This window comes from Cohnella ginsengisoli (assembly GCF_029525555.1).
GTDB classification, from domain to species: Bacteria; Bacillota; Bacilli; order Paenibacillales; family Paenibacillaceae; genus Cohnella; species Cohnella ginsengisoli.
Window position 1 is genome coordinate 1 of record NZ_JAPDHZ010000007.1, and the last position, 84,149, is coordinate 84,149.

78 protein-coding genes, 2 rRNA genes, 16 pseudogenes and 1 other annotated feature are annotated in these 84,149 nt (G+C 58.6%); of the genes and pseudogenes, 90 read left to right on the plus strand and 6 right to left on the minus strand.

The features are described 5' to 3' along the window. Positions 1–203 precede the first annotated feature (203 nt). Both OMP38_RS30290 and OMP38_RS30295 read right to left on the minus strand, forming a co-directional pair. Positions 204–632, minus strand: coding sequence for a VOC family protein (locus OMP38_RS30290; protein ID WP_277568424.1), 429 nt, complete (start codon positions 630–632; stop codon positions 204–206). Positions 633–739: 107 nt separating this feature from the next. Next, positions 740–1,057, minus strand: coding sequence for an ArsR/SmtB family transcription factor (locus OMP38_RS30295; protein ID WP_277568425.1), 318 nt, complete (start codon positions 1,055–1,057; stop codon positions 740–742). A gap of 122 nt (positions 1,058–1,179) precedes the next feature. On the opposite strand from OMP38_RS30295, the gene OMP38_RS30300 reads away from it, so the two are divergent. Further along, positions 1,180–2,586, plus strand: coding sequence for an MFS transporter (locus OMP38_RS30300; protein WP_277568426.1), 1,407 nt, complete (start codon positions 1,180–1,182; stop codon positions 2,584–2,586). 36 nt (positions 2,587–2,622) lie between these two features. After that, the gene (locus OMP38_RS30305) at positions 2,623–3,789 is read left to right on the plus strand and encodes a GNAT family N-acetyltransferase (protein WP_277568427.1); all 1,167 of its coding nucleotides are present in this window, start codon (positions 2,623–2,625) and stop codon (positions 3,787–3,789) included. 68 nt (positions 3,790–3,857) lie between these two features. Here the strand turns inward: OMP38_RS30305 and OMP38_RS30310 are convergent, their stop codons facing one another. Continuing rightward, complete coding sequence (locus tag OMP38_RS30310; RefSeq protein WP_277568428.1) at positions 3,858–3,992, minus strand: hypothetical protein; 135 nt, start codon at positions 3,990–3,992, stop codon at positions 3,858–3,860. Between the two features lie 258 nt (positions 3,993–4,250). On the opposite strand from OMP38_RS30310, the pseudogene OMP38_RS30315 reads away from it, so the two are divergent. The 12 genes and pseudogenes from OMP38_RS30315 to pssA all read left to right on the plus strand — a co-directional run bounded on the left by OMP38_RS30315 (position 4,251) and on the right by pssA (position 17,712). Beyond that, positions 4,251–4,710: pseudogene (locus tag OMP38_RS30315) on the plus strand (CtsR family transcriptional regulator). Positions 4,711–4,762: 52 nt separating this feature from the next. After that, entirely contained in the window at positions 4,763–5,281 is a 519-nt protein-coding gene (locus OMP38_RS30320) for a protein-arginine kinase activator protein McsA (protein ID WP_277568429.1), read from the plus strand. 13 nt (positions 5,282–5,294) lie between these two features. Next, positions 5,295–6,359, plus strand: coding sequence for a protein arginine kinase (locus OMP38_RS30325; RefSeq protein WP_277568430.1), 1,065 nt, complete (start codon positions 5,295–5,297; stop codon positions 6,357–6,359). Between the two features lie 39 nt (positions 6,360–6,398). Next, complete coding sequence (clpC, locus tag OMP38_RS30330) at positions 6,399–8,867, plus strand: ATP-dependent protease ATP-binding subunit ClpC (protein ID WP_277568431.1); 2,469 nt, start codon at positions 6,399–6,401, stop codon at positions 8,865–8,867. 167 nt (positions 8,868–9,034) lie between these two features. Beyond that, on the plus strand, positions 9,035–9,733 hold the full coding sequence (locus tag OMP38_RS30335) for a response regulator transcription factor (protein WP_277568432.1): 699 nt from the start codon (positions 9,035–9,037) through the stop codon (positions 9,731–9,733). 8 nt (positions 9,734–9,741) lie between these two features. Beyond that, complete coding sequence (locus OMP38_RS30340; protein WP_277568433.1) at positions 9,742–10,863, plus strand: sensor histidine kinase; 1,122 nt, start codon at positions 9,742–9,744, stop codon at positions 10,861–10,863. A 121-nt stretch (positions 10,864–10,984) separates the two neighbouring features. Then, positions 10,985–11,920, plus strand: a complete 936-nt coding sequence (locus OMP38_RS30345; protein WP_277568434.1) for an ABC transporter ATP-binding protein — start codon at positions 10,985–10,987, stop codon at positions 11,918–11,920. A gap of 14 nt (positions 11,921–11,934) precedes the next feature. Continuing rightward, positions 11,935–13,053 carry an ABC transporter permease gene (locus tag OMP38_RS30350; protein WP_277568435.1) on the plus strand — a complete coding sequence of 373 codons (1,119 nt, stop codon included), beginning with the start codon at positions 11,935–11,937 and terminating at the stop codon, positions 13,051–13,053. 2 nt (positions 13,054–13,055) lie between these two features. Beyond that, positions 13,056–14,201: an ABC transporter permease gene (locus OMP38_RS30355; protein ID WP_277568436.1), complete on the plus strand. Its 1,146-nt coding sequence runs from the start codon at positions 13,056–13,058 to the stop codon at positions 14,199–14,201. 141 nt (positions 14,202–14,342) lie between these two features. Beyond that, positions 14,343–15,714 (plus strand): annotated as a pseudogene (gene radA, locus OMP38_RS30360) (DNA repair protein RadA). Between the two features lie 61 nt (positions 15,715–15,775). Next, positions 15,776–16,826 (plus strand): annotated as a pseudogene (disA, locus tag OMP38_RS30365) (DNA integrity scanning diadenylate cyclase DisA). A gap of 145 nt (positions 16,827–16,971) precedes the next feature. Continuing rightward, positions 16,972–17,712 (plus strand): CDP-diacylglycerol--serine O-phosphatidyltransferase, encoded by a 741-nt coding sequence (gene pssA, locus OMP38_RS30370; RefSeq protein WP_277568437.1) that lies wholly within the window; start codon positions 16,972–16,974, stop codon positions 17,710–17,712. A 127-nt stretch (positions 17,713–17,839) separates the two neighbouring features. Here pssA and OMP38_RS30375 read toward each other — a convergent pair whose 3' ends face one another. Continuing rightward, positions 17,840–18,235 (minus strand): DUF1573 domain-containing protein, encoded by a 396-nt coding sequence (locus OMP38_RS30375; RefSeq protein WP_277568438.1) that lies wholly within the window; start codon positions 18,233–18,235, stop codon positions 17,840–17,842. Between the two features lie 258 nt (positions 18,236–18,493). Here OMP38_RS30375 and OMP38_RS30380 point away from each other — a divergent pair, with 258 nt between their 5' ends. From OMP38_RS30380 to OMP38_RS30725, 71 genes and pseudogenes are all read left to right on the plus strand, one after another. After that, on the plus strand, positions 18,494–19,600 hold the full coding sequence (locus OMP38_RS30380; RefSeq protein ID WP_277568439.1) for a PIN/TRAM domain-containing protein: 1,107 nt from the start codon (positions 18,494–18,496) through the stop codon (positions 19,598–19,600). A 169-nt stretch (positions 19,601–19,769) separates the two neighbouring features. Next, positions 19,770–20,474 (plus strand): 2-C-methyl-D-erythritol 4-phosphate cytidylyltransferase, encoded by a 705-nt coding sequence (gene ispD / locus OMP38_RS30385; protein WP_277568440.1) that lies wholly within the window; start codon positions 19,770–19,772, stop codon positions 20,472–20,474. Then, a complete protein-coding gene (gene ispF, locus OMP38_RS30390; RefSeq protein WP_277568441.1) occupies positions 20,471–20,950 on the plus strand; it encodes a 2-C-methyl-D-erythritol 2,4-cyclodiphosphate synthase in 480 nt (159 codons plus the stop codon). Before ispD ends, ispF begins: the two co-directional genes overlap by 4 nt. A 25-nt stretch (positions 20,951–20,975) precedes the next feature. Then, positions 20,976–22,470: pseudogene (gltX, locus tag OMP38_RS30395) on the plus strand (glutamate--tRNA ligase). A 763-nt stretch (positions 22,471–23,233) separates the two neighbouring features. Further along, a complete protein-coding gene (gene cysE, locus OMP38_RS30400) occupies positions 23,234–24,049 on the plus strand; it encodes a serine O-acetyltransferase (RefSeq protein WP_277568442.1) in 816 nt (271 codons plus the stop codon). A 6-nt stretch (positions 24,050–24,055) separates the two neighbouring features. Further along, positions 24,056–25,459 carry a cysteine--tRNA ligase gene (cysS, locus tag OMP38_RS30405; RefSeq protein WP_277568443.1) on the plus strand — a complete coding sequence of 468 codons (1,404 nt, stop codon included), beginning with the start codon at positions 24,056–24,058 and terminating at the stop codon, positions 25,457–25,459. Beyond that, a complete protein-coding gene (locus OMP38_RS30410) occupies positions 25,456–25,941 on the plus strand; it encodes a Mini-ribonuclease 3 (RefSeq protein WP_277568444.1) in 486 nt (161 codons plus the stop codon). The genes cysS and OMP38_RS30410 overlap by 4 nt, the downstream gene beginning before the upstream one ends. Before the next feature lie 356 nt (positions 25,942–26,297). Next, positions 26,298–27,101 carry a 23S rRNA (guanosine(2251)-2'-O)-methyltransferase RlmB gene (gene rlmB / locus OMP38_RS30415; RefSeq protein WP_277568464.1) on the plus strand — a complete coding sequence of 268 codons (804 nt, stop codon included), beginning with the start codon at positions 26,298–26,300 and terminating at the stop codon, positions 27,099–27,101. Then, positions 27,088–27,639 (plus strand): NYN domain-containing protein, encoded by a 552-nt coding sequence (locus OMP38_RS30420; protein WP_277568445.1) that lies wholly within the window; start codon positions 27,088–27,090, stop codon positions 27,637–27,639. Before rlmB ends, OMP38_RS30420 begins: the two co-directional genes overlap by 14 nt. Positions 27,640–27,859: 220 nt before the next feature. Beyond that, positions 27,860–28,517 (plus strand): annotated as a pseudogene (gene sigH / locus OMP38_RS30425) (RNA polymerase sporulation sigma factor SigH). 383 nt (positions 28,518–28,900) lie between these two features. Continuing rightward, entirely contained in the window at positions 28,901–29,050 is a 150-nt protein-coding gene (gene rpmG, locus OMP38_RS30430; protein ID WP_090117937.1) for a 50S ribosomal protein L33, read from the plus strand. A 20-nt stretch (positions 29,051–29,070) separates the two neighbouring features. Continuing rightward, a complete protein-coding gene (gene secE, locus OMP38_RS30435; RefSeq protein ID WP_277568446.1) occupies positions 29,071–29,280 on the plus strand; it encodes a preprotein translocase subunit SecE in 210 nt (69 codons plus the stop codon). A 26-nt stretch (positions 29,281–29,306) separates the two neighbouring features. Further along, a complete protein-coding gene (gene nusG, locus OMP38_RS30440; protein ID WP_090117935.1) occupies positions 29,307–29,840 on the plus strand; it encodes a transcription termination/antitermination protein NusG in 534 nt (177 codons plus the stop codon). Positions 29,841–29,938: 98 nt separating this feature from the next. Next, positions 29,939–30,376, plus strand: a complete 438-nt coding sequence (gene rplK, locus OMP38_RS30445) for a 50S ribosomal protein L11 (RefSeq protein ID WP_277568447.1) — start codon at positions 29,939–29,941, stop codon at positions 30,374–30,376. Positions 30,377–30,483: 107 nt separating this feature from the next. Then, the gene (gene rplA, locus OMP38_RS30450) at positions 30,484–31,179 is read left to right on the plus strand and encodes a 50S ribosomal protein L1 (RefSeq protein WP_277533364.1); all 696 of its coding nucleotides are present in this window, start codon (positions 30,484–30,486) and stop codon (positions 31,177–31,179) included. A 49-nt stretch (positions 31,180–31,228) separates the two neighbouring features. Next, positions 31,229–31,390 (plus strand) — a sequence feature (ribosomal protein L10 leader region). A gap of 63 nt (positions 31,391–31,453) precedes the next feature. Next, positions 31,454–31,957 (plus strand): 50S ribosomal protein L10, encoded by a 504-nt coding sequence (gene rplJ / locus OMP38_RS30455; protein WP_277568448.1) that lies wholly within the window; start codon positions 31,454–31,456, stop codon positions 31,955–31,957. A 76-nt stretch (positions 31,958–32,033) separates the two neighbouring features. Then, complete coding sequence (rplL, locus tag OMP38_RS30460; RefSeq protein ID WP_277568449.1) at positions 32,034–32,396, plus strand: 50S ribosomal protein L7/L12; 363 nt, start codon at positions 32,034–32,036, stop codon at positions 32,394–32,396. Between the two features lie 75 nt (positions 32,397–32,471). After that, positions 32,472–33,078: pseudogene (locus tag OMP38_RS30465) on the plus strand (class I SAM-dependent methyltransferase). 471 nt (positions 33,079–33,549) lie between these two features. Continuing rightward, positions 33,550–37,093, plus strand: a pseudogene (gene rpoB / locus OMP38_RS30470) (DNA-directed RNA polymerase subunit beta). 165 nt (positions 37,094–37,258) lie between these two features. After that, positions 37,259–38,881, plus strand: a complete 1,623-nt coding sequence (gene rpoC, locus OMP38_RS36440; protein ID WP_420869782.1) for a DNA-directed RNA polymerase subunit beta' — start codon at positions 37,259–37,261, stop codon at positions 38,879–38,881. A gap of 58 nt (positions 38,882–38,939) precedes the next feature. Beyond that, positions 38,940–40,850 carry a DNA-directed RNA polymerase subunit beta' gene (locus OMP38_RS36445; RefSeq protein ID WP_420869783.1) on the plus strand — a complete coding sequence of 637 codons (1,911 nt, stop codon included), beginning with the start codon at positions 38,940–38,942 and terminating at the stop codon, positions 40,848–40,850. A 242-nt stretch (positions 40,851–41,092) separates the two neighbouring features. Then, positions 41,093–41,404, plus strand: coding sequence for a hypothetical protein (locus tag OMP38_RS30480; RefSeq protein ID WP_277568450.1), 312 nt, complete (start codon positions 41,093–41,095; stop codon positions 41,402–41,404). Positions 41,405–41,745: 341 nt separating this feature from the next. After that, positions 41,746–42,624 (plus strand): ATP-binding cassette domain-containing protein, encoded by an 879-nt coding sequence (locus OMP38_RS30485; RefSeq protein WP_277568451.1) that lies wholly within the window; start codon positions 41,746–41,748, stop codon positions 42,622–42,624. A gap of 3 nt (positions 42,625–42,627) precedes the next feature. Then, complete coding sequence (locus OMP38_RS30490; RefSeq protein ID WP_277568452.1) at positions 42,628–43,332, plus strand: hypothetical protein; 705 nt, start codon at positions 42,628–42,630, stop codon at positions 43,330–43,332. 186 nt (positions 43,333–43,518) lie between these two features. Continuing rightward, positions 43,519–44,485, plus strand: a pseudogene (locus tag OMP38_RS30495) (iron-hydroxamate ABC transporter substrate-binding protein). 80 nt (positions 44,486–44,565) lie between these two features. Next, positions 44,566–45,571, plus strand: a pseudogene (locus OMP38_RS30500) (FecCD family ABC transporter permease). After that, a pseudogene (locus OMP38_RS30505) lies at positions 45,568–46,579 on the plus strand (FecCD family ABC transporter permease). Before OMP38_RS30500 ends, OMP38_RS30505 begins: the two co-directional pseudogenes overlap by 4 nt. A 186-nt stretch (positions 46,580–46,765) precedes the next feature. Beyond that, positions 46,766–47,020: a L7Ae/L30e/S12e/Gadd45 family ribosomal protein gene (locus tag OMP38_RS30510; RefSeq protein ID WP_090117922.1), complete on the plus strand. Its 255-nt coding sequence runs from the start codon at positions 46,766–46,768 to the stop codon at positions 47,018–47,020. Between the two features lie 153 nt (positions 47,021–47,173). Beyond that, the gene (gene rpsL / locus OMP38_RS30515) at positions 47,174–47,593 is read left to right on the plus strand and encodes a 30S ribosomal protein S12 (protein WP_090117921.1); all 420 of its coding nucleotides are present in this window, start codon (positions 47,174–47,176) and stop codon (positions 47,591–47,593) included. Between the two features lie 58 nt (positions 47,594–47,651). Then, entirely contained in the window at positions 47,652–48,122 is a 471-nt protein-coding gene (gene rpsG, locus OMP38_RS30520) for a 30S ribosomal protein S7 (RefSeq protein WP_090117920.1), read from the plus strand. A 36-nt stretch (positions 48,123–48,158) separates the two neighbouring features. Beyond that, complete coding sequence (gene fusA / locus OMP38_RS30525; protein WP_090117919.1) at positions 48,159–50,234, plus strand: elongation factor G; 2,076 nt, start codon at positions 48,159–48,161, stop codon at positions 50,232–50,234. A 93-nt stretch (positions 50,235–50,327) separates the two neighbouring features. Continuing rightward, positions 50,328–51,518 carry an elongation factor Tu gene (tuf, locus tag OMP38_RS30530; RefSeq protein ID WP_090117918.1) on the plus strand — a complete coding sequence of 397 codons (1,191 nt, stop codon included), beginning with the start codon at positions 50,328–50,330 and terminating at the stop codon, positions 51,516–51,518. Positions 51,519–51,838: 320 nt separating this feature from the next. Next, positions 51,839–53,452, plus strand: coding sequence for a methyl-accepting chemotaxis protein (locus OMP38_RS30535; protein ID WP_277568453.1), 1,614 nt, complete (start codon positions 51,839–51,841; stop codon positions 53,450–53,452). A 371-nt stretch (positions 53,453–53,823) separates the two neighbouring features. After that, positions 53,824–54,117 carry a 30S ribosomal protein S10 gene (gene rpsJ / locus OMP38_RS30540; RefSeq protein WP_277533412.1) on the plus strand — a complete coding sequence of 98 codons (294 nt, stop codon included), beginning with the start codon at positions 53,824–53,826 and terminating at the stop codon, positions 54,115–54,117. Between the two features lie 58 nt (positions 54,118–54,175). Then, positions 54,176–54,796 carry a 50S ribosomal protein L3 gene (gene rplC, locus OMP38_RS30545; protein WP_277568454.1) on the plus strand — a complete coding sequence of 207 codons (621 nt, stop codon included), beginning with the start codon at positions 54,176–54,178 and terminating at the stop codon, positions 54,794–54,796. A gap of 30 nt (positions 54,797–54,826) precedes the next feature. Next, the gene (rplD, locus tag OMP38_RS30550) at positions 54,827–55,450 is read left to right on the plus strand and encodes a 50S ribosomal protein L4 (RefSeq protein ID WP_277568455.1); all 624 of its coding nucleotides are present in this window, start codon (positions 54,827–54,829) and stop codon (positions 55,448–55,450) included. Beyond that, positions 55,450–55,743: a 50S ribosomal protein L23 gene (gene rplW / locus OMP38_RS30555; protein ID WP_090117914.1), complete on the plus strand. Its 294-nt coding sequence runs from the start codon at positions 55,450–55,452 to the stop codon at positions 55,741–55,743. The genes rplD and rplW overlap by 1 nt, the downstream gene beginning before the upstream one ends. Before the next feature lie 39 nt (positions 55,744–55,782). Beyond that, positions 55,783–56,601, plus strand: a pseudogene (rplB, locus tag OMP38_RS30560) (50S ribosomal protein L2); the annotation flags it as partial. A 37-nt stretch (positions 56,602–56,638) separates the two neighbouring features. After that, a complete protein-coding gene (gene rpsS / locus OMP38_RS30565) occupies positions 56,639–56,920 on the plus strand; it encodes a 30S ribosomal protein S19 (protein ID WP_271754045.1) in 282 nt (93 codons plus the stop codon). A gap of 52 nt (positions 56,921–56,972) precedes the next feature. Then, a complete protein-coding gene (gene rplV / locus OMP38_RS30570; RefSeq protein ID WP_090117911.1) occupies positions 56,973–57,311 on the plus strand; it encodes a 50S ribosomal protein L22 in 339 nt (112 codons plus the stop codon). Positions 57,312–57,324: 13 nt separating this feature from the next. Further along, on the plus strand, positions 57,325–57,993 hold the full coding sequence (gene rpsC, locus OMP38_RS30575) for a 30S ribosomal protein S3 (protein ID WP_090117910.1): 669 nt from the start codon (positions 57,325–57,327) through the stop codon (positions 57,991–57,993). A 2-nt stretch (positions 57,994–57,995) separates the two neighbouring features. Next, entirely contained in the window at positions 57,996–58,433 is a 438-nt protein-coding gene (gene rplP / locus OMP38_RS30580; protein WP_090117909.1) for a 50S ribosomal protein L16, read from the plus strand. Then, positions 58,420–58,620: a 50S ribosomal protein L29 gene (gene rpmC / locus OMP38_RS30585; protein WP_090117908.1), complete on the plus strand. Its 201-nt coding sequence runs from the start codon at positions 58,420–58,422 to the stop codon at positions 58,618–58,620. Before rplP ends, rpmC begins: the two co-directional genes overlap by 14 nt. 43 nt (positions 58,621–58,663) lie before the next feature. After that, on the plus strand, positions 58,664–58,927 hold the full coding sequence (gene rpsQ, locus OMP38_RS30590; protein ID WP_090117907.1) for a 30S ribosomal protein S17: 264 nt from the start codon (positions 58,664–58,666) through the stop codon (positions 58,925–58,927). A gap of 36 nt (positions 58,928–58,963) precedes the next feature. Next, positions 58,964–59,332 (plus strand): 50S ribosomal protein L14, encoded by a 369-nt coding sequence (rplN, locus tag OMP38_RS30595; RefSeq protein WP_090117906.1) that lies wholly within the window; start codon positions 58,964–58,966, stop codon positions 59,330–59,332. 42 nt (positions 59,333–59,374) lie between these two features. Next, a pseudogene (gene rplX, locus OMP38_RS30600) lies at positions 59,375–59,729 on the plus strand (50S ribosomal protein L24). Positions 59,730–59,764: 35 nt separating this feature from the next. Further along, positions 59,765–60,307, plus strand: coding sequence for a 50S ribosomal protein L5 (gene rplE / locus OMP38_RS30605; RefSeq protein ID WP_090117904.1), 543 nt, complete (start codon positions 59,765–59,767; stop codon positions 60,305–60,307). 55 nt (positions 60,308–60,362) lie between these two features. Further along, positions 60,363–60,539: pseudogene (locus OMP38_RS30610) on the plus strand (type Z 30S ribosomal protein S14); the annotation flags it as partial. Positions 60,540–60,579: 40 nt separating this feature from the next. After that, positions 60,580–60,978: a 30S ribosomal protein S8 gene (rpsH, locus tag OMP38_RS30615; protein ID WP_090117902.1), complete on the plus strand. Its 399-nt coding sequence runs from the start codon at positions 60,580–60,582 to the stop codon at positions 60,976–60,978. A gap of 29 nt (positions 60,979–61,007) precedes the next feature. Continuing rightward, positions 61,008–61,550, plus strand: a complete 543-nt coding sequence (gene rplF / locus OMP38_RS30620; RefSeq protein ID WP_090117901.1) for a 50S ribosomal protein L6 — start codon at positions 61,008–61,010, stop codon at positions 61,548–61,550. Positions 61,551–61,657: 107 nt separating this feature from the next. Beyond that, positions 61,658–62,023, plus strand: coding sequence for a 50S ribosomal protein L18 (gene rplR, locus OMP38_RS30625; protein ID WP_217597976.1), 366 nt, complete (start codon positions 61,658–61,660; stop codon positions 62,021–62,023). A 27-nt stretch (positions 62,024–62,050) separates the two neighbouring features. Further along, positions 62,051–62,548 (plus strand): 30S ribosomal protein S5, encoded by a 498-nt coding sequence (gene rpsE, locus OMP38_RS30630; RefSeq protein WP_090117899.1) that lies wholly within the window; start codon positions 62,051–62,053, stop codon positions 62,546–62,548. Positions 62,549–62,560: 12 nt separating this feature from the next. After that, the gene (gene rpmD, locus OMP38_RS30635; protein WP_090117898.1) at positions 62,561–62,740 is read left to right on the plus strand and encodes a 50S ribosomal protein L30; all 180 of its coding nucleotides are present in this window, start codon (positions 62,561–62,563) and stop codon (positions 62,738–62,740) included. 50 nt (positions 62,741–62,790) lie between these two features. Then, positions 62,791–63,235 (plus strand): annotated as a pseudogene (rplO, locus tag OMP38_RS30640) (50S ribosomal protein L15). Further along, positions 63,235–64,533, plus strand: a complete 1,299-nt coding sequence (gene secY, locus OMP38_RS30645) for a preprotein translocase subunit SecY (RefSeq protein ID WP_277568456.1) — start codon at positions 63,235–63,237, stop codon at positions 64,531–64,533. Before rplO ends, secY begins: the two are co-directional and overlap by 1 nt. A gap of 37 nt (positions 64,534–64,570) precedes the next feature. After that, positions 64,571–65,216, plus strand: a pseudogene (locus OMP38_RS30650) (adenylate kinase). 6 nt (positions 65,217–65,222) lie between these two features. Further along, positions 65,223–65,975, plus strand: a complete 753-nt coding sequence (gene map / locus OMP38_RS30655; protein WP_090117894.1) for a type I methionyl aminopeptidase — start codon at positions 65,223–65,225, stop codon at positions 65,973–65,975. A gap of 9 nt (positions 65,976–65,984) precedes the next feature. Continuing rightward, a complete protein-coding gene (locus OMP38_RS30660) occupies positions 65,985–66,293 on the plus strand; it encodes a KOW domain-containing RNA-binding protein (RefSeq protein WP_090117893.1) in 309 nt (102 codons plus the stop codon). Positions 66,294–66,295: 2 nt separating this feature from the next. Continuing rightward, positions 66,296–66,511 carry a translation initiation factor IF-1 gene (gene infA, locus OMP38_RS30665; protein WP_090117962.1) on the plus strand — a complete coding sequence of 72 codons (216 nt, stop codon included), beginning with the start codon at positions 66,296–66,298 and terminating at the stop codon, positions 66,509–66,511. Positions 66,512–66,598: 87 nt separating this feature from the next. Continuing rightward, the gene (rpmJ, locus tag OMP38_RS30670; RefSeq protein WP_003333770.1) at positions 66,599–66,712 is read left to right on the plus strand and encodes a 50S ribosomal protein L36; all 114 of its coding nucleotides are present in this window, start codon (positions 66,599–66,601) and stop codon (positions 66,710–66,712) included. 19 nt (positions 66,713–66,731) lie between these two features. After that, a complete protein-coding gene (gene rpsM, locus OMP38_RS30675) occupies positions 66,732–67,100 on the plus strand; it encodes a 30S ribosomal protein S13 (protein ID WP_090117892.1) in 369 nt (122 codons plus the stop codon). Positions 67,101–67,119: 19 nt separating this feature from the next. After that, on the plus strand, positions 67,120–67,518 hold the full coding sequence (gene rpsK / locus OMP38_RS30680) for a 30S ribosomal protein S11 (protein ID WP_217598039.1): 399 nt from the start codon (positions 67,120–67,122) through the stop codon (positions 67,516–67,518). Between the two features lie 187 nt (positions 67,519–67,705). Then, the gene (locus tag OMP38_RS30685) at positions 67,706–68,650 is read left to right on the plus strand and encodes a DNA-directed RNA polymerase subunit alpha (protein ID WP_271754068.1); all 945 of its coding nucleotides are present in this window, start codon (positions 67,706–67,708) and stop codon (positions 68,648–68,650) included. A gap of 44 nt (positions 68,651–68,694) precedes the next feature. Beyond that, positions 68,695–69,060, plus strand: a complete 366-nt coding sequence (gene rplQ / locus OMP38_RS30690; protein ID WP_090117889.1) for a 50S ribosomal protein L17 — start codon at positions 68,695–68,697, stop codon at positions 69,058–69,060. Positions 69,061–69,283: 223 nt separating this feature from the next. After that, positions 69,284–70,087, plus strand: a complete 804-nt coding sequence (truA, locus tag OMP38_RS30695) for a tRNA pseudouridine(38-40) synthase TruA (protein ID WP_277568457.1) — start codon at positions 69,284–69,286, stop codon at positions 70,085–70,087. 254 nt (positions 70,088–70,341) lie between these two features. Beyond that, positions 70,342–70,779: a 50S ribosomal protein L13 gene (gene rplM / locus OMP38_RS30700; RefSeq protein WP_277533305.1), complete on the plus strand. Its 438-nt coding sequence runs from the start codon at positions 70,342–70,344 to the stop codon at positions 70,777–70,779. Between the two features lie 20 nt (positions 70,780–70,799). Next, a complete protein-coding gene (rpsI, locus tag OMP38_RS30705) occupies positions 70,800–71,192 on the plus strand; it encodes a 30S ribosomal protein S9 (RefSeq protein WP_217597898.1) in 393 nt (130 codons plus the stop codon). Positions 71,193–71,344: 152 nt separating this feature from the next. After that, a complete protein-coding gene (locus OMP38_RS30710; RefSeq protein ID WP_277568458.1) occupies positions 71,345–72,037 on the plus strand; it encodes a phosphoadenylyl-sulfate reductase in 693 nt (230 codons plus the stop codon). Between the two features lie 30 nt (positions 72,038–72,067). Continuing rightward, entirely contained in the window at positions 72,068–73,246 is a 1,179-nt protein-coding gene (gene sat / locus OMP38_RS30715; RefSeq protein WP_277568459.1) for a sulfate adenylyltransferase, read from the plus strand. Between the two features lie 128 nt (positions 73,247–73,374). Continuing rightward, positions 73,375–74,124 carry an N-acetylmuramoyl-L-alanine amidase CwlD gene (gene cwlD / locus OMP38_RS30720; protein ID WP_277568460.1) on the plus strand — a complete coding sequence of 250 codons (750 nt, stop codon included), beginning with the start codon at positions 73,375–73,377 and terminating at the stop codon, positions 74,122–74,124. A 105-nt stretch (positions 74,125–74,229) separates the two neighbouring features. Then, a pseudogene (locus OMP38_RS30725) lies at positions 74,230–75,355 on the plus strand (P-loop NTPase). 65 nt (positions 75,356–75,420) lie between these two features. On the opposite strand, the gene gerD reads toward OMP38_RS30725, so the two are convergent. Beyond that, positions 75,421–76,101 (minus strand): spore germination lipoprotein GerD, encoded by a 681-nt coding sequence (gene gerD / locus OMP38_RS30730; RefSeq protein WP_277568461.1) that lies wholly within the window; start codon positions 76,099–76,101, stop codon positions 75,421–75,423. A 134-nt stretch (positions 76,102–76,235) separates the two neighbouring features. Between gerD and OMP38_RS30735 the strand changes: the two genes are divergently transcribed. Then, positions 76,236–76,859: a KinB-signaling pathway activation protein gene (locus OMP38_RS30735; protein WP_277568462.1), complete on the plus strand. Its 624-nt coding sequence runs from the start codon at positions 76,236–76,238 to the stop codon at positions 76,857–76,859. 11 nt (positions 76,860–76,870) lie between these two features. Here OMP38_RS30735 and pdaB read toward each other — a convergent pair whose 3' ends face one another. Then, complete coding sequence (gene pdaB / locus OMP38_RS30740; RefSeq protein ID WP_277568463.1) at positions 76,871–77,656, minus strand: polysaccharide deacetylase family sporulation protein PdaB; 786 nt, start codon at positions 77,654–77,656, stop codon at positions 76,871–76,873. A 188-nt stretch (positions 77,657–77,844) separates the two neighbouring features. Here pdaB and OMP38_RS30745 point away from each other — a divergent pair, with 188 nt between their 5' ends. The 4 genes from OMP38_RS30745 to OMP38_RS30760 form a co-directional block, all read left to right on the plus strand. Continuing rightward, positions 77,845–78,387: a stage II sporulation protein M gene (locus tag OMP38_RS30745; RefSeq protein WP_277568465.1), complete on the plus strand. Its 543-nt coding sequence runs from the start codon at positions 77,845–77,847 to the stop codon at positions 78,385–78,387. Between the two features lie 113 nt (positions 78,388–78,500). Then, positions 78,501–78,725, plus strand: a complete 225-nt coding sequence (locus OMP38_RS30750) for a hypothetical protein (RefSeq protein ID WP_217597906.1) — start codon at positions 78,501–78,503, stop codon at positions 78,723–78,725. A 340-nt stretch (positions 78,726–79,065) separates the two neighbouring features. Further along, positions 79,066–80,618: ribosomal RNA gene (locus OMP38_RS30755) — 16S ribosomal RNA — on the plus strand. Between the two features lie 581 nt (positions 80,619–81,199). Further along, positions 81,200–84,149: ribosomal RNA gene (locus OMP38_RS30760) — 23S ribosomal RNA — on the plus strand; the annotation flags it as partial.

The window sequence follows — 84,149 nt, forward strand, 5'->3', positions numbered from 1 at the left end:
TCTTTTTGTTGGTTTCGGTCGGCCTCTGCATGAGCGCGTGGGTGGCAGGGGTTTATGTGATCGGACACGAGATCCGCTAATCGGTCGGCATACGACCAGTGCGGAACCACGCTTCGGAACCACGGTCCGCAATGTGGCGAAAAGAGAAGACAATCCAAGAAAATACGGATTCTATGTCCACATGGAGCGATTGGCATGCCAGGCTAGCTGCGCCGCTTCGAGGTGAAGCATTGGAACGTGACGCCGAACTTGTCCTTCACGACGCCGTAAGCAGGGCTGAAGTGAAAGGCGCTAAGCGGCGTGATCATTTCGCCGCCTTCTCGAAGCGCATGATACATGCGCGTGGCCTGCTCGACATCGGGGGTCGTAATGCAGACCGTGAGCAGGTCTCCTTCGCGCGGGCTTTTTCCGGGCTCGGAATCGGCGACCATAAGTTGGGCCTCTCCGATTTTTAATTCGCTGTGCGCGATCCGATCCTTAACCGCTTCCGACATCGAGTTGTCCGATTCGCCGGGGCCAGCGCCGAAAGTCTGACTGAACGTCACTTCGGCACCAAGCGCTTCGACATAAAAATCGATGGCTTCTTTGGCACGACCGTCTAACTGGATAAAAGGAACAAAATGAATGCTCACTGAGATCAGCTCCTTGGCTTTTATGGGGTCACCGATCCGGCGTCCTCAAAGCCAGCTTACCCGCTAATAGTGACAACTCTTGTCATCGATGCAAAAAAACCGAGAGCTCAGAGCTCGTCGGTTTCTTCGTAAGAAGCGAGAATTGATTTCAGCAGTCCCGGGAAGCGCGATTCCAGATCCTCTTCGCGAAGGGACAACAGCCGTTGCGTGCCGTGCGTTCGCGTACGAATGACGCCTGCTTCGCGCAGCGTACGGCTATGGTGAGAGACGGTGGACTTGGCGATCGGCAGCTCGATATCGCCGCAGGCGCGTTCGCCGTTCTGTCTTAGCTTGTAGACCATCATTAAGCGAACCGGGTCGCTGAGCGCATATAATACGGAAGAGAGCTGAATATCCGCTGTATCTGGGTGGAAAAGCGGCTTCATGAGGCGGAGCCCTCCTTTGATTAGATTCGTAATTGCATTTTATCATAAGGAATGTTATATTTCTATCGTTCGATGATTATAGAACAATAAAACAATGAAATAAATGAATGGAGATGAACCGAATGAACGCAAAGAAAGCGGTGAGCGGCGCTGCTGCGATGGAGGAAGCACCGTCATTTAAATCGGAAAAGGTCGCGACGCTTATCCTTGGCCTAGCCATGGTACTCGTTATTATGAATACGATGATGTTCAATCTCGCGCTTCCCGATGTCACGCATGACTTTATGCTGTCGCCGTCGAGCGCATCCTGGATCGTGACCGGTTATTCCATCGTATTCGCGATCGCCTCGATTACTTACAGCCGCCTGTCGGACTACGTGCCGATCCGGCGCCTTGTGGTCATTAGTCTGCTGCTCTTCGGTCTTGCCGCGATTATCGGTCTGTTCGCGAATAGTTTCCTTATGCTGCTAATCGTACGGATCGTGCAGGCGACCGGCGCAGGCGCGATTCCCTCGCTGGGGCTAGTGCTTATCAGCCGGTACGTGCCGGTGGAGCGCAGAGGCGCCGCGATGGCGATCATTATGTCCGCCGCTTCGCTTGGCCTTGGCTTAGGCCCAGTTGTAGGCGGAGCCGTCGTGCAATATCTCGGCTGGCATTTCCTGTTCGCCGTCAGTGCGCTAACGCTGATCCTCGTGCCCGTGCTGGCGATCGTGCTGCCGAGAGAAAGCAAGGGTGCCGGTTCGCTCGACTTGCCGGGCGCCCTGCTGGCCGCCGTCAGCACGACAGGCCTGCTATTGTTTTTGACGAATCACCAGTGGTACATGTTAGCAGGCGGCGCGCTGGCGCTCGTGCTGTTCGCCGCTCGCATCCGCACGGCCCGTTATCCGTTCGTGCTGCCGGCGCTTTTCGCGAACCGCAAGTACCTGCTCCTTAGCGCGGTCGGCGTGGCGGCGTATCTGTCCAGCTTCGCGACATTGTTCCTGCTTCCGCAAATACTCGTTCATCTCCATGGTCTTAGCGCGATCGAGTCCGGCCTCGTGATTTTCCCGGGCTCGCTGCTCGCGCTCCTGATGTCTCGCAAGGTCGGCGGCATCATCGACCGCAGCGGCAACTCGGCTATTATCCGTTACATCCCGGTGCTTATTCTGGTCTCCGTCGCTTTGTTCGCGCTGCTGTCCGGTACGTCGTACGTGTCGATCCTGTTGATCTACATGCTGCTCAGCCTTGGCTTCACTTTTATGACCAGCAGCATCTCCAACGAAATGTCGCGGCTGCTGCCCGTCTCGCAGATCGGCTCGGGCATGGGGCTGTTCCAGCTCCTTCAGTTCGTAAGCGGCGCATTCGGCGTGGCGCTGTCCGCGAGCGCGATCGACTGGCAGAAGAGCCTGCCGCTGCATGAAGCGTACAGCAACATCTATTGGGGGCTGGCCGTTGTCGTGCTGCTGTCCATCGGCTGCGCCTCCCTCTACCTCCGCGGCAGAAGCGCGAAGCCCGTACTCGCCTCGGCCGTGCAAGCGGAACGCCCTTAAGCTATAGTGGTAGCATAAGGGAGGTTGGGCAATCGTATGGACATCCGTCATTTGACGCTCGCGGATTTCGACGAGCGGATCGCATTATCCGAATTCGCCTTTCAATTTAAGCTGCCGCCGGACCGGCGGGAGACGGAACTCCGTTACTTCCGGCCGGAGGAGCATCTAGGCGCCTTTGACGAACAAGGGAAGCTGCTGTCGGCGCTGATCCTGCTTCCGTTTCGCGTATGGGTGAACGGAAGCAGCATGGAAATGGGCGGCATCGCGGGCGTGGCGACCTGGCCGGAAGCGCGTCGGCATGGCTGCGTGTCCCGCCTTTTGCATGCATCGCTGGCGAAGATGCGCGAGCAGGGTCAGACGGTCAGCATGCTGCATCCGTTCGCTTTTCCCTTTTACCGCAAATTCGGTTGGGAGATGACCTGCGAGCGCAAAAAATACGAGCTTGAGCCGCGTCATTTTCCGGCGAAACGGAGTGCGCCCGGAAGCGTCGAGCGAATCGCGCCTAATACGGCGGCTGTCTCCGACCTGTATGCCAAAGCAGCATCGCGGTATACAGGCATGCTGGACAGGAGCGAGGAATGGTGGACGCGCAAACGCTGGACCATGCCCGGACTGCTCGCCTTGTACCGCAACGAAGCGGGCGAACCCGAAGGTTATATTCATTATCAAGTGGAAAATCGGGTCATGACGGTGCTCGAATGGGTGTCCGTTACGGAAGCGGCCCGCAGCGGGCTATGGGAGTTTGTCGGGAACCACGATTCCATGATCGACCGGCTTCTAATGACGGTGCCCATGGACGATCCATTGCCGTTTCTGGTCGCCGATCCCCGCTTTAAGCAGGAGACGCATCCGTACTTTATGTCGCGTATCGTAGATGCTGAAGCGTTCGTATCCCAATACCGGTTCGCGTCCGGGCCTGAAGAGACGCTGCTGATCCGCCTGCAGGATGCGCATGCGCCCTGGAACGACGGCATGTTCCGTATGGCGCTCGGGACGGACGGCAAGGCGACGCTGTCTCGCGCGGAAGAGGAATCCGCGGCATCGGTCACGCTGGACATTCAGACGCTGACCGCGCTGTTGTTGGGCGGGCGCCGTCCGGGGCTGTTAACCGAGGCGGGAAGGCTTTGCGGAGATTCGGAGCTCGTCGGTCTGCTCGAACGGCGCGTGCCGAGATACGAGACGTTCCTGATGGACTTTTTCTGAGGGATCGAGGAAGGCGCAATGCCAATCGCCACAGAGTCGGCGTGGTTTGCGCCTTCTGCGTTAGAGCCTTAAGGCTTCGGTCGTTTGGCGGCTTCGTATCGGTCGACCGCCTCCTGGACGAGATCCCTGCCCGGCAGCTTCGAATTGATGCGCAGCAGGAGAACGATCACGACAACGATCAGAACCGTATTGACGATGGCCATTAGATCACCGCTTTCCGTTGATATTTATAATGTAAATGATAACCAGGCCGCTGAATAGAGAAAAGCGGCAACCTGCGAACGTTAAAAGGGCCCGAATCGGTGCATACTGAGAAGGAGAGCGACCGATATCCCGGTTCCAAACCGGAACGGCTTGAAGGGTTGCATTTTATTATAAAGCGCGTATAATATGGTTATAGTCAAAGAAAGTCAAAGTCAGAAGTCGAAGCCGTTCTCCGGAAAGGGGGTTAGGCTCTTGCTATGCGCAACATATCCGACCTGATCGAGCATTATCTAAAGCAGATCTTGCAGAGCAGCGCAGGCTCGGTCGAGATCCAGCGGGGAGATCTGGCGGAGAAGTTCTCTTGCGTGCCTTCTCAGATCAACTACGTCATCAGCACGCGGTTTACGCTCGAAAAGGGGTATAGTGTAGAGAGTAAACGGGGGGGGCGGGGGCTACATCCGCATCCAGCGCGTGGACCTTCCTTCGCTGGAAGCCGTTCAGCGTCTGCTGCATCAGAGCGCAGGCAGCCGGATCGACGAGAACAAAGCCAACGGCTTGATCTATCAGCTTGAAGAAGCAGGGATCGTCACTGCCCGGGAGGCGCATCTGATGCGTACCGCGCTTTCGACGGAGGCATTGCCGCTCAAGCAGCCGCTGCAGGACGAGCTGAGGTCCAACCTGATGCGAGTCATGCTGTTGGCGCTTCTCGCGCGTTAGAATCGGCCATTGTCCAAGTTCGCGAACCTTTAGCCGTGGGGAGGAGATCAAGTTGTTATGCCAGGAGTGCGGCCAGCGGCCGGCTACGCTTCATTTTTCGAAGTACGTCAACGGAGAAAAGACGGAGCTGCACATATGCGAGGCATGCGCCAGGGAGAAGGGCGAGCTCATCCCCGGCACGCCGTCCGGCTTTTCCATCCACAATCTGCTCTCCGGCCTCATGGACTTCGACCCCGCCGGACTGTCCAGCGCCAAAGCGCAAGTCCAGCAGCAGCGCTGCGAGGGCTGCGGGATGACGTACGGTCAATTCAGCAAGCTCGGCCGGTTCGGCTGCGCCCGCTGCTACAAGCAGTTCGCGGAACGGCTTGATCCGCTGCTGAAGCGCGTGCACGGGAACACGGTCCATGTCGGCAAAGTACCGAAGCGGGCCGGCGGACTGGTCAGGCTGCGCCGCGAGATCGACGGCTTGAAGCGGGAGATGCAGACCCGGATCGAGGGCGAGGACTTCGAGTCCGCCGCCGATCTGCGCGACCGCATCCGCGAGCTCGAGCGCGAAGTCCAGAACGGTTAGGGGGGCACGGCACATGGGTAATCGGAAATATACCGCGGAGGCGCTGAGCCCCTGGATGAAGGAGGATGCGCCGGATCGCGACGTCGTACTCAGCAGCCGGGTCCGCATCGCCCGGAATTTGCGGCATCTGCCGTTTCCGATGATGGCCAGCGCAGCCCAGGCGGCGGAGGCGATGGACCGGCTGCTTCTCGTGAACGAGAGCGGAAGGCTGAACGGCCTAGGGGAAGTCAGCAGCGTGCGGCTGTCCGAACTGAGCGAGCTGGAGAAGCAGGTGCTGGTGGAAAAGCATCTGATTAGCCCGGCGCTGGCGAACCAAGCCCAGCATGCCGCGCTGATGCTCGGCCCCGGCGAAGACGTCAGCCTGATGGTGAACGAAGAGGACCATTTGCGCATTCAATGTCTCCATGCGGGATTTCAATTGAAGGAAACCTGGGATATCGCGAGCAAGATCGACGATATCTTCGAGGAGGCCGTCGACTATGCCTTCGACGAGAAGTACGGTTTCCTGACCAGCTGTCCGACCAACGTCGGCACGGGCATTCGCGCATCGGTCATGATGCATCTGCCCGCGCTCGTCATGACGGGACAGATCAACCGGATCCTGTCGGCGGTCACGCAAGTCGGCCTGGCGGTCAGAGGCATGTACGGCGAGGGCAGCGAAGCGACGGGCAACCTGTTCCAGGTGTCCAACCAAATCACGCTCGGCCAGTCCGAGACCGAGATTATCGATCATTTGCATGCGGTCGCCAGGCAGATCATCGAGCACGAGAAGGCGGCGCGAGCGAAGCTGATGGGCGAGTCGAGATTAAAGGTCGAGGACCGGATCAAGAGGTCGTTCGGCATTCTGAGTTATGCGGCCGTCATCGACGCGAAGGAAGCTTCGCAGCGACTGTCGGACTTGCGGCTCGGCGTTCATCTGGGCTTGCTGCCTGGCGTGGACGAGGGCACGCTTAACGAGCTGCTCGTCTCGATTCAGCCTGGATACTTGCAGCAGGCTTACGGCGAGGCGCTTAGTCCGGAGCAGCGGGACATGACCCGCGCCCAAATGATCTCGTCCAGACTGGCAACTCATGCCTAAATCATCTATTCTTATATTATACGGAGGAGGTGCTGTCTCATGATGTTCGGACGATTCACCGAACGCGCACAAAAGGTTCTTGCATTGGCACAGGAAGAAGCGGTGCGCCTGGGACACAACAATATCGGCACGGAGCATATCTTGCTCGGTCTTATTCGCGAAGGCGAGTCCATCGCCGCCAAGGCGCTGATCGCGCTGGGCCTCGGTCTCGAGAAGATCCAGGACGAAGTCGAATCCCTCATCGGACGCGGCCAGGAGCAGCCGACCAACATCGCTTACACCCCGCGCGCGAAAAAGGTCATCGAGTTGTCGATGGACGAAGCGCGCAAGCTCGGCCATACGTACGTCGGCACGGAGCATATCCTGCTCGGCCTCATCCGCGAAGGCGAGGGCGTGGCGGCACGCGTGCTGAACAACCTCGGCATCAGCCTGAACAAAGCGCGCCAGCAGGTATTGCAGCTCCTCGGCAGCAGCGAGAGCGTATCGCAGAATCACGGGCCTTCTAACAACGTAAGCACCCCTACGCTCGACGGCCTGGCACGCGACCTGACGGCGAGCGCGCGCGACAACAATATCGATCCGGTCATCGGACGCGCCAAGGAGATCGAACGCGTCATCCAGGTGCTCTCCCGCCGGACCAAGAACAACCCGGTCCTCATCGGCGAGCCCGGCGTCGGCAAGACGGCGATCGCCGAGGGCCTGGCGCAGCGCATCGTGAACAACGAGATTCCCGAGACGCTTCGCGACAAGCGCGTCATGACGCTCGACATGGGCTCCGTCGTCGCCGGCACGAAGTATCGCGGCGAATTCGAAGACCGCCTGAAGAAGATCATGGACGAGATTCGCCAAGCCGGCAACGTCATCCTGTTCATCGACGAGCTGCATACGCTGATCGGCGCGGGCGGGGCTGAAGGCGCGATCGACGCATCGAATATACTGAAGCCGGCTCTCGCGAGAGGCGAGCTGCAGTGCATCGGCGCGACGACGCTCGACGAGTACCGCAAGTATATCGAGAAGGACGCCGCGCTCGAGCGCCGCTTCCAGCCGATCACGGTCGACCAGCCGTCGCCTGAAGAAGCCATCCAGATCCTGAACGGCCTGCGCGACCGCTACGAGGCGCATCACCGGGTCAAGATCACGGACGACGCGATCGAAGCCGCGGTCAAGCTGTCCGACCGCTATATCACGGACCGCTTCCTGCCGGACAAGGCGATCGACCTGATCGACGAAGCGAGCTCCAAGGTCAGACTGCGCTCGTACACGGTACCGCCGAATCTCAAGCAGCTCGAAGCGCGCCTTGAAGATATCCGCAAGGAAAAGGACGCCGCCGTACAGAGCCAGGAGTTCGAGAAGGCTGCCGCGCTGCGCGACACCGAGCAGAAGATCCGCGAAGAGCTGGATTCTACCAAGAATACCTGGAAAGAAAAGCAGGGCCGCACGGATTCCGAGGTGACGCCGGACGATATCGCCCAGGTCGTCGCGAGCTGGACCGGCATCCCGGTCGTCAAGCTGGCGGAGGAAGAGACCGAGCGCCTGCTGAAGCTGGAGAGCATCTTGCACGACCGCGTCATCGGCCAGGAGGAGGCCGTCAAGGCCGTCGCCCGCGCCGTACGCCGCTCCCGTGCCGGTCTCAAGGATCCGAAGCGTCCGATCGGCTCGTTCATTTTCCTCGGGCCTACGGGCGTCGGCAAGACCGAGCTCGCGCGCGCCCTGGCCGAAGCGATGTTCGGCGACGAGAACGCGGTCATCCGCATCGACATGTCGGAGTACATGGAGAAGCACTCGACCTCCCGTCTCGTCGGGGCGCCTCCCGGATATGTCGGCTACGACGAAGGTGGCCAGCTCACCGAGAAGGTCCGCCGCAAGCCTTACTCGGTCGTCCTGCTTGACGAGATCGAGAAGGCGCATCCCGAAGTGTTCAACGTGCTGCTGCAGGTGCTGGAGGACGGCCGTCTGACCGATTCCAAGGGCCGCACGGTAGATTTCCGCAACACCCTGATCATCATGACGTCGAACGTCGGCGCCGACCAGATCAAGCGCAATTCCTCGCTCGGCTTCACCGCCGTGCAGGATGCGGGCAAGGACTACAACAACATGAAGGATAAGGTGCTGGGCGAGCTGAAAAAGTCGTTCCGCCCCGAGTTCCTGAACCGGATCGACGAGACGATCGTCTTCCACCCGCTCGCCGAAGAGCACATCGCGCAGATCGTCACGCTCATGGCCGACGATCTCAAGAAGCGCCTCGTCGAGCACGACGTCAAGTTCGAGCTGACCGAAGCGGCCAAGAGCTTCCTCGCCAAGGAAGGCTTCGATCCGGCTTACGGCGCGCGTCCGCTGCGCCGGGCGATCCAGAAGCATATCGAGGATCGTCTGTCCGAGGAGCTGCTGCTCGGCAAGATCTCGAAGGGCGACTCGCTCGAGATCGACGAGAAGGAAGGCGCGCTTGTCGTGAACAACACCAAGCCGTCGTCTCCCGAAGAGAGCGAAGCGGTCAAGAACAACGGCTAATTCAATTGCCTGCAACGTCCGCGCCTGCGGAACACTCGTCAGAGTCGTTCCGCAGGCGTTTTTGCGTTGATTGGCGTTTTGCAGGGAGGCCTATCAAGCATAATGTCGATTGCGCGGCGCCCTCGCAGCGCTTATGATCTACATAGACTAAAGCGAGGTGGAAGGAATTGCCGATCAAAGTGCTGATCGCCGACGACAACTCATTTATCCGCGAGGGAATGAAAATTATTCTGACCAGCTTCGAGGAGTTCGAGGTCGTGGGGGCGGTAGAGGACGGCGCCCAGGCCGCCGCCTTCTGCGAGGCGCACGCGCCGGACGTGGCGCTGCTCGACGTTCGCATGCCGAACATGAACGGCGTGGAGGCGGCGAGACTCATCGCGGCGAACACGAAGACCAAGCCGCTCATTTTGACGACCTTCGACGACGAGGAATACATTCTCGAAGCGATCAAGGCGGGGGCAAGAGGCTACCTGCTGAAAAATAACGATCCGGAGCGGATTCGCGACGCCATCAAGAGCGTGCACAACAACCATGACGTGCTTCAGGACGTCGTCCTGGACAAGATCAAGGCGCAGCTCGCGCAGGGTGCATCGCCGCAGGCCGCGGCGCCGGCGCGCGCGCCCGCGCCGTCCGCAAAGCCCGGCGAAGCGATCGACCGCAGCCTGTTCACCGAGCGCGAGCTCGACATCATGGCGCAGATCGCCCGCGGATTGTCGAACAAGGAGATTTCGCGCAAGCTGTTCATTTCCGAAGGCACGACGGCGAACTACATTACGTCGATCTTGAACAAGACGGGCCTCGAGCACCGCACGCAGATCGCGATTTACTATCTCACGGGCGAGGCCCGCGTGATGGAAGAGGAGTAAAAAAGCCGATGGAGCTGTGGCTGCTCGGGAGCAAATCCGCTCTGCTGCTGTTTATCGGATACATGTTATACGGGACGCCGCACGACGATTCGTTCCGGCCCGCCTATATGCTTGTCCTGCTGATCTATACGTGCCTTAGCTTCGGCATCCCGCCCCTCAGGCGCATCAAAATGGCGTCGCTCGCGGTGTCGGCGCTGTCCGCCGCCCTCGCGATCTACGGCGCGCTGGAGCTGCACCCGGTGTTCCTGCTGCTCGCCGTCCCGAACTTGTACGAAGCGGCTTGGGGCGTCGGCGCCGACAACTGGCAGACCGCTGCCGTACTGGCTGCGGCGGCCTGGCTGCTGCCCGCGCAGAACCGGCCGGTCTACGCGCTGGCGTCGGCGCTGTGCTTGATGCTGTACATGTCCACCTGCGCGCTGCACAAGCGCCTTGCCCTTCGAGAGGAGGAGCGGGACAAGCTCCAGGACGATGCGCGCAGGCTCACCCGGGCGCTCGCGGACAACGAGGAGTACGCAAGGCAGTCCGAATATACGATCAAGCTGGAGGAGCGGGGACGGCTGTCGCAGCAGATCCACGACGAGATCGGCCACTCGATGGCCGGCGCGCTCATTCAGATGGAGGCGGCCAGGCGGCTGCTCGATTCGAACCGGGCGAAGGCAGAGGAGCTGCTGGGCAATGCGATCGTCATCTCCAAGGAAGGGCTGGAGCGCATCCGGCTGACGCTGAAGCAGTCCAAGCCGCCCGCCGAGCAGCTCGGCATCGGGCGCCTGCAGCTGTTCGTGGACCAGCTGTCGGCGAAGCAGGACATCCGGGCGACATTGAACTACGCCGGAGACCTGGATACGATCACCCAGCTTCAGTGGCGCATCATTCAAGCGAACGTCACCGAGGCCGTCACCAATTCGCTCAAGTATAGCGGCGCGGAGTCGATCGCCGTCGAGGTGCTCGTCCTGAACAAATTCGTCAAGGCAGTCGTGCGCGACGACGGACGCGGGGCGAACAAGGTGGTCAAGGGACTCGGCATCGTCGGCATGGAGGAGCGCGCGGCGTCGGAGGGCGGCACGATCATCGTCGACGGCTCGCGCGGCTTCAGCGTGACGACGCTGCTGCCCGTGCGCGCGGGCTCATGAGATTCTCATGAGCGATTCATATGAGATTTCTCATGCCAAAGGATGAACTTATGCACTGACATAAGGGCGTCCTTTTTTTTTATGATGAGATTAACAAATGAACGACGGGAGCGAATGCGCGATGAACATTATCGAGATCGGCGGACTGACCAAGAAGTTCGGGGACTTCGCGGCGGTGGACAATATGTCTCTCAACTTAAAGGAAGGAGAGATCTTCGGCTTCCTGGGCGCGAACGGCGCGGGCAAGAGCACGACGATCAGCATGATCGCCTCGCTGCTCCGCCCGACGAAAGGCGAGATCAAGTTTCTCGGCAAAAACATCGCCAAGCACGCCTACTTCGCCAAGATGAATATCGGCATCGTGCCGCAGGACCTGGCCATTTACGAGGACATGACCGCTTTCGAAAACGTGAGATTTTTCGCCGGGCTGTACGGCTTCCGCGGAAACGAGCTGAAGGCGCGGGTGGAGGAGGCGCTTAGCTTCGTCGGACTCGGCGACAAGCACAAGGAGCTCCCCAAGAACTTCTCGGGCGGCATGAAGCGCCGGCTCAACATCGCTTGCGCAATCGCCCACAGACCGAAGCTGATCATCATGGACGAACCGACGGTCGGCATCGATCCTCACTCGCGCAATTACATTTTGCATTCGGTCAAAGAACTGAATCGCATGGGATGCACGATTCTGTATACCAGCCACTACATGGAAGAGGTCGAAGAGATCTGCACGCGAATCGCGATCGTCGATCACGGCAAGATCATCGCGGACGGCACCAAGGAGCAGCTCAAGGCGATCATCACGGACTCCAAGGAGATCTGGATCGACGTGAAGAGCGTCGAAGGCCTGAGTCAAGAGAGGCTCAAAGAGATCCGCGGCGTTCTGAGCGTCCGAATCGAAGAGCAGCGAATCAAGATCCAGTCCCGCGCCGAGATCGCCAACCTGAACGACATCGTCCAGCAGCTCATCCGCGACGGCATGGAGATTCGCGCGGTCGAGGAGCAGGCGCCGAACCTCGAGACGGTATTCCTGACGCTGACCGGCCGCAATCTGAGAGATTAAGGGGGGACGAGAACGTGAACACGCTGCATATCGCAAAAAAAGAAATCGTATCGGCGCTGCGCAACAAGTCCACCTTCCTCTTCATGCTTGCCTTTCCGATCGCGCTCATGCTCATTCTGGGCTTGGCATTGTCCAACGCCTTCTCCGGCAGCATCGAGATCGGCGACATCAAGATGGCGTACAAGATCGATCAAGCTAGCCCCGCGCTGGCAGCGGGCTGGGAGAGCTTCGCCAAGGCTGCCGAAGAAAGCGGGGTCTTGATCGAACCGCTGCCTGCCGGACAGGACGGCAAGCAGGCCGTCAAGGAAGCGCAGTACGCGGCTTACGCCGACGTCTCCGACAAGGGGATCGCTTATTACGACAACAGCCGGAGCACGGTCGAGAGCAACATCCTGCAGGGCATGCTGAGATCTTTTGCAGACCGCTACAATCTGGAGGCCGCCTTCGCGAGCGCAGGCGCATCCTCTCAAACGAACGGCAGCGGCCAATCGCCCGCTCAACTGGTGAAGGCTACGTCGCTCACGGCAGACAGTCAGCCGAATTCCATGGACTACTATGCGGTCGCGATGACGACGATGATCGCCTTGTACGCGGCGCTTAGCGCCTCTGCGCTCATCGAGACCGAACGGACCCGCCACACGATCGTCCGGCTGGCCGCAGCGCCGGTGTCCAAAGCGGAGATATTCGCCGGCAAGGTGCTTGGCAGCACCGTCATCAACGCCATCTTCATCGTCGCCGTCATGCTGATCAGCCATTTCGCCTTCGGCGCGAACTGGGGGGATCATCCGGTGCACGTCCTGCTCGTTCTGATCACGGAGGTGCTCATGGCCATCGGCTTCGGCCTCGCGGTCGGCATGATCTTCCGCAGCAAAGCGTCGCATTCGTTCTTGCTCATCTTTATCCAGATCGCCTCGTTCGTAGGCGGCGCATACTTTCCGGTGAATGACTTTACCGGCTTTATCGGCGCCGTATCCTACTACTCGCCGCTGCGCTGGAACAATGCCGGCGTCATCGAGACGGTGTTCGGCGGGGACACCGCCCCCGCTCTGATGGCCGCAGGCTATAATCTCGCGGGCGCCGTCGTCCTGCTCGCCGTATGCATGTTCTTTATCCGCAGAAGGGAGACGATCTAACCGTGAAAACGATCCTCTGGCTCATGGCCCATACTTTTCGGAACACCTTCCGCAAACGCTCGAATATGATTTTGTTTCTGCTGCCCGTCGCCGGCGTTCTGATATCCGCCGCGCTCTACGGCAACGCCGGCGGCGCGGGTCTCCGCATCGGCATCGTGCAGCAGGACGGCGCGGACGCCGTCGGCCGCGACGTCGCCGCCTTCATCGGGGCGTTGGACGGCGTCAAGATAACGGATACGTCGGATGCCGACCTGAAGGACCGGATCGCTGCGGGCAAGCTGGACGCGGGCATCGTTATCCCGGCAGGGTTCGGGGAGACGCTCAAGGCAGGTTCGCCGCAGCAGCTCGAGCTGCTGTCCGTCAAAGGCGCGCAGGTGACGGCTTATGTCCAGGCCATGCTGGACGGCTATCTGAACAACGTCGCTTCGATCGCCGCAGAATCGAAGGGAGACAAGGCGCGCTTCGAGCAAATCTACGGCGATTATTCGCAGGGCAGCTTCAAAGTGAGCCACGAGCTATTGAACGACGCGTCCAACGTCAAAGACACGACGTATCAATCGCTCGGTTTCCTGGTGGCCTTCATCATGTTCTCGTCCGTCAACATGTCGGAGATGATCCTGCGCGAAAAAGAAAATCGCACGTTCCTGCGCCTCCTCTCTTCGCCGGTCACCGCCCGGTCGTACGTCGCGGCGAACGTCGCGGTCAATATCGTCGCCATGGTATGCCAGATCGCCTTGACGCTGACCTTTATGCGGGCGGTGCTCCATATCGACTCGGGCGTACCGGTCATGCAGCTCGCGCTGGTCCTGGTGCTGTTCGGCCTCGGCGCGATCGCGCTGTCGCTGCTTATCGTCTCGCTCTCCAAGTCCAAAGGCCAGTCGAGCGCGCTGCAAAATCTCATCATTACGCCAACTTGCGTGCTTGCCGGCTGCTATTTCCCGATGGACATCATGCCTGACGCCATTCGCAAGATCGGCGCGTTCCTCCCGCAGCACTGGCTGCTCGACACGGTGAACCGTCTGCAGCATGGCGACAGCTTCGGCAGCCTCTACATGAACCTGCTCGTGCTGGCCGCCTTCGCCGCCGCCTTCGCCGCGATCGCCATCTTCCGCTTCAGCCGCAACAACGATACGAGGACCTTCGTTTAAAAACGATCCCCACTCCCAGTCCGCCGCCAGGGTCCCCCCCCTCGCGGCGGATCTTTGCGTAGGCGGGGGGAACCGGACTTTAACCGGGTAGAGTAAGTATGATACACTTCTTGTAACTAGCGAATTAATGAAGGGAATCCCATGGCCAAGCTGAAAATCAAGTTCGTCTGCACCGAATGCGGCACCGAATCGCCCAAGTGGATGGGCAAGTGCCCGGGGTGCGGCGCATGGAACACGATGGTGGAAGAAGCCGAGCCGGTCGTCAAGGCGAACGTCGGCCGCAGCAGCGAGCTGACCCGGACGAAAGAAAAGGCCCAGTCCATCATACACATAGAAAGCGGCAAGGAGCCGCGGATCCCGACGGGAAACGGGGGAGCTCAACCGCGTGCTGGGCGGCGGGCTCGTGCCGGGCTCGCTGCTGCTCGTCGGCGGCGACCCCGGCATCGGCAAGTCGACGCTGCTGCTGCAGACGTCGAACGCGCTCGCCGGCCAAGGCCTGACCGTGCTGTACGTGTCCGGGGAAGAATCCGTCCGGCAGACCAAGCTTCGCGCCGACCGGCTGGGTGCGCTTAGCGAGCGTCTGTTCGTGCTGTGCGAGACGAACCTGGACCTCGTCGAGCAGTCCATCGAGGAAGTGAAGCCGGACTTTCTCGTGATCGATTCGATTCAGACCGTTTACCGTCCCGACGTGCCGTCCGCGCCGGGCAGCGTCGCGCAGGTGCGCGAATGCACTGCCCAGTTCATGCGCATCTCCAAGCAGGGCGGCGTCGCGACCGTGCTCGTCGGCCACGTGACCAAGGAAGGCGCCATCGCCGGCCCGCGGCTGCTTGAGCACATGGTCGACTGCGTGCTCTACTTCGAAGGAGAACGCCATCATTCGTACCGTCTGCTTCGCGCGGTCAAGAATCGCTTCGGCTCCACCAACGAGATCGGCATCTTCGACATGTCGGAGGACGGACTGCGCGAGGTGTCGAATCCTTCCGAGCTGTTTCTCACCGAGCGCCCGCTCGGCGTGTCCGGCTCGACGGTCGTCGCGAGCATGGAAGGGACGCGGCCCGTCATGGTCGAGCTGCAGGCGCTCGTCGCGCCAACGCACTTTCCGTCGCCGAGGCGGATGTCCTCAGGACTCGACCACCATCGGATATCGCTCGTGATCGCGGTACTCGAGAAGCGAATGGGCATGTTTTTTCAAAATCAGGATGCCTACGTGAACGTCGCCGGCGGCATCAAGCTGGATGAGCCGGCGGCGGACCTGGCGGCCGCGGTCAGCCTGGCTTCGAGTTTTCGCGACCTGGCTACCAAGCCCGACGACGTCGTCTTCGGAGAGGTGGGGCTTACGGGAGAGGTGCGGGCGGTCTCCCGCGCCGAGACGCGCGTCAAGGAAGCGCTCAAGCTCGGCTTCAAGCGGGTCATCCTGCCCGAAGCGAGCATGAAGGGCTGGCAGCCGCCCGCGGGTATCCGGCTGGTACCCGTCAAATCTGTGGCCGAAGCGCTCAAGGCGGCATTGGAATAGGGGGGGAACGGATCGCGTGACGAAAGAGATCAAAGACAAAGAACGCGAGCAGCAGGACGTCATGAACCAGCTGCTGCGGATAGTCGCGCCGGGCACGCCGCTGCGCGACGGACTCGAGAACGTGCTGCGCGCCAAGACCGGCGCGCTCATCGTCGTGGGATACGGGCCGGAGGTGATGGAGGTCGTCGACGGCGGCTTTTCCATCAACTGCGACTTCAGTCCGAACTATCTGTACGAGCTCGCCAAGATGGACGGCGCGATCATCCTGAGCGAGGACGCCAAGCGGATCTTGTACGCCAACACGCAGCTGATTCCCGATCCCTCGATCTCCTCGATCGAGACGGGCATCCGGCACCGCACCGCGGAGCGGGTGGCGAAGCAGACCGGCCAGCTCGTCGTCTCCATTTCCCAGCGGCGCAATATCATCACGCTGTACCAAGGCCAGTTGCGCTACGCGCTCAAGGACATGGCGGTCATCCTGACCAAGGCGAACCAGGCGATCCAGACGCTGGAGCGGTACCGGGCGGTCTACACGCAGACGCTGACGGACCTGTCGGCACTGGAATTCGAGAATCAGGTGACGATGCACGAAGTCGTCTATGCCCTGCAGCGAGCCGAGATGGTGCTGCGCATCCGGATGGAGATCAAGCGATACGTGCTGGAGCTGGGCAACGAAGGCCGTCTGATTAACATGCAGCTGGAGGAGCTGGTCGGCCATGCCGAAGAAGAGGCTCGCCTGTTGCTCAAGGACTACGCCAAGGAAGCCTCCGAGGAGCGCATTCGCGAGATTCAGCACGCGCTCAAAAAAGCTGAGTTCCGACGAGCTGCTGGATTCGGTGCTGATCATCCGGCTGCTGGGTTACGTGTCGCTGAGCGCCGTGGCCGAGGAGGGACTGCCTTCCCGCGGCTATCGGATCCTGAGCAAAGTCTCGCGGCTGCCGGCCGTCATCATCCACAATCTCGTCGATCGCTTCGGCGCGCTGACGCATATCGCCCAAGCTTCGATCGAAGAGCTCGACGAGGTCGACGGCATCGGAGAAGTCCGCGCCCGCGCGATCCGCGACGGACTCAAGCGAATCCGGGATCAGGTGTTCATTGACAGACAGATATAGGCATCATACAATGGGGAATGTTGCCTGCGGAGACGATATCTGCATCCGCTTGCAGCCGGCTCTTAGACTCAGCCCGCCTGGGCCATGTCGTCTCAAGCGTTGGCGATCGGCTCGATCGGGTATAGTAAAGTAGAGGTGAAGTCCAATGTTTACAAAGTCATTGCCGAACCTGTTCACGATAGGCAATTTATTTTTAGGCGTATTATCGATTATATTAGCGTTCAACGACCGCGCGGACGGCGCTGCCTTGCTCGTGATCATCGCCATGCTGCTCGACGGCCTCGACGGCCGGGTGGCCCGGGCGCTGAACGTCCAGAGCGAGTTCGGCAAGGAGCTGGATTCGCTGTCGGACGTCATCTCGTTCGGCGTCGCGCCGGCCTTCATCATGTACCAGGCCGCTTTCACCGACGTCAATCCGGCGCTCGCGTGGATCATCACCGCGATCTTCCCGATCTGCGGCGCCTTGCGGCTCGCCCGCTTCAACGTGATCGAGGGCATTCCCGGCTACTTCATCGGACTGCCGATTCCGGCGGCCGGCGGCGTGCTCGCGACGCTCGCGCTGTTCCACAACGATCTGCACGTGTACCTGCTGCTCGTCGCGACGTTGGCGCTGTCCTTCCTCATGGTCAGCAGCCTGAAGTACCCGAACTTCAAGAAGCTCGGGCTGCCGAAGGCCGCGATCTGGGCCGTGCCGCTGGTCGTCATAGCCGCGGTGATCCTGGCGTTCATGTTCCCGCGCGCGATCCCGAACTTCATCCTCGTGATGCTGCTCCTGTACGCGCTCTGGGGCCTAAAAAAAAACGTTGAGCGCATGTTCTCCGGCGCCTATAAGCGCCTGCGCCGCAAACGGCGCAAGAACGAGGAGCGGCCGCGCCGCGGGGCATAAGCGTTTCGCAGCGTTTCGGCGGCGTTCGCTCCCTGCAGCTTTATCGCTTACCGACGACATAAAAGCCGTCCTTCGCCATATCGGCGTTGGACGGCTTTTTTTCGTTTGAAGCGACGTTCGTCCTGAACTAGGTCAGGTTAAACCAGCCGAGCGTGCTGCATTTTTCCGATTCCTTGGTGACGACTTCCTCCAGGTTGACGCCAAGCAGATTGCAATAAGCGGACAGATAGAACAGGTTCTTGCCCATCTCGGAACGAATGATGTCGGCGCATTGCTCGCAGAGCTCGCCCGTCATGTGGGACTTGGTCTGGCGCTTGGCCTCGTCCAATTCCAGATCGGGGGAGAAGCCTTGCTGCTTGGCGCTTAGTTCAATGCATCCGCATTCGGTGATGGACTTGGACACAGCCCGGTTGACCGAAGCGTTCGACTGACTGTACTTGGTCATGACATCCAGCAAGCTGCGGTGACGTAGCAAAAGCTCAGACACCTGCTCCTGAAATTCCTGCAGTGTTGGCGCGCTCATTCCATCCACCTCGGTTGCCCGTATTGGCGTTGCTTAGAACTCATTATAGTGCAAGGCGTCCCGTATTACAAAACGAAAACGATAGGACTTCTGCGCATCCGCGCGAAGAGCCTGCCGGGCTGGCTGCCTCTTTTTAGGACCGCTCTGATTAAGGGCGCTTGAGCAGGCCCATTCTCTTTCCGCTCCCGAGACAGGATTAAGCAGCCCGAATTTGGACCATACTGGTAGCAAATCAGGTTATTCTTGGGAGTGATACTTATGTTGATGAAACGATTGATACAAGCCTTCGGGCTGCTGGCGGGCCTTGCGATCGGACAAGGGTTCGCATCTTCCGCGGGCGCGTCCGGCGGCGGCCGCGCGTCCTGGATGGGCGACGCGCTCGGCACGGCGGCGTACGGCGGAGGAATCGGCGCATACGCGGCTTGGATCGGCGCGGCGCTGGGACTGCTCGTCGCGACGGCTTGCGCGGGACCGCTCTCGGAGCTGCTGCGCAGGAGCGTCGACCGGCTCGCGGGAATGCCGGCCACGCAGCTAATCGCTGGGCTCGCGGGCGGCGGTACGGGGCTTGTCCTTGCCATGCTGCTCATGCCGTATCTCGGCGCGGTGCCGCGGGTAGGCGCGCTGCTCTCCGCAGCGACGGCGCTGGCGTTCGCGTACGCCGGAACGCATATCGGCCTGCGCAAGCAAGAGGAGGTCGCGGGCTGGGGCGTCGATCGGCGCAAGCCGGAGCCGGCGGCGGACAATGCGCCCAGGTTCGAGGAGCACAAGATTCTGGATACAAGCGTCATTATCGACGGCCGCATCGCCGACATCTGCAAGACGGGATTCATCGAAGGCACCCTGGTCATCCCAGAGTTCGTGCTGGAGGAGCTGCAGCATATCGCGGATTCGTCCGATCTGCTCAAGCGCAACCGCGGCCGCCGGGGGCTCGACATCCTGAACAAGATCCAAAAGGAACTGGACGTGAAGGTACTCATCTACGAGGATCCGGGCGACGAGACCGGCGAGGTCGACAGCCGTCTCGTGAAGCTCGCGAAGGCGATGCGCGGCAAGGTCGTCACCAACGACTTCAACCTGAACAAGGTGTGCGAGCTGCAGGGCGTATCCGTGCTGAACATCAACGATCTGGCGAACGCCGTGAAGCCGGTCGTGCTGCCGGGCGAGGAGATCGTCGTGCAGGTTATCAAGGACGGCAAGGAGCACGGGCAAGGCGTCGCATACCTCGACGACGGCACGATGATCGTGGTGGAGGGCGGGCGCGACTTCATCGGCACGACGATGGAGGTGCTCGTCACGAGCGTCCTGCAGACGTCGGCGGGACGGATGATCTTCGCGAAGCCGAAGCTGCTGGAGCGGGCTTTGTGAAAAGGGAGGGCTTGTCCCGCCCACTTGGAAAATGAACGCCGACCGGGTATGATGGAAGGGTATACGGGCGGGACCCGCTGGGGTCCCGTCCTTCTTCACGATTGCGGACGGCGCGGGGATTTTCGAGACGTCCGTCCGCGATCATGCCAAGGCGAAAGAGGGCGTGGACATGGATTGGGGAGCGGTCATCGTCGCGGCGGGCAGCGGCAAGCGCATGGGCGCCGGCATGAATAAGGCGTACTTGCCGCTGAACGGGCGCCCGGTGCTGGCGCATACGCTGGAGGCTTTCGAAGCTTGCGGCGCGGTGACCGAGATCGTGATCGTGGCGGCGGCGGGCGAAGAAGCGCAGGCCGAGGCGCTCGCGCGCGAGCACGGCATCCGCAAGCTGACGGCCGTCATCCCCGGCGGCGCGGAGCGGCAGGACAGCGTGTACGCCGGGCTGGCCGCGCTGCGCGCCGAAGGCGCGCTCGTCCACGACGCGGCGCGGCCGCTCGTGACGCCGGAGCGGATCGCCGCCTGCTGTGCCGCGGCGGAGGAGAGCGGCGCTGCCGCGCTGGCGGTGCCGGTCAAGGACACGATCAAGCTGTCGGACGGCGGCGGGATGATCGTGTCGACGCCGGAGCGGAGCCTGCTGTGGGCGGTTCAGACGCCGCAGGCGTTCGGCCGCGTGGAGCTGATGGACGCCCACGAGCGCGCGCGCCGCGAGGGCGCGCAGGCGACGGACGACGCGATGCTGCTCGAGCGGCTCGGCCGCAAGGTGGCCATCGTGGAGAGCGATTATGCCAACTTGAAAATAACGACGCCGGAGGACCTGCCCATCGCCGAATTGCTGCTGGAACGGCGCCGGCGCGACGGATTGGAGCGAAACGAATGATTAGAGTAGGACAAGGCTTTGACGTACATCAGCTTACGGAAGGCCGCGCATGCATTATCGGCGGCGTTCGCATCCCGTACGAGAAGGGACTGCTCGGCCATTCCGACGCCGACGTGCTGCTGCACGCGATCAGCGACGCCGTGCTCGGCGCGCTGGCGTTGGGCGATATCGGCAAGCATTTTCCCGATACGGACGAGGCCTTCAAGGATGCGGACAGCGTCGTGCTGCTCGAGCGGGTATGGGCGCTCGCGACGGAGCGCGGCTACCGGCTCGGCAACGTCGACGCGACGATCATCGCGCAGGCGCCCAAGATGGCTCCGCATATTCCGGCAATGGTCGACGTGATCGCGCGCGCGCTCGGAGGCGAGGCCGATCAAGTGAACGTGAAGGCGACGACCTCGGAGCGGCTCGGCTTCACGGGACGGGGCGAGGGCATCGCCGCGCAGGCGGTCGTCTTGCTCGCGAAGGAAGCATAAGGAACGGGAACGGAGGAGCATGAACATGAGCAACGGACAAACCGGCAAGGTGAGGGTTCGCTACGCGCCGAGCCCGACGGGGCATCTGCATATCGGCAACGCGCGCACCGCTATTTTTAATTATTTATTCGCGCGCCATCACGGCGGGGACTTCATCATCCGCATCGAGGACACCGACGTCAAGCGCAACGTCGCGGGCGGCGAGGAGAGCCAGCTGACCTATCTCAAGTGGCTGGGGGGTCGATTGGGACGAGAGCGTGGACCGGCGTGGGGATAATGGGGATTACGGCCCGTACCGGCAGACCGAACGACTGCATATTTACGACGCGTACACCAAGCAACTGCTGGAGCGCGGGCTCGCTTACCGCTGCTACGCGACCGAGGAAGAGCTCGAGGCGGAGCGCGAGGAGCAGCTCGCGCGCGGCGAGACGCCGGCGTACTCTGGCAAGTACCGCGACATTACGAAGGAGCACGAGGAGCGGCTGATCGCGGAGGGGCGCATTCCGGCGATTCGTTTTCGCGTGCCGGAGGGCCGCACGTATACCTTCGACGATCTGGTCAAAGGCGAGATCACGTTCCGTTCCGAGGATTTCGGCGACTTCGTCATCGTCAAGCGCGACGGCATCCCGACTTACAACTACGCGGTAGCCGTGGACGACCATCTGATGGCGATCAGCCACGTGCTGCGGGGCGAGGACCACATCACCAACACGCCGCGCCAGCTCATGATCTATGAGGCATTCGACTGGGAACCGCCGGCGTTCGGCCACATGACCCTCATCGTCAACGAGAGCCGCAAGAAGCTGTCCAAGCGCGACGAGTCGATCGTCCAGTTCATCGAGCAGTACGACGGTCTCGGCTATTTGCCGGAGGCGCTGTTCAACTTCATCACGCTGCTGGGCTGGTCGCCGGAGGGCGAAGAGGAGATTTTCACCCGCGAACAGTTCATCGAGATCTTCAAGGCGGAGCGGCTGTCCAAGAGCCCGGCCGTGTTCGATACGGTGAAGCTCAACTGGATCAACCAGCATTATCTGAAAAGCGTATCGCCGGAGCGTCTGCTCGAGCTGTGCCTGCCCCACCTGAAAAAGGCGGGCCGCATCGCCGAGCAGCCTGACGAGCGGGAGATGACTTGGGCCGCGGCGCTCGTGACGCTGCTGCGCGAGCATTTGCGCTACGGCGCGGAGATCGTGCCGCTGTCCGAGCTGTTCGTCCGCGAGCGGATCGAAGTCGACGACGAGGCGCGCGAAGTGCTGGCCGATCCGCAGGTGCCGACCGTGCTGAACGCGTTCGCGGGACAGATCGAAGCCGCCGGCGAAGAAGGCTTCACGGTCGAAGGCATGAAGGCGCTCGTCAAGGCGGTGCAGACGGAGACCGGCGCCAAAGGCAAAGGCCTTTTCATGCCGATCCGGGTGGCGCTGACCGGCCAGATGCACGGGCCGGACCTGAACGGCACGATCTGGCTGCTCGGACGCGACCGCGTGCTCTCGCGGCTGCGGGAGACGGCGGCTTCGCTCGGCTGAGCGCAGGTTCGGCTTCGGCCGGGCCGGGATTGAGCGGGGGAGAATGTACGATGGTGTATTGGGATAGCGGACATTCTTACCGATAATTTGCCTTGGAGGCAGTGAGCGAGGACAGGATAGCGGAAGTTTTTACCGCTATTGCCTTCTTGGCGGCGAGCGGAGGCGTGATGGCGGATTTGCGGGCGTTATTATCCTCGATTCGCCGTACCATAGAGCGTTAGCGAGCATGCGGGTTGCAGTCGGGCCCGGCTCCGTACGTTTGGGGCGCTCGCGGGCTTCAATCCCAGCTGAGCGTTCCGCTCTTGCCCGCCCGAGCCCCTTGCCACCGTCGGGACGTTGCACTATACTTGCTGTAATAGCGACGAACAGGAGAGTACGCCACGACGAGGAGCGGCCAGAGAGGACTGTCTAGGGTGAGAGCAGTCTCGTATCCGACGTGGGGGGAAATGCGCCTGGGAGCCGCAGCGCCGAGCGGAGCGCCGGACGCCGCCGATTCGATCCCTTCGAATCGGCCGGCCGGCCAGCTTGCGTTAGGCGTTGCCGGGGGGCCCCGTTAACGGCCGAATGAGACGGGCGATTCGCCGCGCCTTGCTGGAAGAGCAAGAGCGCCGGTCGCCCAAGCAGAGTGGGACCGCGTCAGAAGACGCCTCTGCAGCGAGAGCTGCCGAGGCGTCTTTTTGCGCACGCGCGTCGCGGCGCAGCTCCCGCGATCGTTTCGCATCCTTCGATATTTATGGCAGCACACATCAAGGGGGGGAAGAACATGGGCTTCTGGGAGACGGTGCGTTCCGACGTAGAAGCGGTGTTCGAAAACGATCCGGCGGCCCGGAGCCGGTTCGAGGTCATCTTCACGTATTCGGGGCTGCACGCCATCTGGGCGCACAAAATCGCGCACGGCTTTTTCAAGCGAAGATGGTTCACCGCGGCGCGCGTCATCTCGCAGGTGAGCCGATTCATGACCGGCATCGAGATTCACCCCGGCGCGAAGATCGGCCGCAAGCTGTTCATCGACCACGGGATGGGCGTCGTCATCGGGGAGACCTGCGAGATCGGGGACGAGGTCGTCATTTACCAAGGCGTGACGCTCGGCGGGACCGGCAAGGAGAAAGGCAAGCGCCACCCGACGATCGGCAACCGCGTCGTCATCGCTTCGGGCGCCAAAGTATTGGGTTCGTTCAAAGTGGGCGACAATTCCAATATAGGCGCGAACTCCGTCGTGCTCCGGGAGGTGCCGCCGGACAGCACGGTCGTAGGCATTCCGGGACGCGTCGTGAAGCGGGGCGGCCAGCGGATCGGCGATCGCCTCGACCATACGAACCTGCCGGACCCGGTCATCGAGACGTTCCGCTTCATGCAGAAGGAGATCGACGATCTCAAAGGCGAGCTGGAGCACCTGAAGCGGGAGCGCAGCGGTTACTTCGATCCGCCGCCGCTCGAGCTCAAGGCCAAATGCGACTCGTCCGCCGACAGCGGCCACGGCGAGCCGCCCGAAGGCGATGCCGCCCCGGCGGAAGACCGCGAGCGCCAAGCAGAACCCGTTTATTCTTCCGCCCGTTCAAGAACCTCAAAGGAGCCATAATCGACCATGACCCTTCGCATTTACAATACGCTGACCCGCGAGGCCGAACCGTTCGTGCCCCAGCAGCCGGGCCAAGTCACGATGTACGTATGCGGACCGACCGTATACGGGTATATTCATATCGGGAACGCGCGTCCCGTCATCTTCTTCGACGTCGTGCGCCGGTATATGGAGCATATCGGCTACAAGGTCAATTACCTGACCAACTTCACCGACGTCGACGACAAGATGATCCGGCGCGCGGAGGAGATGGGCATCACGGTGCCCGAGCTCGGCGAGCGCTTTATCCAGGCGTTCATCGAGGATACGACCGCCCTCGGCGTCGTTCCGGCCACGCAGAATCCGCGGGTGACGGATACGATTCCGGAGATTATTTCTTTTATACGGACGCTTGAGGAAAAAGGCTACGCCTACGAGAGCGGCGGAGACGTCTATTACCGGACCGCGCGATTCCCCGACTACGGCAAGCTGTCGCACAAAAACCTCGCGGATCTGCAGTACGGCATCCGGATCGAGGTGGACGAGCGCAAGGAATCGCCGCAGGACTTCGTCCTCTGGAAGGCGGCCAAGCCCGGCGAGATCAGCTGGAGCAGCCCTTGGGGCGAGGGGCGTCCGGGCTGGCACATCGAATGCTCGGCCATGGTGCTTAAGTACGCGGGCGAGACGCTCGACATCCACGGCGGCGGCAACGATTTGCAGTTCCCGCACCACGAGTGCGAGATCGCGCAGTCGGAGGCGCTCACGGGCAAGCCGCTGGCGCGCTATTGGATGCACAACGGCTTCGTCAATATCGACAACGAAAAGATGTCCAAATCCATCGGCAACGTGGTCAACCCGCGCGAGCTGCTGCAGAAGACGAGCGCGCAGGCGATCCGGTACATTATGCTGACCGGCCATTACCGGAGCCCGATCAACTTCAGCGAGGAATCGGTCGCCCAAGGCGAAAACAGCGTGCAGCGCCTCGCCAACGCACGGGACAACCTGAAGCACCGCCTGTCCTCCGTCTCCGAGCTGGTGCCGGCCGATCCTTCGGTGGCGCCGCGGCTCGCGCAGTTCCGGGCGGCGTTCGACGCCAAGATGGACGATGACTTCAATACGGCCGACGCGATCACGGTGTGGTTCCAGACGGTGTCCGACGCCAATACGTATCTCAAGCGCGACGCGGCCTGCGCGGCGGACATTCACGCGTATTTGGAACTTATCGCGGAGTTCGACCGGGTGCTCGGGCTGCTGCCGCCGGAGGCGGGGGCCGAGCTGCTGGACGCTGAGATCGACAGCCTGATCGCCGAGCGCGCCGACGCGCGCAAGCGCCGCGACTTCGCGAGGGCGGACGAGATTCGCGACCTGCTGGCGGACAAGGGGATCATCCTCGAGGATACGGCCCAAGGGATGCGGTGGCGCCGGAAATGACGGAGCTTCGCACGAACGTACCGCCGCTTCCGGTCATCGCGCCGGAGCTGCCGCCGGACCAGCCGGTCAACCTGCTCAATCCGATCGTGCTCGCTTACGTCGGAGACGCGGTGTTCGAGGTGTATATCCGTCAGCGGCTGATCGCTTCCGCGTCGCGCAAGCCGCACGAGCTGCACAAGGCGGCTACCCGGTACGTGTCCGCCGCCGCGCAGGCGCGGCTGCTGGCTCGGTGGGCGCCGCTGTTGACGGAGGAAGAGGCGGACATGGCGAGGCGCGGCCGCAACGCGAAGTCGGGATCGCCGCCGCGCAATGCGGATCCGGGCGATTACCGCCACGCGACCGGCCTGGAGGCGCTGGTCGGCTATTCATATTACCGCGGGGAGCGGGAGCGGCTCGAGACGTTGGTCGGGCTGGCTTTCGAACCTGAAGATACGAAGCCGGAGGGGTCCGCGGGACCCGGGCGAAAGGAAGAGACGACATGAGCAGCAATCGCAGCAATCGCCCGGGAGGACCGGGGAAAACGGAACGTCCGGCGCGCGGCGCCGGCGGTCCGGCCGCCTTTGGCGGGACGGGCGCAGGGAGCCGGGACGGGCGCCGACAAGCGGAAGGCCGCTCGAGCGGCCGCGACGAAGGGCGGCCGGCCGATCGGCGCGCGGCGGACAGGCCGTCTGCGGTCGCTGGGCGCAAGCCCGCCGGAGGCGGCGGCTACAAGCCCGGCTTCGCGGCGGACCGCAGGGGCGGAGCCGGACAGCCGGCGCAAGGCCGCCGGCATGAAGACGCTGTCGAGCGCGAGACGCGCGCGCGCGTCTCGGCATTTGAGGACGAAGCGGCCGAAGCTGTGTCGGCGGACGAGGCGGACGGCGAAGGCGAGCAGTACCTGGCCGGCAAGCATCCGGTACTCGAGGCGCTTAAGGCGGGGCGCGCGCTGAACAAGATCTGGCTCTCGAATCAGGCGCAGAAAAGCCTCGTTCAGCCGATTCTGGAGGAGGCCAAGGGCCGCGGTGTCGTCGTGCAGTATGCCGACAAGCGCAAGCTGGACAGCCTCGCGCCCGGCATCCAGCACCAAGGGGTCGTGGCGCAGGCGGCGGCGGTATCGTACGCCGAGCCCGAAGAGCTGCTCGCCCGGGCGGCCGAGCGCGGAGAGGCGCCCCTGATCGTGCTGCTCGACGAGGTCGAGGATCCGCACAACCTCGGCTCCATCCTGCGGTCGGTCGACTGCACGGGCGCCCATGGCGTCATCGTGCCGAAGCGCCGCAGCGCGAGCCTCACGGCCGTCGTCGCCAAGACGAGCGCGGGCGCGGTCGAATACGTGCCCGTCGCGCGGGTGTCCAACCTGGCGCAGACGATCGACCGGCTGAAGGAAGCCGGCGTCTGGATCGCGGGCGCGGCCGGCGAGGCGAAGGCCGACGTCTACGCGACGGACCTGACCGGACCGATCGCGATCGTCATCGGCAGCGAAGGCAAGGGCTTGTCCCGCCTCATCCGCGAGAAATGCGATTTCCTGATCTCCCTGCCGATGTTCGGCAAGCTCAACTCGCTCAACGCTTCGGTCGCCGCGGGCATCATCCTCTACGAAGCCGTGCGTCAGCGGCTCGCGAAGCGCGGCGGCGGTCCGGGCAAGGGCGGCCATGCTTCGCCGTGAGGACGTGCTCATCGTCGACGGCTATAACATGATCGGCGCGTGGCCCGAGTTGGACCGCCTGAAGGCGACCCGGCTCGAGGACGCGCGCGACAGGCTGCTCGACATGCTGGCGGATTACCAAGGTTATCTGGGGCTGAAGGTCATCGTCGTATTCGACGCGTTCCGCGTGCCCGGCGTCGGCGCGAAGTTCAAGCAGCATCGGCTCGGCGTCGTTTACACCCGCGAGAAAGAAACGGCCGACGAATGCATCGAGCGGCTCGTCGGCGAGGTGACGTCGGTACGGCGGGACGTCTACGTCGCCACTTCCGACCAGACCGAACAGCACGTGGCGTTCGGGCGCGGCGCGCTGCGGCTGTCCGCGCGCGAGCTGCTGCTCGCGGTGGAAGAGAGCCGGCGCGAGATCGGCAAGACGATCCGCAAGGCGCCGCCGCCCAAGCGCAACCCGCTGGGCAACGTGCTAAGCGACGACGTGGCGCGGGTCTTGGAGCAATGGCGCCGGGGCGAACGTGCGTCCGACGATTCGGGCGGTAAGTCCTAGGACCGGTGCGGACCGGGACCTGCTTCCCGCCGTCGCCGGGGCGACGGTCGAGTCCGATATAGGCTGCAAGTCTGTTCGCTAAAACGCAAACAAATGTCCGCATTGCCCGGAAGCCTTGAATTATAAGGGTTTTCTTCATTGACGCTATGGGCTGCATCAAGTATATTGGTAATAGTTTGGTAGATCCAGAGTGTATCCTGAATGTCTTGAAGCCGGAGGGATGACCGTGAGCGTCGACGTTAACGACCTTGTCACATATGAATACGACTTCAAGACCGACGAGGATATCGTCGAGTCGGTACGCGCGGGCGATTCCGAGGCACTGGAGTATTTGATCAATAAATATCGCAATTTCGTCCGGGCGAAGGCCCGTTCTTATTTTTTGATCGGCGCGGAGCGCGAGGACATCGTGCAGGAAGGCATGATCGGCCTGTACAAGTCGATTCGCGACTTCAAGGGGGGACAAGCTGGCCTCCTTCAAGGCTTTCGCGGAGCTGTGCATCACGCGCCAGATCATCACCGCGATCAAGACCGCGACCCGGCAGAAGCATATTCCGCTCAATTCATACGTTTCCCTGGACAAGCCGATCTACGACGAGGATTCGGACCGTACGCTGCTGGACGTCATCTGCGGCTCGCGCGTCTGCGATCCCGAGGAGATGATCATCAACCAGGAGGAGTTCTACGGTCTCGAGGACAAGATGTCCGAGATTCTGAGCGATCTGGAGCGCAAGGTGCTGATGCTCTATTTAGACGGGCGCTCCTACCAGGAGATCGCCGTCGACCTCGACCGCCATGTCAAGTCCATCGACAACGCGCTTCAGCGCGTGAAGCGCAAGCTGGAGCGATACTTGGAGGTCAGGGATATCGGTCTGTAGACCGACCGAAGCCGTCAGCTACATAGAGGAGCGTACAGAGGCAGCGCCGGACGGCAGGCTGCTTTTTTCGTTTTTAAGGACGCTGCGCCTTGCCGGGTTTAAAGTTCGCATTCGTTTGGCTAGAATAGTAGAGAGCTCTGTGGCCGCAGAGTCTTAATAACGTCCCGCGCCTGCAGCCCGTACACGATTGTCAAGCTTTCTCGTTGACAATGCCTATGGGCTATGATAAATTACTTTAGTAACCTTAAGGTGGAGTTTTATGCGCAGCCCTGAATATGGTGTGATACGCCAGGTGTCGTTGTCGTACGTAACGGCTTAGGCGTATTAACCCGGATTCAATGTCTTTTTTTTTGTGATCTGGCACAGCCCGGGAGGTGGAACAGATGCGGGTAATCATCACTCTCGCTTGCACGAACTGCAAGCAGCGGAATTATGCGACGACCAAGAACAAGCGCACGCACTCCGATCGCATCGAACTGAAGAAGTTCTGCAAGTTCTGCAATGAGCACACGGCTCATCGCGAAACGCGCTAAGCTCTAGGAGGTTTTGGGACGTGACTTTCCTGGCCAAAATGAAACAGAGCTTTGGGTCCTTTACTTCGTTCTTTGCCGATAGTTGGAGTGAACTGAAGAAGGTCCGCTGGCCCAAACGTAAAGAGTTGATCAGCTACACGCTCGTCGTTATCGTGACGGTGCTGATTGTTACGATTTACTTCTGGGTGCTGGACGTCATCATTTCGCGCTTGATCGACCTCGTCATTTAACGCGGAACCCAAAGGTGGCTTTTCCGATGGAAAAAAGATGGTATGTAGTACACACGTACTCCGGTTACGAGAACAAGGTTAAGACGAACTTGGAGAAACGCGTGGAATCGATGGGCATGCAGGACAAGATTTTCCGCGTGCTCGTGCCCATGGAGGAAGAGCTCGTCAACAAGGACGGCAAGAAAAAGACCGTGATGCGCAAGGTGTATCCGGGCTACGTCCTCGTCGAGATGGTTCAGACGGACGATTCCTGGTACGTGGTCCGCAACACGCCCGGCGTCACCGGGTTTGTCGGATCGACCGGATCGGGATCGAAGCCTACGGCTCTGCTGCCCGAAGAAGTGGATCAGATTCTGAAACACATGGGCATGGAGGAGCCGAAGCCGGTCATCGACTTCGAATTGAAGGAGAATGTCCGCGTCAAGGTAGGCCCCTTCGCGAACTTCGTCGGGTCGGTCGAAGAGATCCTTCACGACAAGAGCAAGCTGAAGGTGCACGTCAACATGTTCGGCAGAGAAACCCCGCTTGAGCTGGATTACACTCAGGTGGAGAAGATATAATAGTCTGGCGGATGGGGGCGTTCGCGCCGCCGCTCGCAGGTTTCTGGATTTGAGCGGGAGGGACCAAGCATCCCGTTATACCGCATTTTGAGCTGGAGGTGCAACAAACATGGCAAAAAAAGGTCATTAAAATGGTCAAGCTGCAGGTGCCGGCCGGCAAGGCTAACCCTGCGCCGCCTATCGGTCCCGCACTGGGTCAAGCAGGCGTTAATATCATGGCCTTCTGTAAGGAATTCAACGCGCGTACGGCTGACCAAGCCGGCCTGATCATTCCGGTCGTCATCACCGTATTCGAAGACCGTTCCTTCACGTTCGAGACGAAGACGCCGCCTGCGGCCGTATTGCTTCGCGTCGCTGCTGGCATCCCGAAGGGATCCGGCGAGCCGAACAAGAAGAAGGTCGCTACCGTTAAGCGCGCGAAGGTTCGCGAGATCGCCGAGCAGAAGATGCAGGATCTCAACGCGGCTTCCGTCGAAGCGGCTATGCGTATGGTCGAAGGCACGGCGCGCAGCATGGGCGTCGTCATCGAAGACTAATCACAGCGACCTGATATAGGGATCGCGATCGCGCTTCGGACCGTTCTTGGGCCGCAGGGCGAAGTGGGAGGAGACTTCCGTTACTACCACACAAGGAGGAGAACTACATGGCTAAGCACGGCAAGAAGTACCAAGAAGCCGCCAAGCTGATCGACCGCGACGCAACTTATGAAGCTGCCGAAGCGATCGAGCTTGTGAAGCAAGCGGCCAAGGCGAAGTTCGACGAGTCCGTCGAAGTCGCCGTCCGTCTCGGCGTCGATCCGAGAAAGCAAGACCAGAACGTACGCGGCGTCGTCGTCCTGCCTCACGGCACGGGCAAGACCCAGCGCGTGCTTGTATTCGCCAAGGGCGACAAGCTCAAAGAAGCCGAAGCCGCTGGCGCTGACTATGTCGGCGACACGGACCTCATCAACAAGATCCAGCAGGGCTGGTTCGAATTCGACGTCTGCGTAGCGACGCCGGATATGATGAGCGAAGTCGGCAAGCTCGGCCGTATCCTCGGCGGTAAGGGCCTCATGCCTAACCCGAAGGCCGGCACGGTTACGAACGACGTGACCAAGGCCGTCCAAGAGATCAAGGCCGGTAAGATCGAGTACCGTCTGGACAAGGCAGGTCAGATTCACGCTCCGATCGGCAAGGTATCCTTCGATTCGGCGAAGCTCGCCGACAACCTGAAGGCCCTGGTCGACGCGCTGAACCGCGCCAAGCCATCCGCCGCGAAGGGCGTATACCTGAAGAACATCTCGATCTCCTCGACGATGGGCCCAGGCGCGCGTCTGAACGTTTCGGCATACCGTCTCTAATCGCCAGCTTCTGGCGGTTGACAGACCGTGTATGGACGTGTTACTTTAATCAAGTTGAATATTGATACCGTAGACCGTAGGTGCCGCAAGGCTTAATTTCCTACCGAGGTGTGTGCATACATTCGTTACCCGTCCTTGCCTTGCATGGATGCGTAAGATTAATGTAACGTCATGCCTCCGCGATGTCTGCGGGGGCATTTTTAATGCCTTCGTGAAGGCTGTAGCCTTATAGACGATCGATACGGTGAAGTCCTACGACCAGGAGGTGTACCAAATGGCAAATGCAAAGATTATCGAAGCCAAGCAGCAGGAAGTCGAAGCGATCGCCGCCAAGCTGAAGTCCAGCGCGAGCACGGTTGTTGCCGATTACCGCGGCCTGAACGTCGCTCAAGTCACCGAACTTCGCAAGCGTCTGCGCGAAGCCGGCATCGAATTCCAAGTGTTGAAGAACTCGCTCGTCAGCCGCGCTGCGGCTAGCGTCGAGCTGAGCGACCTGGATGCCGTCCTGACGGGTCCTACCGCTGTAGCGTTCAGCGCTACGGACGTCGTTGCCGCAGCGAAGATCCTCAACGACTTCGCCAAGAAGAACGATGCGCTTAAGCTGAAAGGCGGCGTTATCGAAGGTCGCTTTATCGACGCCGTTCAAGTCAAGGCACTGGCTGACCTGCCTTCCCGCGAAGGTTTGCTCTCCATGCTCCTCAGCGTCCTGCAAGCGCCGATCCGCAACTTCGCGCTCGCCGTCAAGGCAGTCGCGGAAAAGAACGAAGCAAGCGCATAAATCGAACGCTTCGGCTTCCGAGGCGCGCGAATTGACTTTCCACCAACAAATTATCTAATTTAACGGAGGTACTACCATGAGCAAAGAGTCCATCTTGGAAGCCATCAAAGGCATGAGCGTCCTGGAACTGAACGACCTGGTCAAGGCAATCGAAGAAGAATTCGGCGTAACCGCTGCAGCTCCTGTTGCAGCAGTTGGCGGCGGCGCTGCTGCTGAAGTCGAAGAGCAAACGGAATTCGACGTTATCCTGCTCGAAGCTGGCGCTTCCAAGATCAACGTTATCAAGGTCGTTCGCGAAATCACGGGTCTCGGCCTGAAAGAAGCGAAGGACGTTGTCGACAACGCTCCGAAGCCGATCAAAGAAAAAGTGGCTAAGGACGAAGCTGACGCTGTTAAGGCTAAGCTCGAAGAAGCCGGCGCTAAGGTCGAAGTTAAGTAATTTGGCCTAACAATCGAATTGCAAACCCCTTGAAGCTAGTCTTCGAGGGGTTTGTGCATGAGAGGGGACGAGGAGATGGCTGATCATTACTATTCGCAGCAGCCCAGCGCGCGCAGCGACCGCAAAAAAAATCGAGGCCGTGCTGCGGGGGCAAAAGCTTCAGTTCGTCTCCGACTCCGGCGTGTTCTCGCGGGACGGGGTGGACTACGGCAGCCGAGTGCTCATCGAGCAAATCGAACTGGGGCAGCAAGACCGCGTGCTTGACGTCGGCTGCGGCTACGGCCCGATCGGACTGACGGCGGCCCGCCTGGTGCCGCGAGGACATGTAACGATGTTGGACGTGAATGAACGGGCCGTTGCATTGAGCCGGGAAAACGCTGCGCTCAACGGCATCGGCAACGTGGACATTCAAGTCAGCGATCTATACGAAGCGATAGGCGGCCGGACGTTCGATGTCATCTTGTCCAATCCGCCGATTCGGGCGGGGAAGTCGGTCGTACACCGCATTCTCGAAGAAGCGGTCGCTCACTTGAACCCCGGCGGATCGCTATGGATCGTCATTCAGAACAAGCAAGGCGCGCCAAGCGCAAGAGCCAAGCTCGAAGCGTGCTTCGGCGAAGAGCGAGTGACCGAAGCAGGCAAGGATAAAGGGTACCGCGTGTACCGTGCGATCAAGGCCTAGGAAGGTAAGACGGCCTTCGCGCCGAAACTTGCACCGCTGCCGTAGTAAGCGCCGAAGCGTTTCGCAATGAACTTTCATCGTCTAAAAATGGCGTTTGACCTGCATAGGCGCTTGTGTTACTATAAGAAGATGTCAGATTTAAGATGGGCTAGTTGTCTGTGTGTGGAGAAGTTATTCGATTAGCGCCATTCAGAGGAATAAAAATACGCCGATTGGCGTATATTGGGTGAATGGGCTGGATACGAGTGCCATTGTGCCTCCGTTTGGGGCATAGGGGCTTTTATTTGTTTGCCGCTGTGATTTTGCATGCACATTGCGCTTATTGCGTCCTCCCGGTGTTATTTTACCCACTTTCCGCGTTTTATCATAACCGCAGGGTTCCCCGCGGGACGGCTGCCTCTGCTAGTGCTGGAGAGAGGATCTCGCTCCGCTACCATATGCTTCACAGTAGACTGAAGGGGTGAGGATAAGTTGGCAGGACATCTTGTTCAGTATGGTCGCCGCACCAGGCGCAGTTATGCCCGAATTCATGAGGTGCTGGACATTCCGAACCTGATCGAGATCCAGCAGCAATCGTACCAGAAGTTCCTGGACGACGGACTGCGCGAGATCTTCCAGGACATCTCTCCGATCTCGGACTTCACGGGCAACCTCGTGCTCGAGTTCGTCGATTACAGCCTTGGCGAGCCGAAGTATTCGGTCGACGAGTCCAAGGAGCGCGACGTGACTTACGCGGCTCCGCTGCGCGTCAAGGTTCGCCTGCTCAACAAGGAGACGGGCGAAGTCAAGGAACAGGAAGTGTTCATGGGCGACTTCCCGCTCATGACGGAGACCGGTACCTTCATCATCAACGGCGCCGAACGCGTCATCGTCAGCCAATTGGTACGTTCGCCTAGCGTTTACTACAGCACCAAGATCGACAAGAACGGCAAGAAGACGTATACGGCGACGGTCATTCCGAACCGCGGCGCTTGGCTCGAGCTCGAGACGGACGCCAAGGACATCATCTACGTGCGTATCGACCGCACGCGCAAGATTCCGGTAACCGTGCTGCTTCGCGCGCTCGGATTCGGCATGGACGCCGAGATTCTGGACTTGCTCGGCCAGGACGAGTTCATCCGCAATACGCTCGAGAAGGACAACACCGACTCCACCGAGAAGGCGTTGATCGAGATCTACGAGCGCCTGCGTCCGGGCGAACCCCCGACGCTGGAAAATGCGCGCAGCCTGCTGATCGCCCGCTTCTTCGATCCGAAGCGTTATGATCTGGCTAACGTCGGCCGCTACAAGATCAACAAAAAGCTTCATATTAAAAACCGTCTGTTCAACCAGCGTCTCGCGGAGACGCTCGTCGATCCGTCGACCGGCGAGATCATCGCCGAATCGGGACAGGTCATCGACCGCCGTCTGCTCGACCAGATCCTCCCGATGCTGGAGAAGAACGTCGGCTTCAAGAACTACCGCGTCACCGGCGTCAACGAAGCCGAAGACATCCCGCTGCAGAGCATTCTCGTGCACTCGCCGGTCGAGGAAGGCAAGGTCGTCAAGATCATCTCCAACGGCATCATCGACAAGTCGGTGAAGCACATCACGCCCGCGGATATTATTTCGTCCATTAACTACTTCATCGATCTGTTGCACGGCATCGGCAGCACCGACGATATCGACCACCTGGGCAACCGTCGTCTGCGTTCGGTCGGCGAGCTGCTGCAGAACCAGTTCCGCATCGGCCTGTCCCGGATGGAGCGCGTCGTGCGCGAGCGGATGTCGATCCAGGACCAGAACGCGATCACGCCGCAGGCGCTGATCAACATTCGTCCGGTCATCGCGGCGATCAAGGAATTTTTCGGTTCGTCCCAGCTGTCGCAGTTCATGGACCAGACGAACCCCCCTTGCCGAGCTGACGCACAAGCGCCGTCTGTCCGCGCTCGGTCCGGGCGGTCTGACGCGGGAACGCGCGGGCTTCGAAGTGCGCGACGTTCATCCGTCCCACTACGGCCGCATGTGTCCGATCGAAACGCCTGAAGGTCCGAACATCGGTCTGATCAACTCGCTGTCCACGTTCGCGCGGATCAACGAGTACGGCTTCATCGAGGCGCCGTACCGCAAGGTCGATCATAGCACGGGCATCGTCACCGAAGAGATCGTCTATATGACGGCCGACGAAGAGGACAACTACATCATCGCCCAAGCGAACGCCCAGCTCACCGAAGAGGGCAAGTTCGCCGACGATATGGTCATCGTTCGTTACAACAAGCAAGCGGACAACATTCTGACGATGCCGAGCGACCGCGTCGACTACATGGACGTATCGCCGAAGCAAGTCGTGTCCGTCGCGACCGCGATGATCCCGTTCCTCGAGAACGACGACTCCAACCGCGCGCTGATGGGTTCGAACATGCAGCGTCAAGCGGTGCCGCTGCTCGTGCCGGATTCGCCGTACGTCGGCACAGGCATGGAGCACAAGGCTGCCAAGGACTCGGGCGTCTGCATCGTCTCCAAGCACGACGGCGTCATCGAGCGCGTCACGGCCAACGAGATCTGGCTGCGCCGCATCGAGCTGCTCGACGGCAAGGAAGTCAAGGGCGACGTCATCAAGTTCAAGCTGCAGAAGTTCATGCGTTCGAACCAAGGCACTTGCATCAATCAACGCCCGATCTGCCGCAAGGGCGACATCGTCAAGAAGGGCGATATCCTTGCCGACGGTCCGTCCACGGATACCGGCGAATTGGCGCTCGGACGCAACGTCGTCGTCGCGTTCATGACGTGGGAAGGCTACAACTACGAGGATGCGATCCTGCTCTCCGAGAAGCTCGTGAGAGAAGACGTCTACACCTCGATTCATATTGAGGAATACGAGTCCGAAGCGCGCGACACGAAGCTCGGGCCGGAAGAAATCACGCGCGACATCCCGAACGTCGGCGAAGACGCGCTCCGAAACCTCGACGAGCGCGGCATCATCCGCGTCGGCGCCGAGATCAGCGCGGGCGACATCCTCGTCGGCAAGGTCACGCCGAAGGGCGTCACCGAGCTGACCGCGGAAGAGCGCCTCCTGCACGCGATCTTCGGCGAGAAGGCGCGCGAAGTGCGCGACACCTCGCTTCGCGTACCGCACGGCACCGACGGCATCGTCGTCGACGTCAAAGTGTTCACGCGGGAAAACGGCGACGAGCTGCCGCCGGGCGTCAACCAGCTGGTGCGCGCTTATATCGCGCAAAAGCGGAAGATCTCCGAAGGCGACAAGATGGCCGGACGCCACGGCAACAAGGGCGTCATCGCGCGCATCCTGCCTGAGGAAGACATGCCGTTCCTGCCGGACGGCACGCCGGTTCAGGTCGTCCTGAACCCGCTGGGCGTACCGTCGCGGATGAACATCGGTCAAGTGCTCGAGGTTCACCTCGGCATGGCTTGCCGCTACCTCGGCATTCGCGCCGCGACGCCGGTATTCGACGGCGCGCGCGAGCACGACGTGTTCGACACGATGGAAGAAGCCGGCATGCAGCGCAACGGCAAGACGAAGCTGTACGACGGCCGCACGGGCGAACCGTTCGAACGCGAAGTCACCGTCGGCGTTCTGTATATGATCAAGCTCGCGCACATGGTCGATGACAAGATCCATGCGCGCTCTACGGGCCCGTACTCGCTCGTTACGCAGCAGCCTTTGGGCGGTAAAGCTCAATTCGGCGGCCAGCGCTTCGGGGAAATGGAAGTGTGGGCGCTCGAGGCCTACGGCGCCGCCTATACGCTTCAAGAAATTCTGACCGTGAAGTCCGACGACGTCGTCGGCCGCGTGAAGACGTACGAATCGATCGTCAAGGGCGAGAACGTCCCTGAGCCGGGCGTGCCGGAATCGTTCAAGGTCTTGATCAAGGAGCTTCAGAGCCTTGGCATGGACGTGAAGATTCTGTCGGGCGACGAGCAGGAGATCGAGATGAAAGAGATCGACGACGAGGACGATACGACCGGCGACAAGCTGAACTTGAACCTGGAAGGCTCCGAAGTCGGCGCCGAGTAAGATCGTCATGCGACGGACCGGACCGCGCGCGATGCGCGCGGCTGCCGGCCGATGCATCGCTGAGGCGATACCTGAACATCGCCACGACCGTTCGTCAATCGCACGTAATCCGAGCCACGATGAAGGAGGGCTTGCTCCTTGTTAGACGTTAACAATTTTGAGTTTATGAAGATCGGGCTGGCTTCCCCCGACAAGATCCGTTCTTGGTCCAGAGGCGAAGTCAAGAAGCCCGAGACGATTAACTACCGTACCCTGAAGCCGGAAAAGGAAGGCCTGTTCTGCGAAAAGATTTTCGGGCCGACCAAGGACTGGGAATGCCACTGCGGCAAGTACAAGCGCGTCCGATACAAAGGCGTCGTGTGCGACCGCTGCGGCGTCGAAGTCACCCGCGCCAAGGTTCGCCGCGAGCGTATGGGCCATATCGAGCTCGCCGCTCCGGTTTCGCATATCTGGTATTTCAAAGGCATTCCGAGCCGCATGGGTCTCGCGCTCGACATGTCGCCGCGTTCGCTCGAAGAGATCATCTACTTCGCGTCGTACGTCGTGACGGATCCGGGCGATACGCCGCTTGAAAAGAAGCAGCTCCTGTCGGAGAAAGAATACCGGAGCTACCGCGAGAAGTACGGCTACGCGTTCAGCGCCGGCATGGGCGCCGAAGCGGTGAAGAAGCTGCTGCAGGACATCGATCTCGACCGCGAGCTCGACATGCTGAAGGAAGAGCTTCGCACGGCGCAAGGCCAACGCCGCAACCGCGCGATCAAGCGCCTCGAAGTCATCGAGTCGTTCCGCAATTCCGGCAACCTGCCGGATTGGATGATCCTCGACGTGCTGCCGGTCATCCCGCCGGAGCTTCGTCCGATGGTACAGCTCGACGGCGGCCGCTTCGCGACCTCCGACCTCAACGACCTGTACCGCCGCGTCATCAACCGGAACAACCGTCTGAAGCGTCTGCTCGACCTGGGCGCGCCGGACATCATCGTACAGAACGAAAAGCGGATGCTTCAGGAAGCCGTCGACGCCCTGATCGACAACGGCCGCCGCGGCCGTCCGGTCACGGGACCCGGCAACCGTCCGCTCAAGTCCCTCAGCCACATGCTGAAAGGCAAGCAAGGCCGCTTCCGTCAGAACCTGCTCGGCAAGCGCGTCGACTACTCGGGCCGTTCGGTTATCGTCGTAGGTCCGAGTCTTAAGATGTTCCAATGCGGCCTGCCTAAGGAAATGGCGCTCGAGCTGTTCAAGCCGTTCGTCATGAAAGAGCTCGTGCTCAAGGGCCAGGCGCACAACATCAAGAGCGCTAAGCGCAAAGTCGAACGCGTCAGCCCGGAAGTATGGGACGTGCTCGAAGAAGTCATCAAGGAGCACCCGGTTCTGCTGAACCGTGCGCCTACGCTTCACCGTCTCGGCATCCAGGCGTTCGAACCGATCCTGGTCGAGGGCCGCGCGATCAAGCTGCACCCGCTCGTCTGTACGGCTTACAATGCCGACTTCGACGGCGACCAGATGGCCGTGCACGTACCGCTGTCTGCCGAAGCGCAAGCCGAAGCTCGCCTGCTGATGCTGGCGTCCGGCAACATCCTGAACCCGAAGGACGGCAAGCCTGTCGTCACGCCTTCCCAGGATATGGTTCTCGGTTGCTACTACTTGACCATGGACAACAAAGACGCGCCGGGCGCCGGCATGCGCATCTCCGAAGTGAACGAAGCCGTATCCGCGTACCAACGCGGCGCAGCCGACCTTCACGCGCGCGTCATTATCCCGGTCAAGGCATTGGGCAAAAAAGACGTTTAACGAAAAACAGCAGGAAGCGCTGCTCGTCACGACGATCGGCAAGATCATCTTCAACGAGATTTTCCCGGATACGTTCCCGTACATCAACGAGGCGACCAAGGACAATCTGTTGAAGGGCACGCCCGAGAAGTACTTCATCTACGACAAGGGCGCGAACATCGACGAGATCATCCAGTCCATCCCGACGCCTGGCGCCGTGGGCAAGGAATATCTCGGCCATATCATCGGCGAGTGCTTCCGCATTTACCATACGATGAAGACGTCGATCATTCTCGACGACATCAAGCAGCTCGGCTTTACGTACTCGACGCGCGCAGGCATCACGGTTGCCGTGTCCGACGTTACGGTTCCGCAGGAGAAGGTCGAGATCCTGAAGAAGTCCGACGAAGCCGTCAAGACGATCACGACGCAATACCGCCGCGGTCTGATCACGGACGCCGAGCGCTACGACCGCGTCATCGACATCTGGTCGAAGACGAAGGACGAGATCACGGAAGTGCTCATGAAGTCGATGGACCGCTACAACTCCATCATGCTCATGGTCGACTCCAAGGCGCGGGGCAACAAATCGCAGATCACCCAGCTGGGCGGCATGCGGGGTCTGATGGCAACGCCGTCGGGCCGAATCTTCGAACTCCCGATCAAGTCGAACTTCCGCGAAGGCCTGACGGTCCTCGAGTACTTCATCTCGACGCACGGCGCGCGTAAAGGTCTGGCCGATACGGCGCTTCGTACCGCCGACTCGGGCTATCTGACCCGTCGCCTCGTCGACGTCGCGCAGGACGTCATCGTCCGCGAAGAAGATTGCGGCACGGACAAGGGCATCATCGTCAGCCGCATCGAGGACGGCAAGGAAGTCATCGAGGAACTGTTCGACCGGATCGAAGGACGCTATGCGTTCGAGACGATCCGTCATCCGGAGACCGGCGAGATCATCGTCGGCCGCAACGACCTGATCGACACGCCGAAGGCGGAAGAGCTGATCCGCGCAGGCGTGCAAAAGCTGCAGATTCGTTCCGTGCTCAGCTGCCGCGCCCGTCATGGCGTGTGCAAGATGTGCTACGGCCGCAACCTGGCAACGGGCAAGAAGGTCGAGATCGGCGAAGCGGTCGGCATCATCGCCGCCCAATCGATCGGCGAACCGGGCACCCAGCTGACGATGCGTACGTTCCATACCGGCGGCGTTGCCGGAGACGATATCACGCAAGGTCTTCCGCGTATCCAGGAGCTTTTCGAAGCCCGGAATCCGAAGGGTCAAGCGGTCATCTCCGAGATCGACGGCGTCGTCAAGGAAATTCGCGAGACGAAGGATCGCCGCGAGATCGAAGTGCAGGGGGATGCCGAGACCAAGGTATATCCCGTCACTTACGGTTCCCGTATCCGCGTCTACGAAGGTCTGCACATCGAAGCCGGCGACGAGCTCACCGACGGATCGATCGATCCGAAGGAAATGCTGCGGATCAAGGGCGTACGCGGCGTGCAGAACTACATTTTGCAGGAAGTACAACGCGTATACCGGAACCAGGGCGTTGAAATCAACGACAAGCACGTCGAAGTCATGATCAAGCAAATGCTTCGCAAGATCCGGATCGTCGATCCGGGCGACACGACGCTGCTGCCGGGTTCCTTCGTCGACGTGCACGAATACGAGGCCGCGAACCGCGAAGCGATCTTCGCAGGCAACGAGCCTGCGGTCGCGCGTCCGGTCCTGCTCGGCATCACGAAGGCGTCGCTCGAGACCGACTCGTTCCTCTCAGCCGCGTCCTTCCAAGAGACGACCCGCGTCCTCACCGACGCAGCCATCAAGGGCAAGGTCGACCGCCTGCTTGGCCTGAAGGAGAATGTCATTATCGGCAAGCTCATTCCGGCGGGTACGGGGATGTCGCGCTACCGCAACATCCGCGTCGTCGATCCGACCGAAGAAGGCTACGAGGACGAAGCCGAGCTCGAGCCGGTATCGGCGGAGTAATGCACCTTCGATCGGCTGAACGCTTCCATTAAGCCATGCATCGCCGACTGCCGGGCACGCTGCCCGGCAGTTTTTCTTTTGACCGGGCATTTGGCATATTCCCTAGAAAGAGACCGGTAACGTCGGGGTGTTTACGAAAACCTGTTAAAACGGGTAAACTCTAAAAAAAGCCCTTTGTTGGAAAAAGTGAAGCCAGCTAAGCCGGCGTTTCCAGGCGGGGACTAAGGGAGCCGATAGGTGCCATGAAAAATCCGAAGACAGCCGCGGTGCTGCTCGTGAGCCAGCTCATTTTTGTTCTTCTCGTCGTTCCCTGGCTGATCGTCGCTTTAACGTCTTTTATGATTTTCGATTCCCCGGACTCCGTTACCGCAGCTTGGCCGATCGCGATCATCGTCTTCGTCTGGGCCTATCCGATCGCGTTGATCGTCAGCATCGCCGTAAGTTGGGTGCTCTATCACAAACGCAAGTTCAAAGGAGCGCTTTGGTGGGGCTTCGTTCCGGTGATTTGGGTGCTTGTCGCCGTCTACGTCACCTTTTTTCTCGACGCTTTCTAAACGCCGCAAGGGATTGTGCGCCGTTCGTTTCGCTATATCGTCCTTAAAGACCTGTCCGCTCCTTGTTCATGCAGCAAGGGGACGGGCTTTTTGGCGTGGAGTCCGCTTGTCCACATGTGGATAGCGGCGGCTCTCGTCAATTGTCCACGGGGGGATAGCGAGATGCCGCGCTATCCGCCTGTGAATAAGTGAGAAAAGCATGAAATATCGCCATAATTTCTTTAAACTGCCCACAAACTCGGGATAAACTCGTCTGGATTGTGAATAAACGCATTGTGAAACGGACTTTAATTTTAATAGTATTAATATAAATGTCCGTTAAAGAACGGGAGTGAAGGGCCATGAATCCGGACGTCATCCTCCGTCTCGAGCAGGCGAGCAAGCAGTATAAAGGCAAAACGGTGCTGAACGGCGTTTCCATGGAAATGAGCAGGGGAGAGACGGTGGCGGTTACCGGGCCGAACGGCTCGGGCAAAAGCACGTTGCTTAAAATGATGGCGGGACTCTCTGCGCTCTCATCCGGCAAGCGAGAAACGATCGGATCGGGCGAAGGAGGCACCCTCGTCATCGGTTATGCGCCAGACCACCTTCCGAAGCTCAAATTCACGGCTCGCGAATATTTGAACCATATGGGCGCCATCCGAGGTCTGGAGGCTGCGGCGCGGACAAGGAGAATCGAGGAGCTGCTCCAACTGGTCGACCTGCGGGACAGGCCTGGGCAGCAGATGAAGTTTTTCTCGAAGGGCATGCTGCAAAAAGTGAATCTCCTGCAAGCGCTGCTGGGCGATCCCGAGCTGCTCTTGTTGGACGAGCCGATCGGCGGTCTGGACGAAGAAGCGCAAGATGCGCTTACTTCCATGCTGCTGAGCTTGAGGCAGAAAGGGACGGCCATCGTCGTGGCAACCCACGAGCAAGCGCTGATCGGTCCATGGGCGGAGCGCGTCGTGGCGATCTCGGACGGACGGATCCAATCGATCGCGGCGACGACTGACGCGATGGAAGGGAAGCGCTGGCGCCGTATCGTCTGCCGATGGCCAGAGGGGCGAGAAGAGGACGCGAAGGCGTTCGCAAGTTGGCCGGGGATGATGCAGTACCGCAAGGAACGGCGGCAAGCCGTGTACTGGACCGAGCCTGCGAGCAGCGATGCGCTGCTGCGGGAGCTGTTGGAGGCTGGCGCCTCCGTCGATTCGGTCACGATAGGTTCGGGGAGGATGGTGTAAAGCGTGCTGACGATGACGCGATATCATTTAGCGTACTATACGAGATCTTACCGGTACGTAGCCCCGTTGATCGCATACGTCGGCTTTCTGTTGTTCATCTATACGATATCGCCGAATCCGGTCATGGAGAGCTATGCATTCTCATCCGTCTGGCTGTTCGTCGTATCGGCATGGATCGTCTGGGGCTTTGCCGATCTGGAACCGGAAGTCCAGCAATCCGTGACGGCCCTTCATGCCGGCAGCGCCGTCGCCTACCATTTATCCAAGATGCTGCTGATGAGTGCTGTGGGCATGCTGCTGGCCTCGTTTGCCGTCTTGTATCCGGCGCTAGCCGGGAAGCTGGAGCGATGGCCTGCCCCGGAAGAATGGCTAGCGGCTGCCTGCGTCCATACCGCTATGTTTCTGCTGGGCATGGGAATCGCCCTCTGGTTCACGGACCGAGGATTCGGCAGGACCGCGGCTTCGCTCCCGGCTTTAATCGGCGTCCTCGTGGTGTCGCTTGCTTCCGCCAAAGCGGTTGCACCGCTCCCCGAAAGTATGGCGATCGTACGTTGGCTGCTGCCGCCAGCCGGCATTTTGTCGGAGGTGCTGAATAAACTGGAGCAAGACAAGGTTTGGACAACGGTCGGCGCGATTTTGTATGCGTTTGCTTATGCGGCGCTGCTGTGCGGAAGCTATGTCGTAGGTGCTGCGCGTAAAAGATTTTAGCCAGAGGGATGGGAGTTGCGCCTTTTTTTTATTGACAAAATAAGCATAAACCCCTAAAGTAATGATAAACGTTATCATTGATAATGATTATCATTAATAGTTAGGGGTACGAAAATGAGAAAACTGGCACACTCGCGTTTGAACGGTACTAAGCTTGGCAAAGGACTGCTGACGTTCGCTTTGTTCATGATCGCCGCGTTCGCGCTGGCCGCATGCGGCAACAACGATAACGGAGGCAACGCTACGCCTGCCGCGAGCAGCTCGGCGGCCGCGACGGCTAGCGCTGCAGAGGGCGCATCCGCCAGCGCTGCCGCCAGCCCGTCGGCGGAAGCCCAGACGGGCACGGTCACGTACCAATCCGAGGCAGGCCCGATCGAAGTGCCCGCGAATCCGGAGCGTGTCGTCGTACTGTCCGGTTATACGGGGGGACGTACTAAAGCTGGGCGTACCGCTTGTCGGCGTCGATTCGTGGTCGCTGAACAATCCGCGTTTCGCAGACAAGCTTCAAGGCGTGACCGAAGTGTCCGAAGAAGACCTGGAGAAAATCATCGAGCTGAAGCCCGATCTGATCATCGGTTCCTCTACCACCAAAAACCAGGATAAGCTGAAGCAAATCGCGCCGCTTGTCACTTATACGTACAACAAGGTCGACTACCTGACGCAGCATCTGGAGATCGGCAAGGCGCTGAACAAGGAGAAGGAAGCGCAAGCTTGGATCGACGACTTCAAGAAGCGCGCAACCGACGCAGGAGAGCAAATCAAGTCCAAGATCGGCGCCGACGCCACCGTATCGGTCTTCGAGGCGTACGACAAGGAAGTGTATACGTTCGGCGATGCATGGGGACGGGGGACGGAGATATTGTTCCAGCTGATGGGTCTCAACATGCAGCCTAAGGTCAAGGAAGCGACCGCCAAGGACGGTTACTTCACGCTCTCGACGGAGGTACTGCCGGATTACGCCGGCGACTACATGATTTTGAGCAAGGAGCCGGGCGCCGACGTCTCTTTCCAGAAGACGGCTACTTATAAAAATATTCCGGCAGTCAAAAACAACCGCGTATATGAAGTGGACGCGCGAACGTTCTACTTTAACGACGCCATGACGCTGGAATGGCAGCTCGAGTTCTTTAAGGAAAAGTTCCTCGGCATCTGACGAGCCTTCGTATGCACCGGGAATTTCGCCAGCGTGCGAAGTTCCCCTTTCCTATTTTTAAATAGAAAGCGGAGCGGCTGATGAATTCGAATAAGAAAATGAATTTTGCGTGGGCCATCGTCGCGGGATTGATCACGCTCGCATGCATGTTCACGATCTCGATGGTATACGGTGCAAAAGATACGACGCTTCGCGACGTATGGACCGCGTTGACGACCCATGCCGCAGGCGAACAGCTCACCGCGCTTCGAGAGTTTCGCCTTCCCCGCGAGACGGCCGGCATGATCGTCGGCGCCGCGCTCGGCGTCGCCGGCGCCGTCATGCAAGGTCTCACGCGCAACCCGCTTGCCGATCCCGGATTGATCGGCTTGTCCTCGGGCGCTAATGCGGCGCTGGCGTTCACGATGGCAATGATGCCTGCCGTCGGTTACTTCGGGACGATGGTCGCATGCTTCATCGGAGCGGCGGTCGGCGCTTGCCTGGTACTCGGCATCGGCGCATCCCGCAGGGGGAGGGTTGTCGCCGATTCGGATGGTGCTAGCGGGTTCGGCCGTGTCCTTGTTTTTGTATGCCGTGGCGGAAGGCATCGGCCTTGCTTTTAAGATTTCCAAAAGCGTATCGATGTGGACGGCAGGCGGACTCATCGGCACGACCTGGCAGCAGATCGGCACGATCGCGCCGTTCATCGCGCTGGGAACCGTCGCGGCGATCGTACTGGGCAAAGCGCTCACCCTGCTCAGCGCCAACGAAGAGGCCGCGATCGGCCTCGGCCTTCGTACCGGGCAGATCAAATTCGTCCTGTACGCCGCAGTCATCGTACTGACGGGTGCCTCCGTCGCGCTCATCGGCAACATGGCGTTCGTCGGTCTAATGATTCCGCATATCGTACGATTCATTATCGGCACGGATTATCGCAAGGTGGTACCGATGTCGGCGATCATCGGTTCAATTTTCATGCTAGCCGCAGATACGATCGCGCGTACGGCTATCGGGGATCATGAACTGCCTATGGCATCGGTCATCGCGATCATGGGGTTGCCGTTCTTCCTGTTTATCGTGCGCAAAGGAGTGAAGACAACCCCATGACCGCCGCCCGTTCGATTCGCAAGCAGCGACTCCTGCTCGTGGCGCTGTCCGCGCTCATCCTGTTGACCGTTATCATAAGCTTGGGTTTGGGCTCGTCTTCCGTTTCTTACGGACGAATCCTGCCCACCTTGCTCGGACACGGAGAGTTTAAAGAAAAGTTCGTTCTGTTCGATCTCCGTCTGCCCCGCATATGCATCGTTCTCGCAGCCGGCATGTCGCTTGCCCTGTCGGGCTCCATCCTGCAGGGGGTCACGAATAACGATCTGGCCGACCCCGGCATCCTGGGCATCAACTCGGGGGCGGGGCTCGGCGTAGCGATTAGCTTTTTGCTCATTCCGGCCGAGCCGGGCGCCTTCGTTTACGTCATCCCGGCATCCGCTTTTATCGGGGCGCTTTTAACGGCCGTTCTGCTTTACGCTTTTTCTTACAGCCGCGAATCCGGCCTTCATCCCATGCGGCTCGTCCTAACGGGCATCGGCTTTTCGCTTGCTTTTGCGGGGCTGATGGTGTTCATTACGTCGGCAGTCGATATTTACAAGGTCGACTTTATCTCGCGTTGGCTGGCCGGTAATGTATGGGGGGACGGATTGGTCCTTCCTGTGGGCGCAGCTGCCATGGCTAATCGTGCTTCTGCCATACGCGTTGTATAAATCAAACGCGCTGAACCTGCTCTCGTTGAATGACGCGACCGCGGTCGGCAGCGGCATCCGGATTTCTCGCGATCGCGGCCTGCTGCTTATCGCGGCGGTGGCGCTGGCGGCGTCCGCCGTCGCCGTCACGGGCGGCATCGCGTTCGTCGGCTTGATGGCGCCGCATATCGCGAAGTCGCTGGTCGGCCCCAGGTTCCAACGCTTCGTGCCGGTATCGGTGCTCATCGGCGGCTTCCTGCTGTTGTTGGCGGACACGATCGGACGGAACGTAGCGGATCCCGAAGGGATCGCTGCGGGCATCGTCGTTTCATTTATCGGCGCGCCCTATTTCATTTATCTTCTTTTAAAGAAAGCTTGAAAAAGCGCATCCCGTCGAGACCGACGGGATGATTCTATGAGAAGCGGAATGAGACCGAGCGACGGGGAGCGGTCCGAGAGGAAGCGGAAGACAATGGTTTCTTGACACTGCCTATTCGAGGTGTTAAGATAGCCTATGTGTGTGCCCGACGTGGTGGATTTTGACCGTTTCGTAGGAGTTGTTACGATGGACTTGATGGCTCATCATCTTGCGAACAACGTCAAAGTCGGCACCAAGCAGACGACCAAGATGGTAGAACAAGGCAAGGCCATCGGCGTCTATGTCGCGCAAGATGCAGATTCGCGCCTGATCGGCCGCATCGCGCAGTTATGCCAGCAGCGTGGCGTTCCCTTAACCGAGGTGAGCACCATGCGCGAACTCGGCAGACAGTGCGGGATCGATGTCGGCACGGCGATGGCCGTGGTAGTAGAGAGAGCATGAACCGGGACCTTACCGCACTTCTCGTTAGGGGAGTTCAGCGGGCGGACCCTTTCGTTTTTCTCAAAATGAACCGCCTGGATCTGTGGGCTTCGCGCCGCGGGAACCGGTAGCCGTTAGTTTTATGCAAGGCAATCATGGGAAGGGGGTGGCAACATGCCAACAATTAACCAGCTCGTCCGCAAGGGTCGCGAGCCTAAGGTGGTCAAGTCCAAGTCTCCAGCTCTGCAAAAGGGATTCAACGCCCTGAAGCGCATCGAGACCGACCTGAGCGCTCCTCAAAAGCGCGGCGTATGCACGCGCGTAGGCACGATGACGCCGAAAAAACCGAACTCCGCACTTCGTAAGTACGCGCGTGTACGTCTGACGAACCGCGTAGAAGTCACGGCTTACATTCCGGGTATCGGTCACAACCTGCAAGAGCACAGCGTCGTATTGATTCGCGGCGGCCGGGTCAAGGACCTTCCGGGCGTACGTTATCACATCGTTCGCGGCGCGCTCGATACCGCAGGCGTCAACAACCGCAAGCAAGCTCGTTCCAAGTACGGCACGAAGCGCGCTAAGGTGAAGAAGTAAGATAATTCTGCCGGAACATTTCGGCTTTATCATTGATATGGGAAAGGAGGAACTCTAGATGCCACGTAAAGGACCAGTACCGAAGCGGGACGTGCTCCCGGATCCGGTCTATAACAGCAAGCTCGTCACTCGCCTCGTCAACCGCATCATGATCGACGGCAAGAAGGGCGTAGCCCAGCAGCTGCTTTACAATGCGTTCACGCTGATTCAAGAGCGCTCCGGCAAGGATCCGATGGAAGTTTTCGAAGCTGCCATCAAGAACATCATGCCTGTGCTCGAAGTTAAGGCTCGCCGCGTAGGCGGTGCCAACTACCAAGTTCCGATCGAAGTCAAGCCGGAGCGTCGCACGTCCCTTGGACTGCGCTGGCTTGTCAACTACTCCCGCAACCGCGGCGAGAAGACGATGGAAGAGCGTCTGGCTGCCGAGATTCTCGACGCTTCGAACAACACCGGCGCTGCCGTCAAGAAGCGCGAAGACACGCACAAGATGGCTGAAGCCAACAAAGCGTACGCCCACTACCGCTGGTAATCCCGCGGACACTAGGGAACGAAAGGAGACCATTGCATGGCTAGAGAGTTCTCCTTGCAAAATACGCGCAACATCGGCATTATGGCGCATATTGATGCAGGCAAGACGACTACGACCGAGCGGATCCTGTTCTATACCGGCCGTGTCCACAAGATCGGCGAAGTGCATGAAGGCGCCGCCACCATGGACTGGATGGAGCAAGAGCAAGAACGCGGCATCACGATCACGTCTGCTGCGACGACCGCTCAATGGAAGGGTCACCGCATCAATATTATCGACACACCGGGACACGTTGACTTTACGGTTGAGGTCGAGCGCTCGCTGCGCGTATTGGACGGGGCTGTCGGCGTATTTAGCGCCAAAGAAGGCGTAGAACCTCAATCCGAAACGGTATGGCGTCAAGCCGACCGTTACGGCGTTCCGCGCATCGCTTACGTTAACAAGATGGACATCATCGGCGCGGACTTCCTGAACGTTGTCCGCGACATGCGCTTGCGCCTGCAAGCCAACGCTGTTGCCATCCAGCTTCCGATCGGCGCCGAGAACGGATTCGTCGGCATGATCGACCTGATCGAACGGGTCGCTTATGTCTACGAGGACGACCTCGGCAAAGATCCGAAGACGGTTGAGATTCCGGCCGACTTGGCCGACCAAGCCGAAGAGCTCCGTCTTGAGCTCGTCGAGAAGGTTGCCGAGCTTGACGACGATCTCATGGCGAAGTATCTTGAAGGGGAAGAACTGTCGGTCGCAGAGATCAAGGCAGCTCTTCGCAAGGGCGTCGTGGAAGTTCGTATCTTCCCGGTCGTCTGCGGCTCTTCTTACCGCAACAAGGGCGTTCAGCCAATGCTGGATGCTGTCGTCGACTTCCTCCCGGCTCCGATCGATGTCCCTGCTATCAAGGGCACGACCGAAGACGGCGAAGAGACGGTTCGTCATTCTTCCGACTCGGAGCCGTTCTCGGCGCTGGCGTTCAAGATCATGACCGACCCGTTTGTCGGCAAGCTGACGTTCTTCCGCGTTTACTCCGGCGTTCTGAACTCCGGTTCGTACGTCATCAATGCGACGAAGAACAAGCGCGAACGTATCGGCCGTATTCTGCAGATGCACGCGAACAGCCGTCAAGAAATCAGCATCGTCTACTCTGGCGACATCGCCGCAGCAGTCGGTCTGAAGGACACGACGACTGGCGATACGCTGTGCGATGAGAAGAACCCGGTTATCCTCGAATCGATGAACTTCCCGGAGCCGGTTATCCAGCTTGCGGTTGAGCCTAAGACCAAGGCTGACCAAGACAAGATGGGTATCGCGCTTCAGAAGCTCTCCGAAGAGGATCCGACCTTCCGCGCGCATACGGACGAAGAGACTGGCCAGACGATTATCGCCGGCATGGGCGAGCTTCACCTGGAAATTCTCGTTGACCGCATGCTTCGCGAGTTCAAGGTCGAGACGAACGTGGGCAAGCCGCAAGTTGCTTACCGCGAGACGTTCAAGACTGCAGCGAAGGTCGAAGGCAAGTTCGTTCGCCAATCCGGCGGACGCGGCCAATACGGCCATTGCTGGGTCGAGTTCGAACCGCTTGAAGCAGGCTCCGGCTTCGTGTTCGAGAACAAGGTTGTCGGCGGCGTAGTACCTCGCGAATACATCGCGCCGGTACAAGCCGGTATCGAAGAGTCGATGAAGAACGGCGTACTCGCCGGCTTCCCGCTTGTCGATATCAAAGCGACGATCTTCGACGGATCGTACCACGACGTCGACTCGAACGAAATGGCGTTCAAGATCGCCGGCTCGATGGCGCTTAAAGCTGCCAAGGATAAGTGTAACCCGATCCTGCTCGAGCCGATCATGAAGGTCGAAGTAACCGTTCCGGAAGAGTATATGGGCGATGTCATGGGCATGCTCAGCTCCCGCCGCGGACGCATCGAAGGCAGCGACACCCGTCACGGTGCGCTCATCGTGCGCGCCAAGGTACCGCTGGCTGAGATGTTCGGCTACTCGACCGTTCTTCGTTCCGGTACGCAGGGCCGTGGCGTATTCTCCATGGAACTGTCGCACTACGAAGAAGTGCCGAAGTCGATCTCCGAAGAGATCGTCTCCAAGAGCAAAGGCGCTTAAGCAAGCGGGCATTCGGACGAGCTGTGGGACCTGAGGTCTCCGGCTTCGTCCTCCCTATAAAATGGCTTTACTAACAAGGAGGAGAAAAGATCCATGGCAAAGGCTAAATTTGAACGTAACAAACCGCACGTTAACATCGGTACGATCGGCCACGTCGACCACGGCAAAACGACGCTGACGGCTGCCATCACGACGGTTCTGTCCAAGAAGTACGGCGGCGCAGCCGTTGCGTTCGACCAAATCGACAAAGCTCCCGAAGAGCGCGAGCGCGGTATTACGATCTCCACGGCTCACGTTGAATACGAAACGCCTAACCGTCACTATGCACACGTTGACTGCCCTGGACACGCCGACTATGTCAAGAACATGATCACCGGCGCTGCTCAAATGGACGGTGCGATCCTGGTTGTATCCGCTGCTGACGGCCCTATGCCGCAAACGCGCGAGCACATCCTGCTCTCCAAGCAAGTCGGCGTTCCTTACATCGTCGTATTCCTGAACAAGTGCGACATGGTTGAAGACGAAGAGCTCCTCGAGCTGGTTGAAATGGAAGTTCGCGACCTGCTGAACGAGTACGAGTTCCCGGGCGACGACACGCCGATCATCCGCGGCGCTGCTCGCGAAGCTCTGCAAAATCCTGACGGCCCTTGGGCTGACAAGATCGTCGAGCTGTTCGAACAAGTCGACACCTACATCCCGCAACCTGAGCGCGACACGGCTAAGCCTTTCCTTATGCCAGTCGAGGACGTGTTCACGATCACGGGCCGCGGTACGGTTGCTACGGGCCGCGTTGAGCGTGGTACGATCAAAATCGGCGATGAAGTTGAAATCATCGGCCTGGTTGAAGATTCCCGCAAATCCGTCGTTACCGGCGTAGAAATGTTCCGTAAGTTGCTCGACTCCGCTCAAGCGGGCGACAACGTCGGCGCACTGCTTCGCGGCGTTGACCGTAAGGACATCGAGCGCGGTCAAGTTATCGCGAAGCCGGGTTCGGTTAAGCCGCACACGGAATTCACGGCTCAAATCTACGTCCTGACCAAAGAAGAAGGCGGCCGTCACAAGCCTTTCTTCACGGGCTACCGTCCTCAGTTCTACTTCCGTACAACTGACGTTACGGGTATCATCAACCTGCCGGAAGGCACCGAGATGGTTATGCCTGGCGACAACATCACCGTTACCGTTCAACTGATCGCTCCGATCGCCGTTGAAGAAGGCACTCGCTTCTCCATCCGCGAAGGCGGCCGTACGGTTGGCGCCGGCGCTGTTGCTTCCATCCAAAAGTAATTTCGATTTACTTAAAAAAAGACCTTATCGAGCTTAATCGCTCGGTTAAGGTCTTTTTTTTAGTTAGAGTGAACGATTCCTGTCTATGAAACGACAAATAAAGTCTATATTCGACAAGAAATGACATGTATTTCTAGCGTTTCTCCCTTATAATAGAAACAAATCCAAGGGCGAGGTGCATCCATCTGTTTAGACTTCAAGTTCGCAAAAGCCTGGTTTTTACGATTAGTCTGGTTTTGTCCGTGTTATTTATTCTGCTTATCGGGATCATGTCCTGGCTACAATACAGCGCACAGCGGAATGCTGCATACAGGGAATTCATGTCTATTGGCGATCGGCTCGCCGCTCAGGCTTCGGCCAACACGAATTTGTTGAGGCCCGTGGCGGAGGCTTACAAAAAGGGAGAGGCGCCGGACCCCGAAAGCCAGGCGATTCTGCGCAAATTGTTGGATGCCATGACGGATGGGAATGAGATGGTCAATGCCTATTATTTCTTTTCGTTTTCGAAAGAGTCTGAACAAGGAACGAACGTCGTGTTGCTTCAAGTAAATCAGGCGCTTGACGAGGCAGGCAACCATACGGGCGATTACTATGGGCTTTCCGGAGATTTTAAGCGTGCCTATACAGATGCGTTGGTCGGAAAGTCGTCGCTCAGCAAACCTTATACAGATAACGTGGGAAGTTGGATATCCTATCAGGGACCGGTTACGGACGGCGAAGGCGAAGTCGTTGCGGTTCTAGGCATAGATTACGACTACGATAAAGTGCAGGCCCGAATCAATGGCATGCTTTTCCGGACGATTTGGATCGGCATTGCTGCAGCTATGCTCGCGATTTTGTTGCTTGTGTTTTTTGTCCGATATGCGCTTCGTCCGCTTAAAAGGCTGGCCGCGCTTGCACAAGAGGCGGCAAAGGGAGATCTGACCGTTCAAGTGCCGGTGAATACGGGGAATGAAATCGGTCAGGCGGCAGCGTCGTTTAACGTTATGGTTCGAAGCCTAAGAGAGTTGACGGGCAGTATCAAGCGAACGGCGGATGAAGTGTCCGCCGCATCGCGCACGCTGAAGGAGACTTCAGCGCAAGCGGCGGTGGCCACTGGGGAGATTACGGAGTCGATTCAAACCGTTGCCTCTGGCGCCGAAACGCAACTGACGAGCTCGCAGGAATGCCAACGGGCGATGTCCGAGATCGCGATCGGTATCGGCCGCATCGCAGAATCGTCGGCTACATTGTCCGAGTTCGCAGGGGAAACGGCCGAGTTGGCGACGGCAGGCGAACATACGCTAGAGGACACGGCGCGTCAGATGCGTCAAATCGAGCAAAACGTATTCGGTGCCAGCGATATGATGAGCGAGCTGCAATCTTCAAGCGCGAAGATCCAGGAGATCGTCGCCATGATTGCAGAAGTCGCGAACCAGACGAACCTACTCGCGCTGAATGCATCGATCGAAGCGGCGCGCGCTGGCGAGCAAGGCAAGGGTTTCGCCGTCGTCGCGCAGGAAATTCGCAAGCTGGCCGAACGTTCAAAGGAGTCGTCGGAAGCAATCGCGACGATTCTCCATGCGGTAGGCGACAAAACGTCCGCGGCGGCGGCGACGTTGTCACAATCGGCGGAAGAAGCGCGTGCTGGCACGGAACTCGCGGCGCGTACGGGAGAGTCCTTTCGCACGATTCTTCAATCGGTCAGACAAGTATTCGACCAAGTTCAGGATGTGTCCGCAGCTTCGCAACAGATGTCGGCAGGCAGTCAGCAGGTAGCTGCGTCGATTGAGGAATTGGAACGCGTAGCCAGGCTTTCTTCGGAAGAGTCGCAACAGGTAGCCGCGGCATCCGAAGAGCAGCTTGCCTCCGTTCAGGAGATCGCTGGCTCTGCCGAACAGCTCAGGGCGCTGGCCGCGGAATTGAACCAAGCGGTCAGCCGATTCCGCGTTTAACCAAACAAAAGCTAAATTCAGGAAAAGCCGACGCAGGGGCGATCGGCTTTTTCTTATTGGAATATGTCGTACTTATATATAGAAGAAACACGATGAATGATCGCGCGAACCGTCGCCATTTACAGAGTGGCGTGATGCGGCTAATGATTACTTTTCATTTTTGTCTAAAAATTTGTTGCATTGGCCTAGGCGAATCGCTATAATAGTGAATGTTGGTCTGCGACTGTGCGATGATGTGAGAGGTTGCCGACACACCCGGCCCCTTTGCCATAGGGTGGCTGAGCGGTTAACGTCGGGGTATTCTCGCGGAGTATGTCCGATTCCAAAATTGGGCGAATGAAGGAGGGAATTTTCTATGGCAAAGCAAAAAAATCCGTATCCGTTTGAAAGCTTACGACCACCGCATTCTTGATCAATCCGCGGAGAAGATCGTAGAAACGGCAAAGCGCACGGGTGCCGGCGTATCCGGTCCGATCCCGCTGCCGACCGAAAAGCAGATCATCACGATCCTGCGCGCGGTCCACAAGTACAAGGATTCGCGTGAGCAGTTCGAAATGCGTACGCACAAGCGCCTGATCGACATCGTCAATCCGACGCCGCAAACGGTCGACGCGCTGATGCGTCTGGACCTGCCGTCCGGCGTTGACATCGAGATCAAGCTGTAATAAGCAAAAAAAGAAGACTTATCCAGATGTGAATAAGAAGTAGAAGAGAGGTGTCAACATGCCAGGAATCTTGGGACGTAAGCTCGGTATGACGCAAGTGTTCGCGGCTGACGGAAGCGTCGTGCCGGTCACCGTCATCGAAGCAACGCCAAACGTCGTGCTGCAGAAGAAAACTTCCGACAACGACGGATACGAAGCTGTGCAACTCGGCTTTGCCGACAAGCGCGAAAAGCTCGCAAACAAGCCGGAAACGGGCCATGCAAAGAAGGCCGGTACGGCGCCCAAGCGCTTCATCCGCGAAGTTAACGGATCTTCGGAACTCGAAGTCGGCGCTGAAGTTAAAGTTGACGTATTTGCCGAAGGGCAATTTGTTGACGTGACGGGGATCTCTAAAGGTAAAGGTACGGCTGGCGCCATCAAGCGTTGGGGCTTCCAACGCGGCAAGATGACGCACGGTTCGAAGTACCACCGCGGTAATGGCTCGCTCGCAACGATTCGCGACGCGAACCGCGTTCCTAAGGGCAAGAAAATGCACGGCCGTCTCGGCTCCGAGACGATCACGGTTCAAAACCTCGAAGTCGTCAAGATCGACGTTGAACGCAACGTGATCCTGATCAAGGGTTCCGTGCCGGGCGCTCGCAACAGCTACCTCAAACTCCGCTCGTCGGTGAAGAAATAATCCGATTCAACAAGAAAGGAGGACTACCACATGCCTAAAGTATCTGTATACAACGTGAGCGGCAGCGCGGTCGGCGAGATCGAATTGTCGGACCTGATCTTCGGCGTCAACCCGAACGCGTCGGTCATGCATAGCGCGGTCGTGCTTCAACAAGCAGCCGTGCGCCAAGGCACTCACAAGACTAAAGGACGCTCCGAAGTACGCGGGGGCGGCCGCAAACCATGGAAGCAAAAGGGTACCGGCCGCGCTCGTCAGGGCTCGATCCGTTCCCCGCAATGGAAAGGCGGCGGTGTCGTTTTTGGACCGACTCCGCGCAGCTACGGCTTCAAGCTTCCTCGCAAGGTTCGCCGTCTGGCGATCAAGTCCGCGCTGTCCAGCAAAGTCATCGCCAGCGACATCATCGTCCTGGATCAACTGAGCTTGGCAACGCCTAAGACGAAGGAATTCCAAGGCATTCTGAACAACCTCAAGGTCGGCCGCAAGGCGCTCGTCGTCACTGCCGATTATGAGAACAATGTGGCCCTGTCCGCACGCAACATTCCTGGCGTCAAGTTCGTCTCCGCCAACGGAATCAACGTGCTCGATGTACTTGTTCATGACAAGCTCATCATCACGAAGGACGCGGTCGCTAAAGTCGAGGAGGTATTCGCGTAATGAAAGACCCTCGCGATATTATCAAGCGCCCCGTCATCACGGAACGCACGAGCGAATTCATCGATCAGCTGAAGTACGTCTTCGAAGTCGACCTTCGTACGAACAAGACGGAAATCAAGCAAGCGATCGAAGCGATCTTCAAGGTGAAGGTCGTCAGCGTCAACACGATGCGCGTACCGCCGAAGCCGCGCCGCTACGGCCGCCACTCCGGCTACACTTCCGAATGGAAGAAGGCCATCGTGCAGCTGTCCGCGGACAGCAAGCCGCTCGAATTTTTCGAAGCATCGGTCTAACATCTTCGTAAAGTAAGGAGGGAAACCAAGTGCCAGTCAAAAAAGTTTAATCCGACATCGCCTAGCCGTCGCGAAATGACGATGTCGACGTTCGAGGAAGTCACCACGAACGTACCGGAGAAATCCTTGCTTGCACCGCTGTCGAAGCGCGGCGGCCGTAACCATCAAGGTAAGATTACGGTTCGTCACCAAGGCGGCGGACACAAGCGTAAGTATCGTATCATCGACTTCAAGCGCAACAAAGACGGCGTACCGGGCAAGGTCGCTCAGATCGAGTATGACCCGAACCGTACCTCTTATATCGCCCTGATCCACTATCTGGACGGCGCAAAGAGCTACATCGTCGCTCCTAAAGGCCTGAAGGTCGGCGATCAAATCGTCTCCGGTCCTGATGCAGACATCAAGGTGGGCAACGCCCTTCCGCTGGAGAACATCCCGGTCGGTACGGTTATCCACAACATCGAGCTGAAGCCTGGCAAGGGCGGACAACTGGTTCGCGCTGCAGGTACCGAAGCTCAACTGCTGGGTAAGGAAGAGACTTACGTCACGATCCGCCTGGCTTCCGGCGAGATTCGCCGCATCCTCAAGCAATGCCGCGCTACGATCGGTTCCGTCGGCAACCAGGACCACGAGTTGATCAACATCGGTAAAGCTGGTCGCTCCCGCAACCTCGGCAAGCGCCCGGTTGTCCGCGGTGTCGTCATGAACCCGGTCGATCACCCGCACGGCGGTGGCGAAGGCCGCGCTCCAATCGGCCGCAAGTCTCCTTTGTCCCCATGGGGCAAGCCGACGCTCGGTTACAAGACGCGCAAGAAAAAGAAGGCCTCGAGCCAATATATCGTACGCCGCCGCAAGTAAAGGCGAGTCCATTCCGGGCTGAAGGGAGGATTTACCCATGGGTCGCAGCTTAAAGAAAGGCCCGTTCATCGACGGCTATCTGCTGAAGAAAGTCGAAGTGTTGAACGAGTCGAGCAAGAAAGTCGTCATCAAGACGTGGTCGCGTCGTTCGACGATTTTCCCGCAATTCGTAGGTCACACGTTCGCCGTCTACGATGGCCGCAAGCATGTGCCGGTATACGTATCGGAAGACATGGTCGGTCACAAGCTTGGTGAATTCGCGCCTACGCGCACGTACAAAGGCCATACCGCCGACGACAAGAAGACCGGCAAACGATAAATCCTAAGCGCCGGCTTCGTCCGGCGAACGCAACACGGGAGGAGGTACATCGATGGCACAAGAAGCCAAGGCCGTAGCGCGATACATTCGTATCCCGGCCCGCAAAGTCCGTCTGGTCGCAGATCTGATCCGCGGCAAGAAGGTAGGCGACGCAATCGCCATTCTGCGCCACACGCCGCGTTCGGCTTCCCCAATCCTGGAGAAGCTCCTGAACTCCGCAGTGGCTAACGCAGAGCACAACTATCAGCTCGACGTCAACAAGCTGGTTATCAGCGAAGCATTCGTCAACGAAGGTCCGACCCTCAAACGGTTCCAACCCCGTTCGCAGGGCCGCGCGTTCAGCATCTTCAAGCGCTCCAGCCACATCACGCTGGTCGTATCCGAGAAATAAGGAGGGATAACGTGTGGGTCAGAAAGTAAATCCGGTCGGTCTTCGCATCGGCGTCATCCGCGATTGGGAATCCAAGTGGTACGCCGACAAGGACTTCGGCACGCTTCTTATGGAAGATGTCAAAATCCGCGAATTCCTCAAGGCCAAGCTTAAGGACGCATCGGTATCGCGCTTCGAGATCGAACGCGCTGCGAACCGCGTCAACGTAACGATTCATACTGCCAAGCCGGGCATGGTCATCGGCAAGGGCGGTTCCGAAGTAGAAGTGATCCGCGGTCAACTGACGAAGCTGACGAACGGCAAGAAGGTGCACATCAACATCTCCGAGATCAAGACGCCGGAAATGGATGCCATCCTCGTCGCCGAGAGCATCGCGCAACAACTCGAACGCCGTATCTCGTTCCGCCGCGCCATGAAGCAATCGATGCAGCGCACGCTGCGCATGGGCGCGAAGGGTATCAAGACCCTCGTTAGCGGACGTCTGGGCGGCGCCGAAATCGCACGTACGGAAGGCTACAGCGAAGGAACGGTTCCGCTTCACACGCTGCGCGCCGACATCGACTACGGTACGGCTGAAGCGCACACGACCTACGGTCGCATCGGCGTCAAAGTCTGGATCTACCGCGGCGAAGTCCTTCCAGCCAAGAAGAAGAGAGTAGTAGCTGAGGAAGGAGGCAACTAAGCATGTTGGTCCCTAAACGCGTCAAACACCGCAAGCAGCACCGCGGGAAGATGAAGGGCCGTGCCAAGGGCGGCACGGAAGTGAGCTTCGGCGAATTCGGCTTGCAAGCATTGGAGCCTTCGTGGGTAACGAACCGCCAGATCGAATCTGCGCGTATCGCGATGACCCGTTATATCAAGCGTGGCGGTAAGGTGTGGATCAAGATCTTCCCGTCCAAGCCGATCACCCAAAAGCCTCTCGAGGTGCGGATGGGTAGCGGTAAAGGTAACGTCGAGAAGTGGGTTGCCGTCGTTAAGCCGGGCAAGATCTTGTTCGAGCTCGCCGGCGTCCCTGAGGAAATCGCACGCGAAGCGATGCGTCTGGCCGCGCACAAGCTGCCGATCAAGACGAAGTTCGTGAAACGCGAAGAACTGGGTGGTGAAGCAAATGAAGGCCAGTGAATTCCGTAACCTCACTTCGGTTGAAATCGAACAGAAGGTTTCCGGCTTCAAGGAAGAGCTGTTCAACCTTCGTTTCCAACTGGCTACCGGCCAACTGGACAACCCGCACCGCATCAGCGAGCTGCGGAAAGAAATTGCCCGGGCCAAAACCATTTTGCGCGAGCGTGAACTGGGCATCATCAGCTAATTGCTGATTCGATTCCTAGACGCCTCCGGGAAGGAGTATTACCATGAGCGAACGCAATAACCGTAAGGTTCAGATCGGCAAAGTCGTCAGCGACAAGATGGACAAAACGATCGTAGTGGCTGTAGAGACGCACAAGAAGCACAGCCTGTACCATAAGCGGATCAAGTACACGAAGAAGTTCAAGGCGCACGACGAGAACAACGAAGCTCAAATCGGCGACACCGTGAAGATCATGGAGACCCGCAAGCTGTCCAAGGACAAGAACTGGCGCCTGGTCGAGATCACCGAGAAAGCCGTTATTCTGTAAGAAACGCCACCTTAGCACCGAAAGGAGGACCTCACGATGATTCAACCGTTTACGAGATTGCGCGTTGCCGACAACTCGGGCGCGAAGGAACTGATGTGCATCCGCGTGCTTGGAGGCACGGGACGTCGCGTCGGTCACATCGGCGATCTGATCGTCGCATCCGTCAAACAAGCAACACCAGGCGGCGTTGTCAAGAAGGGCGATGTCGTTAAATGCGTAATCGTCCGCACGAAGCGTTCGGTACGCCGCAAGGACGGTTCCTACATCGCGTTCGACGAGAACGCAGCCGTCATCGTCAAGGAAGACAAGAGCCCGCGCGGTACCCGTATCTTCGGACCAGTCGCCCGCGAGCTTCGCGAACGTGATTTCATGAAAATCATTTCTCTGGCACCGGAAGTGCTCTAATCCGGCCGATGTCCATGGAGAAACACTCAAGGAGGTGTACCCATGCCCCGTTTGAAAAAAGTGCTGGAATCGCACAACAATAAGCTTCACGTCAAAAAAAGACGACAACGTCATCGTCATCACCGGCAAGGACAAGGGCAAGAAGGGGCGCGTAATCGCCGCTTACCCGCGTCAAAACCGCGTTCTGATCGAAGGCGTCAACCTGGTGAAGAAGCACACGCGTCCTTCCCAGACGAACCCGCAAGGCGGCATCATCGAGCAGGAAGCGCCGATTCACGTATCCAACGTCATGCACGTGGATCCGAAGAGCGGCAAGCCTACGCGTATCGGCTACAAGGTGCTGGACAACGGCACGAAAGTCCGCGTCGCGAAGAAGTCCGGCCAAGAAATCGACTAATACGATCCCCGAAAGAAAGGAGGTCACTGTGACACATGGCAGCAAGAATGAAAGAACGTTACAACGCTGAAATCGCGCCTGCACTCGTGCAGAAGTTCAGCTACAAATCGGTCATGCAAGTGCCGAAGATCGAGAAGGTCGTCATCAACATGGGCGTCGGCGAAGCGGTCTCGAACTCCAAGGTTCTGGACGCAGCGGTCGAAGATCTTCAAAAGATCGCCGGCCAAAAGCCGGTCATCACCCGTGCGAAGAAGTCCATCGCAGGCTTCCGCCTTCGTGAAAACGCGCCGATCGGCGTAAAGGTCACGCTGCGCGGCGACCGCATGTATTACTTCCTCGACAAGCTGTTCAACATCTCGCTTCCTCGCGTACGTGACTTCCGCGGCATCTCGAGCAAATCGTTCGACGGTCGCGGCAACTACACGCTCGGCTTGAAGGAGCAACTGATCTTCCCCGAGATCGAATACGACAAGATCGATAAGGTCCGCGGGATGGACATCGTCATCGTCACGACGGCGAATACGGACGAAGAAGCGCGCGAACTGCTGACCCAACTGGGCGCACCGTTCGTGAAGTAACTCCGCCGAGCCTGGCTATCAAGCCAAGGTACCCTACGGGAGGTGTGAAAGCAAAGTGGCAAAAACGTCGATGAAAATCAAGCAGCAACGTCCGCCGAAGTTCCAAGTTCGGGCTTACACGCGGTGCGAGCGCTGCGGACGTCCGCACTCCGTGCTGCAAAAGTTTAAAATTTGCCGGATTTGTTTCCGCGAGTTGGCATACAAAGGCCAGATTCCTGGCGTTAAAAAAAGCGAGCTGGTAATCAGCCTAGTTCGGGAAGGAGGTTTACCCCATGGTTATGTCTGATCCCATTGCAGATATGCTGACGCGCATTCGCAACGCGAATCTCGTCCGCCACGAATCGGTGGAGCTGCCTGCGTCTACGGTCAAGAAGCAAATTGCTGAGATCTTGAAGCGCGAAGGCTTTATCCGCGACGCCGAATACGTCGAAGACAACAAGCAAGGTTTGATCCGCATCTTCTTGAAGTACGGACCGAACAACGAGCGCGTCATCACGGGCCTGAAGCGCATCAGCAAGCCCGGCCTGCGCGTCTACACGAAGTCGAACGAAGTACCGCGCGTACTCGGCGGCCTCGGCATCGCGATCATCTCGACGTCCAAAGGCATCATCACCGACAAGGAAGCCCGTCAAGGGAAAGCCGGCGGCGAAGTCCTTTGCTACGTCTGGTAATTTAAAGCGACAAGTTAGGAGGTGTACCAATGTCCCGTATCGGACGCAAACCCATCCAGGTGCCAAACGGCGTGAACGTGAACCTGGACAACAACGTCATCACGGTAAAGGGCCCCAAGGGCACGCTGAGCCGCGAACTGCATAAAGACATGAAGCTGGTCGTCGAAGAAGGCGTCATCAACGTCGAACGTCCTTCCGACAACAAAGAACACCGCGCCCTGCACGGCACGACGCGCTCCGTCGTCGCCAACATGGTAAGCGGCGTTACCGAAGGCTTCGCCAAGAACCTTGAGCTTGTCGGCGTCGGTTACCGTGCCAGCAAGCAAGGCGAGAAGCTCGTCCTGAACGTCGGCTACTCGCACCCGGTCGAATTCCTGGCAGCAGGCGGCATCGAGTTCGACGTACCGGCTCAGAACCGTATCACGGTTCGCGGCATCGACAAGGAAGCGGTCGGCGCGATCGCAGCGAAGATCCGCGAAGTTCGTCCGCCGGAGCCATACAAGGGCAAAGGCATCAAGTACGAAGGCGAACGCATCATCCGCAAGGAAGGCAAAGCCGGCAAGAAGAAGTAATGAAAGGCGGCATCGGGCCGCTTCAGGATATGGCACTCGGCCGGCACACGGCGATCCGTTGCCTGAAACCGGTCGGATAGCGAAGCGAGAAGGGAGTGAACCCCGGAATGATTACCAAAGGCGACAAGAACAAAGCCCGTCTGAAGCGTCACCTGCGCGTGCGCAAGAAGATCAGCGGCACGAACGAACGTCCGCGCCTCTCCGTGTTCCGTTCTTCCAAGCATATCTATGCGCAGCTGATCGACGACGTCAAGGGCGTGACCCTGGCATCGGCATCCACGCTGGATAAGGAAATCGGCGAGATCGGCAACGGCGGCAGCGTCGAAGCGGCTGCTAAGGTCGGTCAACTGGTAGCAGAGCGCGCTAAGGCGAAGGGATACGAGAGCATCGTATTCGACCGCGGCGGTTACCTGTACCACGGACGCATTCAAGCACTGGCGGACGCGGCTCGCGAAGCCGGTCTTCAGTTCTAATATTACGCAAACAAGGAGGTTAACGACTTGCGTGTAGATCCTAATACCCTGGAACTTACCGAAAAAATGGTCCAGATCAACCGCGTTTCCAAAGTCGTCAAGGGCGGCCGTCGCTTTAGCTTCAGCGCACTTGTCGTCGTAGGCGACGGCAAAGGTTGGGTTGGCGCGGGCATCGGCAAAGCCAGCGAAGTACCGGACGCAATCCGCAAAGGCGTCGATGACGCTAAGAAGAACTTGATTTTCATTCCGCTTGTCGGCAAGACGATTCCGCACGCCGTTACCGGTCACTTCGGCGCCGGCAAAGTGCTGCTGAAGCCGGCATCCGAAGGTACGGGCGTCATCGCGGGCGGTCCTGTCCGCGCTGTACTCGAACTGGCCGGCGTCGGCGATATTTTGACGAAATCGCTGGGTTCCTCCAACTCGATGAACATGATCAACGCGACGTTGGAAGGTCTGTCCCGCCTGAAGCGCGCCGAAGACGTAGCCAAGCTCCGCGGCAAAACCGTGGAAGAGCTGTTGGGTTAAGGAGGGGTTAAAATGGCGAAATTGCAGATCACCCTCAAGCGCAGCTTGATCGGCCGTCCTGAGAACCAACGCCAAACCGTCAAATCGCTGGGCCTCGGCAAAGTGAACTCGACGGTCGTCAAAGAAGACAACGCGGCGATCCGCGGCATGGTTAACACCGTTAGCCATCTGATCACCGTCGAAGAAGTATAAGGCTATATAGCCAATCGCAACGAAAATCAATCAAGGAGGTGCGACGAACGATGAAATTGCATGAACTTTCTCCTGCAACTGGATCCAAGTTCAGCCGCAAACGCGTCGGTCGCGGCATCGGCAGCGGCATGGGCAAGACGTCCACGCGCGGCCACAAAGGCCAGAACGCTCGTTCCGGCGGCGGCGTACGCCCCGGCTTCGAAGGCGGTCAAAACCCGTTGTACCGCAGACTTCCGAAGCGCGGCTTCAACAACGACCGTTTTGCTACGGAATACGCGATTGTTAACCTGGATCAACTGAGCGGATTCGCAGCCGGCACGGAAGTAACGCCGGAACTGCTGCTCTCCGAAGGGATCGTAAAAAAACCCTAAGGACGGCATCAAGATTCTGGGCAACGGCGAGCTGACTGCAGCGATCTCCGTTAAAGCCCACAAGTTCTCCAAATCCGCTGCTGAAAAAATCCAGGCCGCCGGCGGTAACTCCGAGGTGATCTAATGTTCGCTACCGTGAGCAACATCTGGAAGGTCGAGGACCTTCGCAAGAGGATCCTATTCACGCTTTTCATACTGCTCGTCTATCGCGTCGGTTCCTTTATTCCGGTGCCGAACATCGACAAGAGCGTGCTCGAACAGGCCAATCAGCAAAGCAATGAGCTGTTCGGCCTGCTCAATACGTTCTCGGGCGGCGCGCTGTTCCATTTCTCGATCTTCGCGCTCGGGATCATGCCGTACATTACGGCATCGATCATCGTGCAGCTCCTCTCCATGGACGTTATTCCGAAGCTCGCGGAGTGGGCGAAGGAAGGCGAGATCGGCAAGCGCAAGTCGGCGCAGTTGACCCGTTACCTTACGATTGTCCTCGGTTTGATCCAAGCTTTCGCGACTTCGATCGGCTTCAACCGAATCTACAGCGCGAAGATGGTCATCGATCCGTCGCCGGCGACCTATATCCTGATCGCCATCGTGCTTACGGCCGGTACGGCTTTCCTGATGTGGCTCGGCGAGCAGATCAACGAGAAGGGCATCGGCAACGGCATCTCGATTCTGATGTTCGCGGCGATCGTCTCCCGAATTCCGACGTATATCCAAGAGATCTATCAGGACCAATTCGTGAACGGCGACCAGATCTTCTGGGCCGTCCTGAAGATGCTCATCATTCTGATCGTGATCCTGCTGATCATCGTCGGCGTAATCTTCGTCCAGCAGGGCGTACGCAAGATTCCGGTCCAATACGCCAAGCGCGTAGTCGGACAGAAGATGTACGGCGGCCAGTCGACGCATATCCCGCTCAAGGTTAACGGCGCGGGCGTCATTCCCGTCATCTTCGCTTCGTCGCTCCTGATGTTCCCGATCACGATCGCCCAATTCTGGGCCGGTCACACTTGGGCCAACTGGATCATCAGCCACCTGTACTACGACAAGCCGCTAGGTATGGTATTCTATATCTTGCTGATTGTCGGGTTCACCTTCTTCTACACGTTCGTGCAGTTCAACCCGCAACAGCTCGCGGACAACATGAAGAAGAACGGCGGTTATATCCCAGGCATTCGCCCGGGCAAACCGACGGCAGGCTACCTGATGAGAGTCATCACCCGCATCACCCTCGCCGGGGCGCTGTTCCTGGCTATCATCTCGATCCTTCCCGTCATCTTCGGCTCTGCCTTCGGTCTTCCGAAGTCGGTTCAGCTGGGCGGCACGTCGCTGCTGATCGTCATCGGCGTCGCGCTCGAGACGATGAAGCAGGTCGAGAGCAACCTGATCAAGCGTCACTACAAGGGGTTCATCAATAAGTAAGCTGCTTCAAAATGAGGGACATTCAGGAGGTACGGCAATGAACATCCTGTTTATGGGTCCTCCTGGGGCCGGCAAAGGCACGCAGGCGGAACGCATCGTCGATTCGTTCGGCGTGCCGCATATCTCGACCGGCGACGCATTCCGTCTGGCGATGAAGGAAGGCACCGCTCTTGGCGTCGAAGCCAAGAAGTACGTGGATCAAGGCCTCCTCGTCCCGGACGAAGTCACCAACGGCATCGTCAAGGACCGTCTGTCCCTGGCCGACTGCGACAAGGGATTCCTGCTCGACGGCTTCCCCCCGCACGCTGGCGCAGGCCGAAGCGCTTGACGAGATTCTCGCCGGACTCGGCAAGAAGATCGATCACGTCGTGAACCTGAAGGTGGATCGCGATCGTCTGCTCGCGCGCCTGACGGGCAGACGAATTTGCCGGACCTGCGGCGCTACGTATCACGTTCTTTTCAATCCGCCCAAAGTCGAGGGCGTGTGCGACAAGGATGGCGGAGAGCTGTACCAGCGCTCCGACGATACGGAGGAGAAGGTCGGCACCCGGCTGGATGAATACACGAGCAAGACGGCTCCGCTGCTTGCCTACTACGAAGGCAAAGGGCTGCTCCGAGAAGTGGACGGGGAGAAGGACATCGACGCGGTTACGGCCGATATTTCCTCCCTCCTCAGAGGGTAACCGGCCATGATCGTGTGCAAGTCCGAATCGGAACTGAACTTGATGAGACGGGCCGGAGAGATCGTCGCGAAGACGCATCAGCTGATGAAAGAAGCTGTGCGTCCGGGCGTGACGACCGCCGAGCTTGACCGGATCGCCGACGCGTATATCCGCAGCCAGGACGCGGTTCCGTCTTTCAAAGGCTATAACGGTTTTCCATCCAGCATTTGCGCATCGGTCAACGAAGAACTGGTGCACGGCTTCCCCGGTCCCCGGGTGCTTCAAGAGGGCGATATCATCAGCATCGACATCGGCGCGCAGTACAAGGGTTACCATGGCGATTCCGCCTGGACGTACGGCGTCGGCACCATCTCGGCGGACGCCCAGCGTTTGCTTGAGGTGACCGAAGCCTCGCTGTATGCGGGCCTTGCGCTTGTGAAGCCGGATGTCAGGCTGTTCACGGTGTCACACGGCATCCAGAAGGTGATCGAAGAGGCGGGCATGTCGGTCGTGCGGGAATACGTCGGACACGGCGTCGGACGCGAACTTCACGAAGAACCGCAGATTCCCAACTACGGCGTGCCCGACCGAGGGCCGCGACTGAAGCCGGGCATGGTGCTCGCCATCGAACCGATGGTGAACCTGGGCTCGCGCTACGTGCGGACCCTCTCGGACAACTGGACGGTCGTGACGGTGGACGGCTCGCTGTGCGCGCACTTTGAGCACACCATCGCCGTAACCGAGGACGGGTTCGAGATTCTGACCCGTGCGGAAGACTAGGCGGCGGCCATGACGGAGACGCCATCGCTGTCGCCCGGGGAAGTCGTGAGGAGCCGCCGCGGCAAAGACGAAGGTCAGTTGGCGGTGGTCATCGCCCTCGCCGACGAACGATTCGCGATCGTCGCGGACGGCGACAAGCGCCGGTTCGACCGGCCGAAGCGCAAAAACGTGCTGCATCTCGAATCGGTCGGCATCGTGAGCGACGAAGTCGCAAGCAGCATTCGGGACACCGGACGCGTGACCAACGGCAAGCTGAAGCATGCCGTCGTCACTGCTATGAGGCGGCTCGAAGCGCATGCTGAAGAGAAAGGAGAATGACGGTGGCCAAAGAGGACGTAATCGAAGTGGAAGGCGTGGTCGTCGAACCGCTGCCGAACGCGATGTTCAGGGTAAAGCTAGAGAACGGCCATGAGATTTTAGCTCATGTCTCCGGCAAGCTGCGGATGCACTTCATCCGAATCCTGACGGGCGACAAGGTCGTGATCCAGCTCTCGCCGTATGATCTAACGCGAGGCCGCATCACTTACCGCAAATAGTTCTTCCGGTCTACCGAACCACACGTGACGGCAGCAAGAAGCGCATACGCGCATCAGCGCCGCCGCACACTTTAGGAGGCTATTACCATGAAGGTGAGACCATCGGTCAAACCCATTTGCGAAAAATGCAAAGTTATTCGCCGCAAGGGTAACGTAATGGTTATCTGCGAAAATCCGAAGCACAAACAAAAACAAGGCTAAGAGGAGGTGCTCCTAACATATGGCACGTATTAGTGGTGTTGACCTCCCGCGCGACAAGCGCGTGGAAATCGCCCTGACGTACATCTTCGGGATCGGCAAGACAACGTCCCAGAAGCTTCTTGCTACGGCAGAAATCAACCCCGACACTCGCGTACGCGATCTGACCGAAGACGAGCTCGCTCGTCTGCGCGATGCGATCGACAAGACGCAAAAGGTCGAGGGCGACCTGCGCCGCGAGATCGCGCTGAACATCAAGCGCCTGATCGAAATCGGCTGCTACCGCGGTGTCCGTCACCGTCGCGGCCTGCCTGTCCGCGGCCAACGTACGAAAACGAACGCCCGCACGCGCAAAGGTCCGCGTCGTACGGTAGCGAACAAGAAGAAGTAAGAAGGGAGGATAAATCAGCATGGCACAAAAAGGCAAGAAGGTTGTCCGCACGAAACGCCGCGATCGGAAAAACGTCGAGTCCGGCGTCGCGCACGTCCGCTCGACGTTCAACAACACGATCGTTACGATCACGGATCCGCACGGCAACGCGATCTCCTGGGCCAGCTCCGGCAACATGGGCTTCAAAGGCTCGCGTAAGAGCACGCCGTTCGCAGCGCAAATGGCTGCCGAGACGGCTGCCCGCGCCGCGATGGAACACGGCATGCGCGCCGTCGAAGTCATGGTCAAGGGTCCTGGCGCCGGCCGCGAAGCCGCGATCCGTTCCCTGCAAGCTGCAGGTCTTGAAGTCAGCATGATTAAAGACGTAACGCCGATCCCTCACAACGGCTGCCGTCCTCCGAAGCGTCGCCGCGTATAATATGCGCCACTATGTGGTATCAAACAAAAACAACTTGTGAATAATGGTTGTAATGGTTAGGCATACTACATGGTTTGCCCAATTCGGTTATACTGGTTGAGGGACGGTACGTCATCCCGGATGACCGGACGGGGCGAACAAACGGCAACGTCAGCAACGCAGCGACGTTTTGAAGGAGGGTTTGGTTGTGATTGTGATCGAGAAGCCAAAGATCGAATCGGTGGAGATTCAAGAAGACAAGAGGTACGGACGCTTCGTGGTAGAACCGCTCGAACGCGGCTATGGCATGACGCTCGGCAACTCCCTTCGCCGGATTCTGCTGTCGTCTCTGCCAGGCGCCGCCGTCATTTCGGTTCAGATCGATGGCGTGCTTCATGAATTCTCCACCATTCCTGGCGTGATTGAGGACGTCACCGAGATCATCCTCAATCTCAAGCGCCTCTCCCTGAAGATTCATTCCGACGAGGAGAAGGTGCTGGAGATTGATGCTGAAGGCGAGGGCATCATCACGGCTGGAGATATTCGGGCAGACAGCGACGTGGAGATCCTTAATCCGGATCTGCATATCGCCACGCTGGCTTCCGGTGCGCGTCTTCACATGCGCATCTTCGCCAGACAGGGACGCGGCTACGTCCCGGCGGATCGCAACAAGAAGGAAGATCAACCGATCGGTGTCATTCCGATCGATTCGATCTACACGCCGATTACCCGCGTTAACTACAAGGTCGAGAATACCCGCGTCGGTCAGGTTACCAACTACGACAAGCTTACGCTTGAAGTATGGACCGACGGCAGCATCCGGCCCGAAGAAGCGGTCAGTCTGGGCGCCAAGATCCTGACGGATCACTTGTCGCTGTTCGTCGGCCTCACGGACGAAGCCAAGGATACCGAGACGATGAAGGAGAAGGAAGAGGACAAGAAGGAGAAAGTGCTCGAGATGACCATCGAAGAGCTCGATCTCTCCGTTCGCTCTTACAACTGCCTGAAGCGCGCCGGTATCAACACGGTTCAAGAGCTGATCACCAAGACCGAAGAAGACATGATGAAGGTTCGCAACCTGGGCCGCAAGTCTTTGGAGGAAGTGCAAGAGAAGCTCGAAGAACTCGGTCTCGGTCTTCGCTTCGAAGAATAGAAGACCTGACAAGACCGCATCAAGCGACAAGGAGGGAATAACAGATGGCATACCAGAAACTGAGTCGTGATTCGAGTTCGCGGAAGGCGCTCTTCCGTGACCTGGTCACCGACCTGTTCCTTTACGAACGTATCCAAACGACGGAAGCGAAGGCGAAAGAAGTTCGCTCCATCGCCGAGAAGCTGATCACGCTGGCTAAGCGTGGCGATCTGCACGCGCGTCGCCAAGTGGCGGCATTCGTGCGTCGCGAGACGCTGAACGGCGAACAGGACGCGATCCAAAAGCTGTTCTCCGATCTCGCGCCGCGTTACGCGGAGCGCGCAGGCGGCTACACGCGCATCCTGAAGCTCGGACCTCGCCGGGGCGACTCCGCTCCGATGGTGTATCTCGAGCTCGTCGACCGCGCTTAATTCCGCGGATCATGCGCATCGGTTTCGACCTCTTCCAAGACGAGAAGCCGTTGCGCGGACGTTAACGGCTTCGCCCTCCTTCGGGAGGCGCGCGTCCGTTCACGCGGAGGAATTCCAAGCTCGAGCCGCCTTTGGCGGTCGGGGCTTTGAATTCAAAAAAGGATGGACCGAATGCTACCCTTTCGGCACATCCTTTTTTTTGTGCCACAAGGAGGAATGGCGCATGCGCAACATCGCGCTTCTCGTCAGCTACGACGGCACTGGCTACTACGGCTTTCAGAGCCAACCCGGCGGCAATACGGTGCAGGACAAGATCGAAGAGGCCATCCATATGCTCTCGGGCGAGCGCGTCAAGTTGACGGGTTCTGGCCGCACCGATGCCGGCGTTCATGCGCTCGGGCAGGTAGCAAACTTTCAGACGACATCCAGCATTCCGGCAGAGAGATGGGCGATCGCGTTGAATTCGCGATTGCCGAACGACATCGTCGTGCATGCGGCCGTCGAGGTAGCGCTGGATTTTCACGCTAGGCGCTGCGCCGTGGGCAAAACCTACCGCTATTCGATCAATTCCTTCCGTTTCCCGGACGTATTCGCCAGGCATCGCGTTTTTCACCATCCGGCACCTTTGAACTTCGGTGCGATGCGGGAGGGACTGACTCACTTGCTGGGCGAGCACGACTTTACGTCCTTCACTTCGCCGCTCTCCACCAAGCCGCACCATGTCCGCACGCTTTACGAGGCTTCGCTGCGCGTAGATGCGGCTTCTGGCGGCAGCGAGGCTTCAGGAAGAGGCGTCGCGCATATTACCGTTACGGGAAACGGATTTCTGTATAATATGGTGCGCATTATTTCCGGCACGATCCTTCAGGTTGGAGAAGGCAAGCGAAGGCCGGAAGACATCGCCGACATTCTCGCCGCCAAGAACCGGGCAAGGAGCGGTCCGACGGCCGTGCCTTACGGTCTAACGATGTGCAGCGTCGAATACGGGCCCGAGTGGGGATTGAACTGGAAACCGCCTTATAATTAATGCGTTAAATTGCATGATTTAGTATTGCGGCGTTCAGGGATATCATGTACAATAGTCATTGTGTGTTCTTCATGGCTTCCCACGGCCCCGATGAAGAATACGCGAAGCGGCCGGTCGCGCGCCGCGCATTCTCCTTCCCGAAGATGGAGACGCAGAAGCGGACGATAGCAGCAATCGCATTTCCCGACCGATACGCAATCGATGAGGCCTATAGGCCGATCACGGATAAGAGCAGGATTGAAGGAGGAAGTAACATGCGCACAACGTACATGGCGAAGACGAACGAAGTTGAACGCAAGTGGCATGTCATCGACGCTGAAGGCAAGACGCTGGGTCGTCTGGCTACCGAAGCGGCATCGCTGATCCGCGGCAAGCACAAGCCGGAGTTCACGCCGCATGTCGATACGGGCGATTTCGTCATCGTTATCAACGCCGAGAAGATTGTCCTCACGGGCAAGAAGCTTCAACAAAAGAAGTACTACACGCACTCGCACTACCCGGGCGGTCTGAAGACGACGACGGCTGGCGATATGATCGCCAAGAAGCCTGCTCGCATCATCGAGCTTGCCGTTTACGGCATGTTGCCGAAGAACAAGCTCGGCCACCAGCTTCAAACGAAGCTGAAGGTATACGCTGGCGCTGAGCACCCGCACCAAGCACAACAACCTGAAGTTTACGAACTTCGCGGTTAATCGAGAGGGAGGACCTACCAATGGCTCAAGTGCAATACATCGGAACTGGCCGACGCAAGCATTCGGTAGCGCGCGTACGTCTCGTGCCCGGCGAAGGCCGCATCGTGATCAACAAGCGCGACATCAACGAGTACTTCGGTCTGGAGACGCTCAAGCTGATCGTTAAGCAACCGCTGAACCTGACCGAGACCGCTGGCAAGTACGACATCATCGTACTGGCTAACGGCGGCGGCATCGCCGGTCAAGCCGGCGCAATCCGTCACGGCATTTCCCGCGCTCTTCTGAAGGCCGATCCCGAGCTACGCGGCTCGCTGAAGAAGGCCGGTTTCCTGACGCGCGATCCGCGTATGAAGGAACGTAAGAAGTACGGACTCAAGGCTGCACGCCGTGCGCCTCAGTTCTCCAAGCGTTAATCGATGCTCTCAAGCCTCTGCGGCGTCTTCGGACGACGTCGGGGCTTTTTTTATGCCGATTTTATTCTTGTATATTCCGATCAGGAAGCGTATAATTTACTGGACTAAAGCATCGCATGGTACACCTACTTGTCAACAGGGGGGTAGTGAAAATGAATTTGCTTGAAAAAGAAGCGCTGATCCGCGAAAAAGCGGAAGAATTCGAGCATGCTTCTCCGGAGACGCTCATCCGCTGGGCGGTCGAGACGTTCCCGAACATCACGTTCGCCTGCAGCTTCGGCGCAGAGGACGTCGTACTGGTCGACATGCTGCAGAAAATCAGCCCGAAGACCGATATTTTCTACCTGGACACCGATTTCCACTTCAAAGAAACCTACGAGACCCGCGACAAGCTCGCGGCTTATTATAATCTGGAATTCGTCCGCGTCAGCCCGCTTATCACGCCTGAAGAACAAGCCGGACAACACGGACCCGAGCTGTGGAAGATCGATGCCAATGCTTGTTGCAACATCCGGAAGGTCGAGCCGTTGACTCGCATTCTGGGCCAATACGAAGCATGGATCACCGGTATTCGCCGCGATCAAGCGCCTACGCGCGCCAACGCCAAGAAGGTCGAATACGACACCAAGTTCGGCCTGGTCAAGTTCAACCCGATCGCCTCGTGGACGAGCGACGACGTATGGAACTACATCCGTTCCAACAATATTATTTACAATGCGCTTCACGACAACCATTACCCGAGCATCGGCTGCGAGTACTGCACGCGCCAAGTCATGCCGGGCGAAGATCCGCGCGCGGGACGCTGGGCCGGTCAAGAGAAGACCGAATGCGGTTTGCACAAATAAAAGGCTTTGCGAAAGGAGCAGCTTAATTCAATGAGTACGATTCAGCCGCACGGCGGCGTATTGGTCAATCGCGTGCTTGAAGGCGCAGCGAGAGAGCAACTGCTTGCGCAAGCCGGCAGCCTCAAGTCGATTCAGGTCAGCGCATGGACGATCTCGGATCTTGATCTTATCGGCGTCGGCGCCTTTAGCCCGTTGACAGGCTTCATGAACGAGCAGGACTACAAGAGCGTCGTCGACGGCATGCGCCTGGCCAACGGCATCGTCTGGAGCATTCCGATCACGCTGACGGTGAGCGAAGAGCAAGCGGGCGGACTCGCCGTCGGTGACCGCGTCGCGCTTATCGGAGAGCAAGACGGCGTCGTATACGGCGTCATCGACATCGAGAGCATCTTCACGCCGGACAAGAAGCATGAAGCGGTGCAGGTGTTCAAGACCGACGATCTGGCTCATCCTGGCGTCGTGAAGCTGATGGAGCGTCCGAACGTCTATGTCGGCGGACCGATTCAAGTGCTGAACCGTCCCCAACCGGAGAAGTTCGGCGAGTATTATTTTGATCCGGCCGAAACCCGTCGGATCTTCGCGGAGAAGGGTTGGCGCTCGGTGGTCGGCTTCCAGACCCGCAATCCGGTTCACCGTGCGCACGAGTACATTCAAAAATGCGCAATGGAGATCGTAGACGCGCTCTTCCTTAACCCGCTTGTGGGCGAGACCAAGTCCGACGACGTGCCGGCTAACGTACGCATGCGTTCCTATGTGGCCTTGCTGGAAAATTATTATCCGAAGGATCGCGTGTTCCTTGGCGTTTTCCCGGCGGCAATGCGTTATGCAGGTCCGCGCGAGGCGATTTTCCACGCTATGGTACGCAAAAATTACGGTTGTACCCACTTCATCGTGGGCCGCGACCATGCCGGCGTAGGCGACTATTACGGCACTTACGAAGCGCAGGACTTGCTCAAGACCTTTGCAGCGGACGAGCTCGGCATTACGCCGCTGTACTTCGAGCACAGCTTCTTTTGCAAGAAGTGCGGCAACATGGCTTCGAGCAAGACGTGCCCGCACGGCAAAGAAGAGCATCTGACGCTGTCCGGTACGAAGGTACGCGCCTTGCTGCGCGACGGCGTTTGCCCGCCGCCTGAGTTCTCGCGTCCCGAGGTCGCTCAGATCTTGATCGAAGGCATGTCGGCGTCCGCCGAGACGGCTTCACGCTAAGTCCGATCATAAATAACCACCCTGTCCCATAAGATGTAGCGTACATCAAATGGACAGGGTGGTTTTTATTATGCGGCCAAACGAGGGGCACCGTTATTCGCGCAGCAAACATCCAAAAAAGGATCGTCGTGTGGATCACCCGTAAAGGTGCCGTCCGTCTAGGGGCCGTAGCAGCGCTTGTCGCGCTTCTTAGCGTTTTGCTATGGGCGGAGATACCCGCGCTTGAGACCGGCGGACAGAGCGATCTGAAGACGCCGCTCACGGGCAAGACGATCGTGCTGGACGCCGGACACGGCGGCTTGGACGGAGGGGCGGTGAGCCGAGACGGCGTGATCGAGAAAGACATCAACATGGCGCTCGTGCTGCAGCTGCGCGATTACCTGCAACAGGCCGGGGCCGTCGTATATTTAACGCGCGAAGGCGATCATGATCTGGCGGACTCGGACGTTAAAGGGTATTCAAAACGCAAAACACAGGATTTGCTCAAGCGGACTTCCGTTATCATCGGGAAAAATCCGGACCTTGCACTTACGATCCACATGAACAGCGTACCCTCGGCCAAATGGTCCGGCGCGCAGACCTTCTATTATCCGTCCAATGCGGAGGGAGGCCGACTCGCGAAATTGGTCCAAGCCGAGATCCGGGAGTCGGTGGGCAATACGAACCGCGTCGCGCTCACCAAGGACAACGTTTACCTTTTGAAGGCATTGAAGATGCCCGCTGCTCTCGTGGAGGTCGGTTTTCTGTCCAATCCCGACGAATCAAGGCTGCTCGCTGGCGAAGCGTATCAGACGAAAGTTGCGGCAGCGCTCTATAGAGGCATTCTCCGATATGCCGAGGGAGAGGACAAATCTACGCTTCCGAAGGCTGCCCATTAGATTTCGACATGGAGACATTGCGTCTCGGACACACATTCGCAAAGCATGGTTGTGCTATAATAAACACTTAAGATAAAGCGCAACGGTTGGAGGTCGGAAACGCGAATGGCAACGAGAGAAGAAGTAATCGAGGCGCTAAAGGAGCTTGAAGAGCCTTCCTTGAAGCAGCCTCTTGCCCGGTTAGGCTTGCTTAGGGATATCGTCGTCCGCGATACGGGTATCTCGCTGACTGCCGTGCTCCACCCGGACAGCATGGATGGAGCGGCACGCCTCGAGTCCGAGATCGCGACGGCATTGGCCGCCATCCATACGGGCAAGCCTCATGTGCGGATTCGGGCGATGACGGAGCATGAGCAGAACGAGGCGCAATCGCGCAGCGAAGGCGGACAAGCCGAAGCGTCGGCAGCGGGCGGTGCGAAGAAAGAGGCTGCGCCGGTCAAGGGGCATAGCGCGGGGCTGGAACATAATCCGCTGCTGAGACCGGACAGCGAGGTCGTCTCGATCGCGATTGCGAGCGGCAAAGGCGGCGTAGGCAAGTCTACGGTGACCGTGAACCTGGCAGTCGCATTGGCCCGGCGCGGCAAGCGCGTCGGTCTGATCGACGGCGACATCTACGGCTTCAGCGTGCCGGATATGATGGGGATCGAAGAGCGACCGGAGCAGGTCGGCGACAAGATCAAGCCGATCGAGCGGTTCGGCGTCAAGGTCATATCGATGGGCTTCTTCGTCGAGGACAACAGCCCGATCGTCTGGCGCGGTCCGATGCTCGGCAGGATGCTACGTAACTTTTTTTAACGATATCGATTGGGGCGAGCTTGATTACTTGCTGCTCGACCTGCCGCCGGGCACGGGCGACATCGCGCTGGACGTACACCAGATGCTGCCGAAGAGCAAGGAGATCATCGTGACGACGCCGCACGCGACCGCTGCTTTCGTCGCGGCGCGCGCAGGCGCGATGGCGATCAAGACCGAGCATGAGATCCTCGGCGTCGTCGAGAACATGGCTTGGTATGAAAAAAACGGCGAGCGCGATTATGTGTTCGGCAGAGGCGGAGGCGGCATGCTCGCCGATACGCTGCATACGTCGCTGCTTGCGCAATTTCCGCTCGGCGCGCCGGACAATCACCCTTCGGAGCCCGACTACTCGCCTTCCGTGTACAAGGCCGACAATCCGACGGGCCGCGAATACTTAGCCCTGGCGGACGAGGTCATTGCCCGCTGCGGCAAATAAAACGAAAGCAACCGCCGGCGCATCCAGCGCCGACGGTTGTTTTTTGCCTTTTTCGTATGCTCGGCTTATTGACCGCCGCCGCTTCCCGACTGATCGCCGCTTCCGCCTCCGCCCTGGCCTCCGCTTTCGCCGCCTCCGGACGAGGACTCGCCTTTGGATTCCGTAGGCTTCGGCGTCAGTTCCTCCTTGACCACGTCTTGAAGAATTTTCATGAGCTCCAGTTTGAATACCGGATTTTGAATCGCCTCGCCAACCGCGCTCATCATTTGCTTGCGGTATTCGGCCGTCTTGGTCGTTTCGAACAGCACGGTTTTCATATCGCCCGTTTTAAATACGTTCACGAGCTCCTGTTGGTACGTCGGATCCTTAAGCAAGTCCTTATGAATCTGCTTGTTGTCCTTGCTGACCGCTTTGGCGAATTCGCCCGCGAACTTCGTGTCGGTCATGATCTCGCGAAGCACCTTCGAATAATTAGAAGAGGTTAGCACGTCCTTCACTGCCGTGCGGATCTGTTCCTGGTCTGAAGGAGTCAAGGATTGCGCGTGCAGGGAGCTGGTTCCGTACTTTTCCTTCGATGCTTTGTCCAGCGCTTCTTGCGCTTCCTGCGAGCCCAGGATGTCGATCACCATCGATTTGACGTCTTTATAACTCATCTGCTCGCTGCTGGCACTGGATTCCGGACCGCAGGAAGAGAGCAGGATGACGGCCGTCAGGGCGAGGCCGGTCCACCATAAGCGAAGCCGCATATTGCGTTCATCACCCTTTCCGGGAATTTGAACGTAGTATGCGACTTCGGCAGGCCGATTATAAGGAAGACTTCATGGCTTTTTTGGGACGGACATGGTAAAATGTTTTTGTACTGACGGGGGGAGGAATACAATTGAATTTGCGTAAATGGATGACCTTGTTCGGCACGACGATCCTCATCGGAGGCGGAGCGGCTCTGATTACCGGCGTCGTGATGATGGTTTGCGATCCGAATTTTCAAATCGGCGGCGCGAAAGGCTGGACCTTTAATCTAATTATGATGGCGCTGGCTGGCCTTTCGTTCGGCGCTTTCGCGCATATGGGCTTTTTTGCATATCTAATGCTGAATTACATTGCCCGAAGCATTATCAAACGTCCGTATCTATGGGTGGCGCTTCAAGGCTTCGTCGCATTATTCGTGCTCGCTGAGATCGTATACTGGACGCATGACAGCGAGTTTCCGCCCAACGCATATTGGATCGTTCCGCTGCTGCTGTCGCTCGGGGCGCTCGCGGTCGCTTGGCGCAAGGTCAAGGAGACGACGTCCGGCGCTTGGATTCCGACTTTGTTTTACATGATCGCGGTGACGACGATCGAAGGCTTGCCCGGCTTCCGGTCCGGCGGACTGTGGACGCAGCTGACGTTTACATTGGTTCCGATCTTCGTCTGCAACGCATACCAGATTCTGCGCCTGCACCATATCTTGAGCGTCCCGGGCACGGCGCAGAAAATCAAGGCCGAAGCGGGCAGCCACTAACTAAACTTCAATCAGGCGACTTGATTCCACGTTTGCTTGTCTTGGACGGTCTGGCCCTTGGTATCCGTCTGGCTCATCAATTGAGAGACCGTGACGAATTCATAGCCTTTGGCTCGCAGTTGATCGATGATTTGCGGCAGCGCTTCATGCGTTTGGAGGCAGGAATCGCTGGCATGCAGCAGGATGATGTCCCCGGGATGGGCTTTGGTCACGACGCGCTGCACGATCGTGTTGACGCCGGGGTTTTTCCAGTCCAGCGAATCCGTATCCCACTGAATGACTTTGTAGTTCATGTCCTCCGCGATTCTTAATACCCGCTTGTCGAAGTCGCCGTTCGGCATCCGGATCAGGTTCGGGCTTTTTCCGGTCTGGTCGGAGAGCATGCCATGCGCGGTCTGAATCTGCTTGCGAATCTCATCGTCGCTCAGTTGGCTGTAGTTCACGTGCTTATGGCCGTGGCTGCCGATCTCATAGCCGCCGTCCACGATGTTCTGCACGATGTCCGGATGCGTCTTGCTCCAAGGCGAAGAGAGGAAAAACGTCACGTTTTTCACGTTCTTCTCTTTAAGGATGTCCAAAATCGGCTGCGCTCTTTTTTCTCCCCAGCTAATATCGAACGTTAGCGCGACGATTTTGCGGTCCGTCGGCACGCTGTATACGGCAGCCGGCGGATGCGGGGCGAATACGCTGATATTGTCCCTTTCCGTCCAGATCACCCCCGCGGACAGCAGTATGGCGAGCGTGAGGAAAAAGTACCGCTTGATGCGGCGGCCGCTCCATACGAAAAAGTAGTTCATGATTTCCGATCCCCTCTCGATTAGAAGTTAGAATAAGGCTTGGACGCTACAGCTTGTTCTAATTGCAATGTATGCTTGACCCATGGCAAGTTATGATACGGTCGCGAAGGGGAGATTCAATTTGATCAAAAAAAACGCTTCTGCAAGCATGGACGGACGTTAAGCCCTACTTCTGGGCGGCAGCCGTCATCTTTTTGGCTGGCCTTTTCGTAGGCGCCATGTCGCACGGGGACATCGCCTGGTTGGACAAACAGCTCGAAAACATAAGCAAAATCGCCAAGCAGGCTAACGAATCCGACAATGTGAGCCTTTCGATGTTCTGGCTGATTCTTGTCAACAATCTCGTTGCTACGGCATTTGCGATGTACCTCGGGATTGCGGCAAGCATCATGCCGTTGTTTACGCTGGCTTTAAACGGCTTGGTCATGGGCTATCTGTTCGGACAGTTGGCGAATGAAGGTGCCGACCTTTGGTCGTTAATCCTGAAAGGAATACTGCCACACGGAATACTGGAGCTTCCGGCCGTGTTTCTGGCGGGCGCATACGGGATTCTGCTTGGCGTCCGGCTGCTGCAGGGCATCGGACGTTCCATGACGAACAAGCCTAAGCCTTGGGCAAGATTCGCCGAAGCGATGAAAGGCTCGATCGCGATCTATGCCGTCGTAGCGATTTTGCTGCTTGTAGCGGCCGTAATCGAAAGCACCCTTACGCTTTATCTGGTGAAGTCCTGATTTTTTGCGACGCCCTCTGTCATATTTCAGGCTGAATTGGTGCATAACAGTAAAACGCTTAAAGGCGGACCGCCGCACGCGATGCTGGGATTGCACAGGAGGCCAACGGTAGGATGCTGGGAATGATGTTCACAGATAAAGAATGCAGAGAGCTGGACTATATGCTCCGCAAGGAACTTGACGAGATGCTGCTCGATCTGGGAGACCGGAGAATGGAAGGCCCCGTAAAGGAAGCGATCTTCAAGCGATACAAGACGATTTTCAGAATGTATGCGAGGATCGCTGCGCCGAGGGAGCTGTCCAGGTATGCGTCGGGGCTTCGCAATCAACGCTCTTGAAAGGCCCAGAACGTGGCGAAATAAAAGATTAAAAGGCGGCGAAATTAAGGGTTGACGATATACGACGGAATATGATAAATTATCTAACGCCCCTCCTGAAGGGGAGAGCGGACAAGCGCTTGCGGCAAAGGTTAAGATGATTTACATATCTTACAAGTTGCAAGGTCTGGGCCCGCTGTGATATATTATAAAAGTCGCCGTTGCGAGGCAATATCGCAAGCGACGGACGAGATTGCTCCTTGAAAACTGAACATCGAGCGTTAAAACAAACGGACGCTGAAGCCTTTCGGGGCTGAGGCAAAAGTTATACCAGCAATGAAATGAGCAAGTCAAGCTTACCTTTATGGAGAGTTTGATCCTGGCTCAGGACGAACGCTGGCGGCGTGCCTAATACATGCAAGTCGAGCGGATCTTGTTTGCAGCTTGCTGCAAACTTGGTTAGCGGCGGACGGGTGAGTAACACGTAGGCAACCTGCCCCAAAGACCGGGATAACATTCGGAAACGAATGCTAAGACCGGATAGGCAACTTGGTCGCATGACTGGGTTGAGAAACACGGTGCAAGCTGTGGCTTTGGGATGGGCCTGCGGCGCATTAGCTAGTTGGTGGGGTAACGGCTCACCAAGGCGACGATGCGTAGCCGACCTGAGAGGGTGAACGGCCACACTGGGACTGAGACACGGCCCAGACTCCTACGGGAGGCAGCAGTAGGGAATCTTCCACAATGGGCGCAAGCCTGATGGAGCAACGCCGCGTGAGTGAGGAAGGCTTTCGGGTCGTAAAGCTCTGTTGCCAGGGAAGAATAAGGGTGAGGTAACTACTCATTCGATGACGGTACCTGAGAAGAAAGCCCCGGCTAACTACGTGCCAGCAGCCGCGGTAATACGTAGGGGGCAAGCGTTGTCCGGAATTATTGGGCGTAAAGCGCGCGCAGGCGGTCTTTTAAGTCTGGTGTCTAAGTGCGGGGCTCAACCCCGTGATGCACTGGAAACTGGGAGACTTGAGTGCAGAAGAGGAGAGCGGAATTCCACGTGTAGCGGTGAAATGCGTAGAGATGTGGAGGAACACCAGTGGCGAAGGCGGCTCTCTGGACTGTAACTGACGCTGAGGCGCGAAAGCGTGGGGAGCAAACAGGATTAGATACCCTGGTAGTCCACGCCGTAAACGATGAGTGCTAGGTGTTGGGGGGGTCCACCCCTCGGTGCCGAAGTTAACACATTAAGCACTCCGCCTGGGGAGTACGGTCGCAAGACTGAAACTCAAAGGAATTGACGGGGACCCGCACAAGCAGTGGAGTATGTGGTTTAATTCGAAGCAACGCGAAGAACCTTACCAGGTCTTGACATCCCTCTGACCGGTCTAGAGATAGACCTTTCCTTCGGGACAGAGGAGACAGGTGGTGCATGGTTGTCGTCAGCTCGTGTCGTGAGATGTTGGGTTAAGTCCCGCAACGAGCGCAACCCTTGGATTTAGTTGCCAGCACTTTGGGTGGGCACTCTAGATCGACTGCCGGTGACAAACCGGAGGAAGGCGGGGATGACGTCAAATCATCATGCCCCTTATGACCTGGGCTACACACGTACTACAATGGCCGGTACAACGGGCTGCGAAGTCGCGAGACGGAGCCAATCCTACCAAAGCCGGTCTCAGTTCGGATTGCAGGCTGCAACTCGCCTGCATGAAGTCGGAATTGCTAGTAATCGCGGATCAGCATGCCGCGGTGAATACGTTCCCGGGTCTTGTACACACCGCCCGTCACACCACGAGAGTTTACAACACCCGAAGCCGGTGGGGTAACCCGCAAGGGAGCCAGCCGTCGAAGGTGGGGTAGATGATTGGGGTGAAGTCGTAACAAGGTAGCCGTATCGGAAGGTGCGGCTGGATCACCTCCTTTCTAAGGAGCCCTTCGGGGCATTACGAAGTCCGTTGTTTTAACCGCTCGAGTTCAGTTTTGAAGGAGAAATCCTTCAGGGTTCCCCGCGATACCGGTTTGGGGGGGGGGGGGGGGGGGGGCGGGGGGGCCCCGCATCTCGAACACGACCGTTAAGCCTTCCAGCGACCGATGGCACTTGGACGGCAGGGACCTGGTCGCCAAGCCGGTCTTCGCCAATCCCTCTTTTTTTTTTTCTATTAACCAGCGTGGGGGGGGGGGGGGGGGGGGGGAAATGGGGGCCTTTTTTTTGGGGGGGTCGGGGGGGGGGGGGGGGGGGGGGGGGGGGGGTTTTGTTGGGGCCACCCCGGCACCAATTTTAGTTTTTTTTTGGGGTTTTCTGTTGGGGGGGGGGTGGGGGGGGGGGGGCCGGGGGGGGGGGGGGGGGTTCTTGTGGTTTTTTTTTTTTTTTTTTCTTCTTTCCTTCCCCCCGGCCGGGGGGGGGGGGGGGGGGGGGGGGGGGTTTGCACCTTGAAAACCGGATAGCGAAACGAAATGCGCAAATTAGAAATTCTCATGCATTGCCTTGTGTGGTTTAGCCGACAGGTTAAGCTATTAAGGGCGCACGGAGGATGCCTAGGCGCCAGGAGCCTAAGAAGGACGCGGCGAACAGCGAAATTGCCTCGGGGAGCCGTAAGCAGGCTTTGATCCGGGGATGTCCGAATGGGGAAACCCGGCTGGGGTCATGCCCAGTCATCCCATGAGTGAATACATAGCTCATGAGAAGGCACACCCAGGGAACTGAAACATCTAAGTACCTGGAGGAGAAGAAAACAAGAGTGATTCCGTCAGTAGCGGCGAGCGAAAGCGGATTAGCCCAAACCTGAGAGCTTGCTCTCAGGGGTTGTGGGACGTCTCACATGGAGTTACAAAGGAGGCAGGTTAGGCGAAGAGATCTGGAAAGGTCCGGCATAGAAGGTAAAAGCCCTGTAGCCGAAAGTCTGCCCCCTCCGAGACGGATCCCGAGTACCGCGGGACACGAGAAACCCCGTGGGAATCCGGCAGGACCATCTGCCAAGGCTAAATACTCCCTGGCGACCGATAGTGAAGCAGTACCGTGAGGGAAAGGTGAAAAGCACCGCGGGAGCGGAGTGAAAAAGAACCTGAAACCGTGCGCTTACAAGAAGTCAGAGCCCGATCTAGGGGTGATGGCGTGCCTTTTGTAGAATGAACCGGCGAGTTACGTTTACGTGCGAGGTTAAGTCGGAGAGACGGAGCCGCAGCGAAAGCGAGTCTGAATAGGGCGCTTTAGTACGTAGTCGTAGACCCGAAACCGGGTGATCTACCCCTGTGCAGGGTGAAGGTGAGGTAACACTTACTGGAGGCCCGAACTCGTGAGCGTTGAAAAAGCTCTGGGATGACGTGGGGGTAGGGGAGAAATTCCAATCGAACTCGGAGATAGCTGGTTCTCCCCGAAATAGCTTTAGGGCTAGCCTCGAGATTTAGCATCATGGAGGTAGAGCACTGATTGGGTGCGGGGCCCGGCCAAGGGTTACCAAGTCCAGTCAAACTCCGAATGCCATGGATGTATGCTCGGGAGTCAGACGGCGAGTGCTAAGATCCGTCGTCAAGAGGGAAAGAGCCCAGATCATCAGCTAAGGTCCCCAAGTGTGTGTTAAGTGGGAAAGGATGTGGAGTTGCGAAGACAACCAGGATGTTGGCTTAGAAGCAGCCACCATTTAAAGAGTGCGTAATAGCTCACTGGTCGAAGTGACTCTGCGCCGAAAATGTAACGGGGCTAAACACACCACCGAAGCTATGGCATGTACCTTAGGGTACTTGGGTAGGGAGCGTTGAATGCGGGTAGAAGTCGGACCGAGAGGACCGGTGGACTGCATTCAAGTGAGAATGCCGGTATGAGTAACGAAAAGACAGGTGAGAATCCTGTCCGCCGAAAGCCTAAAGGTTCCTGAGGAAGGTTCGTCCGCTCAGGGTAAGTCGGGACCTAAGGCGAGGCCGAAAGGCGTAGTCGAAGGACAACAGGTTGAAATTCCTGTACCACCGTAATCCGTTACGAGCGATGGGGGGACGCAGGAGGGCAAGAACGCGAGCTGATGGATAGCTCGTCCAAGCAGTGAGGGGTGTGTGTAGGCAAATCCGCACACTAATACCTTGAGCTGTGATGGGGAGGGAAAATTACAGATACCGAAGGTTCCGTGCTCACGCTGCCGAGAAAAAGCCTCTAGCCAGGAGAAGGTGCCCGTACCACAAACCGACACAGGTAGGCGAGAAGAGAATTCTAAGGCGCGCGGAAGAACTCTCGTTAAGGAACTCGGCAAAATGACCCCGTAACTTCGGGAGAAGGGGTGCCTCGGTAGGGTGAATAGCCCGAGGGGGCCGCAGTGAATAGGCCCAAGCGACTGTTTCAGCAAAAACACAGGTCTGTGCGAAGCCGTAAGGCGAAGTATACGGGCTGACGCCTGTCCGGTGCTGGAAGGTTAAGGGGAGCGGTTAGGGGCAACCCGAAGCTGTGAACCGAAGCCCCAGTAAACGGCGGCCGTAACTATAACGGTCCTAAGGTAGCGAAATTCCTTGTCAGGTAAATTCTGACCCGCACGAATGGCGTAACGACTTGGGCGCTGTCTCAACGAGAGATCCGGTGAAATTTTTCTGCAGTACCTGTGAAGATGGCAGGTTACCCGCGACGTGACGGAAAGACCCCATGGAGCTTTACTGTAGCTTGATATTGAACTTGGGTACGGTCTGTACAGGATAGGTGGGAGCTGAGGAAGCCGTAGAAGTGCAAACTTAGGTGGAGGGCGCCGTTGGGATACCACCCTGATCGGTATTCTAGGTTCTAACCTGTCACCGTGAATCCGGTGAAGGGACCGTGTCAGGCGGACAGTTTGACTGGGGCGGTCGCCTCCTGAAAGCGTAACGGAGGCGCCCGAAGGATCCCTCAGAATGGTTGGAAATCATTCGAAGAGTGCAAAGGCATAAGGGGAGCTTGGACTGCGAGACCTACAAGTCGAGCAGGGACGAAAGTCGGGCTCAGCTATTCGGCGGTACCCAAGGGAAGGGCTATCGCTCGTACCGGATAAAAGCTACCCTGGGGATAACAGGCTTATCTCCCCCAAGAGTCCACATCGACGGGGAGGTTTGGCACCTCGATGTCGGCTCGATCGCATCCTGGGGCTGAAGTAGGTCCCAAGGGTTGGGCCGTTCCGCCCATTAAAGCGGTACGCGAGCTGGGTTCAGAACGTCGTGAGACAGTTCGGTCCCTATCTGTCGCGGGCGTAGGAAATTTAAGAGGGGCTGTCCTTAGTACGAGAGGACCGGGATGGACGCACCGCTGGTGTACCAGTTGTTCCGCCAGGAGCATCGCTGGGTAGCCAAGTGGGGGAGGGATAAGCGCTGAAAGCATCTAAGCGCGAAGCCCGCCTCAAGATGGAGATTTCCCAGTATGTAAGACCCCTTGGAGAACACGAGGTTGATAGGCTCGGGGTGTAAGCACAGCAATGTGTGTAGCTGACGAGTACTAATCGGTCGAGGGCT

Coding starts and splice junctions, on each gene's coding strand:
- OMP38_RS30305 (WP_277568427.1), top strand. CDS start 2,623: ATGGACATCCGTCATTTGACGCTCGCGGATTTCGACGAGCGGATCGCA.
- OMP38_RS30340 (WP_277568433.1), top strand. CDS start 9,742: ATGGAGCTGTGGCTGCTCGGGAGCAAATCCGCTCTGCTGCTGTTTATC.
- clpC (WP_277568431.1), top strand. CDS start 6,399: ATGATGTTCGGACGATTCACCGAACGCGCACAAAAGGTTCTTGCATTG.
- OMP38_RS30510 (WP_090117922.1), top strand. CDS start 46,766: ATGGACTTGATGGCTCATCATCTTGCGAACAACGTCAAAGTCGGCACC.
- rplL (WP_277568449.1), top strand. CDS start 32,034: ATGAGCAAAGAGTCCATCTTGGAAGCCATCAAAGGCATGAGCGTCCTG.
- rpmG (WP_090117937.1), top strand. CDS start 28,901: ATGCGGGTAATCATCACTCTCGCTTGCACGAACTGCAAGCAGCGGAAT.
- rpsI (WP_217597898.1), top strand. CDS start 70,800: ATGGCTCAAGTGCAATACATCGGAACTGGCCGACGCAAGCATTCGGTA.
- tuf (WP_090117918.1), top strand. CDS start 50,328: ATGGCAAAGGCTAAATTTGAACGTAACAAACCGCACGTTAACATCGGT.
- OMP38_RS30345 (WP_277568434.1), top strand. CDS start 10,985: ATGAACATTATCGAGATCGGCGGACTGACCAAGAAGTTCGGGGACTTC.
- rpmC (WP_090117908.1), top strand. CDS start 58,420: ATGAAGGCCAGTGAATTCCGTAACCTCACTTCGGTTGAAATCGAACAG.
- OMP38_RS30710 (WP_277568458.1), top strand. CDS start 71,345: ATGAATTTGCTTGAAAAAGAAGCGCTGATCCGCGAAAAAGCGGAAGAA.
- rpmD (WP_090117898.1), top strand. CDS start 62,561: ATGGCGAAATTGCAGATCACCCTCAAGCGCAGCTTGATCGGCCGTCCT.
- cysS (WP_277568443.1), top strand. CDS start 24,056: ATGACCCTTCGCATTTACAATACGCTGACCCGCGAGGCCGAACCGTTC.
- rpsQ (WP_090117907.1), top strand. CDS start 58,664: ATGAGCGAACGCAATAACCGTAAGGTTCAGATCGGCAAAGTCGTCAGC.
- rpsK (WP_217598039.1), top strand. CDS start 67,120: ATGGCACAAAAAGGCAAGAAGGTTGTCCGCACGAAACGCCGCGATCGG.
- rpsH (WP_090117902.1), top strand. CDS start 60,580: ATGGTTATGTCTGATCCCATTGCAGATATGCTGACGCGCATTCGCAAC.
- rpsS (WP_271754045.1), top strand. CDS start 56,639: ATGGGTCGCAGCTTAAAGAAAGGCCCGTTCATCGACGGCTATCTGCTG.
- rpsL (WP_090117921.1), top strand. CDS start 47,174: ATGCCAACAATTAACCAGCTCGTCCGCAAGGGTCGCGAGCCTAAGGTG.
- secY (WP_277568456.1), top strand. CDS start 63,235: ATGTTCGCTACCGTGAGCAACATCTGGAAGGTCGAGGACCTTCGCAAG.
- rpoC (WP_420869782.1), top strand. CDS start 37,259: ATGAAGATCGGGCTGGCTTCCCCCGACAAGATCCGTTCTTGGTCCAGA.
- ispF (WP_277568441.1), top strand. CDS start 20,471: ATGATTAGAGTAGGACAAGGCTTTGACGTACATCAGCTTACGGAAGGC.
- rpsG (WP_090117920.1), top strand. CDS start 47,652: ATGCCACGTAAAGGACCAGTACCGAAGCGGGACGTGCTCCCGGATCCG.
- rplA (WP_277533364.1), top strand. CDS start 30,484: ATGGCTAAGCACGGCAAGAAGTACCAAGAAGCCGCCAAGCTGATCGAC.
- OMP38_RS30300 (WP_277568426.1), top strand. CDS start 1,180: ATGAACGCAAAGAAAGCGGTGAGCGGCGCTGCTGCGATGGAGGAAGCA.
- cysE (WP_277568442.1), top strand. CDS start 23,234: ATGGGCTTCTGGGAGACGGTGCGTTCCGACGTAGAAGCGGTGTTCGAA.
- rplD (WP_277568455.1), top strand. CDS start 54,827: ATGCCTAAAGTATCTGTATACAACGTGAGCGGCAGCGCGGTCGGCGAG.
- rplW (WP_090117914.1), top strand. CDS start 55,450: ATGAAAGACCCTCGCGATATTATCAAGCGCCCCGTCATCACGGAACGC.
- OMP38_RS30420 (WP_277568445.1), top strand. CDS start 27,088: ATGCTTCGCCGTGAGGACGTGCTCATCGTCGACGGCTATAACATGATC.
- rplP (WP_090117909.1), top strand. CDS start 57,996: ATGTTGGTCCCTAAACGCGTCAAACACCGCAAGCAGCACCGCGGGAAG.
- rplJ (WP_277568448.1), top strand. CDS start 31,454: ATGGCAAATGCAAAGATTATCGAAGCCAAGCAGCAGGAAGTCGAAGCG.
- map (WP_090117894.1), top strand. CDS start 65,223: ATGATCGTGTGCAAGTCCGAATCGGAACTGAACTTGATGAGACGGGCC.
- pdaB (WP_277568463.1), bottom strand. CDS start 77,656: ATGAACTACTTTTTCGTATGGAGCGGCCGCCGCATCAAGCGGTACTTT.
- rplV (WP_090117911.1), top strand. CDS start 56,973: ATGGCACAAGAAGCCAAGGCCGTAGCGCGATACATTCGTATCCCGGCC.
- fusA (WP_090117919.1), top strand. CDS start 48,159: ATGGCTAGAGAGTTCTCCTTGCAAAATACGCGCAACATCGGCATTATG.
- rplE (WP_090117904.1), top strand. CDS start 59,765: ATGGCAGCAAGAATGAAAGAACGTTACAACGCTGAAATCGCGCCTGCA.
- rplM (WP_277533305.1), top strand. CDS start 70,342: ATGCGCACAACGTACATGGCGAAGACGAACGAAGTTGAACGCAAGTGG.
- OMP38_RS30295 (WP_277568425.1), bottom strand. CDS start 1,057: ATGAAGCCGCTTTTCCACCCAGATACAGCGGATATTCAGCTCTCTTCC.
- OMP38_RS30325 (WP_277568430.1), top strand. CDS start 5,295: ATGGGTAATCGGAAATATACCGCGGAGGCGCTGAGCCCCTGGATGAAG.
- OMP38_RS30750 (WP_217597906.1), top strand. CDS start 78,501: ATGCTGGGAATGATGTTCACAGATAAAGAATGCAGAGAGCTGGACTAT.
- nusG (WP_090117935.1), top strand. CDS start 29,307: ATGGAAAAAAGATGGTATGTAGTACACACGTACTCCGGTTACGAGAAC.
- OMP38_RS30485 (WP_277568451.1), top strand. CDS start 41,746: ATGAATCCGGACGTCATCCTCCGTCTCGAGCAGGCGAGCAAGCAGTAT.
- OMP38_RS30410 (WP_277568444.1), top strand. CDS start 25,456: ATGACGGAGCTTCGCACGAACGTACCGCCGCTTCCGGTCATCGCGCCG.
- rplR (WP_217597976.1), top strand. CDS start 61,658: ATGATTACCAAAGGCGACAAGAACAAAGCCCGTCTGAAGCGTCACCTG.
- sat (WP_277568459.1), top strand. CDS start 72,068: ATGAGTACGATTCAGCCGCACGGCGGCGTATTGGTCAATCGCGTGCTT.
- OMP38_RS30660 (WP_090117893.1), top strand. CDS start 65,985: ATGACGGAGACGCCATCGCTGTCGCCCGGGGAAGTCGTGAGGAGCCGC.
- rpmJ (WP_003333770.1), top strand. CDS start 66,599: ATGAAGGTGAGACCATCGGTCAAACCCATTTGCGAAAAATGCAAAGTT.
- ispD (WP_277568440.1), top strand. CDS start 19,770: ATGGATTGGGGAGCGGTCATCGTCGCGGCGGGCAGCGGCAAGCGCATG.
- rplQ (WP_090117889.1), top strand. CDS start 68,695: ATGGCATACCAGAAACTGAGTCGTGATTCGAGTTCGCGGAAGGCGCTC.
- OMP38_RS30535 (WP_277568453.1), top strand. CDS start 51,839: ATGTCTATTGGCGATCGGCTCGCCGCTCAGGCTTCGGCCAACACGAAT.
- rplN (WP_090117906.1), top strand. CDS start 58,964: ATGATTCAACCGTTTACGAGATTGCGCGTTGCCGACAACTCGGGCGCG.
- rplF (WP_090117901.1), top strand. CDS start 61,008: ATGTCCCGTATCGGACGCAAACCCATCCAGGTGCCAAACGGCGTGAAC.
- truA (WP_277568457.1), top strand. CDS start 69,284: ATGCGCAACATCGCGCTTCTCGTCAGCTACGACGGCACTGGCTACTAC.
- OMP38_RS30375 (WP_277568438.1), bottom strand. CDS start 18,235: ATGAGCGCGCCAACACTGCAGGAATTTCAGGAGCAGGTGTCTGAGCTT.
- OMP38_RS30310 (WP_277568428.1), bottom strand. CDS start 3,992: ATGGCCATCGTCAATACGGTTCTGATCGTTGTCGTGATCGTTCTCCTG.
- rplC (WP_277568454.1), top strand. CDS start 54,176: ATGCCAGGAATCTTGGGACGTAAGCTCGGTATGACGCAAGTGTTCGCG.
- gerD (WP_277568461.1), bottom strand. CDS start 76,101: ATGCGGCTTCGCTTATGGTGGACCGGCCTCGCCCTGACGGCCGTCATC.
- OMP38_RS30380 (WP_277568439.1), top strand. CDS start 18,494: ATGTTGATGAAACGATTGATACAAGCCTTCGGGCTGCTGGCGGGCCTT.
- pssA (WP_277568437.1), top strand. CDS start 16,972: ATGTTTACAAAGTCATTGCCGAACCTGTTCACGATAGGCAATTTATTT.
- rpsM (WP_090117892.1), top strand. CDS start 66,732: ATGGCACGTATTAGTGGTGTTGACCTCCCGCGCGACAAGCGCGTGGAA.
- OMP38_RS30480 (WP_277568450.1), top strand. CDS start 41,093: ATGAAAAATCCGAAGACAGCCGCGGTGCTGCTCGTGAGCCAGCTCATT.